Below are 94,546 nucleotides of genomic sequence, written 5' to 3' on the forward strand. Positions count from 1 at the left end.
CCCCTCACGGACCCGGGCCGAGTGGTGGACCGCCCCGTAGCCGGTGAGGACCGCGCATCCGAGCAGGGCGGCCTCGGCCAGCGGCACCCCCTCGGGCAGCGGCAGTACGCAGTTCGCCGCGACGACGGTCTCCTCGGCGAAGGCGGCGACGTTCAGCCCCGGATGGAGCCGGGTGCCGTCCCCGGTGACGGCGTGGACGGCGCCGGCGCCCTCGAGCGCGCCGGCGCAGAGCCACACCTCGCCGATGGAGCAGTGGTGGCAGCGCCCGCAGGACGGGGCCCAGTTGAGCACCACCCTGTCGCCCGGGGCGACATGGGTGACGCCCTCGCCGACGGACACCACCGTGCCCGCGCCCTCGTGGCCGAGGACGGCGGGCACCGGCACCCGCATCGTGCCGTTCGACAGGGACAGGTCGGAGTGGCACACCCCGGCCGCTTCGAGGCGGACGCGCACCCGGCCGGGACCGGGTGCGGGGAGCTCGATGCGGATGATCTCCAGGGCGGAGCCGACGGCGGGCAGGACTGCGGCGCGGACCACGGTGGTGTACTCCCGGTTCAGAACTGGAGGGACTTGGTGTGCAGATACTCGGCGAGGCCGTGCGTGCCCAGTTCGCGGCCCACGCCCGACTGCTTGTACCCGCCGAAGGGGGCCAGCGGGTTGAAGCGGCCGCCGTTGATGTCGACCTGCCCGGTGTCCATCCGGCGTGCGAAGGCGACGGCCTCCTCGTGGTCGCCCCACACGGCGCCCGCGAGCCCGTAGACCGTGCCGTTGGCGATCCGCAGGGCGTCGTCCTCGTCCTCGTACCTCATGAGTGAGACGACCGGTCCGAAGATCTCCTCCTGAGCGATGGTCATCTCGGGGGTGACGTCGGCGAAGACCGTCGGCGAGACGTAGTAGCCCGTGGCGCACGGGGATTCGGGACCTCCGGCGACGAGCCGGGCCCCCTCGGCGACGCCCTGCTCGATGTAGCCGCGGACCCGGTCCCGCTGCCGGGCACTGACGAGTGGGCCGAGGCGGTCGCCGGGGACGTACGTGGCGACCGCCTCCGCGGCCAGCGCCACGGCCTCCTCGTACCGGTCCCGGTGCACCAGCATGCGGGTCCAGGCACTGCACGTCTGGCCGGAGTTGGACATGACGTTGGCGATCCCGGCGTGCACGGCGCGGCTCAGATCGGCCCCCGGGAGGATCACGTTGGCGGACTTGCCGCCGAGTTCCAGGGCCACGCGCTTGACCGCGCCGCCGGCGGTCGCGCCGATGCGGCGGCCGACGGCGGTGGAGCCGGTGAAGGAGACCAGGTCCACGCCGGGGTGCTCGGCAAGGGCCTGACCGGCGACCGGGCCGAGACCGGTGACGAGGTTGAACACCCCGTCGGGGAGTCCCGACTCGTGGGCGGCCTCGGCGAACAGCCGGGCGGTGAGCGGGGTGTCCTCCGCGGGCTTGAGCACCACCGTGCAGCCGGCGGCGAGGGCGGGGGCGACCTTGGCCACGATCTGGTGGAGGGGGTAGTTCCACGGGGTGATGGCACCGACGACACCGACCGGCTCGTGCAGCACGGTGGAGTTTCCGACGGTCTCCTCGAAGGCGTACGAGGCGGCCAGTTCGGCGTACGAGCCGGCGACGACGACCGGCAGGCCGGCGTGGACGGTCTCGGCGAGTCTGGGCGGGGCACCGAGTTCGGCGGTGACGGTCCGGGCGATCTCCTCCCTGCGGGCCGCGAGCACGTCGCGGAGCGCGGCGATACGCGCGGCGCGGTCACCCGGTGCGGTGGCCGCCCAGCCGGGGAAGGCGGCCCGGGCGGCGCGCACCGCCGCGTCGACGTCCTCCGGGGACCCGGCCGGCACATGGGCGATGACCTGCTCGTCGGCGGGATCGACCACCGCGATGGTGCCGGTGCCGGCGGCGGGACGCCACCGGCCGCCGATGTACATCCCGTCGTGGGCTTTCATCCGGTGCTCCTTCGGGCGCGGCAAGGGGGTGACCGCCACCCAAACTAGCGGTGTTAGTTTTCTGGCGCCAGGGCCACCGGGTGCGGACGGTGCGATTCTGCCGCACGGGGCGGGCGGCGCGCTGACGGGAGTGCTGTGCGCTCCTGCCGGACCTCGGGGAAACACCGCAGGAAAAACGGGGGTTCGGGCGCGGTGGAGGAACGGAACGGGACGGGCGGCGGGCCTCAGCCGGCCGGCCCCACCTCCACGGCGAAGCCGTTCAGCACGGCGGTGCCGGACAGCGGGTCGAGCAGCGAGCCGTCGAGCAGCTGGTTGACGTTGACCCCCGGGCGGGCCGCCGCCACCCGCGTCCGGGTGCCCGGGCGGTCGTGCCCCCAGCCGTGCGGAAGGCTCACCACTCCCGGGCGCACATCGCCGGTGATCTCGACCGGGACCTCCACCTCTCCCCCGGCCGCCTTGACGCGGGCGAGGCCGCCGTCACCGAGCCCCAGCCGGGCGGCGTCGTCGGGGTGGACCTGCAGGGTGCAGCGGTTCGAACCGCCCTGGAGAGCGGGGATGTTGTGCATCCAGCTGTTGTTGGACCGCAGATGGCGGCGGCCGACGAGCACCAGTCCGCCGCCGCGCGCCGAGAGCGCCCTGCGCAGCCGCGGCAGGTCCGCCGCGATGGGGCCGGGCAGCAGCTCCACCCGTCCGCTGCGGGTCCCGAGCACCTGCGACAGCCGCGGCTGCAGCGGGCCTAGGTCGATGCCGTGCGGGTGGGCGAGCAGATCGTCCAGGGTCAGCTCGTACGGGCCGAGGCGAAGCATCATGTCCAGCCGCCGCTCCGGGCCGCTCCGGCCGCTCAGCCGGGCGGCGAGTTCCTCGGCGTCCTGGCCGTGCGCCGGTGAGCGGGCGTCGGCGACGGCTCGGGCGAGGGAGCGTGAGATGACCATGTCGTCGACCGTGGACGGATCGGCGCCGTGCATACCGCCGACGGCCAGGATCAGCCGGGCGTGGATCTCGCACTCGTCCGGTGCGCCCTCGTCGAGCGGGATGGCGGGAGGGGTGTAGCGGACCTGGTTGCGGACGGCGAGTCCGTTGAAGGAGAAGTCGTAGTGCCCGCTGCGGGACGGCGGCGGCGGGGGCAGGACGACATCGGCGTGGCGCGAGGTCTCGTTCAGATAGGGGTCGACGCTGACCATGAGGTCGAGCCCGCCGAGGGCCCGGTCCAGCCGGTCGCCGTCCGGGGCGGACAGCACCGGATTGGCGGCGATGGTGATGACGGCGCGGATCCGGCCGTCGCCGGGCGTCTCGATCTCCTCGGCGAGCGCGGCGATGGGCAGTTCGCCCTTCGCCTCGGGGTGGCCGGCGACCCTGCTTGCCCAGCGGCCGAGGGCGAAACCCCTGCCGGGCGGGGCGGGTTCGGTCGCCGGCCGGGGTGCGCGGTCGTGCGCGGCGAGCGGGAACAGGGCCCCGCCGGGCCGGTCGAGGTTTCCGGTGAGGACGTTGAGGACGTCGACGAGCCAGCTGGCGAGGGTTCCGTGCTCGACGGTGCAGCTGCCGATGCGGCCGTAGACGGCGGCGGTCGGCGCGGAGGCCAGTTCGCGCGCGATCGTCCGGATGGCGGCCGCTTCCATGTCACAGGCCGCGGCGGCGGCCTCGGGGGTGAAGTCCCGCACCGCCTCGCGCATCCGGTCCATGCCCTCGACCTGCCCGGCCAGCGCCCCGGGGTCGGCGAGGTCCTCCTCGAAGAGCACATGGACCAGGGCGGCGAGCAGCAGCGCGTCCGTACCCGGGCGGATGGCCACATGCCGGTCGGCGAGCCGCGCGGTGCGGGTGCGGCGCGGGTCCACCACGGTGAGCCGGCCGCCGCGGCGGCGCAGCGCCTTGAGCCGGCCCGGGAAGTCGGGCGCGGTGCACAGGCTGCCGTTGGAGTCCAGGGGGTTGGCGCCGAGGAGCAGCAGATGGTCGGTGCGGTCCAGGTCCGGTACGGGTATCGCGAGGGCGTTGCCGAAGAGCAGTCCGCTGGAGACGTGCTTGGGCATCTGGTCGAGGGTGCTGGCCGTGAAGAGGTTGCGGGTGCGCAGCGTGGACAGCAGAACGGGCGGATAGAGCCCGCCGGCCATGGTGTGGACGTTGGGGTTGCCGAGGACGACGCCCACCGCGTCCGGCCCGTGCTTCTCGGTCAGCGGGCGTATCCGGGCGGCGATGGCGTCGAACGCCTCGTCCCAGCCCGCCTCGCGCAGTTCGCCGTGCTCGTCGCGTACGAGTGGGGTCCGCAGCCGGTCGGGGTCGGCGTCGAGTTCGCCGAAGGAGGCGCCCTTGGGGCAGATGAACCCGCCGCTGAAGACGTCGGCACGGTCCCCGCGGACCGTGCCGACCCGCTCCCCGGTGCCGTCGCGTTCGACGGTCAGGGCCAGTCCGCAGGTGGCCTCGCACAGCGGGCAGATCCGCAAAGCGGTGCGGGTGGCGTCGGTTCCCGGCATGGGGGTCCTCCCCGAGGGCGGCGTCGATGGCGCACGGGCACGGGCAGCATACCGACCGGTACGCACACTGTGGAGGGACCGTGCCCACACCCCCGGCCCGCCCGGCCCCTCCCGCCCCCGCTCGCCGGCCCTCCCCGACGCACCCGCCACCGACCGGCCGGGGACCGGCGCCACGCGCCCCGGGCCGGCCGCCACGCGGCCGGACGGCGCCGTTGACGGGGCGCACCAAGAATCCTATTGTTCAGCATAGGATTCCTTGGACCGGACGCATCGGGAGTGCGGATGAGCGGCATCGACCACGCGAGGAAGGCGGCCGAAGGACTGGAGTACCTGTCCGGATTCGGCAACGAACACAGCTCGGAGGCCGTCCCGGGCGCCCTGCCGCTCGGGCGGAACTCGCCGCAGCGCGCTCCCTTCGGGCTGTACGCGGAGCAGCTGAGCGGCAGCGCGTTCACCGAGCCCCGCGCGCACAACCGGCGCTCGTGGCTGTACCGCATCCGGCCGTCCGCCGCCCACCCCCCGTTCGTCCGCACCGGCAGCGGCGCCCTGCGCACAGCGCCGTTCACCGAGACCCCGCCGGACCCGAACCGGCTCCGCTGGGACCCGCTGCCGGACCCGGCGCCCGGCACGGACTGGCTGTCCGGCCTGTGGACCCTCGGGGGCAACGGCGACGCCACCCAGCGCACGGGCATGGCGGTCCACCTGTACCACGCCAACGCCTCCATGGAGCGGCGGGTGTTCGGCGACGCGGACGGCGAGCTGCTGATCGTGCCCGAGCGCGGCGGCCTGCTGCTGCGCACGGAGCTGGGCCTGCTGTCCGTCCGGCCCGGCGAGGTCGCGCTGGTCCCCCGCGGGGTGCGCTTCCGGGTCGAACTGCTCGACGGCGCCGTCCGCGGCTATGTCTGCGAGAACTACGGACAGCCCTTCGCCCTGCCCGAGCTGGGCCCGATCGGGGCCAACGGGCTCGCGGGCGCCAGGGACTTCCGGGCCCCGGTCGCGGCGTACGAGGACGTCGAGGGCGATGTCGAGGTGGTGAACAAGTTCTGCGGCAACCTGTGGACCGCCGTCTACGACCACTCGCCGCTCGATGTCGTGGCCTGGCACGGCAGTCATCTGCCGTACGTCTACGACCTGCGGGCGTTCAACGTGATGGGGACCATCTCGTACGACCACCCCGACCCGTCGATCTTCACCGTGCTCACCTCGCCCAGCGACACCCCCGGGCTCGCGGGCGTCGACTTCGTGGTGTTCGCACCGCGTTGGCTGGTCGGCGAGGACACCTTCCGGCCGCCGTACTTCCACCGCAATGTGATGAGCGAGTACATGGGCCTCATCGAGGGCGCCTACGACGCGAAGACCGCCGGCGAGGGCGGTTTCGTCCCCGGCGGCGGCTCGCTGCACAACATGATGTCCGCGCACGGGCCCGACCGGGAGACCTTCGACCGGGCGAGCACCGCCGACCTCGGTCCGCAGAAGGTCGACGACGGGCTTGCGTTCATGTTCGAGACCCGCTGGCCGGTGACCGCCACCGCCCAGGCGGCGAACGCCGGCCACCTGCAGCGCGGGTACGACGACGTGTGGCAGGGTCTTCAGCGCCACTTCCGGTCCTGAGGCCGGATCTGATACGGAGTTGCCGTGACCGCCTTCGCCCCCGACTCGCTCGTTCTGAACCGCAAGCTGCCGCTCTGGTACCAGGTCTCGCAGTCGCTGCGCGCCTCCATACTCGGGCGCAGACCGCACGACCCGCTGCGCCTGCCGACGGAGGAGCAGCTGGCGGAGCACTACCGGGTCAGCGTGCTGACCATGCGGCAGGCGCTCAAGGAGCTGGAGTCGGAAGGCCTGATCAGCCGGCACCGGCGGCGCGGCACGTTCATCGAGCCGGGGGCCCGGCGCGGCGCGCCCCGGCGGCTGCTGGGCTCGATCGACGCGATCGTGGCCCAGCAGTCGGGCGAGCTGACGACGGTCCTCGGCCACGCCCTTGAACCCGTACCGGGCGAACTCGCCGAGTACTTCCCGGACGGGGGCGAAGTGGTCACCTACCGCAGGCTGCGGCGCGACGGCGACAGCGGCGAGCCCACCAACTGGGCGGAGAACGCGGTCCGCCCCGATGTCGCCGCCCTGCTGGACGCGGCGGACCTGGAGCGCTGGCCGATGACCAAGGTGCTCCGGGACGTCGTCGGGGTGCGGATCAGCCGCATCACCGACACGGTGGAGGCCCGGCTCGCCGACCCGCAGACGGCGGAGCTGCTCCGGGTGCCGCTGCTGTCGCCGATCCTCCACTACACGGGGGTGACGTACGACACCGAGGGGCGGGTGGTGGACGTGGCGCGGATCCGGTACCGGGGCGACCGGTTCTCCTTCTCCGTGACCGTCGAGGCCCGCTGAGCGGGCGGCAGGGCGGCCGCGGGGCACCGGTCCCCGCCCCGCACCGGGGTGACACGGATGGCACCCAGACGGTATCAACGGCTCCCATGAGCCAGCCGCTGCCTCTGGAAGGCATCACCGTCGTCGCCGTCGAGCAGGCCGTGTCGGCCCCGTTCGCGACCCGTCAGCTCGCCGACCTCGGCGCTCGTGTGATCAAGGTGGAGCGACCCGACGGCGGCGACTTCGCCCGCGGCTACGACACGGCGGCCGGCGGGCTCGCCTCGCACTTCGTCTGGTGCAACCGCGGCAAGGAGTCCCTCGCGGTGGACCTCAAGGACCCCCGGGGCCTGGACGCGGTCACCAGGCTGGCCGCCCGGGCCGACGTGTTCGTCCAGAACCTCGCCCAGGGCGCGGCGGCCCGGCTCGGGCTGGACGCCGCCACGCTCTGCGCCGCGCACCCGCAGCTGGTCGCCGTGGACATCTCGGGATACGGGGCGGACGGCCCCTACGCCCGCAAACGGGCCTACGACATGCTCGTCCAGTGCGAGGCGGGACTGGTGTCCGTGACGGGCACCGCGGAGCGGCCGGTGAAGGCGGGCATCCCGGCGGCGGACGTCGCGGCGGCGATGTACGCCTTCTCGGGGGTGCTGGCGGCCCTGCTGAGGAGGGGAGCGACCGGACGCGGCGGCCCGGTGGAGGTCTCGATGCTGGAGTCGCTCGCGGAGTGGATGGGGCACCCCCTGCACCACGGGATGCACGGGGGTGGGGCCCCGGAGCGCACGGGTCTGGCGCACGCGGTCATCGCGCCCTACGACGCGTACCCGACGGCCGACGGGGGCCAGGTGCTGCTGTCGGTGCAGAACGACCGGGAGTGGCGGCGGCTGGCCGAGCGGGTGCTGGGCCGGCCTGGACTGGCCGGGGACCCGGACTTCGCGACCAACAAGGCCCGGACGGCGAACCGCGCCAGGACGGACGCGGTGGTCGCCCGGGCGCTGGCCCGGCTGGACACGGCCGCGGCGGTCGCGGCACTGGAGGAGGCGGGCATCGCCTGCGCCCGGCTGAACAGCGTGGCCGACCTGGCGGCCCATCCGCAGCTGGAGGCACGCGACCGCTGGCGGTACGTGGACACGCCCGCCGGCCCGCTGCGGGCGATGCTGCCGCCGATCACCTTCCCGGACGGGCCGGAGCCGGGTATGGGCGCGGTGCCCGCGCTCGGCGAGCACAGCGACGCCCTGCTGCGCGAGGCGGGGCTGACCGCGGCGGAGATCGCCGAGCTGCACCGGGACGGGGTCGTGCCGGCAGGGCACGGGGGCGGCGGGCGCCCCGGGTGACAGGGGCGTGCGGCGGACCGCAGGCTCCGGACAGGACGCGGCGACCCGGCCGCCGGCCACCGCCGCACCGATGCGGACCGATGGCCCCATCCGCCGGTGCGGGCCGATGACCCCGGACGGTCCGGGCCGGTGACTCCTGCTCACGGTCCAGGCCGACGCTCCCCAGGGGCCGGTGGGGTTCTCCCCGGGCCGGTGACTGATGTCCCCGTACGGGCCGGTGCGGGCCGATGACCCCGGACGGTCCGGGCCGGTGACTCCTGCTCACGGTGCCTGCGCTGCGGGGACCGGCACGGGCCGCACCGGAGCCCGCGGTGTACACACGCGGCCCCCGGCGGGGACCGGGGCGGGGACATACGGCGCGAGGTGCGACTCGGCGGGGTGGTCGGGCCTGCGGTGACCGGACGGGAGCGAGGGGGACGGGTGCGCGTGAGCGGTCACGCGTGCCCGGGCCGCCGGCCGACCACCCCGCCGGTCAGAGGCCTCGGCTGCCGAACAGCGAGCGGCGCAGCCGGCGCAGCGGCGCGAAGAGCGAGACGCGCGCGCTCTTGCTGCCGTGGTGCTGCGCGACGTCACGCGTGGTCAGCTCACGCATCAGGGACGTCGCCTCGGCCGCCTCGCGCTGCGGCACGGCGGGTCCGCCGAGCACCGTGAGATGGCGGTCGAGACGCGAGCTGGTCGCGCTCGTCCCGCAGGTGATCGCAGGGACCCGCGCCCTGCTGCGCATCGTTATCTGTTCCATGTCACTCCCCACCCGTACGAGGGCACCCGGCCCGGGCAGATTAACCCTATCGCCCCGCCCTCACACCCGTGTATCCCACCCGAGCCATTTAGCACACATGTACGCGGGTTGCCGATCTCGGCGCGAATTCACCGTATTCCAGGGCGAGTTGGACATCGTGAAAAGTCGACCAAACCTCGGGCCCCGTGGCCCCGAACACCTGTCACCAACCAGCAAAGGACCGCCTCGTTCAACGACAGTCCACGTCGACGAGAGTCCATGACAGGACGGGACCGAGACATGCTCTCTCCTCTCATCAGGAGCACACGGGGGCGCAGGAACCTCGCCGCGCTCGTGTGCGGTGCACTGGCGGCAGGGGGGCTCGCGGCCGCCGCAGTGGGCTCCGCGCTCGCACCGGGCACCGCCAGCGCATCCAGCCACCGCGAGGCTCCGCTGATCTCCGGGCAGCCGCAGTACGACACCACGGACGTGTACGCGTTCGTCAGCCCCGACCGGCCGGACACCACGACGATCATCGCGAACTGGCTGCCGTTCGAGGAGCCGGCGGGCGGGCCGAACTTCTACCGCTTCGCGAACGACGCCCGCTACGACATCAACATCGACTCCGACGGCGACGCACGAGCCGACCTGCTCTACCGCTGGACGTTCCACGACCAGGTCAAGAACGGCGACACGTTCCTCTTCAACACCGGCCCGGTGACCAGCCTGGACGACCCGGACCTCAACATCACCCAGACCTACGACCTGGAGATGATACGACTGCGGGGCCACCGCGTGGTCTCCACCACGAAGATCGCGAACGATGTGCCGGTCGCCCCGTCGAACGTGGGCAAGGCGTCCATGCCGGACTACGCGGGGCTCCGCAAGGAGGCCGTACGCGAACTGAAGGACGGCACCACCGTCTTCGCCGGTCAGGCCGACGACCCGTTCTTCCTCGACCTCCGGGTGTTCGACCTGCTGTACGGAGGCGACCTGTCCGAGGTCGGGCGCGACACCCTGAAGGGCTACAACGTCAACAGCATCGCCCTGCAGGTGCCCTCCGAGCACATCCGGCAGTCGGTGGGCCAGCCCGTGGTCGGGATCTGGACGACCACCCACCGCAAGACCGCGGGCGGGGACTGGACGCAGGTCTCCCGGCTGGGCATGCCGCTGGTGAACGAGGTCGTCATCCCGCTCAAGGACAAGGACAAGTTCAACGCCTCGAACCCGCTCAACGACGCGGACTTCCTGAAGTCCGTCACCAACCCGGAGCTGCCCAGGCTCATCGAGGGCATCTTCACGATCGAAGCCCCCGAGGAGCCGCGCGACGACCTGGTGTCCGTGTTCCTCACCGGGGTGAAGGACCTCAACCAGCCGCCGCACGTCCGGCCGGCCGAGGCACTGCGGCTGAACACGGCCGTGCCGCCCACGGGTGAGCCGAAGCGGCTGGGCGTGCTCGACGGCGACAACGCGGGCTTCCCCAACGGGCGCCGGCTGACCGACGACGTCCTGGACATCGCGCTCCAGGTCGTCGAAGGCGAACTCCTGGGCAGGAAGAACGACCTGGGCGACGCCGTGGACGAGAACGACGTCGAGTTCGAGAAGACCTTCCCCTACGTGGCACTGCCGGCGTCGGGCTCCGACGGGCCGCTGGCCGAAGCCGGCGGCAACCGCGCCCAGCTCGACAGCGCCGCGGAGCTGACCTCCGGCAGCGCCATGGACGACCGCACGGTGCTGATGGCCTCGGCGGGTGCCGGGGGCGCGGGTGCCGTACTGGCCGTACTCGGCCTCGTGTGGTGGCGGACGCGGCGGCGCGGCAGGTGGTCATGACGCGGACCACACGGTCCCGATGGCGCCTGGGGGCCGCGGTCGTGGGACTCGCGTTCGCTTTCACCGCCGCGGGAGCGGTGCTGGGCGGCGCTGAGCAGATGCCCGCGACCCCGGCCGCCGCGGGGGCCGTGGTCCTCGGAGCGGACCCGGGGCAGGGGGTGCGCGCCCTCCAGACCCGGCTGAAGGCACGGCCCGGGGACGCGGGCGCCTGGGCGGCGCTCGGCGCGGCGTACGTGGAGGAGGCCCGGGCCGGCGGCGATCCGTCACGGTACCCGCAGGCCGCCGAGGCGTTCGCCCGATCACTGAGGCTGCGGCCCGACGGCAACGCCGACGCACTCGCCGGCCGTGCGGCCCTGGCGGCGGCACGGCACGACTTCCCCGCGGCGCTCCGGGACGCCGAACGGGCACTGGCGGTCAACCCGTACAGCGAGCACGGTCTGGCCGTGCGGATCGACGCACTCGTCGAACTGGGCCGCTATCCGGCGGCGCTGGACGCCGCGCTCCGGGCGGACGCCCGCCGTCCGGGCATTCCGGTGTTCACCCGGCTCGCCTACGTACGGGAACTGCTCGGGGAGACCGAGGAGGCCCGGCGCGTGCTGGAGCTGGCGCGGAACTCGGCGAGCACCCGGGCCGACGTCGCCTACACGGCGACCGCCCTCGGCCGGCTCGCCTGGTCCCAAGGCGACTACGACGAGGCGCTGCGGCAGTGCGGCCAGGCGCTGAAGGCCGAACCCGACCAGCTGGAGGCCCGCGAGTGCCGCGCCCGGGCCCTCACCGGAAAAGGGCAGCTTGCCGCCGCCGTCGCGGAGTTCGAGGAGATCGTCGGCCGGTCCCCGCTGCCGGGGCGGCTGGTCGCGCTCGGCGAACTCTACGAGGCGAGCGGCAGCCCCGGTCCCGCCCGCCGCCAGTACGAGGTGCTCGACACCTGGGCCGGCCTCGCCCGGGCGGGCGGGGTGAACCCGGATCTGGACACGGCCCTCGCCGCCGCCGACCACGGCGACCGCGCCGAGGCCCTGCGGGCGGCCCGCGCCGAATGGCAGCGCCGCCGCACCGTGCACACCGAGGACGCCCTCGCCTGGGCACTGCATCGCGCGGGACGCTCCGCGGAGGCCCTGCCCCATGCACGGGCGGCGACCGCGACGGGATACCCGGACGCTTCCTTCCTCTACCACCGCGGCATGATCGAACGTGCCGCGGGCGAGCGGGCCGCCGCGCGTACCTCGCTGTCCCGCGCGCTGGCCCTCAATCCCGCCTTCTCCCCCCTCGGCGCGCGCGAGGCGCGCCGCGCGCTCGACGGTCTGGAGGCGACTTGAACCGGAAGCCCGGCCGTCCCGGCGGCGGTTCGCACACTCCCGCACCCTCCCACCCACCGGCCTCCGCGCGGAAAGGCGACGGCACACGCCGGGAGCAAGCACCGACCCGCACACATGCCGCGCCTTCGGTGACCGACCGAGCGGGAGCAGGAGCACGGACCGGAAACCCCCACCACCCGGCGCACCGGTCGACAGCGCCGGGAAAGCCGGAAGGCGCCGGGGCGCGGGGCCGGGGACACCCGCTCCGGGCCGCGCTGGTGATGGCGGCCGGTGTGGCCGCCCTGCTCCTCGGGACGGGGACGCCCGCCGTCGCGCACCCGCTGGGAAACTTCTCGGTGAACCGCTACGACGGCCTCGTCGTCGCCGAGCGGGAGCTGCGCGTCGACCACGTCGAGGACCTCGCGGAGATCCCGACCGCGCGGATCCGGCCCCGGGAGATGACTCCGGCCGAGCTGGCGGCCTGGGCGGAGGAGCGCTGCGACGCCGCGGCCGGTGCCGCCCGGCTGCTCGTGGACGGCAGCGCGGTGCCGCTTGAGGACGAGTCCGCACGCGCCGCCATCCGGCCGGGCCAGGCAGGGCTGCCCACCCTCCGCGTCGAGTGCGCGCTGCGCGCTCCGCTGCCGGACGGGAAGGCGGACCTGGTGTTCACGGCCGCACCCGGTGAGGGTGCCGGCTGGCGGGAGATCACCGCGCGCGCCGACCGCACCACGCTGACCGCGTCGGATGTGCCCGATGAGTCCGTGTCCCGCAGGCTTTCCGCGTATCCCCAGCGGCTGCTGGACTCACCACCGGCCCTCACCTCGGCGCGGCTGGCAGCCGTACCCGGGGGACCGGCACTCGACGGGGCGGCGGCCGCGGCGGCGCCCCCGTCCATGCTGCCGCGCGGGGTGGACCGCTGGACCCAGGCCCTGACGGGGCTGGTCGAACGACGCCATCTCACCGTGCCGTTCGGTGCGCTCGCGCTGCTCATCGCCCTGGGGCTCGGAGCGCTCCACGCACTCGCCCCGGGCCACGGGAAGACCCTCATGGCCGCGGCGGCCGCGGTGGGCGGCCGGAGTTCGCTGCGGGAGGTCCTGGCGCTCGGCGCCTCCGTCACCGTCACCCACACCCTCGGCGTGTTCGCCCTGGGCGCCCTGATCGCGGCGGGATCGGCCGTCACCCCGGCCGTCGTCGGCTGGCTGGGCATGGCGAGCGGGGTGCTCGTCGCCGTGGCGGGAGCGCTGCTGGCACGGCGGGCATGGCGGGAACGGGCGCACGGGCACGGGCATACGCACGTCCACTGGCTCGGCGGCGGACGGTTCCGTACGTACACGCACACGCACACGCACGGCGATGACGGCGGCGGCGAGGACCACCGCCGCGGCGCCGCGCAGGAGCACGGGCACCAGCACGGGCAGGAGCATCGGCACGGGCACGGTGGCGAACAGGAGCACGGGCACGGGCACGGGCAACGGCACGAACCGGAGCACGGACACGGGCATGGGCATGGGCACGAGCACGGGAATCACCACACGCACGAGCATCACCACACCGGCCATGAGCACCCCGCCACCGGCGACCGGCACCGCGCGGACCACGGCTGTGAGGGGCAACGTCCCCTGCGCCGCAGCATTCTGCTGGGTCTCGCCGGCGGCCTCGTCCCCAGTCCCTCCGCCGTCGTCGTGCTGGTCGGCGCCGCGGCGCTCGGCCACGCCTGGTTCGGGCTGCTCCTCGTCACCGCCTACGGGGCGGGCCTGGCCCTCACCCTCACCGCGGCCGGATTCGCCGTCGTGCGGCTGGGAGGTCGGATAGCGGAGCTGCTGGCCCGGCGGCGCACCGCCGGGCGGCTGGCCGGGTTCGTCCGGCGGGCGGCACCGATCGGAACGGCGCTCACCGTGGTCCTGCTGGGGTGCGGACTCGCGCTCAGGGGGGCGGCGGGAGCCATGAGCTGAGCGCACCGGGGGCGCTCCCACGCGTCAGCGCGCGGGTTTCCCGGTCGGTGGCCGTCGCCCTCGGCGGGCCGACCCGGCCCCGCTGAGGGTGTCCGCCGCGGGTCCGCCGCGGGTCCGCCGCGCGTTCGCCGCGCGTTCGCCGCGCCGAAGTGCCCGCGCTCGCCGCGAACCCGCACGCCGTGGGTGCGGGTTCGCCGGGGTGGCGCGGCTCTCCTGCACGGTGTGCTCGCAGGACGGGCACGGGCCGGAGGTGCTGCGGGGTCCGCGGTGATGGCCGTTGGTCCGGTGCTTTCAGCCGGGTCGGTCCGGTCCGTCAGGCGGCCGACCGGAACGGCGGCAGATAGCCCCCGGACTGCCCGGAGGCCGTCGGGTGGTACGACTCGCCGATGTTCAGCCAGTTGATGCTGTGCAGCCATGAGGCACCCGAGCAGATCTCGTGCCCGGTGAAGGTCGGCACGACGTCGGCGAAGGTGAAGCCGTGGTCGGCGACCCGTTTGGCGATGGCCGCGTTGAGGTGGTCTGCTCCGCCGTTGATCGCTGCGCGCTCCCGCTCGGTGAGTCCGGTGATGCAGCTGCCGTTGAGCTTGTAGAAGCGGGGATACCCGAGGACGACGACCCGGGCGGACGGCGCCTTGGAGCTGATGGTCGAGTACACCGAGTCGAGCCGGGAGGGGAGGGTCGAGTCCACGAAGCGCTTGGCCTCCTCGACCCGGGCGACGCAGGTGCTCTCGGACTGCAGCACACAGGTCGTCATCACGTCGGCGAAGCCCGCGTCGTTGCCGCCGATGGTGAGGGACACCAGGTCGGTGCCCGCGTGGAGGGGGGCGAGCTGGCTCGCCAGGACGTCACCCGTACGCGCGCCCGCGCAGGCGGTGAAGGCGAACGACGAGGGTGCGTTGGCGGACGCCCAGAGGGCGGGGTAGGCCCGGTTGGTGCGCTTGCACGAGCCGCTGCTGCTCAGGTACGCGCCGGCACCGAGGCCGGAGGAGTACGAGTCGCCGAGGGCCACGTAGTCGACCGCGGCCGCGGATCGCGCGGCATGGGCCTGAGCGGTGCCGGTGAGGGCGAGGACGGCGCCGAGGAGGAGTGCGGACGAGAGTGCCGCGATGCGGGACAGTTTCATGGAACCTCCCATGAGCAGGATCTCTGCCCAACTGTCGTAGCACGCACCCCGGTTGGCCGGAAGTGTTCATGCCAAGAATAATGCGGGCAGGCAACGGGGGCGTCACGCGGTCGTTCCTGACGGCCCACCGGAGACGGCGGGCAGGACAGAGCCCAGCATTGCGGCAACGCGCCGTACGCACCGACAAACACGCCGACGGAGATGCCGAGGCGGGCGTTCCCCGACGAACGGCGCGCCCCCGGCGGACACCGGCCGGGCCCCCCGCGCCGGTGACCACGGAAGCGGCGCTCGGGGCACTCGTGTCAGTCCGCGCACGGCGTACGCGCCGCCCCCAGGGCGGCGGGACAGTGCCGTGCGCCCCCTGTCCGCCACCGGCACGCCACAGCCGTCACTGCGATGAATTCCCGCCCCTCGAATACCGCATTGCGTGGCAGTTCCGCGCATTCCAGAATCCGACGGCGGAAAAAGCAGAAAAATGCGCCCTATGGCCAGGTCTTGTCATATAGTCCTCATCATCAATACCGTCGTACATCCACCCGCAACGGGCCGGCAAAGGCGACTCCTGGGGAGGGGTCTGACGTCGCGACGGTCCGGGGCGGGGCGCGGTAGGGGGGTGCCGCGCTCGGCCGCACCTGTGCCGAGTCGCGTACCGCGCGGCCGGCCGTGCAGGCCGGCCCGGCCTGCACGGAGATCCATGCCGTGACGGCCGGGGTGAGAGCAACCCCCCTTTCGAACCGGACACTCATCCGGACCGCCCGGGGGCGGGCGGTCCACCGGACGAGAGGGAAACCGACTCATGAGCTCGTTCCTGCGCCCGGCGGCCCCGGGTCCGCACGACGCGCCGGCCCTGGCCGATGCGCCCGCACCGGCCGCGGCGTCCACAGCCACCGCCGCGCCCGGCCGGATACCGGCCCCGTACCGTCCGATCTCCTCCCACCTCGCCATCACCCCGCCGGTCAGCGTCGTGATCCCGGCGATGAACGAGGCCGAGAACCTCCCGCACGTCTTCGGGACCCTTCCCGAGTGGATCCATGAAGTCGTGCTCGTCGACGGCAACTCCACGGACGCCACCGTGGACGTCGCCCGCGGGCTGCGGCCCGACGTCAAGGTCGTCAAACAAGTCGGCAAGGGGAAGGGGGACGCGCTGATCAGCGGTTTCGCGGCCTGCACCGGCGACATCATCGTCATGGTCGACGCGGACGGGTCGGCGGACGGCCAGGAGATCGTGAGCTATGTGTCCGCACTGGTCGGCGGTGCCGACTTCGCCAAGGGTTCGCGCTTCGCCAACGGCGGCGGAACCGACGACATGACGCCGATCCGCAAGCTCGGCAACCGGGTCCTGTGCGGCATCGTGAACGCCAAGTTCGGCGCCCGCTACACGGACCTCTGCTACGGCTACAACGCCTTCTGGCGCCACTGCCTGGAGAGCATCACCCTGGACTGCACCGGCTTCGAGATCGAGACCCTGATGAACATCCGAGTCGTCAAGGCGGGACTGCGGGTCCAGGAGGTCCCCAGCCACGAGTATCTGCGCATCCACGGCGTCAGCAACCTCAGCGCCGTCCGCGACGGACTGCGGGTGCTCAGGGTGATCCTCAGGGAGAAGGGCGTCCGCCGCGCCGCCCGAACCGGGCCGGCCACCCTCAACACCCCCCGAAAGGACGTGCCGTGAGCCATCCGGCGTTCTCCGTGGTGATCTGCGTCTACACCGGGGACCGCTGGACGGACATCCTCGCCGCCGTGGACTCGGTGCGCCGGCAGTCGCTTCCGGCGCTGGAAACACTGCTGGTGGTCGACCACAACCCCCGGCTGCTCGGGCGGCTCACCGAGGAGTTCACGCCCGGCCGGGAGGCACCGTCACCCGGAGAGGAGGTGCGGGTGCTCGCGAACGCGGGCCCCCGCGGCCTCTCCGCCGGCCGCAACACCGGTGTCGCCGCGGCCCTCGGCGAGTTCGTGGCCTTCCTCGACGACGACGCCGTGGCCGAACGCGACTGGCTGCGGCACCTGGCCGATGGCTACGGCGACCCGCGGGTGATGGCCGTCGGCGGCAGAACCCTGCCGGTCTGGGCGTCGGGCCGCCGGCCGCTGTGGTTCCCCGAGGAGTTCGACTGGGTCGTCGGATGCACCTACCGCGGGCTGCCGCCCGGCCGCGTCGCGGTCCGCAACGTCCTCGGCGGCAACGCGTCCTTCCGCCGCACCGCCTTCGATGCCGCCGGCGGGTTCGCCACCGGCATCGGAAGGGACGGCGGCAGACGGCCCTTGGGCTGCGAGGAGACCGAACTCTGCATCCGGCTCCAACGGGCCCTCCCGGACGCGGTGCTGCTGATCGACGACCGTGCCGTCATCCACCACAAGGTCCCCGCGGCCAGGGAGACCTTCCGCTACTTCCGCAGCCGCAGCTACGCCGAGGGGCTGTCCAAGGCCCTGGTCTCGCGCAGCGTCGGCAGCGGCAAGGGCCTTCAGACCGAGCGGCGCTACGCCACCCGCGTGCTCCCGGCGGGCGTGCTCCGGGGGCTGCGGGACGCCCTGCGCGGCCGCCCCGGCGGAGCCGGCCGCGCAGGGGCCATCGCCGTCGGCGTGACCGCGGCAGCCGCCGGGTACACCGTGGCGCGGGCCCGGACCCGCCCCGGGGTAGCGCTCTCGTACGGCCCGGTCACCGCGCACACCCCGCGCCTGGAAGGCGGTATCCGTTGAACGACGAGGCCGTCCCCGTTCTCATGTACCACGCGGTGGCGCACCGGCCCGCGCCGGCCGCGCACCGGCTGTCCGTGACGCCGGAGGCGTTCGCCGAACAGATGGAGCTGCTCGGCGGACTCGGGTTCACCCCGGTCACCACCGCACGACTCGGCCGGGCCTGGCGGCACGGGGAACCGCTGCCGCCGCGGCCGGTGCTGATCACCTTCGACGACGGCTACGAAGGGGTGCACCGGCACGCCCTTCCGGTACTCGACAAGCTGGGCTTCGCATCGACGCTGTTCGTGTCGACCGGCTGGCTGCGGGGCCCGTACCACGAGGGCGGCGCGCCCGACACCATGCTGGACTGGGGGCAGGTGCGGGAACTCGCGGCGGCGGGCACGGAGATCGGCGGACACTCGCACACCCATCCGCAGCTGGACCAGCTGGACGACGGCCCGCTCCGATCCGAGGCACTGCGCTGCAAGGAGATCATCACCGCCGAACTGGGCACCGCTCCGGTCTCGTTCGCCTACCCCTACGGCTACTCCAGCCGGCGGGTCCGCCGGGTGGTGCGTGCGGCGGGTTTCGCACAGTCACTGGCGGTGGGGAACGCCCTGGCCCGCCGGCGGCAGGGACCGTACGCCCTGGAGCGGTTGACCGTGCGGCGCTCCACCGGCGCAGGGGAGTTCGAACGGCTCGTCGAGGGCCGGGGCGTGGCCCGCGGCTTCGCCCTGGACCGGATCCTCACCCAGGGGTACGCCGTCCTGCGCCGTACCAGGAGGGCGGCCCGGTCGCTGCGCGGCTGAGTGCCGCGTAGGCGGGGCGGGAACGGGGGCGCCGGGGGCGCGCGGAGACCGGCCGCAGCCGGGAGTCCGCCAGGGACGCGAACCCGGCGGCGCCAGGGGCGCGCGAGGACCGGGAAGACCGGGGGCACGGCCCAAAAGGCCGTGCACCGGCAGCCGAGGTGCCCGATCATGGCGCCATGACCGCCACGCCTGAGCACGCTCTGCCGATCCGGCTCAACGTCGACGACAGCGACTCGCCGTCGGATGTCGTCGACGCGCTGTTCCTCGGCCGCTTCGCGGCGGGCGAGCAGCCCTTCTCGCACAGTTCGACGATCGACCGGGTCAAGCCCGGCGCCACACTGCTGCCGCCGGGCGCCCGGGTGCTGCGCGCCGCGCGCGACGACGACCGGAGCGCGACGCTCGCCGAAGGCGACGGCTGGACCCTGCTGGTCTCCCGGTGGAACCGCGGTGCGGACATCACGGTCACCGCGGTCAGCTCCGAACTCGCCGAGCACGTCCACCGGCAGGCGACCGACGGAGTCCGGGACGAACCGGAGCCGCAGCCCGACAACGTGACCATGGGCTTCTGGTACGTCTCCCCGCGCCGCGGCCCGCACCGCACCACCCGCCAGATCAGCGCCGGCACCTGGGACGAGATCCGGCCCAACTACACCGCCCCGGTGGCCCAGGCGATGGACCGGCTGATGAAGGTGACGCCGGACGACATCGCGGGCCGGCTGCTCCTGCTGCACGGTCCGCCGGGCACGGGGAAGACCTCCGCGCTGCGGACGCTGGCCCGCTCCTGGCGCGACTGGTGCCAGGTGGACTGCGTCCTGGACCCCGAGCGGCTGTTCAACGACGTCGGCTATCTGATGGACATCGCGATCGGCGAGGACGAGGGCACGGCCAGGGAACGCTGGCGGCTGCTGCTCCTGGAGGACTGCGACGAGCTGATCCGCGGCGAGGCCCGGCACGCCGCGGGCCAGGCCCTGTCCCGGCTGCTGAACCTGACGGACGGGCTGCTCGGCCAGGGCCGGAACGTCCTCGTGGGCGTCACCACCAACGAGGACCTGGAACGGCTGCACCCCGCGGTCGTCCGGCCGGGCCGCTGCCTCGCGCGGATCGAGGTGGGCCCGCTCACCCGCGAGGAGGCCGTGTCCTGGCTGGGCACGGAGCAGGGGGTCGGCCGCGAGGGCGCGACGCTCGCGGAGCTGTACGCCCTGCGGCGGGGGACGGCGCCGGCGTCCGTGCCGTCCCAGCACCAGGGGGCGGACGCCGGTCTCTACCTCTGAGGTCGGCCCTCGCCCGGCCCCGGACCGGACCGGGTCCATGCGGGCACGCACCAGACGACGGCACCGGACCTGGGGTCACCCGCCGTAGCTGGCGCGCAGCGCGTCCCGCACCGCAGAGAGCGCGTCGGCGCTGGACAGGCCGAGGCGGTGGACCTGTTCCGCGTACGCCTGGGCGGCCGCCGCTGCCTGACGCTCGGCGGCGTCGCCGGCCGCCGCGACGAACGTGCCGTTTCGGCCCCGGGTTTCGATCACTCCGTCTCCCTCGAGCGCGCGGTACGCCTTGGCGACGGTGTTGGCGGCGAGGCCGAGTTCCTCCGCGAGTCCCCGCACGGTGGGCAGCTTGTAGCCGACGGGGAGCGCGCCCGAGCGGGCCTGGGCCGAGATCTGGGAGCGGAGCTGCTCGTAGGGAGCGGGGGCCGCGTCCGTGTCGATGACGATGTGCAGGGTCACCGGTCGATTGTCCCCCACGTCCCCCGCTCCCGGGCACGCAGATGCGGTCGTCCGGGAAATCGAGAGGCGGACACGGGGGCGCACACGTAGCGTGCCTCGCTATGACTGTGATCGTCCGCGCCTTCCGCGCGCCGGGAGACGCCGAAGCCGTCGCCCGGGTCCGCCACGCCGCACTTCCGTTCCTGCCCGTCACCCCCGAGGCCCTGGTGTTCGAGGGGGAGCATGCGCATCCGAACTCCCGCTACCGGCCGCTGGTCGCCGAGGAGGACGGGGAGGTCATCGGCACGGCGAGGGTGGGGCTCGCCCACGACAGCCCCGAACCGGGGGACGCGTACGCGAACGTCTATGTGCACCCCGAGCGCCGCGGGCGGGGCGCGGGCAGTGCCGTCGTGCACGCCGCCGAGGAGTACCTGGCCGGTGCCGGCGCCACCCGGATATACACCTGGGTGCTGGACGAGCCCGGGCACCGTGCCTTCGCCGAGCGGCACGGCTACCGGGCCGGACGCACCGCGCACTTCCTCCGCCTCGATCTGGCCGGCGGGACGCTGCCGCCGCTGCGGACCCCGCCGGACGGGGTGCGGATCGTGCCGGCATCCGACTTCGCCGGCGACCCCCGGCCCCTCTTCGAGCTGGACGCCGCCGCGTCGGCGGACGAACCGGGCGATGTGCCGACCGAGTTGACCGACTACGGCCACTGGCTCGACGAGACCTGGGGTCATCCGATGCTCAGCCGGCACCTGACCTCGGTCGCCGTCGCGGACGGACGCCCGGTGGCCTTCAGCGCGGCCCGCACGGACGGCGCGACCCGCTACTGGACCGCCATGACCGGCACCCTCCGGGAGTACCGTGGCCGCGGGCTGGCCAAGCTGGTGAAGAACGACTCGCTGCACCGGGCGCGGGACGCCGGGTGCAGCGAAGCGTTCACCGGCAACGACGCGGGCAACGCCCCGATGCTCGCCGTCAACGAGTGGTTCGGCTACGAGATCTGCGCGACGGAGGTGCGCCATGTCCGCACGCTGGGGTGATTCCCGGGTCGATGTCACCCTGGTCAAGGCCGGTCGTACGAAGATCCGCTATCCGGCGGTGGTCGTCGCCGACGACGGCACCCGGATCACCGTCCGGGCGCCGTGGGCGGGTGACGATGTGAAGGACTTCGGGTTCGTCCGCTTCGCACCGGGCGACGTCTTCACCGAGTACTACTGGCGCGACCGCTGGTACGCCGTCAAGGAGGTCCGGGCGGGAGACGGGACGCTGAAGGGCTGGTACACGGACATCACCCGGCCCGCCCGGGTGTCCGGGGGCGAGCTGGTGGTGGAGGACCTGGACCTGTGGGTGTCGGCCGACGGCGCCCTGGTCGTGCGGCTGGACGAGGACGAGTTCGCCGCGAGCGGTCTCACCGAGCGGGACCCCCGGGCGGCCGAGGAGGCCGAGACCGCCCTGGACGCCCTGGAACTCCTCGCCCGGCAGGGCCGGTTCACCCGACTGCTGGACTGACATCCGTCATCGGCAGCGGCACGGCACGGTCCGGGACGGCCGGGTCGTGGCCCACCGGGTCGTCGTCCTCGTGCCAGTGGAGGACGAACCGCTCACCCCTGCGGTACGCCGCGAACCCGGCCCTGCCGTACGCGACCATGTCCTCGGGCAGCGACGCCAGCGGATGCCAGGCCATCTCGGAGCACTTGTGCGGTTCCCGGTTGCAGGGCTCACCGCCCTTCCCGTGGACCGCCTCGAAGAACCAGCCGGTGCGCGGTGCGCCGCCCGGCCCCCGGTGCTGCATGACCAGCGCGACGCGCAGATCCTCCGGCGCCAACTCGACACCGGTCTCCTCGAACGCCTCGCGCACCATGGCCTCGCGCACGTCCTCCCCGTCCTCCACGTGCCCCGACGGGGCGTGCCACAGTCCGTCCGCGTAGCCGGTACCGGCCCGGCGGGCGAGCAGCACGTCACCGCCGCGCCGCAGGACGAGGTGAACGTCGACGACCTCGCTGTGCCGGACCGAGGCCGGATCGGCGACGGCGTCGGCGGTCTCGGGGCCGGACTGATCGGCGGCCGTGCCGGTGGGCTCGTGACCGCTCTCAGCAGCGGTCCCAGCAGGGGTGCCAGCAGCGGTCGCACCGGCCGCTGCGCCGTGCGGGACCGGCCCCGTCCTGGCCACCAGGGCGTAGCGCTCGTCGTGCACCGGTCGGCCCCAGAGCCCGGGCACATCCGACAACCGCTCATGGTCGAGCCGGTGGCTCAGCGGCCCGAGGGCATCGATCAGCCGGGTGGCGGGCAGCCCCTGGCCGCCCCACACCCCCTCGACCAGCACCAGCCGCCCGCCCGGGCGCAACAGCGACACCCAGTGGGCGAGCACCGCCTCGGGATCGGGCAGCGCCCACAGCACATGGCGGGCGAGCGCGACGTCGAAACGCCGGCCCCCGACCGGAGGCCGCTCGGCGGGTCCCGTCAGCACTTCGGCTGTCGTGCCGGCGAGTTTGCGGCGAGCGGCGTCCGCCATCCGCGGCGAGAGGTCTACGGCGGTCACCCGGTGGCCCTGCTCGGCGGCGAGCAGGGCGAGGCTGCCCGTGCCGCATCCGAGGTCGAGCACATCGGAGGGATGCGGCGGCAGCCAGTGCCGCATCCGTTCCGCCCAGGCGCGGCGGATCCCGGCGTCGCGCAGCCCGTGGTCGGGCTCCTCGTCGAAGGTGTCCGCGGCGGCGTCCCAGTCGATCCCGTCGTTCCGGTCGATCGTCGTCATGGTTCCGATCCTGGCAGCAGCCACTGACAACGAGGGGCCGGCGAGGGGCAGCGCCGCCGCGCGGGCACGGAGCGGCGTCCGCCCCGGCCGTCGCACACGGGTGGATGACGGATCCGGTGAGCCGGGTGTCCGCGTGTTGCGCCGAGGGGCTGGAGAGCCCGAAGTCCGCCGCATGCAAGGGGTGCGCGCGTCCACGCGCCGCAGGGCCGGCCGCTGAGCCGAAGCGCAGGAGTCGTACGGGCGAGGGTGCCGCAGGTGAGCGAACGCGGCGGCACCCTCGCAGCGTCCGGGCCCACGAAGGGGACGGACCCGATGGATCTGATGGATCTGATGGATCTGATGCCCACGACGGGATCGCTCGCGCCGCGGCCCAGCACCGGACGGCCCTGGCGTGCCTGCCGTCAGGGCGTCCGGTGCGGGTCGCCGGCCCGTGAACCACGGGCCGTCAGATCATTTGAAGACCGACGCGCAGGTCGTCTTGGTGGCCTTCGCGGGATCGAGTGCGTTGGTCACCTCGTGGAAGGCGATCCGGTCGAACAGGCCGATGGCCACGTGTTCCGAGAAGTCGAGGGCGCACAGGTCCTGCACCGTCACGTTCTTCACGTTGGGCCCGTCGAGGAACGACGACCGCCAGGGGGTGATGACCTCGTCGTACTTGGTGGCGATGACGGTGTACTGGACGCCGGGGACGGTGTCGCCTCCCTCGTTCAGCTTGGTGAGGAACGGGGAGCCGGCGATCTGGTCGGCGAAGGCGGGCGTCGCGGAATTGAGCAGGTGCTCGGCGGCCGGGAAGTACTTGAGCAGGCCGGTGAGCCCGTGGAGGGTCGTGCCGTGGTTGGACGGGGCGAGCCCGACGAGGGCGTTCACCTCGTCGGCGCCACCGAGGAACTTGAGGTAGTAGCGCGGCATCATGCCGCCCTGCGAGTGACCGACGAGGTCCACCTCGTCGGCTCCGGTGGCGGCCAGGACGCGGTCGACGTAGCCGTCGAGTTCCTCGGCGGACTCCTCGACGGGGCCGAGCCCGTGGAAGAAGGGGACGCCCGGGAGCTTGCCGTAGTCGAGCGAGAAGACGCAGTAGCCGCGCTTGACGAGGTACGGCGCGAGACCGAGCCAGTTGTCGACGGAGTTCCCGAGGGTTCCGTGGACGAGGACCACCGGGCGGGGATGGGCGGTAGAGGGCTTGCAGGACCAGTTGTTCCAGCCACTCGACGGGGCGGCTGCGTGGGCGGTGGCGGCCGGCGCGAGGCCGATCCCCACCGCCAGCAGGGCGGCGGTCAGCGGTCTGAGGGCACGCTTCCAGGACAGCATGGTGCGATCTCCTTGCGGCTCAAGGGAAATGCGGGATTGGCGTGGGGGCGCGAGATCTATCCGGGTAGACGGGGATGTGAGAGGTGAGGCGGGGATGTGGGGGATGGTGCGGGGATGTGGGGAGTGATGCGGAAGTGGGGTGGTGCGGGGGTGATGTGGGGGTGGGGGAATGCGGGAAGTGCGGGGGGATGCGGGGATTCATCCTGTGGCCCGGACCACAGGAAGAGCGCGCTCATGCCAACGTACGCATGGGTAACTAAGGCTGGGAAGTTACGCGTTGGTAAAAACTGAAATAGCATCAAGCCGTGTGATCACGTGGTTACCCACGGAAACACAGAGGTGGGGCTTATGCGGCGAGAGAGCCTGGAATGACCGCCCGGGGGCCGTACTTCGCCCGCGCCCGGTCGGCGACCGCCTCCAGCCGGCGCGCTTTGTCATCGGCGGAGTCGAAGGTGAGCTGATGCGCGGCCCGTTCGGCCGGGACCAGCCCCTCCGCCCGCAGCGCCAGAGCACGCACCCGGGCGCGCTGCAGACCGAGCACGTCCAGGAGCCGGTACGCGGCACCGGTGAGCGACACGGAGTGCGCGGTCGGCTCGGACAGGACCCGGGTCCTGGTGGTCGTGGTGCGGTCCGCGTAGCGCACGGTGAGTGTCAGGGAACGGCATACCTGGCCGTCGCGGCGCATCCTCGCCCCCAGTTCCCCCGCGAGCGAGAGCAGTGCGCGGCGGTGCCTGTCACGGTCCAGCTCGTCCCGGGGAAAGGCGCGTTCGCCCGCGACGGAGCGGGCCGCCGCATTGGGGACGACCCGGGTCCGGTCGATACCGCGGGCCTTCTCGTGCACCTCCCGGCCCGTGCGCACGCCGAGGATCCGCTGGAGTACGGCGAGAGGGGCGGCGGCGAGCCGGTCGACGGTGTCGAGCCCGTAGCCGCAGAGGATGCGGGCCGTCGCGGGGCCGACGCCGTGCAGCGCGGCGACCGGGCGGCCGGCGAGGAACTCCGCCGCGCCCTCCACCACCAGGGTCGTACCGGAGCCGGCCTCCAGCGCCGCCATCCTGGCGAGCAGCGGGTTGGGCCCGGCGCCGATCACGCAGTCGACGCCGTACAGGGCGAGGGCCCGCACCCGTATCAGCGCGGCGAGCCCGGCTGCGTCCCGGCCGAAGTACCGCAGCGCACCGCTCACATCGGCGAGCGCGGCGTCCCGGCCGACCGCCTCCACCACCGGGGTGACCGCGCCGAGCATTCCGAGCAGCCCCGCGAAGGCGGCACCGTCCGGCGCCTCTTCCCCGGCGCCGCGGAAGCGCACGCAGAGGACGGTCGGCGCGTTCGCGCCCCCGGCGGGGGTGTCCGCTCCCCCGGCCGAGGCGTCCGGCGCATCCGCTGTATACGGTGCGGAAGGCACGGGTGGTGCGGACGGCGCGGACCCGGACGACATGTGAGGCGCATAGGGCACATAGGGCGCGGACACGCCCGCACCGCCCGACGCGCCGTCGCCTCGCGGCGGAACCGCGTTCCCCTGCCCGCTCGTCATCCCGCACTCCCCGGGCTCCGGTGCCACAGCTTCCTCGCCGGGGCCGCCCCTTCGCCCGCGGGGCGCAGATCGGCCCAGGCGTTCATCTCGTACCCGGTGGACAGCCGGATGCGGCGACCGCCCCCGGCCTGGGCACCGGACGCATCCGCACCCCCGCCGCCTCCCCTTCCGCCCCCTATACCCCTTTCACCCCTTTCACCCCCGCTGCCCCTTCCCCCATCTCCCCCGCTTCCGCCCTCTCCGGCTTGCGCGCCCACCGCGGCAAGCCGCTCGGCCACCGCGTCCAGACCGCCCACACGCCGGAGTTCGATCAGGTCCGCGAGGTTCCAGGCGGCGGAACCGACCACACTGAGGCTGCGCGGCCCCCGCCGCTGGACCACGCCCCGCACCAGCAGCAGCCAGGAATGGAAGACGGTGTGGGCGCACGCTTCGTGGCTGTCGTCGAAGAAGGCGAGGTCGACCAGGCCCGTACCGTCGTCCAGGGTGGTGAAGATGACCCGCCGCCCAGAGCGGATCGGCGGTGTCTGGGTGGCCGCCTTGGCTCCGGCGACCAGTACCGTCGCGCCGTGCTCCGCCTCGCGCAGCAGCTTCGCGGGGATCGCGCCGAGTTCGCCGAGGAAGACGTGGTGGTCCGCCATCAGATGGCGGGACGCGTCCATGCCGAGGACGCCCAGCTCTGCACTGAGCCGCTCGGCCTCGTTGAGGTCGGGCAGTCCGATGGAAGCGGTCCTGCGGCCGCCGTCGAGCGGGAGCTGCCCGCCGTGGCCGCCATGGCCACCGCGGGAGACCGCACTCCGCTGGGCGCGGTGCAGTTCGGCGATGTGCAGCAGCAGATCGCGCCGGTTGGCGCCGAACTCGTCCAGCGCGCCGACCTGCGCCAGCCGCTCCGCGGCCGGTCGTCCGGGGCGAGCCCGCTCCCAGAAGTCCAGCAGCGAGGAGTACGGCTGCGCTTCCTCGATCCGCTCCGCTTCCGCCTCGCCGATGCCGTGGACATCGGAGAACGCCAGCCGCAGCCCCCAGGTCACAGACTCTCCGCCGGCGGGCTCCCCGTCACCGGAACCCCCACCATCAGACACCAGTTCGATGCGATGGGCGACCGCCGACCGGTTCACATCGAGCGGGAGCACCGGCACCCCCCGCCGCCGGGCGTCCGCCAGCAGCAGCCGCTTCGGGTACATCCCGGGGTCGTGTGTGAGCAGCCCCGCGTAGAAGGCCGCCGGATGGTGCGCCTTGAGCCACGCCGACTGGTAGGTCGGTACGGCGAAGGCGACGGCGTGCGCCTTGCAGAAGCCGTACGAGCCGAACGCCTCGATGATCTCCCAGGTCCGCGCGATCACCTCGGCCGTGTACCCCCTTCGCTCCGCCCGTTCGGCGAACCACGCCCTGATCCGCTCCTGCGACCCGGGGTCGGAGAGCCCGCGCCGCACCCGGTCGGCCTCGTCCCGGCCGCAGCCGGTCATGATGTCCACCATCTCGATGATCTGCTCGTGGAAGACGACGACGCCGTATGTCTCCGCCAGCGGACCGGCCAGATCGGGGTGCGGGAAGCGGACCGGCACCCGCCCGTGCCGCGCCTGGATGAACGGCCGCACCATGTCCGCCGCGACCGGTCCGGGCCGGAACAGCGAGATGTCCACGACCAGGTCGTGGAAGTTCGCGGGTTGCAGCCGGCCGACGAGGTCGCGCTGTCCCGGGGACTCGATCTGGAAGCAGCCCAGTGTCTCGGCCGAGCGGATGAGCCCGTACGTCGCCGGATCGCCGGGCGGCACCTGGGCGGGGTCGTCCAGATCGATCCGCCGGCCCGTGGTCCGTTCGATCTCGGCGACGGCGTGCGCCATGGCGGACTGCATCCGTACGCCGAGCACATCGAGTTTGAGCAGCCCGAGATCCTCGACGTCCTCCTTGTCGAACTGCGACATCGGGAAGGGGGAACCACCCGCGCCAGCGGTGCCGTGGGGGATCTCACCGCTGGTCGGCACCACGGGGGTGCGCCGCAGCAGCGAGGAGTCGGAGATGAGCACCCCGCACGGGTGCATGGCGACACCGCGCGGCAGCGCGTCCAGGCTCTCGACCAGCTCCCACAGTCTCCGGTGGCCGCCCCTCTCCTTGGCCACCTCGCGCAGTTCGGGCAGCTCTTCCATGGCCGCGCGGGCGTCACGGGCGCGGATGTGCGGAAACGCCTTGGCCAGCCGGTCGATCTCGGCCGGGTCCATGCTCAGCGCGGCGCCCACGTCCCGGATCGCGTGCCGCACCCGGTAGGTCTCGGGCATGGCGACGGCCGCGACCCGCTCCTCGCCGAAGCGGTCGAGGATCGCGCGGTAGACCTCCAGCCGGCGGGCGGACTCCACATCGATGTCGATGTCGGGCAGCACGAACCGGCGCCTGGACAGGAAGCGCTCCATGAGCAGGTGCTGCTCGACCGGGTCGGCCTGTGCGATGCCGAGGAGGTGGTTCACGAGCGATCCGGCGCCGGAGCCCCGGGCGGCGACCCTGATGCCCATCCCCCGCACGTCGTGAACGACCTGGGCGACCGTCAGGAAGTAGGTGGCGTTGCCGTGGAAGGCGATGACGTCCAGCTCCGCGTGCATCCGCTCCCAGTAGGCGCGGGCCCGCGCCGGGGGCAGCCGGTCGTAGCCGCGCAGCACCATACCGGCCGCGGCTCGAGAGGCGAGGACGCGCTGGGCGCCGCGCCCGGCGGCCCCCACGAGATGCGGCTCCGGGTAGTAGGCGTATCCCATCCCCAGATCGCGCTCGGGGTCGACGCGGCACTCGGCGGCGGTCTCCTCGGTGGCGGCGAGCAGCCGGTGCGCCGCGTCGCGGCGCCATCCGGCCGCCTCGGCGATCCGCTCGGCCGCGCGGGCCATGCCGTCCGCGCCCTTGAGCCAGCGCTCGCCGCTGTCGAGCCCCCGGGCGGGGTCGACGGGGACGAGTCTGCGGGCCGCGTCGAGGACATCGGCGACGGGGCCCTGGCCGGGATCGGCGTAGCGCACGGCGTTGCTGAGGACGGCCCGCACCCCCTGCTCGGCGGCGAAGCCCGCGGTGCGGGCGGCGAGACGGAGCGAACCGGGGCCCGTACCCCCGGTCCCGTGGTGCACGGCTTCGAGGCGGAGTCCGTCGCCGTACCGCTCCCGCCAGGGCACAAGCAGCCGGGCGGCCCGGTCGGGACGCCCCTGGGCGAGGGCCCTGCCCACCCCGGAGTCCGGGCCGAGCAGCACGATGAGCCCGTCGCCTCCGGTGGCCCCGGTGGCCCCGCCGGCTCCGGTGACTCCGCCGGCTCCGTCCAGGAAGTCCCGGCCGAGGAGCGGCCGGGACCCACCGGCGGCGTGGGCCGCGGTGATCAGCCGGCACAGCTCCGCCCAGCCCGCGGCGCCGTCGCGGGCGAGGAAGGTGACACGGGGCGCGGACTCGTCGATGAAGGCACCGCCCCGCACCGGGGTGCGCCGGCGTTCGACGCGGGCGGCAGGGCCGGCGGCCCGTACGCCCCGCTCGTTCACGGCCCGCTCCCGGACGGCGAGCTCCGCTCCGAAGATCGGGCGGATGCCCGCCCGGGCGCAGGCCTTGGCGAAGCGGACCGCGCCCGCGACGGTGTCGCGGTCGGTCAGGGCAAGGGCGCCCATCCCCCGCTCGGCGGCGCGCTCGGCCAGCCGTTCCGGATGCGAGGCCCCGTACCGCACGGAGAAGCCGGACACGGTGTGCAGATGCGTGAAACCGGGCATCCGCACCTCCTTGGTCAATCCGCTCCCACTTCCCCCCTCTCACCACCACCATAGACCAAGTTTCGAACGTTCGTGCGACACCCGTCCCGGGTAGGCCCTGCCGCGCTCCCGGCCCGCCGACCGGCCGTGTACCGGCCCGTCCGCCCCCGGCGGACGGGCCCCGGGCAGCGCCGTTTCCCCCGAGACCGCTGGGCGAAGACGGCGAAGACGGCGGAGACGGCGGAGACGGCGGAGCCAGGAGCGACGGCCGCAACGGACACCGCAGACGCGACAGACGCGACAGACATGACGGAGACTCCGGGCCGGGATGGCTCCCCCTGCCTTCGGGCGAATGAGGACCCGCGCGCGTTGACCCCGCGCCCGCCGGTGGTACCAGTCCGGGCGATGCCCACACGATCCGCCCACCCGCGGTACCGGTTCCGCGCGGCGCGCGGCGGCGCGCGCGATGACGCGCGCCCCGCGCCCGGTACCCCGCCCGTCGCCGGCACCGCGGTGGCACCCGCCCTGCGGGCGGCCGCCGCCTACGCCTGGCGGCTGCTGGTGGTCGGCGCCCTGGTCTACGCCGTCTTCTCGATCCTCGGGCGGTTCCACGAGATCGGCGTGGCCCTCTTCCTCGGTCTCGTCGGCTCGGCGATGCTCCGGCCGCTGGTCGATCTGCTGGCCCGCCGGCTGCCGCGGCCGCTCGCGGTGGCCATCGCGCTGATCGGCAGCATCAGCCTCGCCCTCGGCGTACTGGCCCTGGTCGGGGAGACCGTCGCCGGTGAGCAGGCCGTGCTGCAGCACGAGTTCGGCGCCGGGATCGAGCGCATCGAACGCTGGCTGGAGCAACCGCCGTTCCGGCTCAACCCGGAGGCGCTCAACGACCTCCAGTCACGGATCGGCCGGTTCCTCTCCAGCCATCGGTCCACGCTGATCAGTACGGCCATCAGCGGCGCGGCCCGGCTGGTGGAGGTGCTGACGACGCTGGCGCTCGGGCTGTTCTGCGCGGTGTTCTTCCTGCACTCGGGCGAGGGGCACTGGCGCTGGATCTGCGCCCAGCTGCCGCTCTCCGCCCGGGACCGGGTGTCGGCCGCGGGCCACGCCGCATGGCGCACCTTCACCGGATACACCCACGGCATCGTCCTGGTGGCCGCGACCAACTCCGTCCTGGTCGGCCTGGCGCTGTACGCACTCGGCGTACCCCTCGCCGTGCCGCTGGCCCTGCTGGAGTTCTTCGCCGCGTTCGTCCCGCTCATCGGCTCACCCATCGCGCTCGCCATCGCCGCCGTCGTGGCACTGGCCACCAAAGGCCCGGTCGTCGCCGCGATCGTCCTGGCGCTGATCGTGGTCATCGGCCAGCTCGAGGCGCATGTACTGCATCCGCTCGTGCTGAGCTGGGCCGTACGGCTGCATCCGCTCGTCGTGGCCATCTCCGTCGTCACGGGGGCGATCGCCGCCGGGGTGATCGGCGCGGTGGTGGCCGTACCGCTCGTGTCGGTCATCTGGTCGGTGCGCCAGGCACTGCGCCCCCGGAACGGCCGGGACCCGGCCCGCCCCTGAGAGAACGCACCGGCCACGAACCGGCCACGCACCGGCCGCAGACCGGCCCCGCCGGACACTGCCACACCAGGCGACGCCCCCCGGTACCGCACCACCCGGTACCGCACCACGCACGCACCGCTGTGCCCGATGTCGCATGCCGGCTTCTGCTCGCCGACGGCACTCCGCCGGGCCGCTGCCGCCGGAAGGCCGCTCCAGCAGACGGTCCCACCCGGAGAGCCGCCGCTGTCGCCGGCCCGGCGCGGACCTTCGTCCGGAACAGGCCGTCGACGCCCTGGCCGTCGCGCCGACGATCCGGCGGTCGCCGCCCACACGGTGGCGGGGGCGGTGGCCCGGTCACCGGGGGTCCGCCGGGCCGTCCTCGGCGCCGCCGGCACGTGGCAGACGCCGGCACGTGGCAGACGCCGGCCGGCGCCGGCCGCGCGCAGCCGCCCGGGCTGCCACCGGGCATCGTGCGAGGTTTCCGGCCGCAGAGGCGGAGGGCATCGCACCCTGACCGCGGACCGGCCCGTCGCCGGGGGTTCGCAGTCCGGAAGACGGCGCCGGCCGCCACGAGAGCGTCGAGGGCTCCGGCCCCCACCGCCGCGCGCCTTCCGGGTACGCGCCGATGCGTGACGCGGTGCCTGCCGCGGGGACGCGAACGGGGACGTGGGGTACCCGGAAGCGGAGGGGAGGGCGCCCGCTGCTCCGACACGCGCCGGTAGTGCACAAGGTCGACTCCAGGACGCGCGCAAGCACGACGACGCGCCCTCTGCTTCTTCACGCCCCCGTCCGCGCAGGTCGGTTCCGTTAGCGAACATCCCGCACCACCGGCCCTTGGGCAGCATATAAGGACTAGTCCTGTCCGGATCCTCACATCGGACGGGCTCATTGGGGACTTACGCCCCTCTCGCTCCGACGGGTAATCATCAAGGGGGCGGGGAAGGCCAGGACGATACCGCCGCATACGGCATACACACGGGACACTCAGGGAATGTGCGGCATCTCCGGATTCACGGGGCCCAGGCAAAGGAGGCGGCGGGTGCGGCGTCGGGTGCGCGCGTCGGACGGGCGGCATCTGATGGTGGAGCGCTTGGGGGATCCGCGAGGCAGACCGGTCTTCCTGCTGCACGGCACTCCGGGCAGCCGCCTCGGACCCGCGCCGCGCGGCATGGTGCTGTACCAGCGGGGGATGCAGCTGATCGCCTACGACCGGCCGGGATACGGCGGTTCGGACCGGCTGGCCGGCCGCAGCGTGGCGGATGTGGCCGCGGACGTGAGGACGATCGCCGACGCGCTGGGCCTGGACCGGTTCGCGGTGGTGGGGCGCTCCGGCGGCGCACCCCACGCCCTGGCCTGTGCGGCGCTGCTGCCCGACCGGGTCACCAGGGCCGCGGCGCTGGTGACGCTCGCGCCGCGGGACGCGGACGGGCTGGATTGGTTCGAGGGCATGGCCGCGTCGAACGTTCTCGAGTACACACGGGCCTCGGTCGACCCGGACGGGCTTACGGAGCGGTTCATCATGCGCTCGGCGGAGATCCGGCGCGACCCGGTCCGGCTCCTGGACGACCTGCGCAGGGACCTCACCGATGCGGACCGGATGGTCGTCGCGGATGCCGGCGTGCGGTCGATGCTGCTGCGCAACTACCAGGAGGCGCTGCGCACCTCGGCGTACGGCTGGATCGACGACGCCCTCGCCTTCTGCGGCCCCTGGGGGTTCGATCCCGCCGGCATCACCGCGCCCGTGATGCTGTGGCACGGCGAGAAGGACAGGTTCTCCCCCGTCAGCCACTCCCGCTGGCTGGCGCAGCGCATCCCGGGGGTGAAGACCGTGCTGGAACCGACCGCGGCCCACTTCGACGCGCTGCACGCACTGCCCGCGATCCTCACCTGGCTGCTGGAGGACCACCCGGAGGACACCCGGAGGACACCCGGGGGGTGAGCGGCTGAAACGGTCCCGACTCCCCGGACACCCGCCCAGCCAGCGGTGCAGCCGACCACGCCCCCGAACGCCCGCCACGCCACCAGATCGCCGGATCGCCGGCCGCAGCCGCCGAGCCCCCGCTCCCCGCCCCAGGAGCCCGCGGACCACCAGCCGCGGACCGCGGGGAACCGCACTCCCAGCGCCCGCCCCGCCCTCGGGTGGGCGGAGCACGCCCCCGTTCCCTCCGCTCCCTCCGCCCCTGAGCGTGCCCGCCCTCCGGGACGAAGGAGCGGAGGGCGGCCCCGGAGCGGAGACAGCGACGGGAGCAGAGAGCACGCAAGGGGAGCAGAGGGAACAGAGGGAACAGAGACAGCAGAGGGCGTGAGCGGTCAGACGGCCAGCGGTTCCAGGTCGCGGTGGGTTCTGCGCTCGTCCCTGGCGATCCGGGTCAGTGCGTGGTCCTCCCCCAGCAGCCGCGCCAGTTCCTCCGCCGTCTCCGCCCGCAGGGCCGCCGCCTCGTCCTTGCGGCCCAGCGCGCCGAGGGTGACGGCGATGTTGGAGGAGACGGCGAGGACCTCGGGGTGGTGGGCGCCCAGGGCCTCGCGCAGCCTCATCACCGCCCGCCGCTCGGTCTCCAGCGCCGACTCCAGCTCGCCCAGGTCGGCACGGGCGTTGGCGAGGTTGACGGCGCAGAACAGCGTGTGCGGGTGGGCGGGGCCGAGGATGTCGGTCATCCGGCGGACGTTGGCCACCAGCAGGTGCTCGGCGGCCTCGGGCTCGCCGCAGCCCCACCGGTAGATCCCGAGGTTGTTGATCGCGGCCAGGGTGTAGGGGTGCTTCCCACCCGGCACCTTCGTGTACTGGTCGACGACCTCCTGGGCCATGTCCCGGGCCGCCACCGGTTCCCCTGCCGCGAACAGGTCGGCAGCCAGGTTCAGGTCGCAGGCGAGGGAGTCCGGGTTGGCCGAGGTGTACTTGGCGCGGTAGCGGCTGCGGGTGGCCGTCGTCAGCCGTCGGGCCTCCTCCAGCCGGCCGGCCCTCCGCAGGGACACCGCGAGGCTCTTGCCCGCCGCCAGGGTGCCGGGGAAGGCGCGGCCGAGAGTCCGCTTGTAGCTGTCGTAGGTGCGGCTGAGCAGGGAGGCGGAGTCCTCGTACCGGCCGACCTCGCGCAGGTCGCGGGCGAGCGAGCTGGCGGAGGAGAGCGTGTAGGGATGCTCGGGGCCGAGTACCTCGGTACGGCGGTCGAAGACGTCCTGGTCGATCTCGCGGGCCCGGGCGTACTGGCCGACCATCCGCAGGTTCAGCGCCAGGTTGTTGGCGGCGGCGAGCGTGCGCGGGTGGGACTCGTGGAAGATCTGGCTGAACCCCTCGTGCGCCTCGGTGGCCAGTTCCATGGCCCTGCTGTACTGGCCGAGGGTGCCGAGGTCCATCGCCAGCCCGCTGGTGGTCATGTACGTGTGCGGGTGCGACGGGCCGAGCACGGTGCGCTGGCGCTCCAGAGTGACCTCGTCCAGTTCCCTGGCCTCCGCGTAGCGGCCCTGCGAGCGGTAGATGTTGGAGAGGTGGAAGCGCAGGTAGAGGTACTGCAGGTCGTCGTTGCCGAGCTTCTGCCGCCAGGCCTCGCGCAGGTCGTCGCAGAGGGCTTCGGCGGCCTGCCAGTCACCGCGCTTCCAGAGGTAGCGCACCCGGTCGATGAGGAGCCGGCGGGTCTCGTGCTCCTCGCAGTGGCGGGCCTCGGAGGGGCCGAGATGCGGCCAGATGGTGTTGAACCGCGGCCAGGTCTCGGGGTTGTCGATCGGCTCGTCGTCGTCGGGACGGGCGCCGGCGAGGATGCGGTGGACGGCGTGCTGGGCGTCCCGCTGCTCCTCCTCGCCGAGCTGGGCGCGGATGACGGCCTGCACCAGCCGGTGCACCTGGATGGAGTTGGAGACCTGGTCGACCTTGGCGAGGGCGAACCGGCCGATCTCGCGGATGACGCGGCCGAGTACGAGCTTCTCCTGGAGGGAGGGGTCGTACGGCTTGAGCGCGTCGATCATCTCCTTGCTGTAGAGGAGGTTCGCCGAGATCGGCTCGGGGGCGAAGAAGGCGCAGAGCTGGAGCAGCCGCACCGCGGCCGGTGAGCGCTCCTTGAGGCGTTCGATGGAGACGTTCCAGGTCGCGGCCACCGGCTCCGGGTAGTTGGCGGGCTGGTTGAGCGCGAGGACCCGGGTCGCCTGCTGGGCGAGTTGCTCCAGGTAGGCGGCGACGGGCGTGGCGGTCTCGGCGATCCACGCCGCGGCCTGCTCGACGGCGAGTGGGAGGTCGCCGACGGCGGCGGCGACCTGTTCGGCGTCCTGCAGGGTGAGTCCGGGCGCGCGGCGCTGGAGGTGCTCGATGGACTCCTCGCGGAGGAAGACGTCGACGGGCAGGGCGTCACCGTACTGGGACCAGGTCTGGTTCCTCGAGGTGACGAGGATGTGGCCGCCGCTCGGGAAGAACCGCTTGAGCTGCTCGGGGTCGTCGGCGTTGTCGAAGACCAGCAGCCATCGGGAGGTCGGGACACCCCGCCTGAGCAGGTCGACCGCCTCCTGCGAGGCGGTGGCCATGTCCTCGCCGCCCTGGGCGCCGAGCCGGGTGGCGAGGTCGGCGAGTCCGGCGACGACGTCGGCGGTCTGCTCGGAGGAGATCCACCACACCAGGTCGTAGTCGGCCATGAAGCGGTGCACGTACTCCAGCGCGACCTGGGTCTTGCCGACGCCGCCGAGACCGTACAGCGTCTGGGGCTGCGGCAGCACGACGGCCATGCCGCCGCTGAGCTGGTCCCGCATCCGCTCCAGGACCAGGGACCGGCCGGTGAAGCCGGGGTTGCGGGCCGGCGCGTTCCAGATCTTCGGGACGGTGCCGGGGAAGCGCGGGCCGGGCGCGACCCCGTCGGTGAGCTGGACCGGACGGTCCAGCGCACGCAGCAGCGCGCCGGTGGCGTGCACCTCGTCGAGGCGGAAGAGGTCGACGGGGTTGCGGTCGATGTAGGGGGCGGTGAGGCGTACGTCGCCGACGCGCAGCGGCAGCAGATGGCGGCCGCGGCCCCCGCCGGGGTCCTCGGCCGCGGCCCGCTCCCACACCCGCACGGCGCGGGCCGACTTGAGGTAGGCGCTGGAGAGCAGCACGACGGTGCGGGCGGCGTTCTCGGGTGCGGGGAGGGCGGCGCCGTCCCCGGGCGGTTCCGCGGAGACGTCGCGCGGCACGACCCGGAAGCCGGCGCGGGTGAGGACGGACTCGATCCAGTCGGCCCACATCCGGTTCTCGGCGACGTAGCTGAGGAACAGGTCGGCGGGCAGCGCGGGCCTGCGGCGGGTGAAGACGTCCCTGATCCGCAGCCTGATCTCCTCGCCGACGGTGGGCATGGCGGTGACCTCGCCTTCGGTGATGACGGCGGTGAGCCGTTCGAAGGCGGAGAGCAGGGAGTTGGTGAGTCCGGCCTCGTCGCCGAAGGTGGCGAGGGTCTCCTCGTAGGCGTAGTAGGGGCGGTAGGGGATCTCCACCGCGCCCCAGTAGGCGGTGAGTTCCTCGCCGGACAGACCGGTGGGGAACCGGTCGAACTTCAGCCGGGCCAGGGCACGTCCGGCGTCGGCCTTCTCCTTCTCGCCCTCGTCGATGCGCATGGGGACGGGCAGGACGCGGATGCCGCGGCCGCCGTAGCGCTCGTCGATCTGGCGGGCGACGGCTGCGGCGCCGTCGATGGACTGGTCGCTGAGGGTGAAGCAGTCGACGAGGACGTCCGGGAGGTGGACGGTGCAGATGTCGGCGATGTCGCTGAGACCGGTGCGGCTGTCGATGAGGACGTAGTCGTAGTTGGCCTTCATGTCGTCGCGCAGTGCGTCGAAGAAGTGCCCGCCGCCGAGCCGGTCGTAGAAGTTGTCCCAGTCGAAGGTGGAGACGGTCGCCGAGTACTCGCGGTTCTGCCTGCCCGCCGAGACGAAGTCGAGGGTGCCGCCCTCGGGGAACTCCCAGCCGAGGCTCTCGGGCGCCAGGGAGACGGCGTGCGGCTGGATGCGCGCGTAGTCCCGGTGCCAGTCGTCGGAACGCTGCACGGGGCTGGTCGCGGCCCAGGCGTACTCGGTGATCAGGTCGATGACACCGGTGGTGGCACCGAGTGTGGACGGGTCGAGGAAGGGATGGAAGAAGCGGTGCAGGCCGGGCGCTTCGAGGTCCCAGTCGACGGCGAGGACCCGCTTGCCGTTGGCGGCGAGCACCCAGGCGGTGTTGGCCATGGCCATCGTCCGCCCGGTCCCCCCCTTGTAGGAGTAGAACGTGACGATGCGTCCGTCACGACTGGCTGTCATCCGAGTCCTCCGCATCCGGCGCATCCGGCGTATGGTCGAGCGTGTCGGGGATGTCGTGCGTGGTGGCATACTCGGCCGCCATGGGGCCGCGCAGCCTCGGACGTTCGGTGTGGCTGCCGCCGGCGGGCGGATAGGCCTGGGCATGGCGCAGGTACTGCTGGGCGGCGGCCTCCACCACCTGGGGGAGGATCTGGCCGAAGGCCTCCATGCTGGGTACACCGCGGGCGGCGGCGCGGCTGGCAGCCCGGCCCTGGCCCAGCTTGGTCGGCAGGGTCTGGGCGAGTCTGGCGCCGAGGACGCCCTCGGCGCCGCGGCTCTGGTGGTCGTCGCGGTTGAAGGGGACGACGACACTGACCCAGGGCCGGTTCTCGGCGTCGAAGGCGGCGAGCTGCTCGCGCCTTTCGTCGTCCTCCAGGGCCCAGCGGTCGACGATCAGCAGCTCCGGTCTGGTGGGGGCCTGCTTGCTGTCCAGGGGTGTGCTGTCATGGTCGAACGAGGCGATGGTGGCCTGGTAGTTGAGGGTCCGCACCAGATCGCGGGCGACGTAGGCGAGCGGCCGGTGCACATCCGGGTAGTAGGGGTTCCAGTCCTGCGGCAGGTCGCCGTAGTACTGCGGGTCGCGTCCCGGGGGGAGGTCGTGCAGGGTCGGGGCGGCCACGGTCACCTGGATGGGGCGGGGGCCGGTGCGGCGCGGGCCGTCGGGAGCCGGGGGCCCGAAGGCGCTGGGGGCCTCCCGGTAGTCGAGTGGTCTGCTGGGCCCGACGGCGGTGGTGTCCGCGACGCTGACGATGCGTTTGGCGAGTTCGTACACCGCCCGCTCGTACTCCTCGGCGAATATCCGCAGTTTGATCAGTCCGTAGAGCCCGTCGGTGACGTAGCGGTCGCCGAAGGCGCGGTGGTTGAACTGCAACCGCTCAGCCGGCCCTGGCAGTTGCTCGGGCGGCACCGGCACCCACAGGGCGGGCACGATGGCCTCGGCGGGCCGGTTGCTCTTGGCGTGGTGGAAGATCTCGCGCTGGGCGAAGGCGTACCACTCCTTGCCGCACATCTCGCTGGCGAAATAGCGGGGGGAGAACAGCGGCACGAAAACCCGGCAGATGGACAGCACTTCGGCGAGGCGTTCGGACCACCCCTCGCCGGAGCGTATCTCCCGGTCCATGAATCCCGCCTGCGCGCCGCCGGGGAGGTCCGTCATGGCCATCACATGGCCGCACAGGTCCCGGAAGAGCCGCTCCACCCACATGTCGGGATCCGGCACACCGGCACCGTCCCTCGGTGTGTGCGCATAGCTGAGGAAGAAGTACGGCCGATGGTCCGCCGCCCGCTGCTGCGATGACGCCTGCACACGCCCCCCGTCCCGTATGAACACCCGCACCCGGTGGTGATGAGGTGCGGGCGGTCCAATCATTGCGGAGCAGACGTTGCTCCATCCCCTGGTCCTTCGGTCAAATCAACGCCGCTTTCCGGACATCCACGTCACTGCATGGTCCACCGCATCCGTGATCGAGAACAAGGTCGCCTTCGTTCCCCCCAGTCGCCCCCGCTGTCCGGTGTTCCGGGAGAAGGCGGCCCCGATGTCCCCGAAATCGCTGTCGTCGAGTGCGACGTCGAGGTATTCCGTCCATTCCGGCCCGTGCGCCCCGCGCACCACGCAGGCGTACCGGCGCTGCGGTGCACCGATTCGGTACTCCGCCAAGTGGAACGCGGTGCAGACGGAGAACCCCACATTGATCATCAATACCCGCGCGCCCGCCCGGTAAAGCGCACCGAGGGGGGATTCCTCACCGAGGTGGCAGGTGAGCGGGTGGGGGAAGAGGAGGCCCTCGGCCCCTGGGCCGAGCGCGGCGAACGACGTCTGGGGGTGGGTGCTGCGCACCGCGCCCCGGGCGGTCCGCACGGACTCGGCCAACCGGCCCATCCCGGTACTCGGCGTCACGGCCGCGTCGAAGGCGGGCATCATCGCCCGGAAGGCCGCCGCCTGGGTGGGGGTCATCCCGGCCACGCGCCGCAGATGGGCGGTGGACGTGTCGGAGTTCTCCGGGGTGAAGGCGGGGACCACGAGCGTGCCCTCCCCGCCGACCGCCTTCAGCAGGGCGTCGCGCAGCACGGCGGCGTCCATGCCGGTGCCGCCGATACCGGCGTGGACGAGGACCGTCTCCCCTCTCCGCAGGCCCAGTTCCGTCAGCTGCCGCGCGAGCGCGTCGCGCTCAGCGGCCGGGCCGGTCACGGTCCGCCTCCTCCCACAGCAGCGCCAGCAGCGCCTTCCCGCCGACGGTGAGCTCCGCGGCGCGGCCCAGGGTGTCCAGTGCCCTCAGGGCCGCCTCCGCCCCGTCCGGGTCGAAGGCGCGCAGCCCGGTGCGTTCGTACGCCCCCGCCAGCAGCTCGGACACCGCGACCGGCTCCTGCCGCCACGGTGCCGGATGCGTCCACCGGCCGTCGTCGGCGTAGAGGTCGGTGACCTCCAGCAGCGCCCGCAGGCGCGCCCGGCGCCAGCCTCGCAGCAGCAGCGGCGCCAGTTCCCCGGCGCCGGCCCGCAGCGGGAGGCCCAGAGCACCGATCCCATGCCGCCCGACCGCGGGCCGCTGGCCGGCGACGGGGGTCAGCGTGGTCAGCGACGCGGCGGCGGCCGCGGCCTGCTCCGGTGCGCGGGCGCGCAGCAGGCCCCAGGCGCGCGCCAGCCGGCTCGCCCACCCGGCCGCCTCGTCCTGGCCGAGCCGGGGCGTCACGGGGACGTCGAAGCAGTCGCGGTACGGGTCGAGGTCGTCGATGGCGAGGCCGGGCGCCCCGTCCCGGGCGAGCCGGCGGACGGGCCGCCAGCGGGCGCCCGGTTGCCCGGGGAGCGGGATGCGCGTCTCGCAGCCGGCGGCCCGCACGAGGAGCCCCTTCTCGACCGGCCGCACCTCCGCGGTACCGCGCGGTGCGGCCTCGCCGAGGCGGAGTTCGCCGAGCGTCGGCAGCAGCAGGGTTCCGCCCTCGTACAGGACCGGGACCGCGAGGTCGAGGCCGCAGCGGACGGCCGCGGCTGCGACCGACGCGGCGAGCCTGCCCGCCGGGAGCGTCGCGGCGCCGGAACGGCCCTCGCGCAGGGCGTCCAGGGATCCGAGCAGCCAGCCGCGGGTGTACGGGTGGGTCAGTACGCCGTCGAGTCCCCCCGGATGCCGGTCGACGGTGCCGACCAGTTCCCAGGCGTGGGCCCACGCGTCGCCGCCGCGGCCGTCGAGTTCCCGGTGGAGGTCGGCGAGCAGCAGCCTCGTCAGCTCGTGCTGTTCGGCCCGCAGCTCCCCGTCGTCGGCGACGGCGGCGGGCACCGACCGGGCGGCCGTGCGGTGTTCGATGCCTCGGACGAGGGCCTCGAGGTCGGTGCAGTAGACGGAGGTGTTCTCGAAGCCGCTGCCGGAGCGGTAGCGGTGGCTGTAGAGGCCGCCGCCGCAGGAGCGGACGACGGGGCATTCGCGGCAGGCGCGGGCGACGCCGCCCAGGCCGAGCTGGCGGGCCCGCACGCCGGGGTGGGCGGCGACCTCGTCGAAGGTGTGGGCGAAGACGTCGAAGCCGGTGGCCGCGGCGCCGTCGTAGGCGGTCTTGAGCGAGTCGGCCTGCTCCAGGGTGCCGTCGGTCTCGACGACGACGAGGTCGGTGGGAGTGAGGCCGAGCGATTCGGTGAGACCGGGCCCCCCGGAGAGGGTGGAGAGGACCGAGGCGAAGAGCCGCACCGGCACCCGGCGGCCCTGCCGGTCCCAGCGGTCGAAGACGGTCAGCAGCCAGTCGGCGTACGCGGTCGGGGAGCCGTCGGGTCTGGGCGGCGGCTCGTCCCAGGTGGCGTGCGGCAGCAGGAAGTCGACGCGCGGGGGGTCGAGCTCCATCAGCGCGTCGTGGACGGCGACGGGGTCGTTGGCGACGTCGACGGTGCACAGCAGTCCGAGGTTGAGATGGCGCCAGCGGTCCGTGCCCAGCAGTTCGACGGCCTTCAGTACCAGCGGGTGGCTGCTGCGTCCGTCCGCGAAACGGCGGTGGCGGTCGTTGGCGGTCCTGTCCCCGTCGAGGGAGATGCCGACCCTGACGCCGAACTCGTCGAAGAGTTCCAGATAGCGGGGGCTCAGCTGGAGGCCATTGGTGTGAACGCGCAGATCGAGGGCGGCGACACCGTCGAGGGCCTTGGTGAGTTCGTCACAGACCCGGCGTAACCGGGCGGGGCCGGCGAGCAGCGGCTCCCCTCCGTGCAGGATCACTGACACGGAGGGCAGGGCATGTTTCTTCGCATGCTCGGCCAGTCGCAGAGCTGTCCAGAAGATCGCCTCGTCAGAGATTGCTTTGGGGCGGGTACGCCAGCTCTGATCAGCGTGTTCATAGATGTAGCAGTGATCGCAGGCAAGATCGCACCTGCTGTGGACCTTCAGCACGATCTCGCGGAAGGGGACCACCGGTCGGGTCATTGCGCCAGTCTAGGGCAGACCTTGCGCCGCACGGACCGATCGGAACCGGACTGCGGGAGCGGACTGCGGGAACCGGAACTACGGGAACCGGACTAGAGAGCGGAGTTGAACGTCGACATCCGGGCGGGTCGGTCGATGCCTGAGGGGCGCACGCGGTCCAGTTTCCTGGCCGCCTCGGCGTCACGGACATCGAGCTCGGCGAGGGGCACCCGGCCCCTTTTCACAGAAGCAAAGGTGACTGAGGTCTGAGGGGTCACGACGGCCGTCCTAGGTCATATCGTACTGACGGGGGAACCACCGGGCACCGTTGCAGTGTCGGCGGCATGACTTTACTCTCATGAACGCCCGCGCGGCGTGCAACTCGGCACAGAGCACTGAAACGCAGAAGCGTGGCGCGAGTATGCCCCACTCCATACGGAACAAGCTATTCCATCGAACGAGTGAAGCCACCATCCGCAGAGGGGGATACGGATGACCGGCGTTCCCGGCCATCTGCAGAGCATGGTCTTTCGAAACGCCGATCTGCCGGCGCTGTTCCACAGGGCGGACGAGACGGCCGTGAACCGGCAGCGGGACGCGGTCAAGGGCACCCGGCTGCAGCTCGTCCTGCTGGTACTGGGGTCGGTGTTCGCGGTGCTGCCCTGGCGCGGGAGGATCGGCGACTCCTTCCAGCTCATGGGCCTGCTCAGCGCGTCGGCGTACGCCTGGGTCCTGGTGGCGGGCTTGCGCGGGACCCGCCGCCGGGCGAAGTCGCACTGGCAGCTGAACCGCTCCGCAGCGGAGTTCATCCGGTCGATGTGCTGGCGGTACGCCGTGCACGGGACGCCCTTCGACTCCGACTCGGCCGATCCCGACGGGCTGTTCACCACCAGGCTGGAGGAGGGGCTCCGGGAACTGCGCAAGGTCGGCTGGGCGGACCCCCGCGAGGAGGGCGGCGGGAACGCCCTGACCGGAGAACTGATCACCACGCCGATGCGACTGCTGCGGGAGAAGGTCTTCAGCGTACGCAAGGAGACGTATGTGAGGGACCGTCTGATCGAGCAGCGCAACTGGTACCACCGGCGTGCGGAGATCTCCCGGCGCGCCACCGCGCTGTGGACGGTGATGATCAGCCTGCTCACCGCGCTCGCGCTGCTGTTCGGGGTGCTGCGCACGTTCTCCGTCACCGACTCGGCCGAACCGGTGCCGCTGCTGTCCGCCGCCGCCGCCGCGTGCCTGGCATGGAGTGAGATCCGGCGCCACCAGCCGCTGATCGCGGCACACTCCCTGGTGGAGGAGGACCTGGCCGCGATCCATATCGCGATGGAGACCTCGGTGACGGAGGAGCAGTGGCCCTCGGCCGTGTACGAGACCGAGCGGATCGTCTCGCCCCAGCACACCGACTGGCTCGTGCAGCATCGGAGTTGACCTCCTCCCGCGTCCCGCACGGCGCTCGCGGCGCCCGGCGGACGGGCCGGAGGGACCGGCGCCCGAAGGCCCGAGCGGCACGCACGGGCCTGGCGGCCGGGACCCGCCGCGCACCCCGCCGGCCGCGCCGCACACGACCCCGCCGGCCGTGCACCCGCACCGGACGCCCCCGCACGGCACACGCCATCGCGGTACCGCATGCGTGACACCGCGCCCGGTACCTCCAGGCACCCGGCCGGACGGGTACGCACGGCGCGCCGGTCAGGTGCGCTCGACGCCGTCGCACCACACCACCGTCACCGGTCTGCCGCGCTCGCGCGCGTAGCGGACGATGTCGCCGGTGCCGCCGAGCCCTCGGGCCGGCCTGCCGTCCCAGACCGCCAGGAGCCGGTCGCAGTGGTCCGCGACGTAGACGCCGGCCGCGTAGTACGCCTCGTCCGTGGAGTGGGGAAACGCCAGCCGGACCTCCCGGCCGGCCCGGCGCAGCAGCCGCCGGTAGCGGGCGAGCGCGCAGGGGTCCCCGAAGGACTCTTCGTAGTCCCCGCTCGGGATGACGACGGTGAGTTCGGCGCCGAAGGCGAGCGCCATGTCGGCGAAGATCTGATCGGCCCCCTCCGCCAGGCTGGAGAGCGCTTCCAGCGCACCCTGCCCGCCGCCCAGCGCCGACTTCATCCCGGCCAGCACGTGCGGCATGGCCTCGGGGGGGATGTCCCGGTGCCCGGTCACTCCGATGCGCTTCATCCGCGCCCCCCGATCCGTTGCGACCCGCCGTTCCGCCATCCTCTCAGCAGTGTGCAACACGTCGAGCCCCCGCCGGTCGCCGACGGGGGCTCCTGGTGTCCGCTGTCGCCCCGGCGTCCCGGGAACGGGTCAGTAGACGTTCACTCCGTAGGCGCTCAGCGCCTCGGTGACGGGCTGGTAGAAGGTCGTACCGCCGAAGAAGCAGTTGCCACTGCCACCGGAGGTGAGACCGATCGCCCGGCTGCCGGAGTACAGCGCGCCGCCGCTGTCGCCGCGCTCCGCGCACACGTTGGTGCGGATCATGCCGTAGACGATGTCACCGCCGCCGTAGTTGACCGTGGCGTTCAGGCCGGTGACGGTGCCGCTGTGGGTGCCCGTGGTGGAACCGCTGCGGGTCACCGGCATGCCGACCGTGGCGTCGGCGGCGCTGGTGATGTCGACACTGCCGACGGTGCCCGGCTTGGAGATGGACGTGTTGGTGTAGCGCACGATGCCGTAGTCGTTGACCGGGAAGCTGGAACCCGTGGTCGGGCCGAGGACGGTGGTACCGGTGGAGTTCGCGTACCAGGTGCCCGCGCCCTCCGTGCAGTGGCCCGCCGTCAGGAAGTACGAGGTGCCCGCGCTGTCGCGGACGTTGAACCCGAGCGAGCAGCGCCAGGCGGAGGTGTAGACGGCGTCGCCACCCGAGATGAGCTTGCTGAACTTGCCGGGGGTGCGCTCGATGCGGAGGGCGCCGGCGTTGGCGCCGGCCTCCCGCTTGATCTGTGCGATCTCGGCCTGGGAGACCGTGGAGTCGGCGGTCACGACCAGGGTGTTGGTCGCCTTGTCGACGTGCCAGGCGGTGCCTGCCACATCGGCGGTCAGCACGGCGTCGCTCGCGGCTGAGAGCTGGGACGCGCTGAAGGCGACGGGGGTCTCGGCGGCACCGGCGGCGGGAACGGCCAGCGCGGCGGCGGCGACGAGACCGGTGGCCACGGCGAGCAGGCGGGTTCGTCTCGCCGTGCCGTGGGTGGGGGTGGTGCGCTTGATCCTCACTTCTCGTTCCTCCCGAGGGGAATCGGGGGCCCGCCTGTGGGGACGACGGACCCGTGAGGCGCAGTCGAGGGGCGGGGGTGTCCGGATCCCGATCACGTTGTGCCCCTGACAAGCGCTGTTTCGGGAGTGTCCGGCGGGTCAACTCGCCGCGCAAGGGCACCTTTCGGCCGAGCCGGGCAAGGGATGCCGCCCCGCTCCGGGGCGCGGTGTTCCCCCGGACCGACACGGTCCGCACCGGGCCGGACCGGACGGCTGCCGCCCGCAGCCCGCTCCCCCAGCGGCCGGTTCGCCCGCCCGGTCGGCCGCGCCGGACGACTCGGCCGGCGGCCCCCCGCCGGGAGCGTGCCCCCCGGGCGGCAGCCGTCCGCGGCGCGGATCGCCGTTCCCCGAAGGGAGTCCGGCTTGACCGGAATTCGCTTCTCCCACGGTTACGGGGGGGGGAAGGCCGCCGGGGCGCCCCCGGCACCCCACGGCGAGCCGTGACCCCCGCCAGGGCACGGCGGACCCGCCCCCACGGAGACCCCGCCGGCCTGTCCGACCGCCACCCGCAGGGCCACGTGCGCGGACGCTTCCGCGTCCCGGCCTCACCCGGCCGCCAACGGCCGGCATCGGCGAAAGCCACCCGGGTTAGGGTCGGGAGCATGACGACGACCCTTGCCGGCAGTGCCTTCGACTCCCTCCGCCTCGACGCCGTGCCCGACCAGGAGGCCCTGCGCCGGGTCTACGAACTCCCCGGCCCCCGGGCCGTGCGCAAGCAGATGAGCGAACTCAACGACGAGACCGTGCGGTTGGTCGGCTGCTCATCGCTGGTCCTGATCGCCAGCGTGGACGCCGAGGGCAACTGCGACGTGTCGCCGCGCGGCGGCCCCGCCGGGTTCACCACCGTCCTGGACGCACGGACGGTGGCGATACCGGACGCGACCGGCAACAAGCGGCTGGACACCCTGCAGAACGTCGTCGCCACCGGGCGGGCCGGTCTGCTGTTCGTCGTCCCCGGGCGGACCACCACCCTGCGGGTGAACGGCAAGGCCTGCGTCTCCACCCGCCCGGAGCTGCTGGCACGACTGACCCCCGTGGGCAAGCCGCCGGCCAGTGCGCTGGTGCTGGGGGTCGAGGAGGTCTACCCGCACTGCCCCAAGTCCCTGCTGCGCGGCGGGGCCTGGAAGCCCGAGCGGTGGCTGCCGGCGGACGCCCAGCCGACCTCGGCCGAGGTGACACTGGCCCAGTTGCGGATGCCGGGGCTGACGATCGCCGACATCGAGCAGACGGAGGCGGATTCGCTGAAGTACCGGTACGAGTAGGGTGCCGGCCCGCGGGTGCGCACCACCCGGCCGGACCCCGGCACGGTGCGCTGGTACCGGTCGCGGGTGCGCCGCGCGGGGGCCGTGCCGCAGCCCCGGCGGGCCGGGGTACGCCACGGCGCCGGCGTCATGCGCCTCCCGGCCCCGGGAACCCGGGGAACGGGAACCCGGGGAACGAGAACCCGGGGAACGAGAACCCGCCGCGGGGTGGCCGTGGTTCGTCCTCGTCCGGAGCCCGGATCGCCCGCGCGGCGGGGCGGCATGGGCGAAGCCCGTGCACCCGACGGGGATCGCGGGACGGACCTCACACGCCGTCGCAGGGACAACAGCATATGCCGCAGTCGCAACCGCAGTCGCAGCCGCCGTTGTGGCAGCAGCCCTCGCGCCTCCTGCGCGACCAGGGGCCCTCGTACTCCTCGGCGCAGCAGAGGCGGCAGGTGCAGCACAGGCCGGCGAAGACCGCACAACCCGCCCAGAAACGGCGGGGTTCGGGCTTCGGGGGCCCGCCATCGCAGTGCGGCCGGAGCGGCCCGCCTCCGTCGCCGCCGGGTGCACCGCCGGTCCCGTCCCCGCGGACGCCGCCACCGGACCCGTCACCGCCGGGAGCACCGGCGCAGCGGTCGCCGGCCCCCTGGGGGGTGCCCCGCCCGTCGGGTCCCGCCGCCCCGTCGTCAGGGCCGCCGTACGAGCCGCCGTGGAGGCCAACGCGAGGACGGCCGTGGAAGCCGCCGTGCGGAGCCCCTGCCCGCTGCGGCTGCCCACCGCGGGCCCGGTGCGGACAGGGCACGGTGCCGAAGGCCCGGTCGACTGACCGCCTGAGCTCGTGCGTGAGCAGCCTGTGCGGCAGCCGGTCGTCGGCGAACTCCGCCTCACGCAGGGCGAGCCGTGTTCCGCGGAGGGCGTCGTCGGCGAGGCGGCGGGCCTCGGCGAGGCTGGTACCGGTCGCCGTGAGCGGGTTCCAGGCACCCGAAGCGGCGTCCTGCTGCCGGTCCTCCACGGCGTCCAGCAGATGGGCCAGCCGGCCGAAGAGCCGACCGGCCTCGGCGAGTGGCGCGGCGTTCCCGGGGCGCCCGGCCAGGACCGCGGTGTGGGCGAAGGCCGCCGCGGTCGCCGTCTCCGTCGGTTCGGTCACGGCCGTGAGCGGGGTGCCGGGCACCGCCCGCGACTCGATGCCGGCCTGCCGGTCCACGGCGTCCGCCAGCACCGCCGTGTCGAAGCCCAGTGCCGCGCCGCCACGGGCGCCGGCGCGCTCCCAGCGGTCCGCGATCCGGCGTGCGACCGCGGCCGCCGGCCCCTGCGCCAGCGCCCCGTCCCGGTCGGCCACATGGTCGCGGACCTTGGCCGAGGCGAGGAGAAGCGACACGGCGGCGGCCAGCCGGGGTCCCGCACCGCGGGCGACGTCCGCGGTGCGCATGGCACGCAGCGGGCAGGGTCCGGCCGTGCGGCGCTGCGCGGGATCGCGCTCGCGCTGCGCCTCCGTCAGAACCGAGACGACGAGCCCGTCGTAGTTCGTCGTGATCCTGGCGAACTGCCCGTGGCCGGCGCGAAGTGCCAGGCAGAGTCCGCAGAGATGGGCCGTCCACTCTGCCTTGAGGTCGTCCGTGAGGCTATGGGTGCAGGGCCTGACGATTCCGAACACGACGTTCCCCCCGGGTGTCGTTCAGCTGTGCGGCCGACATCGCCCGGCCGCCGGTTCACCCGGACGCTCCGACACTCACCCGTCTGCCGAGACATTCATATTTTGCTTCGATATGAGCCCCGTCAGGGCCCCTACGCTGGACGAACCTTGACGAACCACCACATGTTCTGCACCAGTACCGTCACGAATCCCCTGCGCGGCGGCTATCCACTTGGCGCGCGATCCGCATTATGGACGACCATAGGGATATGCGGAACTACAAGTGACCGCGGTCGAAAGGAGGCGTCCATGGGATCGGTGCGCAAGGCGAGTGCATGGCTCGGTCTCGTCGAGGACAACGACGAGCGCTACTACGACGACGAGTACGCCGAGGGTACGGGATCCGGCGACCAGTGGGTGACCGACCCGCGCGTCCGGGTGGCCTCCGAGACGGCCGAGGAGCACGGGCGCCGGATCGCGACCGTCTCCCCCGACAGCTTCCGGGACGCCCGCGGCATCGGGGAGCACTTCCGCGACGGCGTTCCCGTCATCGTCAACCTGACCTCCATGGAGCCTTCGGACGCCAAGCGCGTGGTCGACTTCGCCGCCGGGCTGACCTTCGGTCTGCGCGGCTCCATCGAGCGCGTGGCGACCCGGGTCTTCCTGCTGACCCCCGCCGACACGGAGATCGTGAACGGGGAGTCCGCGGGCCGCCCCGGCGACGGCTTCTTCAACCAGAGCTGAGCCGGGCGCCCGCCGGTCGGCCGGAACGGGACGGCCGGCCGCCTACCGGAACGCATCGAGGCCGGTGAGCGCCTTGCCGAGGACGAGCTGGTGCATCTCCACCGTGCCCTCATAGGTGAGCACCGACTCGAGGTTGGTGGCGTGGCGCATCACGGGGTACTCGAGCGAGATCCCGTTGGCGCCGAGAATCGTGCGCGCGGTGCGGCAGATCCCGATCGCCTCACGTACGTTGTTCAGCTTCCCGAAACTGACCTGCTCGGGGCGGAGCGTCCCGGCGTCCATCCGCCGCCCGAGGTGATGGGCGAGCAGGATCCCCTTGTGCAGTTCGAGTGCCATGTCGGCGAGTTTGGCCTGGGTGAGCTGGAAGCCCCCGATGGGCTTTCCGAACTGCTCCCGCGTCCTCGCGTAGTCGAGCGCCGTCTCGAAGCTGGAACGCGCCGCGCCCATCGCGCCCCAGACGATGCCGTAGCGGGCGTGCGAGAGGCAGCCCAGCGGGCCCTTCAGTCCCGTCACACCCGGCAGGACGGCGTCCTGCGGCAGCCGCACGTCGTCCATGACGAGTTCGCTGGTGACGGAGGCCCGCAGGGACCACTTGTGCCGGATCTCGGGGGCCGAGAAGCCGGGTGCGTCGGTGGGGACGGCGAATCCGCGGATGCCGTCGTCGGTCCGGGCCCAGACGACGGCGACACCGGCGACGGAACCGTTGGTGATCCACATCTTGCGTCCGCTCAGCACCCAGTCGGAGCCGTCGCGCTTGGCGTAGGTGCGCATCCCGGCGGGATCGGAGCCGTGGTCCGGCTCGGTGAGCCCGAAGCAGCCGATGGTCTCGCCGGACGCCATGGCCGGCAGCCAGCGCCGCTTCTGCTCCTCGGAGCCGTGTTTCCAGATCGCGTACATGGCGAGCGAGCCCTGGACGGACACGAGGGAGCGGATGCCGGAGTCGGCGGCCTCCAGCTCGAGGCAGGCGAGTCCGTACTGGACCGCGGTGGCGCCCGCACAGCCGTAGCCGGTCAGCGACATGCCGAGGGCACCGATCGACCCCAGTTCCCTGGCCAGTTCGCGGACGGGGGGCAGTTCACCGTTCTCGTACCACTCGGCGATATGCGGCAGCACCCGTCCGGCGGCCCAGGAGCGGACGGTGTCGCGCACCGCGAGGTCCTCCGGCTCCAGCAGGTCGTCGATGCCGAGAGGGTCGGCGGGGTCGAAGGGCGGCAGCTTCGAGGGTGCGGACATGAGGGTGCCTCCGGCGGCTCGCACGGGCGCTCTCCAGCCCCGGCGGCTGCCGGGGAACTGGAAACCTAGCAGTGGTAGTTAATGCTCGGCGCCGACGTTACGGCTCAGCGGGCCGTGCGTCCAGTGGGGGCCGGGCGTCCCGCATCCGCCGGCGTACGGCGTGCCGGGACGGCCGGCGCCCGCATCTGGTCCTGCAGCGGGTCGACCGGCCGTGCGGGTCGGGGGACGGGGCACCTGGACCGGGCGTCCGCCGAAGCCCCCGCGGCGGGGAGTCCGTCGCGGCCGCCGAGCCCGCCGGGTCCTCCCGGGCTGTCGAGCCCGCCGGGCTCCGCGCACTCCATCGCCCTCGGCAGCCGGAGCGCCGCAAGCGCGCCGAGCAGCAGCAGCCCCGCGCTGACGAAGAGCGTCACATGTAGTCCGTGGACGAACGCCTGGCGGGCGGCGGTGCGCAGCGCGTCGCCGGCGGGGCCGCCGAGCCGGACCGCCACCTGGTAGGCCTCGCCGAGCGAGTGCGCCGCCGCGCTGCGCGCCGCGGGCGGGGCACCCACGGCACCGTCGACCCCGGGGGCGTAGGCGGCGTTCATCACGCTGCCGAGCAGCGCGATCCCCATGCCGGCGCCGAGTTGGTACGAGGTCTCCCCGATCGCCGCGGCGCCGCCCGCGTCCTCGGGCGGCGCCTCGCTGAGCATCGACTCGTACGCGCCGAAGAGGGTGGTCTGCAGCCCGAAGCCGAGGAGGACGAACCCGGTGGTCAGCAGCAGCGGGCGGTCGTGCTGCCCCATCAGGGTCAGCAGCACCACGGCGGCGGCCGTGAGCACGAAGCCCCAGCCGACCATCCGGCGGGGGCCGACGCGGCGGAGGGTGAGGGAGCCGGTGGCTCCGGCCGCCATCGCGGCGAAGGTCAGCGGCAGCAGCCGCAGACCGGTCTCCAGCGGGCTCAGCCCGAGCACGAGCTGGAGGTACTGGACGGCGATCAGTTCGAGGCCGACCAGCGCGAGCATGGCCAGCACGATGCAGCCCACCGCCGTGGAGAAGGTCGCCCTGGCGAACATCCGCATGTCGATGAGCGGGTGGCTGCGGCGCTTCTGGCGGTGGACGAAGAGGGCCAGGAGCCCCGCCCCGGCGAGCAGCGGGCCGGCCGTGCGGAGGTCCGCCAGGGCGTCGCCCGCGCCGAGCCGCTTCACACCGAGGACGATGCCGAGGACTCCGGCCGCGGCCATCAGCGCCCCGAGGACGTCCCACGGCCCCTCGCGGTCCCCCCGGGACTCGGGGAGCAGCCAGCGGGCCACCGGCAGGATCAGCAGCATCAGCGGAATGTTGATCAGGAAGACCGAGCCCCACCAGAAGTGCTGGACGAGGAAGCCGCCCAGCACCGGACCTGCCGCGGCGCCGACCGCGGCGACCGCGGTCCAGATACCGATGGCGGTGGCGCGCTCGCGCCGGTCCGGGAACACGGCCCGGAGTATGGAGAGCGTCGCCGGCATGATCATCGCCCCGCCGACGCCGAGCAGGGCGCGGGCGCCGATGAGCACCCCGGGGGTGGCGGCCAGTGCGGCCACGGCCGAGGCGACGCCGAAGAGCGCGTACCCGAGCAGCAGGACGCGCCGGCGCCCGACCCGGTCGCCGAGGGTGCCGAAGAGGATCAGCAGCGAGGCGCAGACCAGGGGGTAGGCGTCGACGATCCACAGCAGCTCGACCCCGGAGGGACGGAGGTCCTCCGTGACGGCGGGTACGGCGACGTGCAGGACGGTGGCGTCCACCGCGACGAGGAGCAGGCTCACGCAGAGGACCATCAGGAGGACCCAGCGGTTGGCACCGCCGCCGGCGGCACGCGGGCGTGCGCCGGCCGTGGTCCTGCCGTACATCTGTGTACCTCCTGCTGGGTCTCTCGCGTCGGTGGGCCCGGCCGGGGGCTTGGCCCGGCGGGCGGCCCGGCATCGACGGGCGAGTGATCAGTCAGAGTACGCGAGTACCGGGGGGCGGCGCGTGGTCCACCTCTCACCTCGGCGGGCGCACGGGTGTGGCGTACGCCACGCCGGCGGCGCGCGGGGGAGGACCGCCGGTCCGCTGCGAACCACGGCGGACCGCCGCCGACTGCTGCCCACCGGAGCCCACCGGAGCCGACCACTGCGGAATTCGACGCGCCAATACCGAGAAGTCCCACCCGGCCGCAATCAGACTTGCGGAGATCCGGTGCCGGCAATAGGCACGGCGTCCACCGGATTTAGTCCGCGAGCCCTTTCCGGGCACCGACGGGACACACTCCACATCACATCGTCATCACGAAGAGCCTGGATCGACCTGGGCGGACGCTCACTCGCTGTAACGTCGATTGGGTGCGTACCGACATCTTTGCCCGTCTGGACCGGGAACCGGAGCCGCCGAAGATAGAGATCCCGCGGATGAGCCGCACCCGTCTCGCCCTCTTCGGCGGGACTTCGGCGTTCTATCTCGCGATCGTGGTCGCCGTGCTTGTCTCGTCCTGGCTGGTGATCGTCGACTGGAAGGTCATGCTCTTCCGGCCGTATCAGCAGTGGCCAGAACTGCACGCGTTCCTGGACTACTTCGTGGTGCTCGGCCAGCGCGGCCCGACGGCCGTGATGGTCGCCGCCTGGCTCGGCTGGCGCTCCTGGCGGCAGCACACGCTGCGTCCGCTGCTGGTGCTCGGCGCCTCGCTGCTGCTGCTGAACACGACGGTGGGCGCGGTCAAGCTGGGCCTGGGCCGGCTGGGCCCCCACTACGCGACGCAGATCGGGTCACCCGAACTCTTCGCCGGCGGCGATATATTCCCTTCAGGCCACACCGCCAATGCCGTCGTGACCTGGGGGATCCTCGCCTATCTCGCCACCACGGCACGGGCCAGGCGGTATCTGTCGGCGCTGTCCGCCGTGGTCGCCCTCGGTGTGGGGCTGACGACCGTCTACCTCGGTACGCACTGGCTCAGCGACGTGCTGCTGGGCTGGGCCGCCGGCCTGCTGATCCTGCTCGCCCTGCCGTGGTGCGAGCCGCTCATCGGGCGGGTCGAGGACGGGATCCTCTCGCTGCGCGACCGGCTGCGCGTGCACCGTCTGCCGATGCCGTCGCTGCCCGTCGCCTCCGGCGGCCCCCGTCCGGCCATGTACCCGCAGCGACTGCCGGCCGGCAAGGCCGAGAACCCGGTGCGCCACCCGGTGGGCGCGACGAGCGCCGCCAGGGGGGCGGCGAGGAGCACCGCCGTCAGCGCGTTGGCGCCGACCGGGCAGAAACCGGCCGGCGCGCCGGGCGCACAGGGCGTGGCCGTCCCCGCCCGGCACGGACAGCTCCGCACCTACGCGGTGGGGCGGCCGCCGCACGCGCCCTGGACCCCGGCCCCGGCCGGGAGCAGGCGCCCGACCCGGTCGCGGCCGCCGGGCGGCTGACGGCGCACCACGCCGCCGCGGGCGCGGCGGCGTGGTGACGGGCACGGCGAGGGGCCCCGGCACCGGTCGGGGCCCCTCGCCGTGTCCGGGGCGCCGCCGCCCGCGGCGGCGTGGTGCGCCGTCAGCCGCCGATGCGGTCAGCCCGTCCAGCAGCGGACGACGAGGCCGCCGTCGACCTCGAAGTTCATCCGGCCCTCCAGGTACTCCAGGGTGATGACGGAGCCGGGCGGAAGCGATCTGACAGTGGTCCAGCCGCGGCTGCGGGCGCGCCGCTCGGCCTGGCCGGCGTCGAGGCCGACATAGGCCTGCGGGGCGTCGTCCGGCTGTCCTGCGGGAGTCGGTGTCGGTTCCATGGGAATCACCGTAGGCGGCGGCGGACGGTGACGGAAGGCACGCCCGGCGCCGGCGGAATACCGTCCCGGCGAGGGGGATCGGGGGGCCTCCTGGGTCCCGCATACCCCACCGGTCACGCTTCTGTCACAGGTTCTCGACAAGCGTTTGGCGGACCGCCGGGCAGCGGCGCAGTCAATGCGGGTTTCTCGCACAGAAATTCACCCTGGAATTCGGCACCGCCCGCGCGCCTCGCTCCCCGGGGACGCGCACGGCCTCCGCCAACCGTTTTCCCCGGATATCCGCGGCGATACAATTCATCACGCCTTACGGACGTCCTACTTCTGGACGAACCGGAAATACTCCCGGATGTCTCGGGATGGCTTCCGGACCGCATCAAGGCGACTTCCGGGACACCTCCGCACCGCTTCCGGACACAGCGGCGAAAGCCCCCAGCGAACCGGATGGCTCATCCCTGCGCGTATCGCGCCTGCCCCGTTCCCCTGCCCGGCCGGCCTCCACGACCCCGGCGGCCGAGGCCCGTCCCGCAGTCCCCCGCAGTCCCCCGCGGGTGCACGGGGACTGCCGCGGAGAACCGCCGCACCGCCGCACCGCCGCACCGCCGCGCCACCGCGCCACCGCACCGCCGCACCGCCGCATCACTCGCGTACACCAGGTAAGACGTCCTGCCCCCGCCGCGGCACGACTTCACCGCCATCCCCCGGGTGCGCTCCGAGTCGCCCGCCTTCGATGAGGCGGGGCGGCCCGGCGAGGAGCGGCGTGCACCCCGCGGCCCTGGTTTCGTCCTCGATTTGTCGATGTGTCTCCGTGGCGATCTGTCGGCCCGGTATCGACCCGGCGTGACTCTTGGCCCGCGTCTCCCGTTGTGCTTTTCACAAGCCGGGAACCGCCCGGCGCACCATCACGCACCGAGTCCGAGGAGCACCCCGTGCCGCGCATGCTCGACGTCAGCGAGGACGTACGCGCCGAGATCGGCGACGAAGAAGCCGACCGGCTGCTCGCCGGCGAGAACGCCCCGGGCAACTACGACTGCACCTCCTGCCGCACCCCGGGCGACTCCGACCAGGAGCGGACCAGCACCGTGCTGTTCGTCGGCGAGGAGACCGCCGTCCTCGCCTTCGCCCATGCCAGCTGCATCCCCTCCCAGGTCGTCCAGGTCGCCGAGGAGCAGCTCAAGGGCGCCGTCCGCTCCATCACCGGCGAGGCCGCCGCCCCCGTGGCCCACCAGCAGCAGGCCGTCCACCCGGGGCACGGCGGGCCGGCCGCACCGCAGGAGCAGGCGGTACTCGGGGTGACCAGCGGCCTGGTCCTGATCGGCGAGGAGCTGCACCCCGCGCTGGTCGTGGAACCGACCGCGCCCATCGCCCGCCCCGGCAGCCTCGGGGAGGGCGGAGACGACTTCCTGCCACTGCTGATCGAGCAGGGCTTCCTCCCGGTCTCCACGGTCGACCAGCTCCCCCCCGCGCTGCACGGCTGGTCCGTGCTGCTCGCCATGGGACAGCTGCACGCCGTGCTCCAGCCGGGCACGGGCGGCAGCGGACAGGTCGCGTGGTGGCAGGCCCACCAGCCGCTGCAGGTGACCGACGGCTGGCGCACCGCGGCCAACAGGTCGCACAAGGTACTCGTCTTCGCCGCCCCGGTCGGCTCCATCGGCCAGCAGCCACGCGAGGACCTGCTCCGTGACGCACTCGACAAGGCCGCAGCCAACGGCAGGCTGGTCGCGGCGGCGATGCCGCTCGCGGGCACCTGACGGCCGCGCGCCCGCGGCCGTCAGGCACCGGCGGCGCTCCCCGGGTGTGCGCCCCCCGTACCCCCGCCGAACTGCGAATTCCCGGACGGGCCCGCATCCGACGCACATCGGGGTCGTTGGCCCCTATGTGCACACAGACGACCCCGCCCGCCGCCCGTACCCAGGCCGGAACGCCTCGGCCACCCCGATCTACGACACGCTGTACTCCGAGTACCGGAGAGCCTTCCGGACCCTGCCCGGTGACCGGACGGGCGAGGAGGACCTCGCCTTCAAGGGGTTCGGAACCGGGCTGAACGGCGGTGGCGATCCGGGCGCCGTGGCCGCCGGCCGGTTCGGCCCCTGGCCGACCGCCATCGGGCAGCACTCCGGGGGGCTCTACGCCCGCGCGCTGCCGCCCGCACCCCGCAGAGGGCTGTGAGGGCGGCACCCGGACCGGCCGGGAGGTACCGCGTCCCGGCCGGTCCTGTGGCGCCCGGTGCCGGCCGCCCCTCCGATGCCGCATCGGTCGACGTTCGCCCCGTCGCAACACCCGGCACGGCCGGCCCGGCACATCGCCGCGCTGCCGCATCGGCCGGGTACGCCCACGGCGAGGCCCGTCCGGGGCCTTGCGATGCACCGCGCGGTCCGCCGCGCAGCGGCACTCCTCGACGGACGAGGCCTCCCCGACGCACACCGGGGCCGGATCGGGGCCCCGGAGGGGAGGGCCGGCCGCGCTCCGGGCACCTCCGGGGGCTTCCGGGGGCGCAGCCATCCGGTACAGCGGTCCGGTGCGGTACAGCGGTCCGGCCCGGCCCGGTACGGTACGGTCCGGTGCCGTCCCCCGGAGGCCGGCCGGGTGCGAAGCGCGCCCCTCGCGGCTACTTCTTCCTGGAGCGCTTCTCCCGCACCCGCACGGAGATGTGGATCGGCGTGCCCTCGAAGCCGAACTCCTCGCGCAGCCTGCGTTCCACGAAGCGGCGGTAGCCGTGCTCCAGGAAGCCGGAGGCGAAGAGCACGAACCGCGGCGGCTTCGTGCCGGCCTGGGTACCGAACAGGATCCGGGGTTGCTTGCCGCCCCGGATCGGGTGGGGGTGGGCGGAGACCAGCTCGCCGAGGAACGCGTTGAGCCGACCGGTCGGCACCCGGGTCTCCCAGCCCGCCAGCGCCGTCTCGATCGCCGGAACCAGCTTCTCCATATGACGGCCGGTGCGGGCGGAGACGTTCACCCGGGGCGCCCAGGAGACCTGCTGCATCTCGGTCTCGATCTCGCGCTCCAGGTAGTAGCGGCGCTCCTCGTCGAGGGTGTCCCACTTGTTGTACGCGATGACGAGCGCCCGGCCCGCCTCGACGGCCATCGTGATGATCCGCTGGTCCTGGACCGAGATGGACTCGCTGGTGTCGATCAGTACGACGGCGACCTCGGCCTTCTCCACGGCGGCCGCGGTGCGCAGCGAGGCGTAGTAGTCCGCGCCCTCCTGGAGGTGGACGCGCTTGCGGATACCGGCGGTGTCGACGAACTTCCACGTGGTGCCGCCGAGTTCGATGAGCTCGTCGACCGGGTCGCGGGTGGTTCCGGCCATCTCGTCGACGACGACCCGCTCCTCGCCTGCGACCTTGTTCAGCAGGGAGGACTTGCCGACGTTCGGGCGGCCGATGAGGGCGATGCGGCGCGGTCCGCCGACCGCGCCTGCGAAGGTCCCCGCCGGGGCCTCGGGAAGGGCCCCCAGGACCTCGTCGAGCAGGTCGCCGGTGCCCCGGCCGTGCAGGGCGGACACCGGGAACGGCTCGCCGAGACCGAGCGACCAGAGCATGGCGGCGTCCGCCTCGCCCGAGGGGCCGTCGACCTTGTTGGCCGCGAGGACGACCGGCTTCCCCGCGCGGCGCAGCAGCTTCACGACGGCCTCGTCCGTGTCGGTGGCTCCGACGGTGGCGTCCACCACGAAGACGACGGCGTCGGCGGCGTCGATGGCGAACTCGGCCTGGGCCGCCACGGAGGCGTCGATACCGAGGACGTCCTGCTCCCAGCCCCCGGTGTCGACGAGCTTGAAGCGGCGGCCCGCCCACTCGGCCTCGTAGGTGACGCGGTCGCGGGTGACGCCGGGCCTGTCCTCGACGACGGCCTCACGGCGGCCGATCATCCGGTTCACCAGGGTCGACTTGCCGACGTTCGGCCGGCCGACGACGGCCAGGACGGGCAGCGGGCCGTGGCCGGCCTCCCCGATGGCGCCTTCGACGTCCTCGAGGTCGAAACCCTCCTCCGCGGCGAGCTCCATGAACTCCGTGTACTCGGTGTCGCCGAGTTCCCCGTGGTCGTGCTGGTCGTTCATGAAGTCCGTTCCTCGTTCATTCGTGGTCGGTGGGCCGGGGCCGTGCGGCCGGAGCCCACTACTGGAGTCTCGCTCAGCGCCCGCTGAGGCGCCTGGCGTTTTCCAGGTGCGCGGTGAGCCGCTCCTGGATGCGTACGGTCGCCTCGTCGAGGGCCTTGCGGGTGCGCCGCCCGCTGCCGTCGCCGGGCGCGAAGGGCTCGCCGAAGACGATGTCGAAGCGGCTGCGCAGCGGTGGCAGCGCGGATATCAGCCGCCCGCCGCGTCCGCTGCTTCCCAGCACGGCGACCGGGACGATCGGGGCCCCGGAGCGCAGGGCGAAGTACGCGAGCCCGGCGCGCAGGGAGCCGAAGTCGCCGCCGCCCCGCGTGCCCTCGGGGAAGATCCCGAGGACCCCGCCGTTCTCCAGGACGCCGAGGGCGCCGGTCACCGCGGTGCGGTCCGGGCTGGAGCGGTCCACCTTCAACTGCCCGATCCCGGTGAGGAACGGGTCGAGGGGGCCGGTGAAGGCCTCCTTCTTGATGAGGAAGTGCACCGGCCTGGGCGCCGTGCCCATCAGCATGGGGCCGTCGATGTTGTGGGCGTGGTTGACGGCGAGGATCACCGGTCCGGTGGCCGGCACCTGCCAGGCTCCGAGCACCCGCGGACGCCACAGCGTGTGCATCAGGCCGATGCCGATGCCCCGGCCGACGGCGGCGCCCCGCGCGGACGGTACGGTCACCGCCCGGCCCGCTTCTCCTCGACGAGAGCGACGACACACTCGATGACCTGCTGGAGCGTGAGTTCGGTGGTGTCGACCTCGACGGCGTCGTCCGCCTTGGCCAGCGGGGAGGTCTTGCGGCCGGAGTCGGCGGCGTCCCGCCTGATCAGCGCCTCGCGGGTGGACGCGAGATCGGCCGCCTCCCGGCCCTTCAGCTCGCCGCTGCGACGGGCCGCACGGGCCTCGGGGGAGGCGGTGAGGAAGATCTTGACATCGGCCGCGGGGAGGACGGTGGTGCCGATGTCCCGGCCCTCGACGACGATGCCCTTCTCGGCGGCCGCGGCGATGGCCCGCTGCAGCCCGGTGATCCGGGCCCGTACCTCCGGGACCGCGCTGACGGCGCTCACCTTGGAGGTCACCTCCCGGGTGCGGATCGGGCCGGCGGCGTCGGCGCCGTCCACGCTGATCGCCGGGGCGAGCGGATCCGTACCGGACTCGATCGCCGGCTTGCCGCAGACGGCGGCGACGGCCCCCGGGTCGTCCACGTCGATGCCGTTGGTCAGCATCCACCAGGTGATCGCCCGGTACTGCGCGCCGGTGTCCAGATAGCTGAGCCCCAGCTCTGCGGCGACCGCCCTGGAGGTGCTCGACTTGCCCGTGCCGGAGGGCCCGTCGATGGCGACGATCACGGATTCCACGGTGTCGGAGACCTTCCTGAAGCTGGTGTGCGGGCAGGGCGGAGTGCCGAGGTGCCCTGCACAAGGTTACCGAGTGCGGGCCGGGCCCCGTGCACCGCTTCCCGGACCGGGCGGCCGGGCCCGGGAGGCGGGCGCGGCCGGGCCCGGGGAGCAGCCGTGGCGGGCCGGGCAAGCGGCCCGCCCCGCGGGTCACTGGCGCAGCGCCCAGCCCCGCTCCCGGAGGGCCGCCGACAGCACGGGGGCGGCCGCGGGCTCCACCATGAGCTGGACCAGACCCGCCTGCTGCCCGGTCGCGTGCTCGATGCGGACGTCCTCGATGTTGACGCCCGCGCTGCCCGCGTCGGCGAAGATCCGGGCGAGCTCGCCCGGCCGGTCGCTGATGAGGACGGCGACCGTCTCGTACACCGCGGGCGCGGCACCGTGCTTGCCGGGCACCCGCCCGCGGCCCGTGTTGCCGCGGCGCAGCACGTCCTCGACCCCGCTCGCGCCGTCGCGGCGCCTGTCCTCGTCGGAGGACTGCAGCGCGCGCAGGGCGCCGACCGTCTCCTCCAGGTCCACGGCGACTCCCGCGAGGACGTCGGCGACGGGGCCCGGGTTCGCCGTCAGGATGTCGATCCACATCCGGGGGTCGGAGGCGGCGATCCGGGTCACGTCGCGGATGCCCTGCCCGCACAGGCGCACGGCCGTCTCGTCCGCGTCCGCCAGGCGTGCGGCGACCATCGACGAGATCAGCTGGGGCGTGTGCGAGACCAGTGCGACCGCGCGGTCGTGGGCGTCGGCGTCCATCACGACGGGGACCGCGCGGCAGAGCGCGACCAGTTCCAGCGCCAGGTTGAGCACCTCGGTGTCGGTCTCCCGGGTCGGTGTGAGCACCCAGGGCCGCCCCTCGAAGAGATCGGCGGTGGCCGCCAGCGGACCGGACCGCTCCTTGCCGGACATGGGGTGCGTACCGATGTACGCCGACAGGTCGACTCCCAGCGCCTCCAGCTCGCGCCGCGGACCGCCCTTGACGCTGGCCACGTCGAGGTAGCCGCGGGCGGTCCCGGCGCGCATCGCCTCGGCGAGCGCCGCGGCGACATGGGCCGGCGGCACGGCGACGACCGCGAGGTCGACGGGCCCCTCGGGGGCGTCCTCGGTGCCCGCGCCGAGCGCGGCCGCGGTCCTGGCCCGGGTGGGGTCGTGGTCCCTGAGGTGGACGGTCACGCCGCGCCCGGCGAGCGCCAGGGCCGCCGAGGTGCCGATCAGGCCGGTTCCGATGACGAGGGCGGTCCTCACTGGGCGATGTCCTTGCGGAGGGCGGTGGCCGCGCCGAGGTAGACGTGCGCGATGTCGTTCCTGGGCAGGTCGGACTCGATGTGGGCGAGCACCCGCACCACGCGGGGCATCGCTCCGGCGATGTCGAGTTCCTGGGCGCAGATGAGCGGCACGTCGACGATGCCGAGCCCCCGTGCCGCGGCCGCCGGGAAGTCGCTGTGCAGATCCGGTGTGGCGGTGAACCAGATGCTGATGAGGTCGTCCGCCGTGAGCCCGTTGCGCTCCAGGATGGCGGTGAGCAGCTCACCGACCTGCTCGTCCATGTGCCCGGCCTCGTCCCGTTCCAGCTGGACGGCTCCCCGGACGGCTCGTACCGCCACCTTGCACTCCTCCTCGGCGTCGACTCCGCGGCTGCGGTCCCGCGGCTGCTCCGCTCAGCCTAGTGCCGCGTCGGGCAGGGCCGGCCCCGCAGCGGCCGACCGCCTGGACGCGCAATCGCCGCGACGCCCGGAGGGGCGCGCCGGCACGGCCCGGCCGCGGGGCGCCGCGGACCGGAGGCGCCGCCGCCCGGTGGTCGGAGATCGCCCACTGCGGCAGCTGCCGCCGGCAGGGCGGCCACCGGGCGCCGCCCGACTCGACAGGCAAGTGAATACTTGCCTATTGTGGCGTCGTGGCCGACGACCTCTTCAAAGCCCTGGCCGACGCCACCCGCCGCACCATCCTCGACGAGCTCGCGGAGAGGTCCGGGCAGACGCTGTTCGAGATCTGTGCGCGACTGAGCACACGGCACGGGCTCGGCATCTCGCGCCAGGCGGTCTCCCAGCACCTGACCGTGCTGGAGGCCGCCGGCCTGGTGGAGACCAGGCGGGAGGGCCGCTGCAAGTTCCACGACCTCAACACGGCTCCGTTGCGGCGGATCACCGAGCGATGGCCCGCACCCCCCGTACCGAACCCGGAGGACAGCACCCGATGAAGATCCATCTGACCAGCGTCCTCGTCGACGACCAGGCCGCAGCGCTGCACTTCTACACCGAGGTCCTCGGCTTCCTGAAGAAGCACGACGTCCCCCTCGGCGAGCAGGACCGGTGGCTGACGGTCGTCTCTCCCGAAGAGCCCGGCGGCACCGAACTCCTCCTGGAGCCCGCCCGCCACCCCGCCGCCAGGACCTACCGCGACGCACTCGTCGAGGACGGCATCCCGCTCGCCCAGTTCACCGTCGACGACGTGGCGGCGGAGTACGAGCGCCTGAGCGCCCTCGGCGTCCGGTTCACCCAGAAGCCCCTGGAGACGGGCCCGGTCACCACCGCCGTCCTCGACGACACCTGCGGCAACCTCATCCAGATCGCCTCGCGGCCGCGGTAGGCGGCCGGCCGCGAACGGCGCCCTCCCGGACCGTCCGCTCCACCGCGCCGGTTCCCCCAGGCTCCCCGCCCACCGGTGCCCGCGTCCACGTCCGTGATCGCCACCGCCTGCCCGCTCACCCGCACACGCGGTTCGGCGGTGGAGGCTTCCACCCGGAGCACGCTGGGCCGGCCGAGGTCCTCCCCCTCGCGGATGCTGAAGGCACCGGACGGCGGGAGGGCGCCGAGGGCGCGCAGACGCCGCGGCGGCGGGGAGCCCGCTCCCGGCCGAGCCGGACCGGACCGGGCGCGGGTGGAGGACTTCCTGGTCCGGGTACGGAAGGCGTCAGCGCTGCGGGAGGCCCAGCCGGGTCATGGCTCAAGCATCCCAAAGGGCACCCAGCGTCAGCAGTTCGCTGCGGTACTCGATGCGCTCCTCCCATTCCTTGGGCCAGGCCCTGGCCCCGAGGTGGGCCCCGGCGAAGGCACCGGCAAGGCAGGCGATCGAGTCGGAGTCCCCGCGGGTGCAGGCGGCGCGGCGCAGCGCCGTCAGCGGCTCCTCGGGGAAGAGCAGGAAGCAGTGCAGCGCGGTGGCGAGGGCCTCCTCCGCGATCCAGCCGTCGCCGGTGGCGAGGCAGGGATCGGCCTCCGGGTCCGCGTCGCGCAGGGCGTCGGCCAGGCGCTCCAGCACCGCGAGGCACTCGTCCCAGCCGCGCCCGATGTAGTGCTCCGGTGTGGCGTCGTCGGCGTATGTCCAGAGGTCGCCGAGCCAGCGGTGGTGGTAGCGGGAGCGGTTCTCGTATGCGTAGGACCGCAGCCGTCCGACCAGGCCGGCCGGTTCCGTGCCGCGGGCCAGCAGGTACACGGCCCGTGCCGTGAGGTCGGAGGCGGCCAGCGCGGTCGGATGGCCGTGGGTGAGCGCCGCCTGGAGTTGGGAGGCTCCGGCGCGCTGCCCGTCGCTGAGGCCGGGCACCAGCCCGACGGGCGCGACGCGCATGTTCGCCCCGCACCCCTTGGAGGCGAGCTGGCTGGCCTCCTGCCACGGCATGTCGCTGTCGAGCTTGTGGCAGGCGGCCAGGCAGGTGCGGCCGGGCGCGCGGTTGTTGTCGGGCGAGTGGTACCAGTCCACGAACTCCTCGCGCAGCGGCCGGACCAGCCGCACCGGGGCGAGCAGCCCCCGGTGCGTGGCCGTGCGGATGGCGCGGGCCAGCGCGAGCGTCATCTGGGTGTCGTCGGTGACGACGGCGGGCCTCGGCAGGTCCCTCTCGCGCCAGGGCCCGAACGAGGAGCGGATCGACGGCAGGTCCTTGAACTCGGTGGGGAAGCCGAGCGCGTCCCCGAGCGCCAGCCCGACGAGGGTGCCGGTGGCGGCCTGCTTGGTGGCGGTCCTCGCCGCAGCCAGGCCGGTCATGTCCTTCATGTCGAGTGCCGTCCTTCCGGTCGCAGAAGCGGAGGGTGCAGGGCGTTCGCCGGCCCCGCGCGGTAGAGCGCGGCCGGTTTCCCCCGGCCGCCGGTCAGGCGCGCGCCTCCTTCGACGGCTTCCACGAAGCCTGGCGTGGTGAGGACCTTGCGCCGGAAGTTGGGGCGGTCGAGCTCGACGCCCCAGACCGTCTCGTACACCTGCCGCAGCTCGCCGAGGGTGAACTCGGCGGGGCAGAAGGCGGTGGCGAGTCCGGTGTACTCGAGTTTGGCGCCGACCCGCTCATGGGCGTCGGCGAGGATGCGCTCGTGGTCGAAGGCGAGACGTTGCGGGCCGCCGTGGGCCTTCCAGCAGGCGTGCGCGGCGTCGCCTCCGCCGCGCGGTTCGGGCAGATCGGGCAGGAGGGCGGTGTAGGCGACGGACACGACCCGCATCCTCGGGTCGCGGCCGGGGTCGCTGTAGGTGCGCAGCTGCTCCAGATGGAGGCCGGCGACGGTGGACTCCGAAAGGCCGGTCTCCTCGGCGAGTTCACGGCGGGCGGCCTGCTCGGCGGACTCCCGCGGGAGAACGAAGCCGCCGGGCAGCGCCCAGGCTCCCTGGTACGGCTCGGTACCCCGCTCGATCAGCAGGACGTGCAGCCGGCCGTCGCGGACCGTGAAGACGGCGAGGTCGACGGTGACGGCGAAGGGCGGGAACGCCCTCGGGTCGTATCCCTCGACGGTCACCGGAACTCCCGCACGGGCACGTCCCCGCTCCGGGCGCGGAGGGGGACCCCGAAGGCTGCGGAGTGCCGCCGCTCGGCGTGCGGTTCGCCCACGGCGTCGACCGCGTGGGCCTGCTGCCGGCGCTGCGGTCCGGTGACGGTGACGTGGCCGGTGGCCCGGTCCGGGACCGGTGCCGGCCGGACCGTGCCCACGCCCCCCGCCGCGAGCAGCCGCGTGCACCCGGCGTGCGCGGTGCGGAGCGCCGGGAGGACGCCGGAGCCTGGTCCACCCCCGTGGGTCCAGGTCCACCGGCCGTACGCGGCGGGGGGCGTGGGCACGGTCCCCGGCCACGCACCGGCGCAGGGGCCGGCCCCGGGGAGGAGCGGGAGGCCGGGAAGGCCGTCGGGGGTCCTGACGGGCCGGCCGGCGATGTGCCGCCGGGCCACGAGCCCTGCGCGCAGGGCCCCCGCGCCGAAACCGAGCGCCGCGGCCCGGGGGGCAGGGGTACCGAGCGGCCTGATCCGCGGCTGCCGCAATGGCGCGAGTACCTCCGCGAGACCCATGACCACCCCCCTTTAGAGTCATGATGACTATAAAGGGGGGAGGGTCGGCCCGGCAAGCATGACGGCGGAAGGCCGGGGCACGGCGCCCGGCGCGGGCGGTGCGGCAGCGGCAGCACGACGGCAGAGAGACGAGAGGGGGAAAGGGGGAAAGGGGGAAAGGGGGGAAAGGGGCGAGAGGGAGAGGGAGGAGAGGGGGGAGCCCGGCCGAACGCCACCCGCCGTCCGGGGCGCATGCCATCAGCGGGAGCGTGACGCTGTGCCGCTCCCCCACCACGCAACCGCAGGCCTTAGAGACCGACTTCCTTCATCAGCATGCCGACCTCGGTGTTGCTCAGCCGGCGCAGCCAGCCGGATTTCTGGTCACCGAGCGCGATCGGGCCGAACGCCGTCCGTACGAGCTTGTCGACCGGGAAACCCGCCTCGGCCAGCATGCGCCGGACGATGTGCTTGCGGCCCTCGTGCAGCACGACCTCGACGAGGTAGTTCTTGCCGGTCTGCTCCACGACCCGGAAGTGGTCGGCACGGGCGTAGCCGTCCTCCAGCTGGATGCCTTCCCTGAGGCGCTTGCCGACCTCCCGCGGGAGGGGGCCCTGGATCGCGGCGAGGTAGGTCTTCTGCACTCCGTACTTGGGGTGCGTCAGCCGGTGCGCCAGCTCGCCGTGGTTGGTGAGCAGGATGATGCCCTCGGTCTCGGTGTCGAGGCGGCCCACGTGGAACAGGCGGGTCTCGCGGTTGGTGACGTAGTCCCCGAGGCACTGGCGGCCGTCCGGGTCCTCCATCGTGGAGACGACCCCGGCCGGCTTGTTGAGTGCGAAGAACTGGTACGACTGTGTGGCGACCGTCAGGCCGTCCACCTTGATCACGTCCTTGGCCGGGTCGACCCGCAGGCCCTGCTCGGTCACGATCTCGCCGTTGACCTCGACACGGGCCTGGTCGATCAGCTCCTCGCAGGCGCGCCGCGAGCCGTAGCCGGCGCGGGCGAGTACCTTCTGCAGCCGCTCGCCCTCCTGCTCGGCACCCGGGAACGTCCTGGGCGTGCTCGACCGGGGCTTGTTCGCGTGACGCTCGCGGTTGCGCTCCTCGGCGCGGGCCTCGTACTCGCGGGAGCGGGCGGGTGCGGTACGCCCGCCGCCGCGCTGCGGGGACTGCTTGGGCCCCCCCTTGGCGCCGCCCCGGGCGGTCGCGCCGCGGCCCTTCTTCGGGCCGTCGGACACCGGGCCCCCCATGTCGTAGCGGCGCTCCTCGGGGCGGGGCTTGCCCGCGCGCTTCTGCCCGTCGTCGCGCTGCCCCCCGCTCCTCGACCGGGCGGCTCCCCCACCGGTGCCCCGGTAGTCGCCGCGTCCACTGCTGTTCCTGCCGCTGCTTCGCATCAAAGTTCCGTCGTCGTCGTGTCGTCTGCGTCTGGGTCCGGTGCGTCCGGATCGAACGACGGGACGCCCTCCTGGGTCTCGGCCTCGATCGCGTCCGCCTCGGGGAGGAAGGGCGCGAGTTCGGGGAGCTCGTCGAGGCCGCGCAGGCCCATCCGCTCCAGGAAGTAGTTCGTCGTCCCGTACAGGATCGCACCTGTCTCGGGTTCCGTGCCCGCCTCCTCGACCAGGCCGCGCTGCAGCAGGGTGCGCATGACTCCGTCGCAGTTCACTCCGCGCACGGCCGAGACCCGGGAGCGGCTGACGGGCTGCCGGTACGCGACCACGGCCAGCGTCTCCAGGGCGGCCTGGGTGAGCCGGGCCTGCCGGCCGTCGAGGACGAACCGCTCCACGGCGGCGGCGTGCTCGGGGCGGGTGTAGAAGCGCCAGCCTCCGGCGACGAGCCGCAGCTCGAAGCCGCGGCCCTGGAGCGTGTACTCGTCCGCGAGCCGGCGCAGGGCGTCGGCGACGGCGCGCCGGGGCTGCTCGAGAATCCGGGCGAGGTGCTCCTCGGTGGCCGGCTCGTCGACCACCATCAGAACGGCCTCGAGGGCGGGCTCCAGGGCCGACCGGGCCCCGGGGGCATCCCCGGCCCGGGGCTCGTGCGGCGCCACGGAGGCGTCCTCCGGCACGGAGGAGTCCCCGGCACCGGGCGCGTCCCGGGCCCCGGGTGCGGCGGCGGTGCGCGCCCCGGGCACTGCGGCCTCTGCGAGGTCATCGCTCACGCCGTGTCCTCCATGCTCTCGGGAGTCCGGTCGAACTCGTCGGTGACACGCGCCTCGGTATCGCCGCCGGCCCAGGTGATCACGAGTTCGCCCAGGGCGTCCTGCTGGTCCAGGACGACCGCCTTCTCACGATAGAGCTCGAGCAGGGCCAGGAAGCGGGCGACCACGGTGAGGGTGTCCGCCACGCCGTCGGTCAGCTCCCGGAAGCTCGCCCTGCCGCGCTCGCGCAGCAGGCCCACGACGACCTCGGCCTGCTCGCGTACGCTCACCAGCGGCGCGTGGATGTGGTCGACGTACACCTGCGGCTTGGGCCTGGGCTGCATCGCCTTGACCGCCAGCCTGGCGAAGCCCTGCGCACCGATGCTGATGACGACGTCGGGAAGCAGCTCGGCGTGGTGGTCCTCCAGGCCGACGGTGCGCGGATGGCGCCGGGCCTCCTCGTCGAGCCTGCCGCCGAAGACCTCCGCGACCTGCTTGTACGCGCGGTACTGGAGCAGCCTGGCGAACAGCAGGTCCCGCGCCTCCAGCAGTGCGAGGTCCGCCTCGTCCTCCACCTCCGCGGCCGGCAGCAGCCGGGCGGCCTTCAGATCCAGCAGGGTCGCCGCGACGACGAGGAACTCGGTGGTCTGGTCGAGGTCCCAGTCGGGTCCCATGGCGCGGATGTGGGCCATGAACTCGTCGGTGACCTTGGACAGCGCCACCTCGGTGACATCGAGCCTGTGCTTCGAGATGAGCTGGAGCAGCAGGTCGAACGGCCCCTCGAAGTTGGCCAGCCGCACGGTGAACCGCCCGTCGCCGGCGAGCGCCGCGACCGGACCGTCGGGCCCCGGGGCTGGTCGCCGCTCCCGGCCCTGCCCCGGGGCCGGCCCGCTGCCGCAGGCCGTCTCCGCACGGGCGTCGTCCCGCGCGGGGGCGCCGGCGGGTGCCCCGGGTGCCTCCCCGCACGCCGGGGGAGCCTCCCCGTCGGGATCCGGGGCCGCCGGCCGCACGGGCGCCGCCCCCGGGCCGCGGCCCAGGGCGCGGCGGGGCGGGCGGGCCGGAGGCCGGGAGGCGGGGTCGTTCGGCGGCATCGTGGTCCAGGGAGCGGGGGGATGTCGCGCGAAGGCTACCGGGTCAGCGGCCGCGCAGGCGCCGCACCAGGATGCTCGCGTCGCCCCGGGACTCCAGATCGGCCAGGACGACCGCCACCGCCTCGCGGACGATGCGCCCCCGGTCCACGGCCAGCCCGTGCTCGCCGCGCAGCACCAGACGGGCGTGCTCGAGGTCCATCAGCTCCTCGGCCGAGACATAGACCGTGATCTTCTCGTCGTGCCGTTCCCTGCCGCTCGGCCGGCGCGCCGCCGCGCGTCCCCGGCGGCGGGGGGCCGCGGCCTCCTGCGGGCGGCGGTTCTTCTGCGCGCCCTGCGCCGCCGGGGGCGGCTGGTCGCCGTCGGCGGCTCGGCTCCGCGGCACGGACGCCTCCGTGTCGCCGGCCGGGGAGTGCTCGTCGGAGGCCGCCGGGGCGCCTTGGCCGGACGACGCGGGCGGGCTCTGCGGTGCGGGCGGAGACGACTCCGCCGGGCCGTTCTCACCGGCCGGAGCCGGGACCCGCGCCTCGCTGTTCACCCCCGCCGGCCCGCGCCTCGGGGACGAGGACTGCAGCCCCGTGCCCCCGGTGGTGCGGAACAGTTCGTCGGCTCCGGGCAGACTCACTCGGCGTGACACCGGGCGAGCACCTCCCTGGCGAGCTGGCGGTAGGCCGCGGCACCGACGGAGTTGGACGCGTACGTCGTGATGGGCTCGCCGGCGACCGTCGTCTCCGGGAAGCGCACCGTGCGCCCGATGACCGTGTGGTACACGTGGTCGTCGAACGCCTCGACCACCCGTGCCAGCACCTCGCGGCTGTGCACCGTGCGCGAGTCGTACATGGTGGCGAGGATGCCGTCGAGCTCCAGCTCGGGGTTGAGCCGTTCCTGGACCTTCTCGATGGTCTCGGTGAGCAGGGCGACGCCGCGCAGGGCGAAGAACTCGCACTCCAGCGGCACGATGACCTTGTGAGCCGCCGTCAGGGCGTTGACCGTCAGCAGGCCGAGCGAGGGCTGGCAGTCGATCACGATGTAGTCGTAGTCCTGCAGCAGCGGCTTCAGGGCGCGCTGCAGCGTCGACTCCCGGGCGACCTCGCTGACCAGCTGGACCTCGGCCGCCGAGAGGTCGATGTTGCTCGGCAGCAGGTCCATGTTGGGCACGGCGGTCTTCAGCAGGACCTCGTCCGCGGACATGCCCCGCTCCATGAGCAGGTTGTAGACGGTGAGGTCGAGTTCCATCGGGTTCACGCCGAGACCGACCGACAGGGCCCCCTGCGGGTCGAAGTCGACGAGCAGCACCCGGCGGCCGTACTCCGCGAGCGCGGCGCCCAGATTGATGGTCGACGTCGTCTTGCCCACGCCGCCCTTCTGGTTGCACATCGCGATGATCTTCGCTGGGCCGTGGTCGGTGAGCGGGCCGGGGATCGGGAAGTACGGCAGCGGGCGCCCGGTCGGGCCGATGCGCTCGCGGCGCTGGCGGGCCGCGTCGGGGGCGAGTGTGGCCGCGTACTCCGGGTCGGGCTCGTACTCGGCGTCGGGGTCGTAGAAGTGCCCCTCGGGCACCTCGTCGTAGTCGGCGAAGTGGGTGGACTCTCGGCCACCCCCGTTGCCGGCCGTGGCGTTCACGTGTTGGCCGTCCGTCATCTTCATCGTGTGGACTGTCGTCGTCATGCGCTGGTGCGTCGCGAAGGTACGGACAGCGGCGGAGCCGACGGCTTCGGGCCCGGACGAGGGCGCCCGGCCCGGCATCGTGGGCACCTGCACACCCAGGGGGCGCACCGTGAGCATTCCTGGTCGCCCGCCCCCGGGAGAAAATGTCGACTCATTCACAAGTCGTCTTACCTCCTTGGACGTGACCAGGCAACTTATCGATAGGTCAGCGTGGCATCATGCCGACGATTGGCGACTCTATGGCGTGTCACCGGTCCGCAGCAACACAATCCCCCGGACCCGGCCCGATGTGTCGGCAACCGAACACCCCGCTGTCAAGGGTGCGCGGCAACCGTTCCGCGCTTCCCGTGGAGGTGCGAATCGGTTGAAGGGTTACGTTCGAGGCGAGTTGAGCAACCGGGCGCACCGCCCGGACACGCCTCCGGCCGGACCCGCTGCTCAAGGTCCGGCCGGATACATGATGTTGACGACCCTGGTTGACGGGGCGGTCGCGGGCCCCGCCCCGCGCTCAGCCGAGCAGTGCGTCCAGCTCGACGCCGGCGAGGCCGTGCGCCTCGGCGACCTCCCGGTAGACGACCTGTCCCTCATGGACGTTGAGGCCCTTGGCCAGCGCGGGATCGCGGCGGAGCGCCTCGACCCAGCCGTTGTTCGCCAGCGAGACGACGTACGGGAGCGTGGCGTTGGTGAGCGCGTTGGTGGAGGTGTTCGGCACCGCACCGGGCATGTTGGCGACGCAGTAGAAGACCGACTCGTGCACCCGGAAGGTCGGCTCGGCGTGGGTGGTCGGACGGGAGTCCTCGAAGCAGCCGCCCTGGTCGATCGCGATGTCGACAAGGACACTTCCCGGCTTCATCCGGGAGACGAGTTCGTTGGTGACCAGCTTCGGGGCCTTGGCACCGGGGATGAGCACCGCTCCGATGACGAGGTCGGCGTCGAGTACGGCCTTCTCCAGCTCGAAGGAGTTGGACATGACGGCCTTGACCTTGGTGCCGAAGATCCTGTCGGCCTCGCGCAGCTTGTTGATGTCGCGGTCCAGCAGCGTCACCTCGAAACCCATGCCGACGGCGATCTGGGTGGCGTTCCAGCCGGAGACCCCGCCGCCGACGACGACGGCCTTGGCCGGGGTCACTCCCGGGACGCCGCCCGGCAGCACGCCGCGGCCGCCCGCCGGGCGCATCAGGTGGTAGGCGCCGACCTGCGGGGCCAGCCGGCCCGCGACCTCGGACATCGGGGCGAGGAGCGGCAGGGAGCGGTGGGGGAGCTCGACCGTCTCGTAGGCGATGGCGGTGGTGCCGGACTCGATCAGCGCGTCCGTGCACTCCTTGGACGCGGCGAGGTGCAGGTAGGTGAAGAGCACCTGGTCCTTGCGCATGCGGTGGTACTCCTCCGCGATGGGCTCCTTGACCTTGAGCACCATGTCGGCGGTGGCCCACACCTCATCGGCGGTGGGCAGGATCCGCCCGCCCGCGGCGGCGAACTCCTCGTCCGTGATCGACGAGCCGGCACCGGCGTCCGCCTCGACGCACACCTGATGGCCGTTGCGCACCAGCTCTTGCACGCCGGCGGGGGTGATGGCCACCCGGAACTCGTTGTTCTTGACCTCGCGGGGGATGCCGACCTTCACGTCGATCACGGTCCTTGGCTCAGGGGGATTGTGGTGCAGTTCCATAGGTACCCGGATAGGCCGGGCATATCGGATGGACCGGGACGACACCCGGCAGAGCCAGTCTAATGAAGGACTTCCAGCTGTCTAGCCTTGCAAAGTAACTTTCTTTGATGTCATTGCTACGGATTTCGCAGGCTGGAAACCTCGTCTCCCAGTAGCCGTGCAGCGGCGGAGCGATGCAGTCCTGCCGCGGCGGCGTCCCCGAGGCGCTCCAGTGTGTCGGCCAGCCGCAGCTGGAGGGCGGCCTGGAGCCGCAGGTCCCCGGCCCGGCGCGCCCAGGCCACCGCCTCCTCGCAGGTGCGCAGCGACTCCTCGGGGCGCCCCGCGTACTCCTGGACCCGGGCCGCCTCGCTCAATGCCCGTGCGTGCCCGGGCAGATCACCGAGGCGCCGGTATCCGGCCGCGGCCGCGCGCCAGCTGCGCAGCGCCTCGCCGTACCGTCCTGCGTAGGTGTGCACGCCCCCCAGCCGGCCGTAGAGCCGGGCCTCGTCGGCCCGCTCCCCGCGGAGGAGACGCTGGGCGAGGGCGCGGCCGTACCAGTCCGCCGCCCGCTCCCAGTCCCCGAGCTCCTGGTGGGCGCCGCCGACGGATTCCATCGCGCGGGCCGCGGCATACGGGTCGTTTCCGCGCCGGGCGGCGTCCAGGGCGGCCCGGTACCGCGCCAGCGCGTCCGCCGTCCGGCCCGTCCGCGCGTCCAGGTCGGCCAGGTTCAGCAGCGCGGCGGCCTGCTCCCGGTGCAGTCCCCGGCGCACCGCCACATCCAGCACGAGCCGGTGCAGACCGTAGAGCTCGGGTGCGGCCGACTCCGTGCCCCGGTGCGCGACCAGGGCCCGGACGAGAGCGGAGATCAGCCGCCGGGCCAGGGTGTCCAGCTCTCCGTCGGCCACCGCGATCCGTGCGGCGGCGACCAGCACGGGCCTGCGCGCCTCCAGCCAGGCCCCGGCGGCCCCGGCGCCGGGGAACCGCAGGGCACGCGGCAGCCCGGCGAGCTTCCTGCGGGCCGCCGAGTCCTCGGGTTCGGTGACCGCGCGGCAGGACTGCAGCAGCCGTACGGTCCGCTCCAGCATCCGGGCCCGGGCGAGCTGCACCTCCGCGGGCCGCTCCTCCTCGGCGACCCGCGCCCGCAGCAGCGGGGCGAGGCAGCCGGGCACCTCGTACTGCTCGCCGCCCACCTGCTCGCCGCCCGCCCGCCCGTTCCCCTCCGCAGCGCCGGCGGCGCTGCGCAGCAGCCCGAGCGCGGCGAAGTCCTCCAGGGCCGAGCGGGCCGCCGAGACCGAGCAGCCGGCCAGGGCGGACGCGGTATGCGCATCCACCCGCCCGGCGGGGGCGAGGGCCAGCAGGCGCAGCAGCCGCCCCGCGGACTGCGGGAGCGAGTCGTGGACGAGCCGGAAGGCCCGCGCCAGCGGCCGGGCGCCGACGGGTACCTCCGGGTCGTCGGACTGCCCGTGCAGCTGCTTGGCCGCGTCGGCGACCGAGACCTGGGGGCGGGCCGCCAGCCAGCCGCCGACCAGCATCATCGCGGCGGGCTGACCCCCGCACTGCTCCACCAGCGACTCGGCGGTCTGCGGGTCGACGGTCACCCGGACCGAGCCGGTGAACCGGCTCAGCAGCTCGATCGCCGACTTGGCGTCCATGCCGCCGATCGTGCACGGCCGCACATCGGGGATACCGGTGAGCGGCCCCTGGGAGACGGCGACGACCAGGCACTCCGGGTTGTCCGGCAGCAGCGGGTCCACCTGCTCCGCGTCGGCGGCGTCGTCCAGCACGAGCAGGCACCGCCGCACGGCGAGCGCCTCGCGGACCATCCCGGTGAGCACGTCCTCGTCGGCGCCGGCCGGTGCGGTGGAGCCGAGCGCCTCCAGGAGTCCGCGCGCCACGCGTTCGACGGGGACGGCTTCGCCGCCCGGCTCGGTGAGCCCGGCCCACAGCACCCCGTCCGGGTACGCGTCCGCCAGGCGCCGGGTCAGTTCCGCGGCGAGGGCCGTCCGGCCCGAGCCGGGCCGGCCGGCGACGAGCAGCACCCTGGCGCGGGGCGCCTTGCGTCCGGAGATCGTGTCCAGACCGGCCCGCTCGATGTCGGCCCGCAGCGCCTTCAACTCCCGCTGGCGCCCGATGAATCGCCCACCCACGGCGTCAACGATCGCATGGCCGGCCCGCTCCTCGGGCACGGGGCCTGCCTGCGACGGGCGGTTCTCGGACGAGGGCTCCTCGAAGTCCACCGCCTGATCCGTCACGGGCCACGCTCCCCAGTCCATCACCGCATGAGCCGAGTCCGCACCGGGTGCCCGGGCGGGCGCTCCGAGCGTAGTTCAGGCATCACCCGGAACCGGGCAGAGCACGGCGCCACGCGGCGGGGGTATCCCTCGATCGGATGAGCGGATGGTCACACCAGCCCTGGCGGGGTCGTGGGGGCCGTGCCCGAGGTACCCGAAGGACCGCCCAGCCCCCGGCGGCCCAGTTCCCGGACGCCCGTCCCCGAGGTGCCGGAAGGACCGCGCGCCGGCGGGAACCCCGCCGGAAGCCACCGCGGCGAACGCGGGCCGCGCCTTCCACCCTCCTCACCCGCGCCTCGCACCCTCCTCACCCGCGCCTCGAACGGGCGGGTCCTGCCCGGAGCGGGCGGGTCCCGCCGGAGCGGGCGACCCGGCGGTCTGCGCCCCGGACGCGCGAACCCGGCGGCCCCGGACGCGCCGGGCCTACGCCTCGAACGGGCGGGCCGGCCAGGGCGCCTCGGCAGGGCGCAGGGAGCCCGCTCCCTCGCCCGCGAGCGCCGCGGTGAGCGAGAGGACGCCGACCACGAGGCAGTTGTTGTGCAGGTCGCCGGCGAGCACACCGCGCAGCAGGTCCTGGAGCGGGACGCGGGCCAGCTCCATGTCCGCCTCCTCGTCCAGGACCGGGAAACGCTCGCCCTCCGCCTGCGACAGATCACGCGCCAGGAAGATCCGCACGGCCTCGTCGCAGCCGCCCGGTGTGGGGTACACGTCCGCGAGGACCCGCCAGTCGACGGCCTTGACGTGGGCCTCCTCGTACAGCTCGCGCTGGGCCGCGGTCAGCGGGTTCTCGCCGGGGACGTCGAGGAGCCCGGCCGGGATCTCCCAGAGCCTCTGCCGCACGGGGTGCCGGTACTGGCGCAGCACCAGGACCCGGCCGTCCTCGTCGAGCGCGACCACCGCCACCGACCCCGGGTGCACCTGGTAGTCGCGGCGCGCGACCGAGCCGTCGGGCATGACCACGTCATCGGTGCGGACACCGGTCTTGTTGCCCCTGAACGGCGTCGCGGTGGCGGTGACCCGCCATTCCTCGGGGGTGTCCTTGATGGTCATGCGCGTCCTCCCATAACGCCGGAACCGGGGCAGGAACGCGTCCGTCCCCGCCCCCGGCCACCGTAACGCCCTTCGCCTACCCGGCCGTCCCGCGTCCCGCGCCCAGCCCGGCGGTCTTCCGCTCCACGGCCGCCTTCACCAGGCCCGCGAAGAGCGGGTGCGGACGGGTCGGGCGGGAGCGCAGCTCCGGGTGGGCCTGGGTCGCGACCAGGTACGGGTGCACCTCGCGCGGGTACTCGACGTACTCCACGAGCTTGTTGTCCGGGGAGGTCCCGCAGAAGACGATGCCCGCCTTCTTCTCCAGCTCCGCGCGGTAGGCGTTGTTCACCTCGTAGCGGTGCCGGTGGCGCTCCTCCACGTAGGGCTGGTCGCCGTAGGCCCCGCGGACGACGGAGCCCTCCGCGAGCTTGGCCGGGTAGAGGCCGAGGCGCATCGTCCCGCCGAGGTCACCCGCGCCCTCCACATACGCCAGCTGCTCCTCCATGGTGGAGACCACCGGGTGGGGGGTACCCGCATCGAACTCCGTGGAGTCGGCGTCGGGGATCCCGGCCAGGTTGCGCGCGGCCTCGATCACGATGCACTGCAGGCCGAGGCAGAGGCCGAGCAGCGGGATCCGGTTCTCCCTGGCGTAGCGGATCGCGCCGACCTTGCCGTCGACGCCGCGCTCGCCGAAGCCGCCCGGGATCAGGATCGCGTCGACATCGCCGAGCTGCTGGTGCGCGCCCGCGGGCGTGCGGCAGTCGTCGGAGGTGACCCACTTCACCGTGACCCGGGCCCGGTTGGCGAAGCCGCCGGCGCGCATGGCCTCGGTCACCGACAGATAGGCGTCCGGCAGGTCGATGTACTTCCCGACGAGCGCCACGCTGACCTCGTGGTCGGGGTGGTGGACCCGGTCCAGCAGGTCGTCCCAGGTCGTCCAGTCGACATCGCGGAACGGCAGGTCGAGCTTGCGCACCACGTAGGCGTCCAGGCCCTCGGTGTGCAGCACCTTCGGGATGTCGTAGATCGACTTGGCGTCGATGGCCGCGACCACGGCAGCCTCGTCGACGTCGCACATCAGCGAGATCTTGCGCTTGATGGCGGTGGGCACCTCGCGGTCGGCGCGGAGCACGATCGCGTCCGGCTGGATACCGATGTTCCGCAGCGCCGCCACCGAGTGCTGGGTCGGCTTGGTCTTCAGCTCCCCGGACGGCCCGATGTACGGCAGCAGCGAGATGTGCACCACGAAGACGTTGTCCCGGCCGACCTCGTGGCGGACCTGGCGCACGGTCTCCAGGAACGGCAGCGACTCGATGTCGCCGACCGTGCCGCCCACCTCGGTGATCACCACGTCCACGTCGTCCGTGGCCATCCGGCGGATGCGGTGCTTGATCTCGTTGGTGATGTGCGGGATCACCTGGACCGTGTCGCCCAGGTACTCGCCCCGCCGCTCCTTGGCGATGACGGTCGAGTAGACCTGGCCGGTGGTGACGTTGGCGGAGCCGTCGAGGTCCACGTCGAGGAAGCGCTCGTAGTGCCCGATGTCCAGGTCGGTCTCGGCGCCGTCGTTGGTGACGAACACCTCACCGTGCTGGAACGGGTTCATCGTCCCGGGATCGACGTTCAGATAGGGGTCGAGCTTCTGCATCGTGACCCGCAGGCCCCGCGCCTTCAGGAGCGCGCCCAGGCTGGAGGCGGTCAGGCCCTTGCCGAGGGACGAGGCGACACCCCCGGTGACGAAGATGTGCTTGGTCGTCGTGGATGTCGAGGAACGAGCCGGCATGGCCAAGAGGGGGCTCCCGTGGTCGCGAGGTGTTTCGTGCGCGACAGCGCCCCACGGGGAGAATCCGGGGATCACCGGGGGTGCCGTCGCTGCGGTTCGGAGGCCGCCGTCCCTCGCGGGGGCACCACCGTCCACGGGCTACCAGGGTATCAGCGCCCCGGGGAGACTGCTCCCGCCCGCACGGGGCATGATGGCCTTCGGCGGGCTCCGACCGGGTCTACCGGGCGCTCACCCGTTCGGTCGCGATGCATTGTCGAGAGCGTCGCGCGGATCACCGGAGTGCGTCGTATCCTGCTCGGACACTTGATTCGGAATATCGCTGCCGAGCCAGGCCGGTGAACGGCATCACCCCCGCCTTTACCCCACAGTTCCGCCTGGGTGGGACACCCTTCCCGGAGCGAGCTCGTCATCGACCGACTGACGACACCCTTTGACCGCAGTAAGTGCCACGCTGGGCGACGTGGCTGTTCGACTGGAGATCCACGTGGCCGGGCGCATCGAGGACTACGCACTCATCGGAGACATGCAGACCGCTGCCCTGGTCTGCCGGGACGGCACGGTCGACTGGCTGTGCCTGCCCCGCTTCGACTCGCATGCCGTCTTCGCAGGACTTCTCGGCACCGAGGAGCACGGATTCTGGCGCCTGGGGCCGGCGCACCCGGCGAACGCGGAGCCTCCCGCGGCCGACCGCCGGCGCTACCGGGGCGACTCCCTCGTCCTGGAGTCCGAGTGGGACACCCCCCGCGGCACGGTGCGTGTGACGGATTTCATGCCGCCCCGGGACGGTGCACCCCAGCTCATCCGGATCGTGGAGGGCGTCAGCGGGCGGGTGCCCATGCGGTCGGCCCTGCGGATGCGGTTCAGCTACGGCCGGATCGTGCCCTGGGTGCACAAGGTCGACAACCGCACGGTCGCCGTCGCGGGCCCCGACTCGGTGTGGCTGGACACCCCCGCCGACACCTACGGCAAGGACCTCACCACCTACGCCGACTTCACGGTCTCCCCCGGCGAACGGCTCGCGTTCACCATCAGCTGGCAGCCCTCCCACCACCGGCCGCCCGCGCTGCCCGACCCCGAGGGCTCGCTGGAGGCCACCGAGGAGTTCTGGCACGACTGGGTCGAGCACTGCACCTACCACGGCCCCTACCGGGAGTCGGTGGTCCGCTCGCTGATCACGCTGAAGGCCCTCACCTACGCGCCGACCGGCGGCATCGTCGCCGCACCCACCACCTCGCTGCCCGAGGAGATCGGCGGCGTCCGGAACTGGGACTACCGCTACACCTGGCTGCGCGACGCCGCCATCACCCTCTCCTCGCTGCTGCGCACCGGCTACCGGGAGGAGGCCCGGGCCTGGCGGGAGTGGCTGCTGCGCGCCGTCGCAGGCGACCCGGAGAACCTGCAGATCATGTACGGCATCGCCGGTGAGCGGGAACTGGGCGAGGCGGAACTGGACTGGCTGCCCGGCTACGAGGGCTCCGCGCCGGTACGGGTCGGCAACGGCGCGGCGAACCAGCTCCAGCTCGACGTCTACGGCGAGGTCACCGAGGCCCTGCACCTGGCGCATATGACGGGCCTGTCCCGCAACGACTACGCCTCGGTGCTCCAGCTGAAGCTGATCCAGTACCTGGAGGACCACTGGGACCAGCCCGACGAGGGCATCTGGGAGGTCCGCGGTCCCCGCCGGCACTTCGTCCACTCCAAGGTGATGGCCTGGGTCGCCGTCGACCGCACGATCAAGCTGATCGAGTCGGGCGACGCGGACGGCCCCCTGGAGCGCTGGCGCGAACTGCGCGACGAGATCCACCGGGACGTCTGCGAGAAGGGCTACGACAAGGAACGCAACACCTTCACCCAGTCCTACGGGTCTAAGGAACTCGACGCCTCGCTGCTGCTCATCCCGCAGATGGGCTTCCTGCCGCCGGACGACAAGCGCGTCATCGGCACCATCGAGGCGATCCAGCGGGAGCTGTCCACTCCGGACGGCTTCGTGCTGCGCTACCCGACGGCGGGCGACGAGGCCGGCGTCGACGGCCTGGAGGGCGACGAGGGGGCCTTCCTCGCCTGCTCGTTCTGGCTCGCGGACGACCTGGCGATGATCGGGCGCGTGGACGAGGCACGCCGGCTGTTCGAGAAGCTGCTGTCGCTGCGGAACGACCTCGGGCTGCTCGCCGAGGAATGGGACCCCCGGCTGCAGCGCCAGGTGGGCAACTTCCCGCAGGCGTTCAGCCATGTGCCGCTGATCGACACGGCGCTGCGGCTCACCGCCTCCGGCGCGTACGGCGGCTGAGGGCCCGCACCTTCTCTTCGCTGAGGTGCGCGGCCTGTCGCGGATATGCGCGGCGGGACCGCCCGTACCTACGATGAGAAGGTCCTGTCCGCGCCCCGGAAGGGGGCATCATGGCAGCCCAGCCGTTCGCGGAGCCGGCCCTGGCGGGACTCCGCGAATCCCTGGCCGGTGAGGCCGTGACCCCGGGCGACGCCGGCTACGGCGAGGCCCGGGCGCTCTTCAACGCGATGATCGACCGGCGGCCCTCCGTGATCGTCCAGTGCGAGTCGGCCGCCGATGTCGCCGCCGCGGTCCGGTTCGCCCGGGAGCACGGCCTCGAACTCGCCGTCCGCGGCGGCGGCCACGGCGTCGCGGGGACGGCGACCACCGACGGCGGCCTCGTGGTCGACCTGCGGCGGATGCACGCCGTCACGGTGGACCCGGACGCCCGAACCGCCCGCGTCGGCGGCGGAGCCACCATGAGCGACCTGGACCGCGCCACCCAGCCGTACGCGCTGGCGACCACGGGCGGACGGGCCTCCACCACCGGGCTGGGCGGCTTCGTCCTGGGCGGTGGATCGGGCTGGCTGGAGCGGAAGTTCGGCCTGGCCTGCGACAACCTGGTGGCCGTGGACCTGGTGACGGCCGAAGGCGCCGAGGTGCGCGCGAGCGAGGAGGAGAACCCGGAGCTGTTCTGGGCGCTGCACGGCGGCGGTGGGAACTTCGGCGTGGCCACCTCCCTGACGCTGCGGCTGCACCCCCTGCCCGCCATGTCCGTCGCGTTCCTGTTCTTCCCGGCGGAGCGCGGCGCCGAGGTGCTCCCCGTGTACCGGGAGGTGCTGGAGTCCGCGCCCGACGAGACGGGCGGCGGCTTCATCTACCTCACCGGGCCGCCCGAGGACTTCATGCCCGAGCACCTGGTGGGGCGGGCCGTGGCCCTGGTGCTGGTCACCCACGCCGGCCCGGAGCCGGAACTGCGCAGGGCCGCGGCGCCGCTGCTCGTCCTCGGCCATGCGGCCGAGTTCATCCAGGAACTCCCCTACGCCGAACTCCAGTGCATGATCGACGACCCGCCCGGCCTGCGGAACTACTGGTCGGCGGAGTACCTGCGGGCCCTGCCCGGCCCGGCGGTGGACGCCTTCTGCGCACGCGCCGACAGCATGATCGTGCCGTCGAGCACCCAGCACATCCTGTTCCCGATGGGCGGGGCGCTGCGCCGCGGCGACTCCGGGTGGCCGCTGCCGTGGCGCACCGCGCAGTGGGTGCTGCACCCGTTCGCCGTCTGGGAGGATCCGGACGACGACGAGCGCGGCCGGCAGTGGGTCCGCGACGCCCGGACCGACATGGCGCCCTGGTCCGCGGGCGAGGTCTACCTGAACTTCATCGGCGACGAGGGCCGGGAGCGGGTGATGGCAGGGTTCGGCGCCGGCAACTACCGGCGGCTCGCCGGGGTGAAGGCCGTCCACGACCCCGACAACGTGTTCCGGCTGAACCACAACATCAAGCCGGGCTGACCGTTGTCCTTCGGCGTTTGTCCTTCGGCGTTCCGCACGGGTAGCGTCCCCGCGATGGAAACCGAGGGCGGGATCACCGTGCACCGGGCGCTCGACCTGCCCGCGCTGCGCGCCCGCCGCCACACCGGGTGACAGGGGCTCCGGGTCCGGCCCGGGAGGGATACCTCCGGGCAGCCGGTCGTCCGCTCCCGCATCCACCCCGCATCCACCCCGTATCCACCCATGTCCGCCCGCATCCGCCCGCATCCGCGGGGACGCCGGGGCGCGGCCGGGGCCGGACGGGTCGGACGCCGGCCGGTCGGCGGCGGGGGATACGCTCCGCGGACACCGCTGCGGTGGGTTCCCGGTCCGGCCCGGGGAGGCCGGAGGCGGCGTCCCGCCGACCGCCGTCAGGCCTTCAGCGCGGGCGAGCGCGAGGGCTGGGTGAGTTCGTCGTAGATGCTCAGCACCTGGGCGACCGTGTCGTCCTCCGTAGGCCAGGTCGCCGCCTGGGCCAGGCCGGCCGCCGAGAGCCGGCGGCGGCGGACGGGGTCCGCCAGCAGGCGGCTGACCGCTGCGGCCAGGGCCACGGCGTCCCCGTAGGGCACGAACTCGGCTGCCGTGCCGACGAGTTCGGGGGTGCCGCCGACCCGGGTCGCCACCAGCGGCACGCCCAGCCGGAGTGCTTCCTGGGCGAGCAGCGAGCGGGCCTCCCAGCTGCTCGGGAGCACCGCCACGTCCGACACGGCCAGCAGCTCGCCGACATCGTCGCGGTGACCGAGGAGCCGTACCGGCAGGCCCTCGGCGTCGATGCGCCGCTGCAGCGGGGCGCGTTCCCGCCCCTCCCCCGCGATCGCGACCAGCGGAACGGGGTCGAGCCCGAGCCACTGGTGGGACGCGTCGAGCAGGGTGCCGTGTCCGCGACCGCGTTCGAGCCGGCCGACGGCCGTCAGCAACGGCCGCTCGACCACGCCCAGTTCGGCCCGCGCCTTGCTCTCCGGGGGGTCCGGGCGGGGCGGCGGTACGGCGACGGGGGCGAGGCGGGCATCGCGCGCGCCCCGGCTGCGGGCCCGGTCCACCAGCTCCGAGGACGTCCCGAGCACGACCGCAGCGGCTCTCGCCACCCTCCGCTCCAGCATCCGCGTCACCCTTCCCCGCGCCCCCACGGCCCGGGGGCGGGTGTGCAGGGTGACCACCAGCGGCACGCGTGCCCCGCTGATCGCCAGGGCGGTTCGCACCGCGGCGTCGAGGCCGTGGGCGTGGACGACATCCGCTCCCGCGCAGACCGCCCGGAGCGCCCCGACGGTCGCCGGGTCGCCGCGGCGCGGCGCGGGCACGAACCTCACCCCGGCGCCGGGGAAGTCGTAGGCGAGCTCCAGGGGTGCGGGCGCGCACACGGTCACCCCCACTCCCCTCGCCACCAGCCCCGCGGCCAGTGACCTGACGTGAGCGCTGCTGCCCGCGCTGCCGCCCAGTACCTGGACCGTACGCAGCTGTGTCACGTGCCAAGGATGCCAGTCCGTACGCACGTTCCGGCACCGCCCTGATGCCTTACCCGTGTCCACGGCCTCAACGGCCCCACGCAGATCACCCACACGGGTGAGCGCACACCGGCGGACACGGGCCCCTGCCCAGGGGGTTCCCGGACCCGGATCACCGGGTGAGGGGCATCGCGCCGGGTGCCTTCCCGGATGTCAGGCTTCATTGGAGCGCTCAGGCGGCGCACGACGCGATGCGCACGCCGGTTCTCGCGCCGTGCACCACCCAGGCAACCGCCACGGCCCGCGCCGCACGGCCCCGCCGCACGGCCTGCACGGGCTGCGGATCCGCCACGCACGAACCCCCGCGGCGGTGCGGGCCGCCCCGAGCGGCGGCCCGGTTGCCCCGGCCCGGCCCGTGCGCGCCGTGTGCTCAGAGCTCCCTACGCGCCGCCGCCAGCAGTTCCTCCGCGTGCGCCCGCGCCGTCTCCGAGTCCTCCTGGCCGGCGAGCATCCGGGACAACTCGCGCACCCGGTCCTCCCCTTGGAGGACCGTGACACCGGACCGGGTCACCGATCCGTCGTCGGTCTTCTCCACCAGCAGCTGCCGGTCGGCGAACGCCGCCACCTGCGGCAGGTGGGTCACCACGACCACCTGCGCGGACTTCGCGAGCTTGGCGAGGCGCCGGCCGATCTCCACCGCCGCCTTGCCGCCGACCCCCGCATCGACCTCGTCGAAGAGATACGTCGGCACCGGGTCGGTCCCGGCGAAGACGACCTCCACCGCCAGCATCACACGCGAGAGCTCGCCACCGGAGGCGCCCCTGGCGATGGGCCGCGGCTGCGCACCGGGGTGCGGGGCCAGCAGCAGCTCGACCTCGTCGGCGCCCGACGGCGTGTACGCGACGGTGCGCCCGCCGACCTCGACCCCCTCGGGGTCGTCGGTCTGCCGGACGGCGAACATGACGCGCGCGTGCGGCATCGCGAGATGCGCCAGCTCCGCCGTCACGGCCTCCGCGAACCGGGCGGCCGCGGCCGTGCGAGCGTCCGTCAGCGCCTGGGCGAGGCCCGACAGTTCGGTGCGCAGCGCGTCGCGTTCCGCCGTCAGCTCGCCGATCCGGTCGTCGTCGCCGTCGAGTTCCGCGAGCCGGCCCGCGCCCTCCTCCGCCCAGGCCAGGACGGCGGTGACATCCTGGCCGTACTTGCGGGTCAGCGTCCCGAGCGCGGCCCGCCGCTCCTCGACCGCCGCGAGCCGCAGCGGATCCGCGTCGAGGTCGTCGGCGTAGCCCGCGAGTTCACCCGCCACGTCGGCGAGCAGAATGGAGATCTCCCCCATCCGGTCGGCGAGCGCGGCCAGCGCCGGATCGTGGGCGCGCACGGCGTCCAGGGTGCGTCCGGCGCCGGCGACGAGCGTGGCCGCGTCGACGCCCTCGAGGTCCTCCGGGTTCCCGGCGAGCGCCGCGTGCGCGGCGTGCGCGGCGGAGGCGAGGGCCTCGGCATGGCCCAGCCGCTCGGCCTCGGCGGCCAGCTCCTTGTCCTCACCGGCCCGCGGTCCCACGGCCGCGACCTCGTCCAGCCCGAACCGCAGCAGGTCGGCTTCCTGGGCGCGTTCGCGGGCGCGGGTGGTCAGGTCGGCCAGTTCGGCCGAGACCGCCTTCAGGCGCCGGTACGCGGCCGCGTACGCGGCGTGCGGCCCGCCGACCGCGTCCCCCGCGTACCGGTCCAGGGCCTGCCGCTGCCGGGCGGGCTTCAGCAGCCCCTGCTGGTCGGTCTGCCCGTGCACGGCGACCAGCTCGTCGGCCAGCTCGGCCAGCATGCCGACCGGAACCGAACGCCCGCCCAGGTGCGCCCGGGAACGGCCCTCCGCCGAGACCGTCCGGCTGATCAGCAGCGCCCCGTCGTCGAGTTCGGCGCCCGCCTCCTCGGCCCGTACCGCCACCGGGGCACCCGCGGGCACGCTGACCCGCCCCTCCACGACGGCCGACCTGGCGCCCAGTCGTACGAGGGCGGGGTCGGCACGCCCGCCGAGCAGCAGCCCGAGGCTGGTGACGACCATGGTCTTGCCCGCACCGGTCTCACCGGTGACCGCCGTGAACCCCGGCGACAGCTCGACGACGGCGTCGTCGATGACCCCGAGCGACCGTATCCGCATCTCCTCCAACACGGGGAAGACCTTACGAGGTCCGGGGGCGGGTGTGCGACGGCCCCCGCCTCACGGGAACGCATCCGCAGGTCGGCGCGCCTCTCATCACCCGTGGGGGTGGTGGCCGGCGCGGGAGCCGGCAGCCCCCGCCGAGGACCGGCAGGACCCGGAGCGGCCCGCGTGCCGACGGCAGGGGGCAGGGCCCCGGGGGCCGGCGGCCCGCTCGCCACCGAGCCGGCCACGCCCCACGCCTCCGGCACCCGACCGCACAGCCGCACGTCCGCACAGCCGCACAGCCGCACAGCCGCACAGCCGCAGTCAGGTGTCGTTGTGCGGGGCTCCGCGCCAGCCCGAGACCGGCAGCGCGAACTTCGCCACCAGCCGGTCCGTGAACGACGCGTGGTGCAACCGGGCCAGCCGTACGGGCACCTCGCCGCGCCGCACCTCCACCCGCGCCGCGGCCGGCAGCTCGACGGCACGGCGCCCGTCGCACCACAGCACCCCGTGCGGGGTGTCCGGCTGCACCTCGACCGCGAGGACCGACGACGGCGAGGTGACCAGGGGCTTCGCGAACAGGGCGTGGGCGCTGATCGGCACCATCAGCAGCGCCTCGACCTCGGGCCAGACCACCGGCCCGCCCGCCGAGAACGCGTACGCGGTCGACCCCGTGGGAGTGGCGCACACGATGCCGTCGCAGCCGAAGCCGCTCACCGGTCGGCCGTCGATCTCCAGGACGACCTCGAGCATCCGCTCCGGGGAGACCTTCTGCACGGCGGCCTCGTTCAGCGCCCAGTCGCGGTGCACGATGTCGCCGTTGCGCCGCACGACCACATCGATCGTCATCCGCTCCTCGACCTCGTACTCCCGGGTCACGACCCGGTCGACGACCTTGTCCAGGTCGTCCCGCTCCGCCTCGGCGAGGAACCCGACCCGCCCCAGGTTGACGCCGAGCATCGGGACCCCGGAGGCCCGGGCGAACTCGGCCCCGCGCAGCAGCGTGCCGTCGCCGCCGAGCACGATGAGCAGCTCGCACCCGTCGAGCACCTCCGGCGTCGCCTCGGGCACGGTCTCCACGGACCGCGGCAGCGGGAGGTCCGCGGCCTCGAAGGCGAGCACCCGCACTCCGATGCCCGCACGCAGCAGTCCCTGGACGACGAGTTCCGCGCTGCGGATCGCCGCGGGCCGGCCGGTGTGGGCCAGCAGGAACACGGTGCGGGTCCCGTCCCGCGCCTGAAGGACGGTCTCACTCGTATCGGTCAACTCGGTCAACGCGGCCCCTCCGCCACTGCACGCTCGACGTCCGCCGGGTCGAGCTCCGGTGCCCCGGCCCGGAGCCAGAGAAAGTACTCGACATTGCCCGAGGGGCCCGGCAGCGGACTCGCACTCACGCCCAGCACGCCGAGCCCCAGCCCGCCCGCCTGCCGCGCCACCGTCCGCACCGCCTCGGCACGCAGCTCCGGGCTGCGGACCACTCCGCCGCTGCCGAGGCGCTCCTTGCCGACCTCGAACTGCGGCTTGACCATCAGGACGAGATCGGCGCCGGGGGCGGCGCAGCGCACCAGCGCGGGCAGCACCAGGCCCAGCGGGATGAAGGACAGGTCCCCGACGATCAGGTCCACCGCCTCTCCGCCGATCGCCTCCAGGGTCAACTCACGTACATTCGTACGGTCCTTGACCGTCACGCGTTCATCGCTGCGCAGCGCCCAGGCGAGCTGTCCGTACCCGACGTCGACGGCGACGACATGGACGGCGCCCGCCCGCAGCAGCACATCGGTGAACCCGCCCGTGGAGGCGCCCGCGTCCAGCGCCCTGCGCCCGCGCGTCCGCAGTCCCCGCGGCGTGAACGCCGCGAAGGCGCCCGCGAGCTTGTGGCCACCGCGCGAGACGTACTCAGGGCCGTCGTCGTCCCCGGCGACGACGATGGGGGCACTGGTCTCCACCTGGGTGGCGGGCTTGGCGGCGGTGTTGCCGCCGACGGTCACCCGGCCCGCCGCGATCAGCCGGCTCGCGTGCTCGCGCGAGCGGGCCAGCTTGCGGCGTACCAGCTCGGCGTCGAGACGGCGGCGTGCCACTCCTGCCACGTTCGGTTCAGCTCCTGGGGTCGTACGAGTCGTCCGGTCGGGCGTCCAGCGCGGTCAGCGTGTCGCGCAGCGCCCGGTGTACATCCTCGTACACCGCCAGGTGGCCGTCCGCCGGGAGGTGGTCGGCGTCGCCCAGCCGCTCGAGGAGCGCGTCGACCCCGGCGTGGCCGGTGGGAACCCGCCCGACGCCCAGGGGAGCGGGGACGAGGGCGGGAGCGGGAGCGGGAGCGGGAGCGGCCGGATCGTGTGCCGGCTCCTCGGCCACGGGGCCTCCTCCGTCGCCGTCGCCGTCGCCGTCGCGGACGGCGGCGGTCCCGATGCCGTCCGGGGCGGCAGACGCGCCGTCGCCGGGCGCGTGTCGCGCACCCGGCAGGCCCGCCGGCGGCCCGGGTGCCGGCAGCCGCTCACCGGCACCGCCCTCTGCGGCCCCGGGCGCCTCCTGCGCCGCCGGGGGCGTGTGGATCGAGTCGCTCATGCCCAGACGCTACCGCGAAGCCCTGGGGTACCGTCGATCACAATGGCGACGACAGAGGAGTGCCGCGGCGCACTCGACAGACTTTCGGACAACCTCGCGAAAGCGGACGGCGACGTGCGCAGCGCGGCCACCCTCGACCGCTCCCTGAGCTGCCACATCAGGGACCTGGACCTCACCTTCACCGGGCGCGTCACGGCCGGACGGATCGCTGTCCTGGACACGCTCGAAGGGCCGCCCCCGGAGAAGGCCGACATCCGGCTGGAGATGACCGGTGACGACCTGGTGGCCATGGTCGACGGGCGGCTGGACTTCGCGAAGGCCTGGGCCTCGGGCCGGGTCAGGCTGGAGGCGGGCTTCCGCGATCTGCTGCGTCTCAGGACGCTGCTCTAAGCGATCGCCCCGGGGCCGCGGTGGCTCCGCGCCGCCACGGCCGGGGACGGCCGCTGCACCCGGTGCGCCCGCCACGGCCGCAGCGCCGGGCCACCGCGGGGCCACCGCGGGCACCGAAGCTCAGGACGCCGCCGCGGTCACTCCCGCCGCCGCGCCGGAAGCGGACGCCCGCGGGGCCGAGGACGCCCCGCCGCGCCGCGCCAGGGGCACCACCAGCGGTGTGCCGGTCTCCGGGTCGTCGATGACCCGGGCACGGACCCCGAAGACCCGCTCGACGAGCCCGGCCGTGACCACGTCCCCCGGTGCGCCCTCCGCGGCGATCCTCCCGCCTCGCATCGCGATCAGATGGGTCGCGTAGCGCGCCGCCTGGTTGAGGTCGTGCAGCACGGCGACGAGCGTGCGGCCCTGCGTCTCGTGCAGTTCGGCGCAGAGGTCGAGGATCTCCAGCTGGTGCTGGATGTCGAGGAAGGTGGTCGGCTCGTCGAGCAGCAGCAGCGGCGTCTGCTGGGCGAGCGCCATCGCGATCCACACCCGCTGGCGCTGCCCGCCGGACAGCTCGTCGACGCAGCGGTCGGCGAGGCCGGCGACCCCGGTCGCCGCCATCGACTCCCCCACGATTCGCTCGTCCTCCTGCGACCACTGGCGCAGCAGGCCCTGGTGCGGGTACCGGCCCCGGGCCACCAGGTCCCCGACGGTGATGCCGTCGGGGGCCACCGACGACTGGGGCAGCAGCCCGAGCGTCCGCGCGACCTGCCGCGCGGGCAGGGACTGGATCGTCTGACCGTCCAGCAGCACCCGGCCCCCGCTCGGCTTCAGCATCCGTGAGAGCGCCCGCAGCAGCGTGGACTTGCCGCAGGCGTTCGGACCGACGATGACCGTGAACGAGTTGTCGGGTATCGCGACCGACAGGTCCTCGGCGATCACCCGCCGGTCGTAGGCGAGGGTGACCGACTCCGCGGTGAGGCGCTGCATGGAGGTACTCCTGGGGTTCTTCTCGGTCCGGTGCGTCGGATCTGCGCTCCCGTGCCCGGCACGGGCCGTCATATCCGGCCCGCCTTGCGTTCGGTGACGAGCAGCCAGAGCAGGTAGACACCGCCGAGCACACCGGTGACCACACCGACCGGCAGCCGGCGGTCGCCGAACGCCGAGGTGGCGACCCAGTCGGCGACGACCAGCAGGGCAGCGCCCATCACGGCGCTCGCGGCCACGTTCGGTCCGGGTGAGCGGGTGAGCCGGCGGGCGAGCTGCGGGGCGCTGAGCGCCACGAAGACGATCGGGCCCGCCGCGGCCGTGGCGACCGCCGTCAGCAGCACAGCGGAGCCCGTCAGCACGGCGCGTGTCCGTTCGACGCGGATCCCCAGCGCGTACGCGGCGTCGTCGCCCATCTCCAGCATCCGCAGGGGCCGTCCGTAGGCCAGGGACAGCGGGATGAGCACCGCGGTGACGGCGAGCAGCGGCCAGAAGTGGCTCCAGTCGCGGCCGTCGAGCGAGCCCGTCATCCACAGGACGGCCCGGGTGGCGTCGACGAGGTCGGCCTTGGTGACGAGGTAGTGGATGGCGCCCGCGAGCATGGCGGCGATGCCGATGCCCACCAGCACCAGCCGGTAGCCGTGCACACCGCGCTTCCAGGCGAGGAGGTAGACGGCCGCGCCGGTCGCCAGTCCCCCGGCCATCGCGCCGCCCGCGGTGGCGAAGGAGCCGCCCCCGAACAGCACGATCACCGTCAGCGCGCCGACGCTCGAGCCCTGGGCGAATCCGAGCACGTCCGGGCTGCCCAGGGGATTGCGCGCGATGGACTGGAAGAGCGCCCCGCCGACCGCGAGCGCCGCACCGACCAGCAGCGCCACCAGAACCCGCGGCAGCCGCACGTCGTGGACGATGAACTCCTGTGCGGCCGTGCCGTCGCCGAGCAGGGTGGCGACGACCTCGCCCGGCGCCATCGGGAAGTCACCGCTGCCGACGAGTACGACGGCGACGCCCAGCGCGACCGCCAGCAGCAGGAGGACGGCGAGGACCGCCCTCGGGTCCACCCGCACCGATAGCCCGCCGGGGGTGCGTATCGCCTTCGCCGCCCTCACTGCCTCCACGGCTTTCACGGCTTTCACAGCTGCGCCATCCTCTTGCGCCGTACGAGATGGATGAACACGGGTCCGCCGATGAACGCGGTGACCACGCCGACCTGCAGCTCCGAGGGACGGGCGACCATCCGGCCGACGACGTCCGACCCGAGCAGCAGCACGGGCGCCAGCACGGCGGCGTAGGGCAGGATCCACCGCATATCGGGGCCGGTGACGGCCCGCACGAGATGCGGGACCATCAGCCCGATGAACACGATCGGCCCGCAGGCGGCAGTCGCCGCACCGCACAGCAGGGTGACCGCGGCCATGGCCAGCACCCGGGTCCGGTTGATGTGCGCACCCAGCGCGCGGGCGGTGTCGTCGCCCATCTCCATGGCGTTGAGCGGCCGGACGATCAGCAGTGCCAGCACCACCCCGGCGGCGAGGAACGGCGCCACCTTGCCGATCGTGGCGGGATCGGCCGAGGCGAGCGAGCCGACGGTCCAGAAACGCAGCCGGTTCAGGGCTGCCGAGTCCAGCAGCTGCACGGCGTTGACATAGCCGAACAGCGCGGCCGTGGCGGCGGTCCCGGCGAGCGCGAGCCGTACCGGAGTGGCACCGCGACTGCCGCCCAGCAGGTACACGACGACCGAGACCACGCCTGCGCCGAGGAGGGCGAACCACACGTACCCGGAGATCGAGGTGACCCCGAAGAAGCTGATGGCCGTGACGACCGCGGCGGACGCGCCGGCGTTGACCCCGAGCAGACCGGGTTCGGCGAGCGGGTTGCGGGTCAGCGCCTGCATCACCGCACCGGACAGGCCCAGGGCGACGCCCACCAGGAGGCCGAGCACCGTCCTGGGCACCCGGAGGTCGCGGATCACGACGTCGCTGCCGGTACCGGAGTTCTGGAAGAGCCCGTGCCACACGTCGGAGACCGGTACCGGCTTGGCACCGATCGCGATGCTCGCGACGCAGACCAGCGCCAGAACACCGACGGCGAGCAGCAGACCGGCCGCACGCAGTGCATGACGCCTGACCGGCTCGGGCGCGGATGCCGCGGCCGTCCGGTCCGCGCTCTGTTCGGGAGGACTGTCGACCAACACGCGGTTAGGCTAGCCTACCCTCACGACCCGCCCTGATGGGGGAGCGGATCCCGGCCCAGCGGCCCGGCCTCGCGTTCCGTACCCCGGTCGGCCACCCGCTCCCCGCCTCCCGCGGCCGGCCCCGCCCCGCGCATCCGCTCACCACCCGAGCCTGGCGAGCGCCTTCCCCGCGTCCGGCGACCCGGTCCCGTCCCCCGCGTACGTCCACGCCGCCGCGCACAGAGCCCGCAGCCCGTCGAGCCGTCGGCCGTCCCCGTCGATCACGAGCGCCTCCCCCCGCAGGGAGGCGGTCCAGCCGCCGCAGACGAACTCCTGCCCGGAACCGGCGGACCCCACCTCGGGCTGTCCGGTGAGCAGCCCCCTCAGGTCCTCGTCCACGTACGTCGGCCGGTGCTTCGGCTCCGCCCGCAGCAGCTGCGCCGGGTCCGTCACCCCGGTCAGCACGAGCAGCGAGTCCACTCCGCCGTTGAACGCCCCCTCGATGTCGGTGTCGAGCCGGTCCCCGACCACCAGCGGCCGCTCCGCGCCGGTCCGCAGGATCGTCTCCCGGTGCATCGGCGGCTGCGGCTTCCCCCCGACCTGCGGCTCGCGGCCGGTCGCCAGCCGCACGGCCTCGACCGCCGCGCCGTTGCCCGGCGCGATCCCCCGTGCGCTCGGAATCGTCAGATCCGTGTTCGACGCGAACCACGGCACCCCTCGCGCCACCGCGTAGGACGCCTCCACGAGGCGGCCCCAGGTCAGCTCCGGGCCGCCGTAGCCCTGGACCACGGCCGCCGGGTCGTCGTCCGCCGAGTCCACCGGCTCAAGACCGCGCTCGCGCAGCGCCACCCGCAGCCCCTCGCCGCCGACGGCGAGCACCCGCGAACCCGCCGGGACCTGTGCGGCGATCAGCCGGGCCACGGCCTGGGCCGAGGTGACCACGTCGTGCGACTCCGCGGGGACGCCCAGCTCGGTGAGGTGCGCCGCCACCGCCTCCGGTGTCCGCAGGGCGTTGTTCGTGACATACGCCAGACGCATCCCGCCTTCGCGCGCGGTCCCCAGGGACGCCACCGCATGCGGCACGGGCTCCCCGCCCGCGTACACCACCCCGTCGAGGTCCAGCAGAGCCGTGTCATACACCTCGCTGAGCGCCCGCACGCTGCCGTCCGGCCTGGTTCTGCCCTGCTCACCCATGCCGCTCCACTCCTCTGCTCCCGGTTCCCGGCGCCTGCGGCCGGGGCGACCGATCCAAGGCGCACCCCCGTCACACGCTCCCCCGGATCATCCCTCATCACTCCGGCCACATACGATGCACCAATGAGCGCGCGAGGTGACAGGGGTGACAGGGCAGCCGAGGGTCTGCGCATGGTCCCGTTCCGTGGACTCCGCTACGTTCCCGAGCGGGTCGGCAGTCTTGCCGCCGTCACCTCACCCCCCTACGACGTCGTCGTACGGCCCGACGGGCTGCACCATCTGGAATCCGCGGACCCGTACAACATCGTCCGGCTGATCCTCCCTCAGGCCGCCACCGCCAGCGAACGCCACGAACAGGCCGCCGAGACCCTCGCCCGCTGGGTCGCCGAAGGCGTCCTCGCCCCCGATCCCGAGCCCGCGCTGTACGTCTACGAACAGCGCCGAGGCGTCCTCCTGCAGCGCGGCATCATCGGGGCGCTCGCCCTATCCGCCCCCGAGGAGGGCGTCGTCCTTCCACACGAGGACGTGATGCCGCACGTGGTGGCCGACCGTGCGGACCTGATGCGCACCACCGGCGCCAATCTGGAACCCCTGCTGCTCACCTACCGCAGCGAGGGACCCGCGAACGGGGCGAGCGCCGTCATCGAGCGCGTCATTCACGAGAAACCGCTGCTGTCGACGACCACCGAGGACGGTTTCGGCCATCGCCTCTGGTCGGTCACCGACGCCGGCGACCTCACGGACGTCGCCGCCGACCTGGCCGGCCAGCAGGCCCTCATCGCCGACGGCCACCACCGCTGGGCCACCTACCTCCAGCTCCGCGACGAGCAACGCGCGCCCGACGCCTGGAACTACGGCCTGGTCCTGCTCATCGACACCGCCCGCTACCCCCTCCAGGTCCGCGCCATCCACCGGCTGCTGAACCGGCTGCCGGCCGCGGAGGCGCTCGCCGCGGTGGACGGGCTGTTCCGCGTCCGCCGGATCGACGGGCCGCTGTCGCACGCCCTCGGTGCCCTCGCCGAGGCCGTCCGCGAAGGCAACGCCTACGTCCTCGCCGGGGACGGCGGATTCCACCTCATCGACCGCCCCGACCCCGCCCTCCTGGAACGGACGGTCCGGGACGACCGCCCCGACGCCTGGCGCCGGCTCGACGCGACCGTGCTCCACGCCACCCTGCTGGAGCGGATCTGGCACATCCCCGACTCGCCCGAGCAGATCACCTACATCCACGACACGGAGGCCGCGGTGATCCAGGCGGAGCGCAGAGGCGCCACCGCCGTGCTCATGCACCCCGTTCGCGAGGAGGTCGTGCGGGACCTCGCCCGCCAAGGCGTCACGATGCCGCGCAAGTCGACGTCCTTCGGCCCGAAACCGGCGACCGGACTGGTACTGCGCAGTCTGAGCCTGGACTGACGCCCCGAGCACGACCGACTGAGAGCACGACGGGCGGAGAGCGGGGAGGGCCCGGCTCCCGAGCGGTACCGCTCGGGAGCCGGGCCCTCGAACACCGCAGGTGACCGGCCGTGCGGGCAGCGGCGTCAGACCTTGCCACCGTCCTGATCGGCGCCCTGATCGCCGTCCCGATCGGCGCCCGGGGAGCCGTGGGAAGTGGCTTCGGAAGCGTCGCCGACCGGGTGACGCACGCCGGAACCGCCCGCATCCCCGGCGTCGTCGTCGCTCCCGGCGTCCTTCCTCTCAGTGTCTGTGTCGGTGCCGCCGCCTGCATCGGCGCTCGGGTCGGCATCGGCGTCGGCCTCGTCGACCAGGGCATCGACGAACTCCACGCCGTCCAACTCGGCAAGCCGGTCGGAGGCGTCGGTCGAACCGTCCTTGTCCGCCTCGACGGCCCTGGCGAACCACTCACGCGCCTCGGACTCCCGGTCGGCGGCGAGAAGTGCGTCGGCGTACGCGTACCGAAGGCGCGCAGTCCACGGCTGCACCGCGTTCGACGCCAGCTCGGGGCTCTGCAACGTCACGATGGCCGCATCCACTTGGCCCATGTCCCGGCGGGCACCCGCGGCGACGAGGCGCATCTCGACCTGGCCGGCCTTGTCCAGCTTCTGCACCTCCGTCTCACCGGCCATCGCCAGCGCCCGCTCGGGTCGGCCCATGCCCCGCTCGCAGTCGGCCATAACGGGCCAGAGCTCGACACCGCCGCTCATCCGGCGCGCGGCGCGGAACTCCGCGAGTGCCTCCGAGTACTGCTGAGTCGCATACGCGGCGAAACCCGCGGCCTCGCGCACCGCGGCAACACGGGACGCGAGCCGCAGCGCCACCCGCGAGTACCCGTACGCCTGTTCCGGATCCTCATCGATCAACCGCGCCACCATGACGAGGTTCCTCGCGACATCCTCGGCGAGCGTCTTGGGCAGGCTCTGAAGCTCCTGGCGGACGTCCTTGTCGATCTCCTCACCGCTGACATCCTCGGGGATCGGCAACCTCTTGATGGGCTCCCGGTCCCTGTCCCGCCCGCGGTCGTCTCGCCGGTCACCCTCACGACGGAACCCGCCGCGGTCGTCACCGGCCCGGTAGCCCCCGCGGGGCCGGCCATAGCCACCACGGTCGTCATCACGGCGCGGACCACGCGGCCGCTCGTCACGACGCTCGAAACCACCGCGGTCGTCTCGCCGGTCACCCTCACGACGGAACCCGCCACGGTCGTCATCCCGACGCCCATAACCACCACGGTCATCCCGACGACCGAACCCACCACGGTCGTCATCACGGCGCGGACCACGCGGCCGCTCGTCATCCCGACGCCCATAACCACCGCGGTCATCCCGATGGTCACCCTCACGACGGAACCCGCCGCGATCGTCACCGGCCCGGTAGCCCCCGCGGGGCCGGCCATAACCACCGCGGTCGTCTCGCCGGTCACCCTCACGACGGAACCCACCACGCTCGTCATCCCGACGCCCATAACCACCGCGGTCATCCCGACGGTCACCCTCACGACGGAACCCGCCGCGATCGTCACCGGCCCGGTAGCCCCCGCGGGGCCGGCCATAGCCACCACGGTCGTCATCACGGCGCGGACCACGCGGCCGCTCGTCATCCCGACGCCCATAACCACCGCGGTCGTCTCGCCGGTCACCCTCACGACGGAACCCACCACGCTCGTCATCCCGACGCCCATAACCACCGCGGTCGTCTCGCCGATCACCCTCACGACGGAACCCACCACGCTCGTCACCGGCCCGGTAGCCCCCGCGGGGCCGGCCATAGCCACCACGGTCGTCATCACGGCGCGGACCACGCGGCCGCTCGTCATCCCGACGCCCATAGCCACCACGGTCATCCCGGGGGGCTCGGCGGTCGTCACGGCGTCCATCACCACGTTCGTCACGGGAGAAGGAACCGCCGCGGTCCCGACTATCCCGGCGCGGACCACCGCGGTCGCCTCGTTCGTCGCGGCGGTAACCGCCGCCGCGGCTGTCGTCCCGGCGCGGGCCGCGCCGATCGCCGCCACCATCTCGGTGTCGCGGCTCGCGTTCAGGGCGATCGTCGGCTGAGTTGGTGGGCATCGGTAAGGCTCCTGTCTTCGGGTACCGCAGTCAATTCTCGCGCAGCCGGCCGGCCAACGCGCTCCGGGAAAAGATCCCAACACGCAAAACAAAAAGGACCCGTGGTCCCAGCTGAACGCTGGGACCACGGGTCCTGAAATATTGTTCGGCGGTGTCCTACTCTCCCACAGGGTCCCCCCTGCAGTACCATCGGCGCTGAAAGGCTTAGCTTCCGGGTTCGGAATGTAACCGGGCGTTTCCCTAACGCTATGACCACCGAAACCCTATCGGGTTCGAGCGAACAAGCACACTTTTCAATTGGAGAAGTGAATCTGGTTCGACCGGTGCGACTGTTCGCAACCCGGGAACCACACAGTGGACGCGAGCAACTGAGGACAAGCCCTCGGCCTATTAGTACCGGTCAACTCCACCAGTCACCTGGCTTCCATATCCGGCCTATCAACCCAGTCGTCTACTGGGAGCCTTACCCCATCAAG

The 94,546-nt window shown here is 73.4% G+C and carries 75 protein-coding genes and 2 rRNA genes (1 of these 77 running past the window's edge); 27 read left to right on the plus strand and 50 right to left on the minus strand.

The window, feature by feature from the left end; genetic code table 11:
• The 3 genes from SCWH03_RS15840 to SCWH03_RS15850 all read right to left on the minus strand — a co-directional run.
• On the minus strand, positions 1–537 hold the 5' portion of the coding sequence (locus SCWH03_RS15840; RefSeq protein WP_173264884.1) for a Zn-dependent alcohol dehydrogenase. Its footprint begins 546 nt before the window's first position; only the first 537 of its 1,083 coding nucleotides appear in the window; it begins with the start codon at positions 535–537; its stop codon lies beyond the left edge, outside the window.
• A 17-nt stretch (positions 538–554) separates the two neighbouring features.
• A complete protein-coding gene (locus tag SCWH03_RS15845; RefSeq protein WP_173264885.1) occupies positions 555–1,946 on the minus strand; it encodes an aldehyde dehydrogenase family protein in 1,392 nt (463 codons plus the stop codon).
• Positions 1,947–2,170: 224 nt separating this feature from the next.
• Positions 2,171–4,411, minus strand: coding sequence for a molybdopterin oxidoreductase family protein (locus tag SCWH03_RS15850; RefSeq protein ID WP_173264886.1), 2,241 nt, complete (start codon positions 4,409–4,411; stop codon positions 2,171–2,173).
• 282 nt (positions 4,412–4,693) lie between these two features.
• Between SCWH03_RS15850 and hmgA the strand changes: the two genes are divergently transcribed.
• From hmgA to SCWH03_RS15865, 3 genes are all read left to right on the plus strand, one after another.
• Positions 4,694–6,022 carry a homogentisate 1,2-dioxygenase gene (gene hmgA / locus SCWH03_RS15855; RefSeq protein WP_173264887.1) on the plus strand — a complete coding sequence of 443 codons (1,329 nt, stop codon included), beginning with the start codon at positions 4,694–4,696 and terminating at the stop codon, positions 6,020–6,022.
• A gap of 24 nt (positions 6,023–6,046) precedes the next feature.
• Positions 6,047–6,796 (plus strand): GntR family transcriptional regulator, encoded by a 750-nt coding sequence (locus tag SCWH03_RS15860; protein WP_173264888.1) that lies wholly within the window; start codon positions 6,047–6,049, stop codon positions 6,794–6,796.
• Between the two features lie 86 nt (positions 6,797–6,882).
• Entirely contained in the window at positions 6,883–8,106 is a 1,224-nt protein-coding gene (locus SCWH03_RS15865) for a CaiB/BaiF CoA transferase family protein (protein ID WP_173264889.1), read from the plus strand.
• 472 nt (positions 8,107–8,578) lie between these two features.
• Here SCWH03_RS15865 and SCWH03_RS15870 read toward each other — a convergent pair whose 3' ends face one another.
• Positions 8,579–8,845 (minus strand): hypothetical protein, encoded by a 267-nt coding sequence (locus SCWH03_RS15870; RefSeq protein ID WP_173264890.1) that lies wholly within the window; start codon positions 8,843–8,845, stop codon positions 8,579–8,581.
• Positions 8,846–9,124: 279 nt separating this feature from the next.
• Between SCWH03_RS15870 and SCWH03_RS15875 the strand changes: the two genes are divergently transcribed.
• The 3 genes from SCWH03_RS15875 to SCWH03_RS15885 all read left to right on the plus strand — a co-directional run bounded on the left by SCWH03_RS15875 (position 9,125) and on the right by SCWH03_RS15885 (position 13,898).
• The gene (locus tag SCWH03_RS15875) at positions 9,125–10,654 is read left to right on the plus strand and encodes a DUF4331 domain-containing protein (protein WP_173264891.1); all 1,530 of its coding nucleotides are present in this window, start codon (positions 9,125–9,127) and stop codon (positions 10,652–10,654) included.
• On the plus strand, positions 10,651–11,967 hold the full coding sequence (locus SCWH03_RS15880) for a tetratricopeptide repeat protein (protein WP_254076781.1): 1,317 nt from the start codon (positions 10,651–10,653) through the stop codon (positions 11,965–11,967). The genes SCWH03_RS15875 and SCWH03_RS15880 overlap by 4 nt, the downstream gene beginning before the upstream one ends.
• Before the next feature lie 260 nt (positions 11,968–12,227).
• Entirely contained in the window at positions 12,228–13,898 is a 1,671-nt protein-coding gene (locus SCWH03_RS15885) for a sulfite exporter TauE/SafE family protein (protein ID WP_173264893.1), read from the plus strand.
• Between the two features lie 313 nt (positions 13,899–14,211).
• On the opposite strand, the gene SCWH03_RS15890 is transcribed toward SCWH03_RS15885, so the two are convergent.
• Positions 14,212–15,021 (minus strand): SGNH/GDSL hydrolase family protein, encoded by an 810-nt coding sequence (locus SCWH03_RS15890; RefSeq protein WP_173264894.1) that lies wholly within the window; start codon positions 15,019–15,021, stop codon positions 14,212–14,214.
• Positions 15,022–15,817: 796 nt separating this feature from the next.
• Here SCWH03_RS15890 and SCWH03_RS15895 point away from each other — a divergent pair.
• From SCWH03_RS15895 to SCWH03_RS15910, 4 genes are all read left to right on the plus strand, one after another.
• On the plus strand, positions 15,818–16,693 hold the full coding sequence (locus SCWH03_RS15895; protein ID WP_173264895.1) for a glycosyltransferase family 2 protein: 876 nt from the start codon (positions 15,818–15,820) through the stop codon (positions 16,691–16,693).
• The gene (locus tag SCWH03_RS15900; protein WP_173264896.1) at positions 16,690–17,715 is read left to right on the plus strand and encodes a glycosyltransferase family 2 protein; all 1,026 of its coding nucleotides are present in this window, start codon (positions 16,690–16,692) and stop codon (positions 17,713–17,715) included. Before SCWH03_RS15895 ends, SCWH03_RS15900 begins: the two co-directional genes overlap by 4 nt.
• On the plus strand, positions 17,712–18,503 hold the full coding sequence (locus SCWH03_RS15905; protein WP_173264897.1) for a polysaccharide deacetylase family protein: 792 nt from the start codon (positions 17,712–17,714) through the stop codon (positions 18,501–18,503). The genes SCWH03_RS15900 and SCWH03_RS15905 overlap by 4 nt, the downstream gene beginning before the upstream one ends.
• 176 nt (positions 18,504–18,679) lie before the next feature.
• Positions 18,680–19,774 carry a DUF5925 domain-containing protein gene (locus SCWH03_RS15910; protein WP_173264898.1) on the plus strand — a complete coding sequence of 365 codons (1,095 nt, stop codon included), beginning with the start codon at positions 18,680–18,682 and terminating at the stop codon, positions 19,772–19,774.
• A gap of 75 nt (positions 19,775–19,849) precedes the next feature.
• Here the strand turns inward: SCWH03_RS15910 and SCWH03_RS15915 are convergent, their stop codons facing one another.
• The gene (locus tag SCWH03_RS15915) at positions 19,850–20,224 is read right to left on the minus strand and encodes a GntR family transcriptional regulator (RefSeq protein ID WP_173264899.1); all 375 of its coding nucleotides are present in this window, start codon (positions 20,222–20,224) and stop codon (positions 19,850–19,852) included.
• 101 nt (positions 20,225–20,325) lie between these two features.
• Between SCWH03_RS15915 and SCWH03_RS15920 the strand changes: the two genes are divergently transcribed.
• Positions 20,326–21,249, plus strand: a complete 924-nt coding sequence (locus SCWH03_RS15920) for a GNAT family N-acetyltransferase (protein WP_173264900.1) — start codon at positions 20,326–20,328, stop codon at positions 21,247–21,249.
• Positions 21,230–21,718: a ribonuclease FAU-1 family protein gene (locus SCWH03_RS15925; RefSeq protein WP_173264901.1), complete on the plus strand. Its 489-nt coding sequence runs from the start codon at positions 21,230–21,232 to the stop codon at positions 21,716–21,718. Before SCWH03_RS15920 ends, SCWH03_RS15925 begins: the two co-directional genes overlap by 20 nt.
• On the opposite strand, the gene SCWH03_RS15930 is transcribed toward SCWH03_RS15925, so the two are convergent.
• The 4 genes from SCWH03_RS15930 to SCWH03_RS15950 form a co-directional block, all read right to left on the minus strand.
• Entirely contained in the window at positions 21,699–22,961 is a 1,263-nt protein-coding gene (locus SCWH03_RS15930) for a methyltransferase domain-containing protein (RefSeq protein ID WP_173264902.1), read from the minus strand. The genes SCWH03_RS15925 and SCWH03_RS15930 overlap by 20 nt on opposite strands.
• 450 nt (positions 22,962–23,411) lie before the next feature.
• Positions 23,412–24,269, minus strand: coding sequence for an esterase/lipase family protein (locus tag SCWH03_RS15940; RefSeq protein WP_173264903.1), 858 nt, complete (start codon positions 24,267–24,269; stop codon positions 23,412–23,414).
• 346 nt (positions 24,270–24,615) lie between these two features.
• Positions 24,616–25,572: a DNA polymerase Y family protein gene (locus SCWH03_RS15945; protein WP_173264904.1), complete on the minus strand. Its 957-nt coding sequence runs from the start codon at positions 25,570–25,572 to the stop codon at positions 24,616–24,618.
• Between the two features lie 221 nt (positions 25,573–25,793).
• Positions 25,794–29,513, minus strand: coding sequence for a DNA polymerase III subunit alpha (locus tag SCWH03_RS15950; protein WP_173264905.1), 3,720 nt, complete (start codon positions 29,511–29,513; stop codon positions 25,794–25,796).
• A 384-nt stretch (positions 29,514–29,897) separates the two neighbouring features.
• Here SCWH03_RS15950 and SCWH03_RS15955 point away from each other — a divergent pair, with 384 nt between their 5' ends.
• Both SCWH03_RS15955 and SCWH03_RS15960 read left to right on the plus strand, forming a co-directional pair.
• Positions 29,898–31,052, plus strand: a complete 1,155-nt coding sequence (locus SCWH03_RS15955) for an AI-2E family transporter (RefSeq protein WP_254076783.1) — start codon at positions 29,898–29,900, stop codon at positions 31,050–31,052.
• 1,021 nt (positions 31,053–32,073) lie between these two features.
• Complete coding sequence (locus SCWH03_RS15960) at positions 32,074–32,973, plus strand: alpha/beta fold hydrolase (protein ID WP_216854753.1); 900 nt, start codon at positions 32,074–32,076, stop codon at positions 32,971–32,973.
• A 371-nt stretch (positions 32,974–33,344) separates the two neighbouring features.
• On the opposite strand, the gene fxsT is transcribed toward SCWH03_RS15960, so the two are convergent.
• The 5 genes from fxsT to SCWH03_RS15985 form a co-directional block, all read right to left on the minus strand.
• The gene (gene fxsT, locus SCWH03_RS15965; protein ID WP_173264907.1) at positions 33,345–37,277 is read right to left on the minus strand and encodes an FxSxx-COOH system tetratricopeptide repeat protein; all 3,933 of its coding nucleotides are present in this window, start codon (positions 37,275–37,277) and stop codon (positions 33,345–33,347) included.
• On the minus strand, positions 37,261–38,622 hold the full coding sequence (gene fsxC, locus SCWH03_RS15970) for an FxsC protein (protein WP_254076784.1): 1,362 nt from the start codon (positions 38,620–38,622) through the stop codon (positions 37,261–37,263). Before fsxC ends, fxsT begins: the two co-directional genes overlap by 17 nt.
• A gap of 105 nt (positions 38,623–38,727) precedes the next feature.
• Positions 38,728–39,504, minus strand: a complete 777-nt coding sequence (locus SCWH03_RS15975; protein WP_173264908.1) for an AAC(3) family N-acetyltransferase — start codon at positions 39,502–39,504, stop codon at positions 38,728–38,730.
• A complete protein-coding gene (fxsBH, locus tag SCWH03_RS15980) occupies positions 39,485–41,707 on the minus strand; it encodes a radical SAM/SPASM protein FxsBH, inactivated beta-hydroxylase extension form (RefSeq protein ID WP_173264909.1) in 2,223 nt (740 codons plus the stop codon). Before fxsBH ends, SCWH03_RS15975 begins: the two co-directional genes overlap by 20 nt.
• Before the next feature lie 92 nt (positions 41,708–41,799).
• Positions 41,800–41,916, minus strand: coding sequence for an FxSxx-COOH-like cyclophane-containing RiPP peptide (locus SCWH03_RS15985; RefSeq protein WP_173264910.1), 117 nt, complete (start codon positions 41,914–41,916; stop codon positions 41,800–41,802).
• Positions 41,917–42,208: 292 nt separating this feature from the next.
• Here SCWH03_RS15985 and SCWH03_RS15990 point away from each other — a divergent pair, with 292 nt between their 5' ends.
• A complete protein-coding gene (locus SCWH03_RS15990) occupies positions 42,209–43,114 on the plus strand; it encodes a DUF4231 domain-containing protein (protein WP_173264962.1) in 906 nt (301 codons plus the stop codon).
• Positions 43,115–43,375: 261 nt separating this feature from the next.
• On the opposite strand, the gene SCWH03_RS15995 is transcribed toward SCWH03_RS15990, so the two are convergent.
• Complete coding sequence (locus SCWH03_RS15995; protein ID WP_173264911.1) at positions 43,376–43,855, minus strand: hypothetical protein; 480 nt, start codon at positions 43,853–43,855, stop codon at positions 43,376–43,378.
• Between the two features lie 129 nt (positions 43,856–43,984).
• Entirely contained in the window at positions 43,985–44,890 is a 906-nt protein-coding gene (locus tag SCWH03_RS16000; RefSeq protein ID WP_173264912.1) for a S1 family peptidase, read from the minus strand.
• Between the two features lie 641 nt (positions 44,891–45,531).
• Here SCWH03_RS16000 and SCWH03_RS16005 point away from each other — a divergent pair.
• Entirely contained in the window at positions 45,532–46,191 is a 660-nt protein-coding gene (locus SCWH03_RS16005; protein ID WP_173264913.1) for an MSMEG_1061 family FMN-dependent PPOX-type flavoprotein, read from the plus strand.
• A 304-nt stretch (positions 46,192–46,495) separates the two neighbouring features.
• Here SCWH03_RS16005 and SCWH03_RS16010 read toward each other — a convergent pair whose 3' ends face one another.
• Positions 46,496–47,830 (minus strand): DUF5685 family protein, encoded by a 1,335-nt coding sequence (locus SCWH03_RS16010; protein WP_173264914.1) that lies wholly within the window; start codon positions 47,828–47,830, stop codon positions 46,496–46,498.
• 288 nt (positions 47,831–48,118) lie between these two features.
• Between SCWH03_RS16010 and SCWH03_RS16015 the strand changes: the two genes are divergently transcribed.
• On the plus strand, positions 48,119–48,553 hold the full coding sequence (locus SCWH03_RS16015) for a cell division protein SepF (protein ID WP_173264915.1): 435 nt from the start codon (positions 48,119–48,121) through the stop codon (positions 48,551–48,553).
• A 42-nt stretch (positions 48,554–48,595) separates the two neighbouring features.
• Here SCWH03_RS16015 and SCWH03_RS16020 read toward each other — a convergent pair whose 3' ends face one another.
• Together SCWH03_RS16020 and SCWH03_RS16025 are read right to left on the minus strand one after the other, a co-directional pair.
• Positions 48,596–49,786: an acyl-CoA dehydrogenase family protein gene (locus SCWH03_RS16020; protein WP_173264916.1), complete on the minus strand. Its 1,191-nt coding sequence runs from the start codon at positions 49,784–49,786 to the stop codon at positions 48,596–48,598.
• Between the two features lie 104 nt (positions 49,787–49,890).
• Complete coding sequence (locus SCWH03_RS16025; protein WP_173264917.1) at positions 49,891–51,651, minus strand: MFS transporter; 1,761 nt, start codon at positions 51,649–51,651, stop codon at positions 49,891–49,893.
• Positions 51,652–52,122: 471 nt separating this feature from the next.
• Between SCWH03_RS16025 and SCWH03_RS16030 the strand changes: the two genes are divergently transcribed.
• On the plus strand, positions 52,123–53,184 hold the full coding sequence (locus SCWH03_RS16030) for a phosphatase PAP2 family protein (protein ID WP_173264918.1): 1,062 nt from the start codon (positions 52,123–52,125) through the stop codon (positions 53,182–53,184).
• 137 nt (positions 53,185–53,321) lie between these two features.
• Here SCWH03_RS16030 and SCWH03_RS16035 read toward each other — a convergent pair whose 3' ends face one another.
• On the minus strand, positions 53,322–53,537 hold the full coding sequence (locus SCWH03_RS16035) for an I78 family peptidase inhibitor (protein WP_173264919.1): 216 nt from the start codon (positions 53,535–53,537) through the stop codon (positions 53,322–53,324).
• A 926-nt stretch (positions 53,538–54,463) separates the two neighbouring features.
• Here SCWH03_RS16035 and SCWH03_RS16040 point away from each other — a divergent pair.
• Entirely contained in the window at positions 54,464–55,285 is an 822-nt protein-coding gene (locus SCWH03_RS16040) for a DUF8842 C-terminal domain-containing protein (RefSeq protein WP_173264920.1), read from the plus strand.
• Positions 55,286–55,412: 127 nt separating this feature from the next.
• Positions 55,413–55,703, plus strand: a complete 291-nt coding sequence (locus tag SCWH03_RS16045) for a hypothetical protein (RefSeq protein WP_173264921.1) — start codon at positions 55,413–55,415, stop codon at positions 55,701–55,703.
• Between the two features lie 439 nt (positions 55,704–56,142).
• On the opposite strand, the gene der is transcribed toward SCWH03_RS16045, so the two are convergent.
• The 5 genes from der to aroH form a co-directional block, all read right to left on the minus strand.
• Positions 56,143–57,591 carry a ribosome biogenesis GTPase Der gene (der, locus tag SCWH03_RS16050; RefSeq protein WP_173264922.1) on the minus strand — a complete coding sequence of 483 codons (1,449 nt, stop codon included), beginning with the start codon at positions 57,589–57,591 and terminating at the stop codon, positions 56,143–56,145.
• 73 nt (positions 57,592–57,664) lie between these two features.
• On the minus strand, positions 57,665–58,252 hold the full coding sequence (locus SCWH03_RS16055; protein ID WP_254076789.1) for a lysophospholipid acyltransferase family protein: 588 nt from the start codon (positions 58,250–58,252) through the stop codon (positions 57,665–57,667).
• 53 nt (positions 58,253–58,305) lie between these two features.
• A complete protein-coding gene (gene cmk / locus SCWH03_RS16060; protein WP_173264924.1) occupies positions 58,306–58,986 on the minus strand; it encodes a (d)CMP kinase in 681 nt (226 codons plus the stop codon).
• A 189-nt stretch (positions 58,987–59,175) separates the two neighbouring features.
• Positions 59,176–60,261, minus strand: coding sequence for a prephenate dehydrogenase (locus SCWH03_RS16065; protein WP_173264925.1), 1,086 nt, complete (start codon positions 60,259–60,261; stop codon positions 59,176–59,178).
• Positions 60,258–60,620 carry a chorismate mutase gene (gene aroH, locus SCWH03_RS16070; RefSeq protein WP_173264926.1) on the minus strand — a complete coding sequence of 121 codons (363 nt, stop codon included), beginning with the start codon at positions 60,618–60,620 and terminating at the stop codon, positions 60,258–60,260. Before aroH ends, SCWH03_RS16065 begins: the two co-directional genes overlap by 4 nt.
• A gap of 290 nt (positions 60,621–60,910) precedes the next feature.
• Between aroH and SCWH03_RS16075 the strand changes: the two genes are divergently transcribed.
• Both SCWH03_RS16075 and SCWH03_RS16080 read left to right on the plus strand, forming a co-directional pair.
• On the plus strand, positions 60,911–61,213 hold the full coding sequence (locus tag SCWH03_RS16075; RefSeq protein WP_173264927.1) for an ArsR/SmtB family transcription factor: 303 nt from the start codon (positions 60,911–60,913) through the stop codon (positions 61,211–61,213).
• Complete coding sequence (locus SCWH03_RS16080) at positions 61,210–61,602, plus strand: VOC family protein (RefSeq protein ID WP_173264928.1); 393 nt, start codon at positions 61,210–61,212, stop codon at positions 61,600–61,602. Before SCWH03_RS16075 ends, SCWH03_RS16080 begins: the two co-directional genes overlap by 4 nt.
• 357 nt (positions 61,603–61,959) lie before the next feature.
• On the opposite strand, the gene SCWH03_RS16085 is transcribed toward SCWH03_RS16080, so the two are convergent.
• The 12 genes from SCWH03_RS16085 to pyrG form a co-directional block, all read right to left on the minus strand.
• Positions 61,960–63,000, minus strand: a complete 1,041-nt coding sequence (locus SCWH03_RS16085) for an ADP-ribosylglycohydrolase family protein (RefSeq protein ID WP_173264929.1) — start codon at positions 62,998–63,000, stop codon at positions 61,960–61,962.
• Positions 62,997–63,725 (minus strand): NUDIX hydrolase, encoded by a 729-nt coding sequence (locus tag SCWH03_RS16090; RefSeq protein WP_173264930.1) that lies wholly within the window; start codon positions 63,723–63,725, stop codon positions 62,997–62,999. Before SCWH03_RS16090 ends, SCWH03_RS16085 begins: the two co-directional genes overlap by 4 nt.
• The gene (locus tag SCWH03_RS16095; protein WP_173264931.1) at positions 63,722–64,267 is read right to left on the minus strand and encodes a hypothetical protein; all 546 of its coding nucleotides are present in this window, start codon (positions 64,265–64,267) and stop codon (positions 63,722–63,724) included. Before SCWH03_RS16095 ends, SCWH03_RS16090 begins: the two co-directional genes overlap by 4 nt.
• Before the next feature lie 287 nt (positions 64,268–64,554).
• Positions 64,555–65,637 carry a pseudouridine synthase gene (locus tag SCWH03_RS16100; RefSeq protein WP_173264932.1) on the minus strand — a complete coding sequence of 361 codons (1,083 nt, stop codon included), beginning with the start codon at positions 65,635–65,637 and terminating at the stop codon, positions 64,555–64,557.
• Entirely contained in the window at positions 65,637–66,209 is a 573-nt protein-coding gene (gene scpB, locus SCWH03_RS16105) for an SMC-Scp complex subunit ScpB (protein WP_254076790.1), read from the minus strand. The genes SCWH03_RS16100 and scpB overlap by 1 nt, the downstream gene beginning before the upstream one ends.
• Before the next feature lie 185 nt (positions 66,210–66,394).
• On the minus strand, positions 66,395–67,468 hold the full coding sequence (locus tag SCWH03_RS16110; protein ID WP_173264933.1) for a segregation and condensation protein A: 1,074 nt from the start codon (positions 67,466–67,468) through the stop codon (positions 66,395–66,397).
• 43 nt (positions 67,469–67,511) lie between these two features.
• Complete coding sequence (locus tag SCWH03_RS16115) at positions 67,512–68,102, minus strand: hypothetical protein (RefSeq protein WP_173264934.1); 591 nt, start codon at positions 68,100–68,102, stop codon at positions 67,512–67,514.
• Positions 68,087–69,211 (minus strand): ParA family protein, encoded by a 1,125-nt coding sequence (locus SCWH03_RS16120; RefSeq protein ID WP_173264964.1) that lies wholly within the window; start codon positions 69,209–69,211, stop codon positions 68,087–68,089. The genes SCWH03_RS16115 and SCWH03_RS16120 overlap by 16 nt, the downstream gene beginning before the upstream one ends.
• A 430-nt stretch (positions 69,212–69,641) precedes the next feature.
• Positions 69,642–70,757 carry an alanine dehydrogenase gene (gene ald / locus SCWH03_RS16125; RefSeq protein WP_173264965.1) on the minus strand — a complete coding sequence of 372 codons (1,116 nt, stop codon included), beginning with the start codon at positions 70,755–70,757 and terminating at the stop codon, positions 69,642–69,644.
• Between the two features lie 161 nt (positions 70,758–70,918).
• Positions 70,919–73,033, minus strand: a complete 2,115-nt coding sequence (locus SCWH03_RS16130; protein ID WP_173264935.1) for a tetratricopeptide repeat protein — start codon at positions 73,031–73,033, stop codon at positions 70,919–70,921.
• Between the two features lie 462 nt (positions 73,034–73,495).
• Entirely contained in the window at positions 73,496–74,122 is a 627-nt protein-coding gene (locus tag SCWH03_RS16135) for an NUDIX domain-containing protein (RefSeq protein ID WP_173264936.1), read from the minus strand.
• A gap of 76 nt (positions 74,123–74,198) precedes the next feature.
• Entirely contained in the window at positions 74,199–75,884 is a 1,686-nt protein-coding gene (pyrG, locus tag SCWH03_RS16140; protein WP_173264937.1) for a CTP synthase, read from the minus strand.
• Positions 75,885–76,368: 484 nt separating this feature from the next.
• Here pyrG and SCWH03_RS16145 point away from each other — a divergent pair, with 484 nt between their 5' ends.
• Both SCWH03_RS16145 and SCWH03_RS16150 read left to right on the plus strand, forming a co-directional pair.
• On the plus strand, positions 76,369–78,171 hold the full coding sequence (locus SCWH03_RS16145) for a glycoside hydrolase family 15 protein (protein ID WP_173264966.1): 1,803 nt from the start codon (positions 76,369–76,371) through the stop codon (positions 78,169–78,171).
• A 110-nt stretch (positions 78,172–78,281) separates the two neighbouring features.
• Complete coding sequence (locus SCWH03_RS16150) at positions 78,282–79,664, plus strand: FAD-binding oxidoreductase (RefSeq protein ID WP_173264938.1); 1,383 nt, start codon at positions 78,282–78,284, stop codon at positions 79,662–79,664.
• Between the two features lie 389 nt (positions 79,665–80,053).
• Here SCWH03_RS16150 and SCWH03_RS16155 read toward each other — a convergent pair whose 3' ends face one another.
• The 5 genes from SCWH03_RS16155 to SCWH03_RS16175 all read right to left on the minus strand — a co-directional run bounded on the left by SCWH03_RS16155 (position 80,054) and on the right by SCWH03_RS16175 (position 85,610).
• Positions 80,054–81,145, minus strand: a complete 1,092-nt coding sequence (locus SCWH03_RS16155; RefSeq protein ID WP_173264939.1) for a glycosyltransferase family 4 protein — start codon at positions 81,143–81,145, stop codon at positions 80,054–80,056.
• A gap of 409 nt (positions 81,146–81,554) precedes the next feature.
• Positions 81,555–83,273: a DNA repair protein RecN gene (gene recN / locus SCWH03_RS16160; protein WP_173264967.1), complete on the minus strand. Its 1,719-nt coding sequence runs from the start codon at positions 83,271–83,273 to the stop codon at positions 81,555–81,557.
• Between the two features lie 309 nt (positions 83,274–83,582).
• Positions 83,583–84,524 (minus strand): NAD kinase, encoded by a 942-nt coding sequence (locus SCWH03_RS16165; protein WP_173264968.1) that lies wholly within the window; start codon positions 84,522–84,524, stop codon positions 83,583–83,585.
• A gap of 5 nt (positions 84,525–84,529) precedes the next feature.
• Positions 84,530–85,345 (minus strand): TlyA family RNA methyltransferase, encoded by an 816-nt coding sequence (locus SCWH03_RS16170; RefSeq protein ID WP_173264940.1) that lies wholly within the window; start codon positions 85,343–85,345, stop codon positions 84,530–84,532.
• Positions 85,346–85,352: 7 nt separating this feature from the next.
• On the minus strand, positions 85,353–85,610 hold the full coding sequence (locus SCWH03_RS16175; RefSeq protein ID WP_254076791.1) for a hypothetical protein: 258 nt from the start codon (positions 85,608–85,610) through the stop codon (positions 85,353–85,355).
• 252 nt (positions 85,611–85,862) lie between these two features.
• Here SCWH03_RS16175 and SCWH03_RS16180 point away from each other — a divergent pair, with 252 nt between their 5' ends.
• Positions 85,863–86,210, plus strand: coding sequence for an SCP2 sterol-binding domain-containing protein (locus SCWH03_RS16180; RefSeq protein WP_173264941.1), 348 nt, complete (start codon positions 85,863–85,865; stop codon positions 86,208–86,210).
• Between the two features lie 120 nt (positions 86,211–86,330).
• Here SCWH03_RS16180 and SCWH03_RS16185 read toward each other — a convergent pair whose 3' ends face one another.
• The 4 genes from SCWH03_RS16185 to SCWH03_RS16200 all read right to left on the minus strand — a co-directional run bounded on the left by SCWH03_RS16185 (position 86,331) and on the right by SCWH03_RS16200 (position 90,546).
• Positions 86,331–87,182, minus strand: coding sequence for an ABC transporter ATP-binding protein (locus tag SCWH03_RS16185; protein ID WP_254076785.1), 852 nt, complete (start codon positions 87,180–87,182; stop codon positions 86,331–86,333).
• 68 nt (positions 87,183–87,250) lie between these two features.
• A complete protein-coding gene (locus tag SCWH03_RS16190; protein WP_173264970.1) occupies positions 87,251–88,288 on the minus strand; it encodes a FecCD family ABC transporter permease in 1,038 nt (345 codons plus the stop codon).
• 23 nt (positions 88,289–88,311) lie between these two features.
• Positions 88,312–89,373, minus strand: a complete 1,062-nt coding sequence (locus tag SCWH03_RS16195; RefSeq protein WP_173264943.1) for a FecCD family ABC transporter permease — start codon at positions 89,371–89,373, stop codon at positions 88,312–88,314.
• A 138-nt stretch (positions 89,374–89,511) separates the two neighbouring features.
• Positions 89,512–90,546: an HAD-IIA family hydrolase gene (locus SCWH03_RS16200; protein ID WP_173264944.1), complete on the minus strand. Its 1,035-nt coding sequence runs from the start codon at positions 90,544–90,546 to the stop codon at positions 89,512–89,514.
• A 171-nt stretch (positions 90,547–90,717) separates the two neighbouring features.
• Here SCWH03_RS16200 and SCWH03_RS16205 point away from each other — a divergent pair, with 171 nt between their 5' ends.
• Positions 90,718–91,959, plus strand: a complete 1,242-nt coding sequence (locus tag SCWH03_RS16205) for a DUF1015 domain-containing protein (RefSeq protein ID WP_173264971.1) — start codon at positions 90,718–90,720, stop codon at positions 91,957–91,959.
• 125 nt (positions 91,960–92,084) lie between these two features.
• On the opposite strand, the gene SCWH03_RS16210 is transcribed toward SCWH03_RS16205, so the two are convergent.
• The gene (locus SCWH03_RS16210; protein WP_254076792.1) at positions 92,085–92,984 is read right to left on the minus strand and encodes a tetratricopeptide repeat protein; all 900 of its coding nucleotides are present in this window, start codon (positions 92,982–92,984) and stop codon (positions 92,085–92,087) included.
• Positions 92,985–93,329: 345 nt separating this feature from the next.
• Here SCWH03_RS16210 and SCWH03_RS29635 point away from each other — a divergent pair, with 345 nt between their 5' ends.
• Complete coding sequence (locus SCWH03_RS29635; protein ID WP_173264758.1) at positions 93,330–94,058, plus strand: hypothetical protein; 729 nt, start codon at positions 93,330–93,332, stop codon at positions 94,056–94,058.
• A gap of 155 nt (positions 94,059–94,213) precedes the next feature.
• Here SCWH03_RS29635 and rrf read toward each other — a convergent pair.
• Both rrf and SCWH03_RS16225 read right to left on the minus strand, forming a co-directional pair.
• Positions 94,214–94,330: ribosomal RNA gene (gene rrf, locus SCWH03_RS16220) — 5S ribosomal RNA — on the minus strand.
• Positions 94,331–94,440: 110 nt separating this feature from the next.
• Positions 94,441–94,546 (minus strand): 23S ribosomal RNA (locus tag SCWH03_RS16225); the annotation flags it as partial.

It is taken from the genome of Streptomyces pacificus (genome assembly GCF_011766325.1).
Classification (GTDB): domain Bacteria; phylum Actinomycetota; class Actinomycetes; order Streptomycetales; family Streptomycetaceae; genus Streptomyces; species Streptomyces pacificus.

What these genes read in the sequence shown, in the direction of transcription:
- SCWH03_RS16180 (WP_173264941.1), top strand. Translation starts at nt 85,863, where the DNA reads ATGGCGACGACAGAGGAGTGCCGCGGCGCACTCGACAGACTTTCGGAC.
- SCWH03_RS15865 (WP_173264889.1), top strand. Translation starts at nt 6,883, where the DNA reads ATGAGCCAGCCGCTGCCTCTGGAAGGCATCACCGTCGTCGCCGTCGAG.
- fxsT (WP_173264907.1), bottom strand. Translation starts at nt 37,277, where the DNA reads ATGACAGCCAGTCGTGACGGACGCATCGTCACGTTCTACTCCTACAAG.
- scpB (WP_254076790.1), bottom strand. Translation starts at nt 66,209, where the DNA reads ATGGTGGTCGACGAGCCGGCCACCGAGGAGCACCTCGCCCGGATTCTC.
- SCWH03_RS15895 (WP_173264895.1), top strand. Translation starts at nt 15,818, where the DNA reads ATGAGCTCGTTCCTGCGCCCGGCGGCCCCGGGTCCGCACGACGCGCCG.
- SCWH03_RS16085 (WP_173264929.1), bottom strand. Translation starts at nt 63,000, where the DNA reads ATGAAGGACATGACCGGCCTGGCTGCGGCGAGGACCGCCACCAAGCAG.
- SCWH03_RS16035 (WP_173264919.1), bottom strand. Translation starts at nt 53,537, where the DNA reads ATGGAACCGACACCGACTCCCGCAGGACAGCCGGACGACGCCCCGCAG.
- SCWH03_RS15890 (WP_173264894.1), bottom strand. Translation starts at nt 15,021, where the DNA reads ATGAAACTGTCCCGCATCGCGGCACTCTCGTCCGCACTCCTCCTCGGC.
- SCWH03_RS16110 (WP_173264933.1), bottom strand. Translation starts at nt 67,468, where the DNA reads ATGCCGCCGAACGACCCCGCCTCCCGGCCTCCGGCCCGCCCGCCCCGC.
- SCWH03_RS15940 (WP_173264903.1), bottom strand. Translation starts at nt 24,269, where the DNA reads ATGCTGTCCTGGAAGCGTGCCCTCAGACCGCTGACCGCCGCCCTGCTG.
- SCWH03_RS15845 (WP_173264885.1), bottom strand. Translation starts at nt 1,946, where the DNA reads ATGAAAGCCCACGACGGGATGTACATCGGCGGCCGGTGGCGTCCCGCC.
- SCWH03_RS16095 (WP_173264931.1), bottom strand. Translation starts at nt 64,267, where the DNA reads ATGGGTCTCGCGGAGGTACTCGCGCCATTGCGGCAGCCGCGGATCAGG.
- SCWH03_RS16020 (WP_173264916.1), bottom strand. Translation starts at nt 49,786, where the DNA reads ATGTCCGCACCCTCGAAGCTGCCGCCCTTCGACCCCGCCGACCCTCTC.
- SCWH03_RS15930 (WP_173264902.1), bottom strand. Translation starts at nt 22,961, where the DNA reads ATGACGACGATCGACCGGAACGACGGGATCGACTGGGACGCCGCCGCG.
- SCWH03_RS15870 (WP_173264890.1), bottom strand. Translation starts at nt 8,845, where the DNA reads ATGGAACAGATAACGATGCGCAGCAGGGCGCGGGTCCCTGCGATCACC.
- SCWH03_RS15955 (WP_254076783.1), top strand. Translation starts at nt 29,898, where the DNA reads ATGCCCACACGATCCGCCCACCCGCGGTACCGGTTCCGCGCGGCGCGC.
- SCWH03_RS15950 (WP_173264905.1), bottom strand. Translation starts at nt 29,513, where the DNA reads ATGCCCGGTTTCACGCATCTGCACACCGTGTCCGGCTTCTCCGTGCGG.
- SCWH03_RS29635 (WP_173264758.1), top strand. Translation starts at nt 93,330, where the DNA reads ATGGTCACCCTCACGACGGAACCCGCCGCGATCGTCACCGGCCCGGTA.
- SCWH03_RS15910 (WP_173264898.1), top strand. Translation starts at nt 18,680, where the DNA reads ATGACCGCCACGCCTGAGCACGCTCTGCCGATCCGGCTCAACGTCGAC.
- SCWH03_RS16015 (WP_173264915.1), top strand. Translation starts at nt 48,119, where the DNA reads ATGGGATCGGTGCGCAAGGCGAGTGCATGGCTCGGTCTCGTCGAGGAC.
- SCWH03_RS15850 (WP_173264886.1), bottom strand. Translation starts at nt 4,411, where the DNA reads ATGCCGGGAACCGACGCCACCCGCACCGCTTTGCGGATCTGCCCGCTG.
- SCWH03_RS16005 (WP_173264913.1), top strand. Translation starts at nt 45,532, where the DNA reads ATGACGACGACCCTTGCCGGCAGTGCCTTCGACTCCCTCCGCCTCGAC.
- recN (WP_173264967.1), bottom strand. Translation starts at nt 83,273, where the DNA reads ATGCGGATACGGTCGCTCGGGGTCATCGACGACGCCGTCGTCGAGCTG.
- SCWH03_RS16025 (WP_173264917.1), bottom strand. Translation starts at nt 51,651, where the DNA reads ATGTACGGCAGGACCACGGCCGGCGCACGCCCGCGTGCCGCCGGCGGC.
- SCWH03_RS15990 (WP_173264962.1), top strand. Translation starts at nt 42,209, where the DNA reads ATGGTCTTTCGAAACGCCGATCTGCCGGCGCTGTTCCACAGGGCGGAC.
- der (WP_173264922.1), bottom strand. Translation starts at nt 57,591, where the DNA reads ATGAACGACCAGCACGACCACGGGGAACTCGGCGACACCGAGTACACG.
- SCWH03_RS15995 (WP_173264911.1), bottom strand. Translation starts at nt 43,855, where the DNA reads ATGAAGCGCATCGGAGTGACCGGGCACCGGGACATCCCCCCCGAGGCC.
- SCWH03_RS15925 (WP_173264901.1), top strand. Translation starts at nt 21,230, where the DNA reads ATGTCCGCACGCTGGGGTGATTCCCGGGTCGATGTCACCCTGGTCAAG.
- fxsBH (WP_173264909.1), bottom strand. Translation starts at nt 41,707, where the DNA reads ATGACCCGACCGGTGGTCCCCTTCCGCGAGATCGTGCTGAAGGTCCAC.
- hmgA (WP_173264887.1), top strand. Translation starts at nt 4,694, where the DNA reads ATGAGCGGCATCGACCACGCGAGGAAGGCGGCCGAAGGACTGGAGTAC.
- SCWH03_RS16135 (WP_173264936.1), bottom strand. Translation starts at nt 74,122, where the DNA reads ATGACCATCAAGGACACCCCCGAGGAATGGCGGGTCACCGCCACCGCG.
- SCWH03_RS15880 (WP_254076781.1), top strand. Translation starts at nt 10,651, where the DNA reads ATGACGCGGACCACACGGTCCCGATGGCGCCTGGGGGCCGCGGTCGTG.
- pyrG (WP_173264937.1), bottom strand. Translation starts at nt 75,884, where the DNA reads ATGCCGGCTCGTTCCTCGACATCCACGACGACCAAGCACATCTTCGTC.
- SCWH03_RS16055 (WP_254076789.1), bottom strand. Translation starts at nt 58,252, where the DNA reads ATGCACACGCTGTGGCGTCCGCGGGTGCTCGGAGCCTGGCAGGTGCCG.
- SCWH03_RS15875 (WP_173264891.1), top strand. Translation starts at nt 9,125, where the DNA reads ATGCTCTCTCCTCTCATCAGGAGCACACGGGGGCGCAGGAACCTCGCC.
- SCWH03_RS16120 (WP_173264964.1), bottom strand. Translation starts at nt 69,211, where the DNA reads ATGCCGGGCCGGGCGCCCTCGTCCGGGCCCGAAGCCGTCGGCTCCGCC.
- SCWH03_RS15885 (WP_173264893.1), top strand. Translation starts at nt 12,228, where the DNA reads ATGGCGGCCGGTGTGGCCGCCCTGCTCCTCGGGACGGGGACGCCCGCC.
- SCWH03_RS15920 (WP_173264900.1), top strand. Translation starts at nt 20,326, where the DNA reads ATGACTGTGATCGTCCGCGCCTTCCGCGCGCCGGGAGACGCCGAAGCC.
- SCWH03_RS16100 (WP_173264932.1), bottom strand. Translation starts at nt 65,637, where the DNA reads ATGCGAAGCAGCGGCAGGAACAGCAGTGGACGCGGCGACTACCGGGGC.
- SCWH03_RS16205 (WP_173264971.1), top strand. Translation starts at nt 90,718, where the DNA reads ATGGTCCCGTTCCGTGGACTCCGCTACGTTCCCGAGCGGGTCGGCAGT.
- SCWH03_RS16080 (WP_173264928.1), top strand. Translation starts at nt 61,210, where the DNA reads ATGAAGATCCATCTGACCAGCGTCCTCGTCGACGACCAGGCCGCAGCG.
- SCWH03_RS16200 (WP_173264944.1), bottom strand. Translation starts at nt 90,546, where the DNA reads ATGGGTGAGCAGGGCAGAACCAGGCCGGACGGCAGCGTGCGGGCGCTC.
- SCWH03_RS16185 (WP_254076785.1), bottom strand. Translation starts at nt 87,182, where the DNA reads ATGCAGCGCCTCACCGCGGAGTCGGTCACCCTCGCCTACGACCGGCGG.
- SCWH03_RS16150 (WP_173264938.1), top strand. Translation starts at nt 78,282, where the DNA reads ATGGCAGCCCAGCCGTTCGCGGAGCCGGCCCTGGCGGGACTCCGCGAA.